108 protein-coding genes, 4 tRNA genes, 1 other RNA gene, 1 pseudogene and 1 riboswitch (1 of these 115 running past the window's edge) are annotated in these 114,227 nt (G+C 51.1%); of the genes and pseudogenes, 40 read left to right on the forward strand and 74 right to left on the reverse strand.

Annotated elements, in window-relative coordinates; all coding sequences use genetic code 11:
• Positions 1-91, forward strand: a pseudogene (locus HMPREF2551_RS10770) (cytochrome c5 family protein); the annotation flags it as partial.
• A 162-nt stretch (positions 92-253) separates the two neighbouring features.
• Entirely contained in the window at positions 254-967 is a 714-nt protein-coding gene (ubiG, locus tag HMPREF2551_RS00495) for a bifunctional 2-polyprenyl-6-hydroxyphenol methylase/3-demethylubiquinol 3-O-methyltransferase UbiG (protein ID WP_210400272.1), read from the forward strand.
• Positions 968-1,118: 151 nt separating this feature from the next.
• On the opposite strand, the gene HMPREF2551_RS00500 is transcribed toward ubiG, so the two are convergent.
• Positions 1,119-1,589, reverse strand: coding sequence for a CYTH domain-containing protein (locus tag HMPREF2551_RS00500; protein ID WP_004520907.1), 471 nt, complete (start codon positions 1,587-1,589; stop codon positions 1,119-1,121).
• Positions 1,590-1,627: 38 nt separating this feature from the next.
• Complete coding sequence (locus HMPREF2551_RS00505; protein ID WP_070822777.1) at positions 1,628-2,047, reverse strand: CopD family protein; 420 nt, start codon at positions 2,045-2,047, stop codon at positions 1,628-1,630.
• 234 nt (positions 2,048-2,281) lie between these two features.
• Here HMPREF2551_RS00505 and HMPREF2551_RS00510 point away from each other — a divergent pair, with 234 nt between their 5' ends.
• Positions 2,282-2,545, forward strand: coding sequence for a hypothetical protein (locus HMPREF2551_RS00510; RefSeq protein ID WP_070836759.1), 264 nt, complete (start codon positions 2,282-2,284; stop codon positions 2,543-2,545).
• Between the two features lie 190 nt (positions 2,546-2,735).
• Here HMPREF2551_RS00510 and HMPREF2551_RS00515 read toward each other — a convergent pair whose 3' ends face one another.
• The 4 genes from HMPREF2551_RS00515 to HMPREF2551_RS00530 form a co-directional block, all read right to left on the reverse strand.
• Complete coding sequence (locus HMPREF2551_RS00515; RefSeq protein WP_070836760.1) at positions 2,736-4,772, reverse strand: M3 family metallopeptidase; 2,037 nt, start codon at positions 4,770-4,772, stop codon at positions 2,736-2,738.
• A 121-nt stretch (positions 4,773-4,893) separates the two neighbouring features.
• On the reverse strand, positions 4,894-5,760 hold the full coding sequence (locus HMPREF2551_RS00520; protein WP_070836761.1) for a hypothetical protein: 867 nt from the start codon (positions 5,758-5,760) through the stop codon (positions 4,894-4,896).
• A 71-nt stretch (positions 5,761-5,831) separates the two neighbouring features.
• Positions 5,832-6,695, reverse strand: coding sequence for a mechanosensitive ion channel family protein (locus tag HMPREF2551_RS00525; RefSeq protein WP_004520900.1), 864 nt, complete (start codon positions 6,693-6,695; stop codon positions 5,832-5,834).
• A 21-nt stretch (positions 6,696-6,716) separates the two neighbouring features.
• Positions 6,717-7,211, reverse strand: a complete 495-nt coding sequence (locus tag HMPREF2551_RS00530) for a restriction endonuclease (protein ID WP_003749044.1) — start codon at positions 7,209-7,211, stop codon at positions 6,717-6,719.
• A 289-nt stretch (positions 7,212-7,500) separates the two neighbouring features.
• On the opposite strand from HMPREF2551_RS00530, the gene HMPREF2551_RS00535 reads away from it, so the two are divergent.
• Together HMPREF2551_RS00535 and HMPREF2551_RS00540 are read left to right on the forward strand one after the other, a co-directional pair.
• Entirely contained in the window at positions 7,501-7,836 is a 336-nt protein-coding gene (locus tag HMPREF2551_RS00535) for a hypothetical protein (RefSeq protein WP_003684489.1), read from the forward strand.
• Between the two features lie 441 nt (positions 7,837-8,277).
• A complete protein-coding gene (locus HMPREF2551_RS00540) occupies positions 8,278-10,017 on the forward strand; it encodes a potassium/proton antiporter (protein ID WP_070815001.1) in 1,740 nt (579 codons plus the stop codon).
• 270 nt (positions 10,018-10,287) lie between these two features.
• Here the strand turns inward: HMPREF2551_RS00540 and dnaE are convergent, their stop codons facing one another.
• Positions 10,288-13,722, reverse strand: a complete 3,435-nt coding sequence (gene dnaE, locus HMPREF2551_RS00545; protein ID WP_070836762.1) for a DNA polymerase III subunit alpha — start codon at positions 13,720-13,722, stop codon at positions 10,288-10,290.
• A 152-nt stretch (positions 13,723-13,874) separates the two neighbouring features.
• Between dnaE and HMPREF2551_RS00550 the strand changes: the two genes are divergently transcribed.
• Entirely contained in the window at positions 13,875-14,108 is a 234-nt protein-coding gene (locus HMPREF2551_RS00550) for an RNA-binding S4 domain-containing protein (protein WP_002221492.1), read from the forward strand.
• Positions 14,086-14,304: a hypothetical protein gene (locus HMPREF2551_RS00555; protein WP_070836763.1), complete on the forward strand. Its 219-nt coding sequence runs from the start codon at positions 14,086-14,088 to the stop codon at positions 14,302-14,304. Before HMPREF2551_RS00550 ends, HMPREF2551_RS00555 begins: the two co-directional genes overlap by 23 nt.
• Before the next feature lie 99 nt (positions 14,305-14,403).
• On the opposite strand, the gene HMPREF2551_RS00560 is transcribed toward HMPREF2551_RS00555, so the two are convergent.
• Complete coding sequence (locus tag HMPREF2551_RS00560) at positions 14,404-14,874, reverse strand: PepSY domain-containing protein (RefSeq protein WP_283122393.1); 471 nt, start codon at positions 14,872-14,874, stop codon at positions 14,404-14,406.
• Between the two features lie 344 nt (positions 14,875-15,218).
• Positions 15,219-15,860 (reverse strand): ribosome biogenesis GTP-binding protein YihA/YsxC, encoded by a 642-nt coding sequence (yihA, locus tag HMPREF2551_RS00565; protein ID WP_070836765.1) that lies wholly within the window; start codon positions 15,858-15,860, stop codon positions 15,219-15,221.
• A 215-nt stretch (positions 15,861-16,075) separates the two neighbouring features.
• Here yihA and HMPREF2551_RS00570 point away from each other — a divergent pair, with 215 nt between their 5' ends.
• From HMPREF2551_RS00570 to rarD, 5 genes are all read left to right on the forward strand, one after another.
• A complete protein-coding gene (locus HMPREF2551_RS00570) occupies positions 16,076-16,699 on the forward strand; it encodes a c-type cytochrome (RefSeq protein WP_003749030.1) in 624 nt (207 codons plus the stop codon).
• A 265-nt stretch (positions 16,700-16,964) separates the two neighbouring features.
• Positions 16,965-18,917 (forward strand): cytochrome c biogenesis protein ResB, encoded by a 1,953-nt coding sequence (locus HMPREF2551_RS00575; protein WP_070836766.1) that lies wholly within the window; start codon positions 16,965-16,967, stop codon positions 18,915-18,917.
• Positions 18,910-20,097, forward strand: a complete 1,188-nt coding sequence (ccsB, locus tag HMPREF2551_RS00580) for a c-type cytochrome biogenesis protein CcsB (protein ID WP_070836767.1) — start codon at positions 18,910-18,912, stop codon at positions 20,095-20,097. The genes HMPREF2551_RS00575 and ccsB overlap by 8 nt, the downstream gene beginning before the upstream one ends.
• Positions 20,098-20,196: 99 nt before the next feature.
• Entirely contained in the window at positions 20,197-21,267 is a 1,071-nt protein-coding gene (tsaD, locus tag HMPREF2551_RS00585; RefSeq protein ID WP_070836768.1) for a tRNA (adenosine(37)-N6)-threonylcarbamoyltransferase complex transferase subunit TsaD, read from the forward strand.
• Between the two features lie 176 nt (positions 21,268-21,443).
• On the forward strand, positions 21,444-22,349 hold the full coding sequence (gene rarD / locus HMPREF2551_RS00590) for an EamA family transporter RarD (RefSeq protein ID WP_070836769.1): 906 nt from the start codon (positions 21,444-21,446) through the stop codon (positions 22,347-22,349).
• 89 nt (positions 22,350-22,438) lie between these two features.
• Here the strand turns inward: rarD and murU are convergent, their stop codons facing one another.
• The 29 genes from murU to HMPREF2551_RS00735 form a co-directional block, all read right to left on the reverse strand.
• A complete protein-coding gene (gene murU, locus HMPREF2551_RS00595; RefSeq protein ID WP_070836770.1) occupies positions 22,439-23,134 on the reverse strand; it encodes an N-acetylmuramate alpha-1-phosphate uridylyltransferase MurU in 696 nt (231 codons plus the stop codon).
• Positions 23,135-23,221: 87 nt separating this feature from the next.
• Positions 23,222-23,722 (reverse strand): 4-hydroxyphenylacetate 3-monooxygenase, reductase component, encoded by a 501-nt coding sequence (gene hpaC, locus HMPREF2551_RS00600; protein ID WP_049322621.1) that lies wholly within the window; start codon positions 23,720-23,722, stop codon positions 23,222-23,224.
• Between the two features lie 10 nt (positions 23,723-23,732).
• Positions 23,733-24,170, reverse strand: a complete 438-nt coding sequence (hpaR, locus tag HMPREF2551_RS00605) for a homoprotocatechuate degradation operon regulator HpaR (RefSeq protein WP_003681518.1) — start codon at positions 24,168-24,170, stop codon at positions 23,733-23,735.
• Positions 24,171-24,510: 340 nt separating this feature from the next.
• A complete protein-coding gene (locus HMPREF2551_RS00610; RefSeq protein WP_070836771.1) occupies positions 24,511-25,020 on the reverse strand; it encodes a protein disulfide oxidoreductase in 510 nt (169 codons plus the stop codon).
• A 93-nt stretch (positions 25,021-25,113) separates the two neighbouring features.
• Entirely contained in the window at positions 25,114-25,506 is a 393-nt protein-coding gene (rpsI, locus tag HMPREF2551_RS00615) for a 30S ribosomal protein S9 (protein WP_003681515.1), read from the reverse strand.
• Between the two features lie 12 nt (positions 25,507-25,518).
• Positions 25,519-25,950, reverse strand: coding sequence for a 50S ribosomal protein L13 (gene rplM / locus HMPREF2551_RS00620; protein ID WP_003684605.1), 432 nt, complete (start codon positions 25,948-25,950; stop codon positions 25,519-25,521).
• Positions 25,951-26,128: 178 nt separating this feature from the next.
• A non-coding RNA gene (ssrS, locus tag HMPREF2551_RS00625) (6S RNA) lies at positions 26,129-26,309 on the reverse strand.
• A 7-nt stretch (positions 26,310-26,316) separates the two neighbouring features.
• Positions 26,317-26,619, reverse strand: a complete 303-nt coding sequence (gene zapA, locus HMPREF2551_RS00630) for a cell division protein ZapA (protein ID WP_070584685.1) — start codon at positions 26,617-26,619, stop codon at positions 26,317-26,319.
• A gap of 11 nt (positions 26,620-26,630) precedes the next feature.
• Positions 26,631-26,954 (reverse strand): hypothetical protein, encoded by a 324-nt coding sequence (locus tag HMPREF2551_RS00635; RefSeq protein WP_036492772.1) that lies wholly within the window; start codon positions 26,952-26,954, stop codon positions 26,631-26,633.
• Between the two features lie 74 nt (positions 26,955-27,028).
• Entirely contained in the window at positions 27,029-28,018 is a 990-nt protein-coding gene (locus tag HMPREF2551_RS00640; protein WP_003749007.1) for an NAD(P)H-dependent glycerol-3-phosphate dehydrogenase, read from the reverse strand.
• A 135-nt stretch (positions 28,019-28,153) separates the two neighbouring features.
• The gene (locus HMPREF2551_RS00645) at positions 28,154-30,313 is read right to left on the reverse strand and encodes a polysaccharide biosynthesis tyrosine autokinase (RefSeq protein WP_036492774.1); all 2,160 of its coding nucleotides are present in this window, start codon (positions 30,311-30,313) and stop codon (positions 28,154-28,156) included.
• A gap of 26 nt (positions 30,314-30,339) precedes the next feature.
• Complete coding sequence (locus tag HMPREF2551_RS00650) at positions 30,340-30,789, reverse strand: low molecular weight protein-tyrosine-phosphatase (RefSeq protein WP_004520878.1); 450 nt, start codon at positions 30,787-30,789, stop codon at positions 30,340-30,342.
• A gap of 169 nt (positions 30,790-30,958) precedes the next feature.
• On the reverse strand, positions 30,959-32,086 hold the full coding sequence (locus HMPREF2551_RS00655) for a polysaccharide export protein (protein ID WP_070836772.1): 1,128 nt from the start codon (positions 32,084-32,086) through the stop codon (positions 30,959-30,961).
• 43 nt (positions 32,087-32,129) lie between these two features.
• Positions 32,130-34,031 carry a polysaccharide biosynthesis protein gene (locus HMPREF2551_RS00660; protein ID WP_070836773.1) on the reverse strand — a complete coding sequence of 634 codons (1,902 nt, stop codon included), beginning with the start codon at positions 34,029-34,031 and terminating at the stop codon, positions 32,130-32,132.
• Between the two features lie 111 nt (positions 34,032-34,142).
• Complete coding sequence (locus HMPREF2551_RS00665) at positions 34,143-35,318, reverse strand: DegT/DnrJ/EryC1/StrS family aminotransferase (RefSeq protein WP_003748998.1); 1,176 nt, start codon at positions 35,316-35,318, stop codon at positions 34,143-34,145.
• The gene (locus HMPREF2551_RS00670; protein WP_049333556.1) at positions 35,311-36,090 is read right to left on the reverse strand and encodes a methionyl-tRNA formyltransferase; all 780 of its coding nucleotides are present in this window, start codon (positions 36,088-36,090) and stop codon (positions 35,311-35,313) included. Before HMPREF2551_RS00670 ends, HMPREF2551_RS00665 begins: the two co-directional genes overlap by 8 nt.
• Positions 36,091-36,103: 13 nt before the next feature.
• Complete coding sequence (locus HMPREF2551_RS00675; protein WP_036492784.1) at positions 36,104-36,796, reverse strand: HAD family hydrolase; 693 nt, start codon at positions 36,794-36,796, stop codon at positions 36,104-36,106.
• A complete protein-coding gene (locus HMPREF2551_RS00680; RefSeq protein WP_070836774.1) occupies positions 36,789-37,763 on the reverse strand; it encodes an ATP-grasp domain-containing protein in 975 nt (324 codons plus the stop codon). Before HMPREF2551_RS00680 ends, HMPREF2551_RS00675 begins: the two co-directional genes overlap by 8 nt.
• Entirely contained in the window at positions 37,750-38,367 is a 618-nt protein-coding gene (locus tag HMPREF2551_RS00685; RefSeq protein WP_036492790.1) for a sugar transferase, read from the reverse strand. The genes HMPREF2551_RS00680 and HMPREF2551_RS00685 overlap by 14 nt, the downstream gene beginning before the upstream one ends.
• On the reverse strand, positions 38,360-39,532 hold the full coding sequence (locus HMPREF2551_RS00690; RefSeq protein WP_070836775.1) for a glycosyltransferase: 1,173 nt from the start codon (positions 39,530-39,532) through the stop codon (positions 38,360-38,362). The genes HMPREF2551_RS00685 and HMPREF2551_RS00690 overlap by 8 nt, the downstream gene beginning before the upstream one ends.
• A 13-nt stretch (positions 39,533-39,545) precedes the next feature.
• Positions 39,546-40,616 carry a glycosyltransferase family 4 protein gene (locus tag HMPREF2551_RS00695; RefSeq protein ID WP_070836776.1) on the reverse strand — a complete coding sequence of 357 codons (1,071 nt, stop codon included), beginning with the start codon at positions 40,614-40,616 and terminating at the stop codon, positions 39,546-39,548.
• On the reverse strand, positions 40,613-41,923 hold the full coding sequence (locus tag HMPREF2551_RS00700) for an O-antigen ligase family protein (RefSeq protein WP_049322610.1): 1,311 nt from the start codon (positions 41,921-41,923) through the stop codon (positions 40,613-40,615). The genes HMPREF2551_RS00695 and HMPREF2551_RS00700 overlap by 4 nt, the downstream gene beginning before the upstream one ends.
• A gap of 42 nt (positions 41,924-41,965) precedes the next feature.
• On the reverse strand, positions 41,966-43,393 hold the full coding sequence (locus tag HMPREF2551_RS00705) for an oligosaccharide flippase family protein (protein ID WP_070836777.1): 1,428 nt from the start codon (positions 43,391-43,393) through the stop codon (positions 41,966-41,968).
• A gap of 167 nt (positions 43,394-43,560) precedes the next feature.
• A complete protein-coding gene (locus HMPREF2551_RS00710) occupies positions 43,561-44,868 on the reverse strand; it encodes a nucleotide sugar dehydrogenase (protein ID WP_036492804.1) in 1,308 nt (435 codons plus the stop codon).
• A gap of 551 nt (positions 44,869-45,419) precedes the next feature.
• Positions 45,420-46,523, reverse strand: coding sequence for a bifunctional diaminohydroxyphosphoribosylaminopyrimidine deaminase/5-amino-6-(5-phosphoribosylamino)uracil reductase RibD (gene ribD, locus HMPREF2551_RS00715; RefSeq protein ID WP_070836778.1), 1,104 nt, complete (start codon positions 46,521-46,523; stop codon positions 45,420-45,422).
• A gap of 14 nt (positions 46,524-46,537) precedes the next feature.
• A complete protein-coding gene (gene nrdR, locus HMPREF2551_RS00720; protein WP_070607152.1) occupies positions 46,538-46,990 on the reverse strand; it encodes a transcriptional regulator NrdR in 453 nt (150 codons plus the stop codon).
• A 200-nt stretch (positions 46,991-47,190) separates the two neighbouring features.
• Positions 47,191-48,033 (reverse strand): class II glutamine amidotransferase, encoded by an 843-nt coding sequence (locus HMPREF2551_RS00725; protein WP_070836779.1) that lies wholly within the window; start codon positions 48,031-48,033, stop codon positions 47,191-47,193.
• 135 nt (positions 48,034-48,168) lie between these two features.
• A complete protein-coding gene (locus tag HMPREF2551_RS00730) occupies positions 48,169-49,005 on the reverse strand; it encodes a PHP domain-containing protein (RefSeq protein WP_070836780.1) in 837 nt (278 codons plus the stop codon).
• Positions 49,006-49,070: 65 nt separating this feature from the next.
• Positions 49,071-51,467: a penicillin-binding protein 1A gene (locus HMPREF2551_RS00735; protein WP_070836781.1), complete on the reverse strand. Its 2,397-nt coding sequence runs from the start codon at positions 51,465-51,467 to the stop codon at positions 49,071-49,073.
• A 153-nt stretch (positions 51,468-51,620) separates the two neighbouring features.
• Here HMPREF2551_RS00735 and pilM point away from each other — a divergent pair, with 153 nt between their 5' ends.
• From pilM to aroB, 7 genes are all read left to right on the forward strand, one after another.
• Positions 51,621-52,712 (forward strand): type IV pilus biogenesis protein PilM, encoded by a 1,092-nt coding sequence (gene pilM / locus HMPREF2551_RS00740; RefSeq protein ID WP_070836782.1) that lies wholly within the window; start codon positions 51,621-51,623, stop codon positions 52,710-52,712.
• A gap of 4 nt (positions 52,713-52,716) precedes the next feature.
• Complete coding sequence (locus tag HMPREF2551_RS00745) at positions 52,717-53,340, forward strand: PilN domain-containing protein (RefSeq protein WP_070836783.1); 624 nt, start codon at positions 52,717-52,719, stop codon at positions 53,338-53,340.
• Positions 53,340-54,011 carry a type IV pilus inner membrane component PilO gene (gene pilO, locus HMPREF2551_RS00750; RefSeq protein WP_003748967.1) on the forward strand — a complete coding sequence of 224 codons (672 nt, stop codon included), beginning with the start codon at positions 53,340-53,342 and terminating at the stop codon, positions 54,009-54,011. The genes HMPREF2551_RS00745 and pilO overlap by 1 nt, the downstream gene beginning before the upstream one ends.
• A 15-nt stretch (positions 54,012-54,026) precedes the next feature.
• Positions 54,027-54,569, forward strand: a complete 543-nt coding sequence (locus HMPREF2551_RS00755; protein ID WP_070836784.1) for a pilus assembly protein PilP — start codon at positions 54,027-54,029, stop codon at positions 54,567-54,569.
• 20 nt (positions 54,570-54,589) lie between these two features.
• Entirely contained in the window at positions 54,590-56,722 is a 2,133-nt protein-coding gene (gene pilQ, locus HMPREF2551_RS00760) for a type IV pilus secretin PilQ (protein ID WP_070836785.1), read from the forward strand.
• A gap of 130 nt (positions 56,723-56,852) precedes the next feature.
• Complete coding sequence (locus tag HMPREF2551_RS00765) at positions 56,853-57,365, forward strand: shikimate kinase (protein ID WP_049322600.1); 513 nt, start codon at positions 56,853-56,855, stop codon at positions 57,363-57,365.
• A 21-nt stretch (positions 57,366-57,386) separates the two neighbouring features.
• On the forward strand, positions 57,387-58,466 hold the full coding sequence (gene aroB / locus HMPREF2551_RS00770; protein WP_070836786.1) for a 3-dehydroquinate synthase: 1,080 nt from the start codon (positions 57,387-57,389) through the stop codon (positions 58,464-58,466).
• Positions 58,467-58,595: 129 nt separating this feature from the next.
• Here the strand turns inward: aroB and HMPREF2551_RS00775 are convergent, their stop codons facing one another.
• The 3 genes from HMPREF2551_RS00775 to HMPREF2551_RS00785 form a co-directional block, all read right to left on the reverse strand.
• Positions 58,596-59,909, reverse strand: coding sequence for a sensor histidine kinase (locus HMPREF2551_RS00775; RefSeq protein WP_070836787.1), 1,314 nt, complete (start codon positions 59,907-59,909; stop codon positions 58,596-58,598).
• Between the two features lie 29 nt (positions 59,910-59,938).
• Positions 59,939-60,616, reverse strand: a complete 678-nt coding sequence (locus tag HMPREF2551_RS00780; protein WP_070836788.1) for a response regulator — start codon at positions 60,614-60,616, stop codon at positions 59,939-59,941.
• A 144-nt stretch (positions 60,617-60,760) separates the two neighbouring features.
• A complete protein-coding gene (locus tag HMPREF2551_RS00785; RefSeq protein WP_070836789.1) occupies positions 60,761-61,327 on the reverse strand; it encodes an NADPH-dependent FMN reductase in 567 nt (188 codons plus the stop codon).
• 136 nt (positions 61,328-61,463) lie between these two features.
• Between HMPREF2551_RS00785 and HMPREF2551_RS00790 the strand changes: the two genes are divergently transcribed.
• Positions 61,464-62,891: an MFS transporter gene (locus HMPREF2551_RS00790; RefSeq protein WP_070836790.1), complete on the forward strand. Its 1,428-nt coding sequence runs from the start codon at positions 61,464-61,466 to the stop codon at positions 62,889-62,891.
• A gap of 69 nt (positions 62,892-62,960) precedes the next feature.
• Positions 62,961-64,373 carry a D-alanyl-D-alanine carboxypeptidase/D-alanyl-D-alanine endopeptidase gene (gene dacB, locus HMPREF2551_RS00795; RefSeq protein ID WP_070836791.1) on the forward strand — a complete coding sequence of 471 codons (1,413 nt, stop codon included), beginning with the start codon at positions 62,961-62,963 and terminating at the stop codon, positions 64,371-64,373.
• 287 nt (positions 64,374-64,660) lie between these two features.
• Here dacB and HMPREF2551_RS00800 read toward each other — a convergent pair.
• From HMPREF2551_RS00800 to HMPREF2551_RS00875, 16 genes are all read right to left on the reverse strand, one after another.
• Positions 64,661-64,737, reverse strand: a tRNA-Asp gene (locus HMPREF2551_RS00800).
• Between the two features lie 33 nt (positions 64,738-64,770).
• A tRNA-Val gene (locus HMPREF2551_RS00805) sits at positions 64,771-64,846 on the reverse strand.
• Positions 64,847-64,885: 39 nt separating this feature from the next.
• A tRNA-Asp gene (locus HMPREF2551_RS00810) sits at positions 64,886-64,962 on the reverse strand.
• Positions 64,963-64,995: 33 nt separating this feature from the next.
• A tRNA-Val gene (locus HMPREF2551_RS00815) sits at positions 64,996-65,071 on the reverse strand.
• Positions 65,072-65,140: 69 nt separating this feature from the next.
• Positions 65,141-67,123 (reverse strand): monovalent cation:proton antiporter family protein, encoded by a 1,983-nt coding sequence (locus HMPREF2551_RS00820; protein ID WP_070836792.1) that lies wholly within the window; start codon positions 67,121-67,123, stop codon positions 65,141-65,143.
• Positions 67,124-67,393: 270 nt separating this feature from the next.
• Positions 67,394-68,140 carry a 3-oxoacyl-ACP reductase FabG gene (gene fabG, locus HMPREF2551_RS00825; protein ID WP_003684588.1) on the reverse strand — a complete coding sequence of 249 codons (747 nt, stop codon included), beginning with the start codon at positions 68,138-68,140 and terminating at the stop codon, positions 67,394-67,396.
• Positions 68,141-68,250: 110 nt separating this feature from the next.
• Complete coding sequence (locus tag HMPREF2551_RS00830; RefSeq protein WP_070836793.1) at positions 68,251-69,279, reverse strand: glycosyltransferase family 8 protein; 1,029 nt, start codon at positions 69,277-69,279, stop codon at positions 68,251-68,253.
• Positions 69,272-70,342, reverse strand: a complete 1,071-nt coding sequence (locus tag HMPREF2551_RS00835) for a WaaS/CpsH family glycosyltransferase (RefSeq protein WP_070836794.1) — start codon at positions 70,340-70,342, stop codon at positions 69,272-69,274. Before HMPREF2551_RS00835 ends, HMPREF2551_RS00830 begins: the two co-directional genes overlap by 8 nt.
• A 55-nt stretch (positions 70,343-70,397) precedes the next feature.
• On the reverse strand, positions 70,398-71,399 hold the full coding sequence (locus HMPREF2551_RS00840; protein WP_070836795.1) for a WaaS/CpsH family glycosyltransferase: 1,002 nt from the start codon (positions 71,397-71,399) through the stop codon (positions 70,398-70,400).
• A gap of 74 nt (positions 71,400-71,473) precedes the next feature.
• A complete protein-coding gene (gene fabD, locus HMPREF2551_RS00845; protein WP_070836796.1) occupies positions 71,474-72,400 on the reverse strand; it encodes an ACP S-malonyltransferase in 927 nt (308 codons plus the stop codon).
• A gap of 9 nt (positions 72,401-72,409) precedes the next feature.
• Positions 72,410-72,757, reverse strand: a complete 348-nt coding sequence (locus HMPREF2551_RS00850) for a DUF1294 domain-containing protein (RefSeq protein WP_070836797.1) — start codon at positions 72,755-72,757, stop codon at positions 72,410-72,412.
• Positions 72,758-72,807: 50 nt separating this feature from the next.
• A complete protein-coding gene (locus tag HMPREF2551_RS00855) occupies positions 72,808-73,770 on the reverse strand; it encodes a beta-ketoacyl-ACP synthase III (protein ID WP_070836798.1) in 963 nt (320 codons plus the stop codon).
• A 153-nt stretch (positions 73,771-73,923) separates the two neighbouring features.
• Positions 73,924-74,994 (reverse strand): phosphate acyltransferase PlsX, encoded by a 1,071-nt coding sequence (plsX, locus tag HMPREF2551_RS00860; RefSeq protein WP_070836799.1) that lies wholly within the window; start codon positions 74,992-74,994, stop codon positions 73,924-73,926.
• A 121-nt stretch (positions 74,995-75,115) separates the two neighbouring features.
• On the reverse strand, positions 75,116-75,640 hold the full coding sequence (locus HMPREF2551_RS00865) for a phosphoribosyltransferase (RefSeq protein WP_003748924.1): 525 nt from the start codon (positions 75,638-75,640) through the stop codon (positions 75,116-75,118).
• 92 nt (positions 75,641-75,732) lie between these two features.
• Entirely contained in the window at positions 75,733-75,912 is a 180-nt protein-coding gene (rpmF, locus tag HMPREF2551_RS00870) for a 50S ribosomal protein L32 (protein ID WP_002240035.1), read from the reverse strand.
• Between the two features lie 33 nt (positions 75,913-75,945).
• Positions 75,946-76,449, reverse strand: coding sequence for a YceD family protein (locus HMPREF2551_RS00875; RefSeq protein ID WP_070836800.1), 504 nt, complete (start codon positions 76,447-76,449; stop codon positions 75,946-75,948).
• Positions 76,450-76,504: 55 nt separating this feature from the next.
• Between HMPREF2551_RS00875 and HMPREF2551_RS00880 the strand changes: the two genes are divergently transcribed.
• Positions 76,505-77,095, forward strand: coding sequence for a Maf family protein (locus HMPREF2551_RS00880; RefSeq protein ID WP_070836914.1), 591 nt, complete (start codon positions 76,505-76,507; stop codon positions 77,093-77,095).
• 54 nt (positions 77,096-77,149) lie between these two features.
• Positions 77,150-77,860: an SAM-dependent methyltransferase gene (locus tag HMPREF2551_RS00885; RefSeq protein ID WP_004520414.1), complete on the forward strand. Its 711-nt coding sequence runs from the start codon at positions 77,150-77,152 to the stop codon at positions 77,858-77,860.
• Positions 77,861-77,954: 94 nt separating this feature from the next.
• Here the strand turns inward: HMPREF2551_RS00885 and yidC are convergent, their stop codons facing one another.
• The 4 genes from yidC to rpmH form a co-directional block, all read right to left on the reverse strand.
• Positions 77,955-79,601 (reverse strand): membrane protein insertase YidC, encoded by a 1,647-nt coding sequence (yidC, locus tag HMPREF2551_RS00890; protein WP_070836801.1) that lies wholly within the window; start codon positions 79,599-79,601, stop codon positions 77,955-77,957.
• Between the two features lie 118 nt (positions 79,602-79,719).
• Positions 79,720-79,941 (reverse strand): membrane protein insertion efficiency factor YidD, encoded by a 222-nt coding sequence (gene yidD / locus HMPREF2551_RS00895; RefSeq protein ID WP_003682178.1) that lies wholly within the window; start codon positions 79,939-79,941, stop codon positions 79,720-79,722.
• Positions 79,938-80,279: a ribonuclease P protein component gene (gene rnpA, locus HMPREF2551_RS00900; protein ID WP_003748912.1), complete on the reverse strand. Its 342-nt coding sequence runs from the start codon at positions 80,277-80,279 to the stop codon at positions 79,938-79,940. Before rnpA ends, yidD begins: the two co-directional genes overlap by 4 nt.
• Positions 80,280-80,281: 2 nt before the next feature.
• On the reverse strand, positions 80,282-80,416 hold the full coding sequence (rpmH, locus tag HMPREF2551_RS00905; RefSeq protein WP_002214728.1) for a 50S ribosomal protein L34: 135 nt from the start codon (positions 80,414-80,416) through the stop codon (positions 80,282-80,284).
• Positions 80,417-80,735: 319 nt separating this feature from the next.
• On the opposite strand from rpmH, the gene dnaA reads away from it, so the two are divergent.
• Positions 80,736-82,304, forward strand: coding sequence for a chromosomal replication initiator protein DnaA (gene dnaA, locus HMPREF2551_RS00915; RefSeq protein WP_070836803.1), 1,569 nt, complete (start codon positions 80,736-80,738; stop codon positions 82,302-82,304).
• 106 nt (positions 82,305-82,410) lie between these two features.
• A complete protein-coding gene (gene dnaN / locus HMPREF2551_RS00920) occupies positions 82,411-83,514 on the forward strand; it encodes a DNA polymerase III subunit beta (RefSeq protein WP_070836804.1) in 1,104 nt (367 codons plus the stop codon).
• A gap of 137 nt (positions 83,515-83,651) precedes the next feature.
• Here the strand turns inward: dnaN and HMPREF2551_RS00925 are convergent, their stop codons facing one another.
• The 6 genes from HMPREF2551_RS00925 to orn form a co-directional block, all read right to left on the reverse strand.
• The gene (locus HMPREF2551_RS00925; RefSeq protein ID WP_004520408.1) at positions 83,652-84,014 is read right to left on the reverse strand and encodes an ACP-like domain-containing protein; all 363 of its coding nucleotides are present in this window, start codon (positions 84,012-84,014) and stop codon (positions 83,652-83,654) included.
• A 297-nt stretch (positions 84,015-84,311) separates the two neighbouring features.
• A complete protein-coding gene (locus HMPREF2551_RS00930) occupies positions 84,312-85,898 on the reverse strand; it encodes an L-lactate permease (RefSeq protein WP_070836805.1) in 1,587 nt (528 codons plus the stop codon).
• Between the two features lie 331 nt (positions 85,899-86,229).
• Positions 86,230-86,865 (reverse strand): 7-carboxy-7-deazaguanine synthase QueE, encoded by a 636-nt coding sequence (locus HMPREF2551_RS00935; RefSeq protein ID WP_070836806.1) that lies wholly within the window; start codon positions 86,863-86,865, stop codon positions 86,230-86,232.
• Positions 86,866-86,973: 108 nt separating this feature from the next.
• Complete coding sequence (locus HMPREF2551_RS00940; protein ID WP_049359223.1) at positions 86,974-87,345, reverse strand: DUF1304 domain-containing protein; 372 nt, start codon at positions 87,343-87,345, stop codon at positions 86,974-86,976.
• 74 nt (positions 87,346-87,419) lie between these two features.
• Positions 87,420-87,842 carry a 6-carboxytetrahydropterin synthase QueD gene (gene queD / locus HMPREF2551_RS00945; protein ID WP_036492897.1) on the reverse strand — a complete coding sequence of 141 codons (423 nt, stop codon included), beginning with the start codon at positions 87,840-87,842 and terminating at the stop codon, positions 87,420-87,422.
• Between the two features lie 63 nt (positions 87,843-87,905).
• Positions 87,906-88,463, reverse strand: a complete 558-nt coding sequence (gene orn, locus HMPREF2551_RS00950; RefSeq protein ID WP_070836807.1) for an oligoribonuclease — start codon at positions 88,461-88,463, stop codon at positions 87,906-87,908.
• A gap of 133 nt (positions 88,464-88,596) precedes the next feature.
• Here orn and dxs point away from each other — a divergent pair, with 133 nt between their 5' ends.
• The 3 genes from dxs to HMPREF2551_RS00965 are packed head-to-tail and all read left to right on the forward strand — an operon-like array spanning position 88,597 to position 92,969.
• Positions 88,597-90,486 carry a 1-deoxy-D-xylulose-5-phosphate synthase gene (gene dxs, locus HMPREF2551_RS00955; RefSeq protein WP_070836808.1) on the forward strand — a complete coding sequence of 630 codons (1,890 nt, stop codon included), beginning with the start codon at positions 88,597-88,599 and terminating at the stop codon, positions 90,484-90,486.
• A gap of 36 nt (positions 90,487-90,522) precedes the next feature.
• Positions 90,523-91,533 carry a glycosyltransferase family 2 protein gene (locus HMPREF2551_RS00960; protein WP_070836809.1) on the forward strand — a complete coding sequence of 337 codons (1,011 nt, stop codon included), beginning with the start codon at positions 90,523-90,525 and terminating at the stop codon, positions 91,531-91,533.
• A 35-nt stretch (positions 91,534-91,568) separates the two neighbouring features.
• Positions 91,569-92,969, forward strand: a complete 1,401-nt coding sequence (locus HMPREF2551_RS00965; RefSeq protein WP_070836810.1) for an L-serine ammonia-lyase — start codon at positions 91,569-91,571, stop codon at positions 92,967-92,969.
• A gap of 80 nt (positions 92,970-93,049) precedes the next feature.
• On the opposite strand, the gene HMPREF2551_RS00970 is transcribed toward HMPREF2551_RS00965, so the two are convergent.
• Positions 93,050-93,271: a hypothetical protein gene (locus HMPREF2551_RS00970; protein ID WP_036492912.1), complete on the reverse strand. Its 222-nt coding sequence runs from the start codon at positions 93,269-93,271 to the stop codon at positions 93,050-93,052.
• A gap of 8 nt (positions 93,272-93,279) precedes the next feature.
• Positions 93,280-93,909, reverse strand: coding sequence for a C40 family peptidase (locus HMPREF2551_RS00975; RefSeq protein WP_036492914.1), 630 nt, complete (start codon positions 93,907-93,909; stop codon positions 93,280-93,282).
• A gap of 260 nt (positions 93,910-94,169) precedes the next feature.
• On the opposite strand from HMPREF2551_RS00975, the gene hslO reads away from it, so the two are divergent.
• Positions 94,170-95,066 carry an Hsp33 family molecular chaperone HslO gene (hslO, locus tag HMPREF2551_RS00980; RefSeq protein ID WP_049336392.1) on the forward strand — a complete coding sequence of 299 codons (897 nt, stop codon included), beginning with the start codon at positions 94,170-94,172 and terminating at the stop codon, positions 95,064-95,066.
• Between the two features lie 174 nt (positions 95,067-95,240).
• Here the strand turns inward: hslO and tyrS are convergent, their stop codons facing one another.
• The 4 genes from tyrS to ppc form a co-directional block, all read right to left on the reverse strand.
• Positions 95,241-96,536 (reverse strand): tyrosine--tRNA ligase, encoded by a 1,296-nt coding sequence (gene tyrS, locus HMPREF2551_RS00985; protein WP_070836811.1) that lies wholly within the window; start codon positions 96,534-96,536, stop codon positions 95,241-95,243.
• Between the two features lie 75 nt (positions 96,537-96,611).
• Positions 96,612-98,471 (reverse strand): acyltransferase family protein, encoded by a 1,860-nt coding sequence (locus HMPREF2551_RS00990; RefSeq protein WP_070836812.1) that lies wholly within the window; start codon positions 98,469-98,471, stop codon positions 96,612-96,614.
• Positions 98,472-98,956: 485 nt separating this feature from the next.
• The gene (gene ychF, locus HMPREF2551_RS00995; protein ID WP_003748877.1) at positions 98,957-100,048 is read right to left on the reverse strand and encodes a redox-regulated ATPase YchF; all 1,092 of its coding nucleotides are present in this window, start codon (positions 100,046-100,048) and stop codon (positions 98,957-98,959) included.
• 141 nt (positions 100,049-100,189) lie between these two features.
• Complete coding sequence (gene ppc, locus HMPREF2551_RS01000; RefSeq protein ID WP_070836813.1) at positions 100,190-102,892, reverse strand: phosphoenolpyruvate carboxylase; 2,703 nt, start codon at positions 102,890-102,892, stop codon at positions 100,190-100,192.
• 187 nt (positions 102,893-103,079) lie between these two features.
• On the opposite strand from ppc, the gene HMPREF2551_RS01005 reads away from it, so the two are divergent.
• The 6 genes from HMPREF2551_RS01005 (at position 103,080) to HMPREF2551_RS01030 (ending at position 108,282) form a co-directional block, all read left to right on the forward strand.
• Positions 103,080-103,544, forward strand: a complete 465-nt coding sequence (locus HMPREF2551_RS01005) for a cyclic pyranopterin monophosphate synthase MoaC (protein ID WP_070646624.1) — start codon at positions 103,080-103,082, stop codon at positions 103,542-103,544.
• A 49-nt stretch (positions 103,545-103,593) separates the two neighbouring features.
• On the forward strand, positions 103,594-104,340 hold the full coding sequence (locus HMPREF2551_RS01010; protein ID WP_210400277.1) for a HesA/MoeB/ThiF family protein: 747 nt from the start codon (positions 103,594-103,596) through the stop codon (positions 104,338-104,340).
• A 183-nt stretch (positions 104,341-104,523) separates the two neighbouring features.
• Entirely contained in the window at positions 104,524-104,868 is a 345-nt protein-coding gene (locus tag HMPREF2551_RS01015) for a CidA/LrgA family protein (protein ID WP_049322516.1), read from the forward strand.
• Between the two features lie 8 nt (positions 104,869-104,876).
• On the forward strand, positions 104,877-105,569 hold the full coding sequence (locus HMPREF2551_RS01020) for an LrgB family protein (protein ID WP_107831957.1): 693 nt from the start codon (positions 104,877-104,879) through the stop codon (positions 105,567-105,569).
• Positions 105,570-105,612: 43 nt separating this feature from the next.
• A complete protein-coding gene (argJ, locus tag HMPREF2551_RS01025) occupies positions 105,613-106,833 on the forward strand; it encodes a bifunctional glutamate N-acetyltransferase/amino-acid acetyltransferase ArgJ (RefSeq protein ID WP_070836815.1) in 1,221 nt (406 codons plus the stop codon).
• Between the two features lie 78 nt (positions 106,834-106,911).
• Positions 106,912-108,282: a chloride channel protein gene (locus tag HMPREF2551_RS01030; RefSeq protein ID WP_083323092.1), complete on the forward strand. Its 1,371-nt coding sequence runs from the start codon at positions 106,912-106,914 to the stop codon at positions 108,280-108,282.
• A gap of 75 nt (positions 108,283-108,357) precedes the next feature.
• Here the strand turns inward: HMPREF2551_RS01030 and ubiB are convergent, their stop codons facing one another.
• Entirely contained in the window at positions 108,358-109,869 is a 1,512-nt protein-coding gene (ubiB, locus tag HMPREF2551_RS01035; RefSeq protein ID WP_070836817.1) for a ubiquinone biosynthesis regulatory protein kinase UbiB, read from the reverse strand.
• Between the two features lie 206 nt (positions 109,870-110,075).
• Positions 110,076-110,172, forward strand: a riboswitch (glycine riboswitch).
• Between the two features lie 210 nt (positions 110,173-110,382).
• Between ubiB and gcvT the strand changes: the two genes are divergently transcribed.
• The 5 genes from gcvT to gcvP form a co-directional block, all read left to right on the forward strand.
• Entirely contained in the window at positions 110,383-111,483 is a 1,101-nt protein-coding gene (gene gcvT / locus HMPREF2551_RS01040) for a glycine cleavage system aminomethyltransferase GcvT (protein WP_070836818.1), read from the forward strand.
• 147 nt (positions 111,484-111,630) lie between these two features.
• Positions 111,631-112,170 carry a hypothetical protein gene (locus HMPREF2551_RS01045; protein WP_143128501.1) on the forward strand — a complete coding sequence of 180 codons (540 nt, stop codon included), beginning with the start codon at positions 111,631-111,633 and terminating at the stop codon, positions 112,168-112,170.
• Between the two features lie 35 nt (positions 112,171-112,205).
• Positions 112,206-112,604 (forward strand): glycine cleavage system protein GcvH, encoded by a 399-nt coding sequence (gene gcvH / locus HMPREF2551_RS01050; RefSeq protein ID WP_049348117.1) that lies wholly within the window; start codon positions 112,206-112,208, stop codon positions 112,602-112,604.
• Between the two features lie 106 nt (positions 112,605-112,710).
• Complete coding sequence (locus HMPREF2551_RS01055) at positions 112,711-113,262, forward strand: DNA-3-methyladenine glycosylase I (RefSeq protein ID WP_070836820.1); 552 nt, start codon at positions 112,711-112,713, stop codon at positions 113,260-113,262.
• A gap of 55 nt (positions 113,263-113,317) precedes the next feature.
• Positions 113,318-114,227 carry the 5' portion of an aminomethyl-transferring glycine dehydrogenase gene (gene gcvP / locus HMPREF2551_RS01060; RefSeq protein WP_070836821.1) on the forward strand. Its footprint extends 1,943 nt past the window's final position, so 910 of the gene's 2,853 nt are visible here — the first part of the coding sequence; the start codon lies at positions 113,318-113,320; the stop codon falls past the right edge of the window.

Raw genomic sequence — 114,227 nt, forward strand, 5'->3', positions numbered from 1 at the left:
GCCTGCCAAAGGCGGCAACAGCAGCTTGAGCGACGACGAAGTGAAAGCCGCAGTTGACTACATGGCCAACGAATCCGGCGCTAAATTCTAAATCATGCCGATTGAAACGCACCTTGCCACAAGGTGCGTTTTTTATGTTCAGGCGGATGAAAGTTGAAATAGGGCCGATAAACGGGCAAAGGCCGTCTGAAACATTTTATTTTGAAGCACAATCGGCTAAAATCAGGCGAATGATTTTATGCAGGAGCAAACCATGAGCAATCAACACGACAACGTAGATGCCGGCGAAATCGCCAAGTTCAGCCAAATCGCCGACAAATGGTGGGATACAAACGGCGAATTCAAGCCCCTGCATGACATCAACCCCTTGCGTCTCGACTATATCGACGGCTATGCCGGATTGGCAGGCAAACGTGTGTTGGATGTAGGCTGCGGCGGCGGTATTTTGTCGGAAAGCATGGCCAAACGCGGCGCAGAACACGTGACCGGCATCGATATGGCGGAAAAATCCCTGCAAACTGCCGCTGCCCATGCGGCCGCCCAACACGTTGCCAATATCGATTACCGCTGCATTCGCGTCGAAGACCTCGCCGCCGAGCAGCCGCACAGCTTCGATGTGGTAACGTGTATGGAAATGATGGAACACGTTCCCGAACCGGCCGCCATCGTTCAAGCCTGTGCGAAACTGGTCAAACCCGACGGCATGGTGTTTTTCTCCACCATCAACCGCAATCCCAAATCTTATCTGCATCTGATAGTCGGTGCGGAATATCTGTTGAAATTCGTCCCCAAAGGCACGCACGATTGGAAAAAATTCATCACGCCGGCAGAACTCGCGCGCATGTGCCGCCAAGCCGGATTGGATACCGTCGGCAGCAAGGGCATGACCTACAATTTGTTGAGCGGCCGTTATTCCCTGTGCGATTCGACCGAAGTCAACTACATGGTGGCCTGCCGTCCGGCGTAAGGTTACACGGATAAAACACACGGGCTTGCCCGATATTTGAAACGGTATGTCAAAAGCAGCTCGATGCAAATATCGGTAAAGCAAATCAGGCCGTCTGAAAAGAAAAAAGGCATGTGCGATACATGCCTTTTTTGTATGTGGGTTGTACCCGTTATTCCGTCCAAGACGAATACGGATGTTTGCTCAAATACGCATTGGTGAATTTTCCGTCTGCCGTGATTTCCTTGCCCAGCCAAGACGGTTTGGGAAACTCGGTATCTTCAGACGGCAATTCGATTTCCGCCACAATCAAGGGCGCATTGTCGCCGAAATATTCGTCGATTTCATACACAAAGCCTTCAAATTCGACACGATAGCGGTATTTTTCCATTTTAAACGGACACATGTCCGCCATCATCGCCTGCGCGTGCGCCAACGGGATTTCGTATTCAAACTCGCTGCGCGTCATGTCGGAAATATAGCCTTTCAGGGTCAGCCAGGCTTGCGAACCGATAATCCGCACACGGATGGTGCGCTCTTTTTCCACGCTCAAATAGCCCTGTTGCAACACCAGCGGCTCGCCTGCCGCTTCGCGCCAACTGTCATCCGCCAGCAAAAAGCGGCGTTCGATTTCAACCGTCATGAATTCTTTCCTTATTTACCAAACCGGCCGTCTGAAGATTAAAACGGCTTGAAAACCACCATATAAAGCGCGGCCACCATCATTAAAACGGGGAGTTCGTTGAATACCCGATACCAGCGGTGCGAATACACATTGCTGCCGTTTTGAAAACGGCGCAGCAACAGGCCGCAATAAAGCTGGTAGGCCAAGAGCAGCAGGCCGCACAATAATTTAACCGCCAGCCAGCCGTTGCCCCACCAATTGTTGACAAAGCCGATGGCCGCGCCGAATATCAGCGTTCCCCAGCCCAAAGGCGACATAAAGCGGTACAGCCGCCGGGACATATCCGTCAGCCGTACATATTCCGCGCTGCCGAGTTCTAATTGCGCCAGATTCACATAAATCCGCGGCAGATAAAACAGTCCTGCAAACCAAGAAATCACAAAAAATATGTGCAACAGCTTAAACCACAAATACATTTCAGACGGCCTCAACACCTAAAACCGTTATTTTATCCGCAATGCGGCCCAAGCCGAAACAAAATAGTCAAAACAATCCGACAGGGTGCACCGCAACAATGTGTTGCAGGCATGATTTTACCCAAAAGCCAAATTGTAAATTCCGCAATAATATGCACATTGAGATATGCACAATGCAAAAAACTTGCTAGAATCCTATGCTATTTAACTATAAAAGCATTATGGACGGAAAACATGAAACAATTTGAAATCAGCAGCAGCGTCAGAAAAGCGCTTTGCGACTACCTGAATACGCACAATCTAAACCTCAAAGCCGCCATGGACAATGAAACAACCAATGGCGAAGTCGCGGCCATCGTTCACGCAGGATTGCCGGCGATGATTCGGAAAATCTATTCTTTGGAAAAAATGAAAACCTTTTTCTGGACGAAAAAAGATTTGATGATGGAATTTATCAAGATGCGTTTGGCCGCCGGCGATAAAAAGGGCAAAAACTAATTTTTGCGATGGGCAGGGGGAGATAGGAGTTTAAAATACGTGCTTCAGTTTCTCCCGAAAAAGTTGTTAGAGATTGGACGTATTTATTGTTCCTCATTAATTGTGCCAACCGAAAGGCCGTCTGAAACATTTCAGACGGCCTTTAACTTTGAATCAGCAACCGTTCTGTTTAAAACGGTGGCTTTTCAAATCAAGCTGCGTTGTCGAAACCGCTGTGGCGGAGCAGGGCATCCAGGCTTGGTTCGCGGCCGCGGAAGGCTTTGAAGGATTCTGCTGCGCTGCGCGAACCGCCGACGGCCAGCACTTCTTTCCAGAAGCGGCGGCCGGTTTCGGCCACATCGTCGCTTTCTTCAAACGCTGCGTAAGCGTCTGCGCTCAAAACTTCCGCCCATGCGTAGCTGTAATAGCCTGCGGCGTAGCCGCCGGCGAAGATGTGGCTGAAGCTCAAGGCAAAACGGTTGTATGCCGGCGGTTGGGTTACGGCGACTTCTTGACGCACTTTGTCCAAGATTTGCGGCCATTCTTTCAGACGGCCTTCGTCTTCCTGATGGTAGATTTCCATGTCGAAGAGGGCAAATTCCATTTGGCGGACGAGGAACATACCGCGTTGGAAGTTTTTAGCCGCGTGCATTTTGTCGAACAGCTCTTTCGGCAATACCGCGCCGGTTTCTTCGTGTGAGGACATTTGCGCCAATACGTCGTATTCCCAAACAAAGTTTTCCATAAACTGACTGGGCAGCTCGACTGCGTCCCATTCGACGCCGTTGATGCCGGATACGCCCACTTCGTCAACTTGGGTCAACAAGTGGTGCAGGCCGTGGCCGGTTTCGTGGAAGAGGGTGATGATTTCGTCGTGGCTCAAACGCGCTTCTTTGTCGCCTACAGGCGGGGTGAAATTGCAGACGAGGTAGGCGGTCGGCAGTTGCAGCGTACCGTCGGCGAAACGGCGGCGGCTTTTGTAGCCGTCCATCCATGCGCCGCCGCGTTTGCCTTCGCGTGCGTACAAGTCCATGTAAACGCCGCCGATGGTTTGGCCGTCTTGTTTCAGCTCGAAATAGCGCACGTCTTTGTGCCAAACGGGGACGGTTTTTTCAGCCAGCTCGATGCCGTAGAGTTTTTTGATTTGGGCAAACAGGCCTGCCAAGACTTTGCTGATAGGGAAGTATTTTTTCACTTCGGCTTCGCTGAAGGCGTATTTGGCTTGGCGCAGTTTTTCGGCGGCGTAGCTCAAATCCCACGATTGCGGGTCTTCGATATTCAGGTTTTCGCGCGCAAAGGCCTTGATTTCGGCAAAGTCTTTTTCGGCAAACGGTTTGGCGCGGCGGGCGAGGTCGTGCAGGAAGTTTAAAACCTGTTCGGGCGTGTCGGCCATTTTGGTTGCCAGCGACAGCTCGGCGTAGTTTTTGAAACCGAGCAGTTTGGCGGTTTTCAATGCGTTTGCAAGCGTTTGTTCGACGTTGGCCGTGTTGTCGAATTTGCCGTCGTCGGACAATTCACTGGCACGGGTAACGTAGGCGCGGTAGATTTGTTCGCGCAGTTCGCGGTTGTCGGCGTATTGGATGACGGCGAGGTAGTGCGGGATTTGCAGGCCGATTTTGTAGCCTGTTTTGCCTTCGCTTTGCGCGGCGGCGGCAAACATGGCGAGGGAGTCTTCGGGGATGCCGGCAAGCGGCGCGGCATCGTCAAAGTAAATGCCGAAAGCGTCGGTTGCGTCTTGGATGTTTTGTGCGAATTTGGCACCCAGTTGCGCGCTTTCGGTTTGCAGTTGCGCCAGTTCTGCCTGCTGTTCGGGCGGCAATTCGGCACCGCTGAGGACGAAGTCGCGCAAGTCGTGGTTGAGCTTGGTTTGCTGCGCCGGGGAAAGGGTGTCGAATTCGGCAGAGTTTTTGATGATTTTGAAGCGGTTGTACAACTCGATGTCTTGACCGATTTCGGTGAAGAAGATGGTGATTTCGGGCATCAATTCGTTGTATACGGCACGCAATTCGGGCGTATCGACCACGGAGTTGAGATGGGAAACCACGCTCCAAATGCGGCCGACGCGTTCGGTAATGTCGGTCAGTTTTTCGACAGTGTTTGCCCAGTCGGTGTGCGTTTGTGCTTTGATGGCGGCGATTTGTTCGCGCGCTTCGGCAATGGCGGTTTGCAGGGCGGGTTTGATGTCTTCGGTTTTGATTTGGTCGAAACGGGGTTCTTCGCCCAAGTGGAGCAGGACGTTGTCGCTCATATGGTTTCTCCTGAATAAGATGGATTCAGACGGCCTTGTGGCCGTCTGAAAAGAAAACGATAGGCGTTATATGGTGGCAGACAGGCAGAATTAAAGTGTTCCGCCTATCTATCAGCCAATCTTATTCTGCGCCACGCGGATTGGCGTGCAATGGTGCGGCCAGCTCGAGGCGCATCGGTGTGCCTTTCGGGGCAAATACTGCATTGGCAACATTGGTTTGCAGGGATTCGGCAAACGAGCCGCGATACACTTTTGCGCCTTGGTGGGTCAGGTTGGATTGTACGTCGACGTATACGTCGCCGCCGATTTGACGCCAGAGGTGGCAGAAGGTGTAGTCTTCGGACAGATAGCGTTTGCTTTCAGGATCGACCATGCAGTCGAAGAAGCGGTAGTGCAGGCCTTTGTCTTCTTTGTTGTAGTCGCTGTCGGAGATGTAGTTCAACTCGGGGTAGGCTGCCATCATTTTTTCAAATACGCTGCGCTTGATAACCATGAAGCCGGTTGGCGCATCATGAACTTTCATAAAACCGTCTTCATCGACTTTCAATACGATTTCACCGTTTTCATTTTTTTCGCTGGTGTTGACGGTATAAGAAGTGTACATGCGCTCGAAGTCGGCTTGGGTCGTGCCGGCCGGAACGCCTTCTTCAGGCCAGTTTTCGCGTTTGAGCGGATAAATGCCTGCTACAACGTCTTTGTCCGCCAAAAGCAGACGGTAGAATGAGTCGGGAGAGAAGCCGATGTCGGAGTCAATCCAGAATAAATGCGTCCATTCTTTGTTTTCTAAGAATGTGGCCACGCAGTTGTTGCGCGCGCGCGTAATCAGGCTTTCGCCACGCTGCATCATTACTTGCAGCGGCAGGCCGAGGGAGGCGTTGGTGTGGACGATGTTCAGAAGCGAGAGGGTGTAGTTGTGGAAATATTTGCCGTCATGGCTGGGGGTCATAATGACGGGGTACATTTCGGCAAGGGCTGATTCGGGCAACATGACTTTTCCTTATTGTTGATTGTGAACTTCATTATTGTAAGGGATTTGATTGTATCGATAAACAAACCGTACTATTTTGTTTGGTTGATCAGTCGGTATTGCGTGCGCAAAAATTCGTCTAAGACGGCCTGTTGTATTTCCAGCCGTTTGGAAACGGGGGAGGCGAAGCGTACGATGATGTGGTACACCTTGTCATCGTGCGGCACGCGGGACACGCGCGGCTGGGCGGCGGGGGTAATAAAGAGTTTTTGCGCTTGAACGTTTTCCAAATATTGTTGGATAACGGGAACATAGGCCGCGCACAACGGCTCAAGCACGGCTTTCAGACGGCCTATGATTTCGTCCGAATCCAAATGAATCGGCACGGGGATTTCCACCGTATGAATCACATAATTGCCCAAAATATTGTCGCGGCGCACGGTATGGCTCAAAAGCAGGCTGTTGGGAAACGAGAGCGTTTTGCCGGAAAGCTGGCCGATCAACGGATTAGGACCGATTTGCATCATCAGCGTGTTCAGCATATTGATATCGACCACCCGTCCGCGCAGGCCGTTGATTTCGATGTAGTCGCCGATGGAGTATTGTTTGGTTACCGAACGCAGGATGCTGCCGGACAAACACATAATCAGCTCTTTGGTTGCCACCACAATCGCCGCGGCCACTGCAAACATCGACAAGGCCAAAGTTTGAATCTGCGCCGCCCAAATCATCGCCAGCCCGAGCAGGATCAGCAGCATGGTTACGTTGCGGCTGAACACCAGCGAGCGGCGTTTGTTTTCAATGCTCAAATCCGGATGGCTGCGAAAATGCGCCGAGAGCAAAATGCTGCGCCCGGCAATGACGGCCACAATCATCAATACCGACATCAATGCCGATTTGATGATTTCTTCACTGACAGGCAAAGCGTTCAGCCATTCATGCATGGTGTTCCACATAATCCTGTTTCCTTTCCCTTCTTAGGCCGTCTGAAAACCCACGCGTTCAAAAATTTCTGCCGCACACGCTTCCGATACCGCAAATAAAGTCGCCACGCTGCCCAAAGCCCGTTGCGCCGCCGCGCTCAAATCATCACGGCACACTTCGCCCAGCCACTCAACCGGCCGCACCAGCGACATTTTTTCATCGTCCCATTGCGGACAATGCACCGCGCCGCCCGTAATCCTGCCGACCCGATAACGGCGCAGGGCAGGCGAGTAGGTCAGTACGGCATCTCCATCGGCCAACTCGTTGACAAACCGCCACATCTGAGCCGCACCCGATTGCGCCGTTCTCAACTTCACATCCGGCACGGCCGAACGGTAAATATCCGTCAGCTCCTCACGGCCAAAACCCTTGGCCGCCGCTTCGGCCAGCATGGGCCAGGCCAACGCCGCCACACCGCGTTCAAAAAATACATCATAAAGTGCACCTTGCGTGCTGCGAACCATATAAAGTCTGGCTTGTTTTCCCATTGCAGTACCTGTTTGTTTGAAGGATTTATCCCTTGGTTTCAATATTACCCGTTACGGCTGAAAAATTCGATATTCAGCATAGGCGGAAAGGGTTAAATTACCCGCTGAAAATAAATGAATGATAAATAAAAGGCCATCTGAAAAACAAAATAGGCTGATATATCAATAGATGATATATCGTAACAATATATTAATAACTGTAAATTTTTTTACGCTTGCATCAAAAAAAGATAAGATGGAATAATCAATCGAGAAAGATTGCTATTCACTGAACATTAGGAGAGAAAAAATGACCTGCAAAACCCACGAACATCATGACCACGTTCACGGCGCAAACTGCGGCCACACTGCCATCAAACACGAAGGCCACGTCGATTATCTGCACGACGGCCACCTGCACCATGAGCACAACGGCCACTACGACGAGCACGCCCTGAGCGTCAATGAAACCAATCCTGACGGCTGCCATCCGGTTGACACCTGCCACGGCCACGTTCACGGCGAAGGTTGCGGCCATGAAGCCGTACCGCACGGCGATCACGTCGACTACATCGTCAACGGCCGTCTGCATCACCAACACGGCGACCACTGCGACGACCACGGCCCGGTTGAAATCGTTAAATAAAACTGTTTTTCAGACAGCCTTTGATATGGGGTATCTGTAGGGAAGGGGGGTGTATTTTCACCCCCTTTTGCTTGGTTTTCCCTAAATTTCAAACTGCTGCGGCTTACCGCCTCAAAAACTGTACTGAACCAATGTATTTACTGGGTGCTTGGCATTCTTTCGGCATTGTCGCTCCCCTTTGTTGTGGGTTATCTTTCCTTATTAGTCAAAGGCTTTTTGCAGTAAACTTTTCAGATAATTGCTCTATTCAATAAGGCCGTCTGAAAAGGGATAAGTTTTATTGGCAGAAAAAGCCGTTTGGGTAAAGCGGTTTGTTGTATGAACGAAGCCGTCTTTCAGACGGTTTTTTTATTTCTGTATAATGGGTAGGCCTTCAGTAAATCTTATTGATTTTATGATACAATTTCGCCTCGTTTTTATTAACGGTAGGACTTTTGCAACGTGGACTGGATGAACAATCTGTTTTTGCTCGGCGGGGCGTTATTGTTTTTAAGCGTGGTTTCGACCACTTTGTCGGCAAGGCTGGGGATGCCGCTTTTGTTAGTGTTTCTGGCGGTTGGAATGTTGGCGGGTGAGGACGGTATCGGGCGCATCGATTTTGACAATTTCGTTTTGGCCAACGTCATCAGTCAGCTTGCGTTAGCCGTCATTTTGCTTGACGGCGGGTTGCGGACCCAGCTTTCAAGTTTCCGAATTGCATTGAAGCCTTCTGCGGTATTGGCGACATGGGGCGTGTTTGCCACCGTGTTGCCTTTGGGATTGTTCGCCACATTTTATTTGGGTTTGGATTGGAAATTCGGTGTACTGATGGCGGCGATTGTCGGCTCAACCGATGCGGGGGCCGTGTTCAGTCTGCTGCGCCACAGCGGCGTGCGCCTAAATGACAGGGTACAGGCGACTTTGGAAATCGAATCCGGTGCGAACGATCCGATGGCGATTTTTTTAGTTACCGCCCTGATTACCATGATTACCAACCCCGAACAATCAGGTGTGTTGGCGTTTTTATGGATGCTGCTGCTCCAAATCGGCTTCGGCCTGCTGATGGGGTGGGCGGGCGGAATGGTGTTGGCGAAACTCGTACGTCGTCTGAACCTTGCGGAAGGATTGTACGCGCTGATGATTGTGTCAGGCGGCCTGTGGGTATTCGCATTTACCAATACCATAGGCGGCAGCGGTTTCTTGGCGGTTTATCTGGCGGGGATTATCGTCGGCAACCAGCATACCCGTGCAACCGAACACGTTTGGCGCGTGATGGACGGCCTGGCGTGGCTGGCGCAGGCGACTTTGTTCGTCGTACTGGGTTTGTTGGTAACGCCCAGCAGCGTTTGGGAAAAAAGCGTCGATGCCTTGGTTATCGCCGTATTCCTCATGCTGGTCGCCCGTCCGCTTGCCGTTTTCAGCGGCTTGTGGAAATTTGGATACAGTGTGCGTGAAAAAGCCTACATCAGTTGGCTCGGGTTGCGCGGCGCAGTACCGATTTCTTTGGCGATGATGCCTTTGGTCATGGGCGTGCCGAATTCTGAACTGTTGTTCGATGTCGCCTTTGCCGTCGTCGTACTTTCCCTGCTGATTCAAGGAACGACGATACCCGTCATGGCGCGTCTGCTCAAGGTCGCCATGCCGCCCAAACCCGAGCCGGAAGGAATGCACGACATTTGGCTGTCGGAACGCGAAGCCGTGGCTTTGTTTTCTTTCAAGGTAACGAAGGAATCTGAGGCGGAAGGCAAGCATCCCGATGCCGTCGCCCCCATTTCGGAATCGTTTGACTTGCGCTGTTTCGCGCTGATACGTGACGGGCGGAAAATCGAAATGCAGAATGATACGGTTTTGAGGGAAGGCGATACGGCTTGGTATATCCTGCCTGACAGCCAAGTGGACAAAATGGCGAAATACTTCAGTGAAACCGGGCAGAATGTGCGCGAAAATTTTGATTTCTTCGGCGAATTTGCCGTCGACCCGTATGTCAATACCGGCGATTTGGCAGCGGCGTACGGGTTGAAGCTGGAAGACGGCGAAGCCGGTATGAGCCTGCTCGAATGGTTTCAATCCAGAGGAGGCAGCGCGCAGCCCGTCGAGGGCGACCGCATTGTCGTTGACGGGTTTTCATTGACGGTTAAAGAAACCGATCAGAACGGTGTCGTGAAGAGTATGGGGTTGAAAGTACCACGTCGGGAAAGCTAGGCTATGTCGTGATTTCTACACAAAAAACCAAACGACGACAGATTTTTTGTATATTGGTGCTTGCAACATTTATTGCAGTGATGGTATAGCCTTATGTTTGGGCACAATATTTTGATTTAGGAATGAATACGCCGGATAGAATTTGTTAAAACTACAGGGTATTTATTTTATGGCAATACTTTCATTCTAGAAAAATCATAAAGGAAAATAGCTTTTGTAATGAAATTGAAAAAGGCCGTCTGAACGTATGGTTTCAGACGGCCTTTAGTGTTACCAATTCACGCGGACTGCCCTGCTGCCGAGCAGTGTTTCCAGTTCTTCAAACAAGGCGGTGCTTGGCGTTACCATCCATTTGGGCGCAATTTTCAATTTGCCTGATGCTTTGCCGTTGCTGTACGACAGTTGCAGCGGGATGTGCGCCGTATCGGGCAGGCGGTGGGCGGTGAGGATGGCGGCGAGGCGTTCGATATCGTGGCCGGGGGCGAGGGCGAGGCTGAGGCTGCGGGCGTAGCGTTCGCGCGCCATTTGCAGGGTCATGACTTGGTTTGCCATGATGCGCAGCCCGTCGCCGCCGCCGTAGTCGTCGCGGCTGACTTTGGATTCGATAATCAGCACTTGGTCGGATTTGAGGTAGTCGGCGCAGTTTTCCAGCGTCTGGCCGCTGACCATGATTTCAATCTGCCCGCTCAAATCTTCGAGGCTGACGAAGGCGATTTTGCCGCGTTTGCCCATCATGGAGCGCACGGCGGTAACGAATCCGGCGAGGCGCACGCTGTCTTGCGGTTTCAGACGGCCTAATTTGGTCGGGGCGATTTGGCGGACTTCTTGGGCATACGGGCCGAACGGGTGGCCAGACAGGTAGAAGCCGATGACGGTTTTTTCTTCGGCGAGTTTTTCCGATTCGCTCCACATGGGTGCATCGATGAGCTGCACCGGTTCGATGGCGTCTTCCATCATGTCAAACAGCCCGCCCTGATTGGCGTTGGCGGCTTTTTGGTCGGCGTTGTTCATGGCGAGGTCGATGTTTGCCAAGAGCATGGCGCGGTTGGGTTCGATGCTGTCGAACGCGCCGCCGCGTATCAGGGCTTCGAGGGTGCGGCGGTTCATGTGTTCTTTGCCGACGCGCTCGCAGAAGTCCAAGAGGCCGGTAAACTTGCCGCCGCTTTGCCGCGCGGCGATGATGGATTCGACGGCGGCTTCGCCCGTGCCTTTAATTGCGCCGAGTGCGTAGCGGATTTTCATGTTCGGATACGGCGTGAAGCGGTAGTCGGATTCGTTGATGTCGGGCGGCAGGAACTCGATGCCGTTGGCGCGGCAGTCGTCGTAGAAATGCTTGAGCTGGTCGGTGTTGTCCAATTCAGACGACATAGTCGCCGCCATAAATTCGGCGGGGTAATGGGCTTTGAGCCATGCGGTCTGGTAGGAAATCAGGGCGTAGGCGGCGGCGTGGGATTTGTTGAAACCGTAGCCGGCGAATTTTTCCATATAGTTGAAGATTTCGTCGGATTTTTCGCGCGAAATGCCTTGTTTTGCCGCGCCTTCGGCGAAGATTTCGCGGTGTTTCACCATTTCTTCGGGCTTTTTCTTACCCATGGCGCGGCGCAGCAAGTCCGCACCGCCGAGCGAGTAGCCGCCGATAATCTGCGCCGCCTGCATCACTTGTTCCTGATACACCATAATCCCGTAGGTCGGCGCGAGGATGCCTTCGAGCAGCGGGTGGATATATTGGAACTCCTGACCTTTCATGCGCGCGACGAAGTCGGGGATGTTGTCCATCGGGCCGGGGCGGTAGAGCGATACGAAGGCGATGAGTTCTTCAAACTTGGTGGTGTGCGCCGTTTTCAGCATTTTTTTCATGCCGGTCGATTCGAACTGGAATACGGCTGTGGTGTTCGCGTCGCGGAAGATTTTGTAGGCGGCTTGGTCATCGAGCGGGATTTTGCCGACATCGACAATATCGCCGGTGGTGTTTTTGATGTTGTTCTGCGCCATTTCGATAATGGTCAGGTTGCGCAGGCCCAAAAAGTCGAACTTCACCAAACCCACGTCTTCCACATCGCCCTTGTCGTACATGGATACGGGCGAGGCGGATTCGTCTGCCTGATACACAGGGCTGTAATCGGAAATCTTGCCCGGCGCGATCAACACGCCGCCCGCGTGCATACCCAAACCGCGCGTCAAATCTTCCAGCTTTTTTGCCAGCGTAATCAGTTCGTCCGCTTCTTCCGCTTCAATCAATTCCTGAATCTGCGGCTCCGCCTTCATTGCCTCGTCCAAACCCAAAGGTTTGTTGGCTTCCAACGGAATCAGCTTCGACAGTTTGTCGCACAGGGTAAACGGCAGCTCCAGCACGCGCCCCACGTCGCGAATCACCGCTTTGGATGACATCGTGCCGAAAGTCACAATCTGGCTCACTGCCTGCGCGCCGTATTTGTCGCGCACATATTCAATCACACGGCCGCGGTTGCTTTGGCAAAAGTCCACGTCGAAGTCGGGCATGGAGACGCGTTCGGGGTTTAAGAAACGCTCGAACAGCAGCGCGTATTTCAGCGGGTCGAGGTCGGTAATTTTCAGCGAATACGCCACCAGCGAACCCGCGCCCGAACCGCGCCCCGGCCCGACCGGACAGCCGTGCGTTTTCGCCCAGTTGATAAAGTCTTGTACGATAAGGAAATAGCCGGGGAATTTCATCTGGATGATGATGTTCAACTCAAAATCCAGCCGCTCCTGATATTCCGGCATTTTCGCCGCCCGCTCCGCCTCGTCGGGATAAAGCTGAACCATGCGTTCCTGCAAACCCTCGTTGGACAGCTTCACCAGATAATCGTCGAGCGACAGGCCGTCGGGCGTCGGGAACAGGGGCAGGAAGTTTTTGCCCAGCGTGATATGGATATTGCAGCGTTTGGCAATTTCCACCGTGTTTTCCAAGGCTTCGGGCAAATCGGCGAAACGTTCCAGCATCGTTTCCGGCGGAATGAAAAACTGGCTCGGCGTAAAATCGCGCGGACGTTTCTTGTCCGTCAGCACCCAGCCGCCCGCGATACACACCCGCGCCTCGTGTGCGTTGAAATCGTCGCGGCTCATAAACTGCGTCGGATGCGTCGCCACCACCGGCAAACCCAATTCCTCCGCCAACTTCACGCTGCCCGAAACGCAAGTCTCCCATTCGGGACGTTCGGGCAGGCGTTGCAGCTCCAGATAAAACGCATCGGGAAACCACGCCGCATATTTCAACGCCGCCGCACGCGCCGCCTCTTCATTACCGTTCAAGAGATTCACGCCCACTTCGCCGTAATGCGCGCCACTCAAACAAATCAAGCCGCTGTTGTCGCCGTTTTCCAGCCATTCGGGGTTGAGTTCCGCATGATGGATATTGCGGTCTTTGCCGACATAAGCCTCCGTTAAAAGCTCGCTCAAGCGCAGATAACCCGTATCGTTGCGGATAATCAGCATGGCGCGAAACGGCTTGTCAGGCGCATTCGGATTGCCTATCCACACATCCGCCGCGCCGACGGGCTTAATCCCCGCGCCGCGGCAGGCTTTATAGAATTTCACCAAACCGAATTCGTTCATCAAATCGCTGATGCCCAAAGCAGGCAAACCGTATTCCTGCGCTTTGGCAATCAGTTTTTTAATCCGCACCATTCCGTCGGTAATCGAAAACTCGGTATGCAGGCGCAGGGGGATATAGGTCGGCTCGGTCATGGCAAAATCGGCGTAAACAATAAAAGGCGTATTGTAGCAGGGTTGGCAGCTAAAGGCCGTCTGAAAACTAAATGTAATGGGGTTGGATAAAGAAGGGGCTTTCTTTCAGACGGCCATGTTAAAATATCGCCATTATTGAAAAGGATTGAATGATGGAAGCAACAGTCTATCTTGAAGACAACGAATACATCGCTTTATGCGACCTGTTGAAATTGGCCGGCCTTGCCGAGAGCGGCGGACAGGCAAAAGCGTTTATCGCCGAAGGGCTGGTGTTGCGCAACGGCGAAACCGAAACCCGTAAAACCGCCAAAATACGCGGCGGCGAAGTGATTGAATTTGACGGCGCACGCTTGGAAATTGCCGATGGATACGACCCTGAAGAATAAAGCAGAAGCCATCTTGGGCGAACCGCTTTTAGACGAACCTATCCGCCCCGAGTCGTGGGAATGTTGCGGCAGCGAGTGCGGCGATGCCTGTATTCAGACAATGTATTGGGCGGAAAAAGCCCGATATGATGCGCAACAGCGGAAGTTGAAAGAAGCGGGGTGGACTGATGGTGAAGATGAGGCAAAGGCCGTCTGAAAACGATTAGCTTGATGTAAATCGTGTTTTAAATAATGCTGCATTAAAGCCAATGCCGTCTGAAAGTTTCAGACGGCATTGGCTTTTTTAAAGTTTAAATTAAGATTTTGTTACCTCGGAAGTGGTTGCATTTTCAGGTGTGTCAGGTGCAGCATCGGCAGGAGCCTGATAATCTGTATTTTGCGATGAAGAGGGCTCGGTATTGTCATAGTTATCATGTTTATGATGCTTATCATGTTTACCAAAGTGTCGTTTGTCTTGATCGCCATCTTGTGTTACTGCCAATACTTTGCCGTTTTGAGCATCAACTAAAGCTTCGTATTCGACGCCGTCTTTCAAGATTTCTACTTTGTAACGACCCCCCAAATGTTGTTTGTATTTGTAATCGACATCTTTAACGACGCCTCCCACTTCTGCTACTACTGCTGCGGCTGCTTGCTGGCCGGAAACCTTTGCAAACATACCTTCTTTGAAAGCCATGGTACCTGCCGCACCGGCAACGCCCAAACTTGAAGCAATAATACCGGCAATGATGAGTTTTTTTGAAATAAAAGCGTTAATGCGTTTCATGATTTTCTTTCCTACTGTGTTGTTAAACGATGAATGCATTCTATGCCTCAACAATTAGCTGAATATGAGCAAAACGCTAAGATGTGTAATTGGTGGTAATACTAAAATTAACATTTCAATAATAATGGAGATCGAAGCTGCGCTTTCAGACGGTCTTGCTGATATATTGTAATGGTATATTTGGCGGAGATTGTGGTTTGCGTGTGAAAACAAAAAAGCGTGATGAAAAAAAGGGCATGTGTGAGACATGCCCCGAATTAAATGGTAAACGCGATGTTGAGAAACCAAATGACGGAATAAGATTTGCGGTTGGTCAACTCATCTTATTCCGCCTTGTTTTACAATCACTCAGGCAATGTTTCGCCTGCAAGATTTTCGATTTCTTCGCGATGCGCGTCAAACCATGAGCCGACCACTTGATTGACTTCGTCCATACCTTGCTTTTTCAGGCTGGAGAACAGTTGAACGCTGATTTTTTGGCGCTCGGTGTAGGGTTTGAGTGATTTTTTTACCGCCGCCAAAGTTTTAATCTGGTCATTTTTAGACAGCTTGTCTGCTTTTGACAGCAGGATATGCACGGGACGGCCGGTAATGTGGAAGAAGTCCAGCATCTGAATGTCCAAAGCTTTGAGCGGATGGCGCGAGTCCATAATCAGAATCAGGCCGATCAGTTGGCGGCGTTGTTGCAGGTAGTCGCCCAAGAGTTTGACCCAGTGCGCACGGATGGCTTCCGGTACTTGCGCGTAGCCGTAGCCGGGCAAGTCGACCATGAAATTGCCGTTTTCCAGTTCAAAGAAATTGATGTGTTGGGTGCGGCCCGGTGTTTTGGAAACGTAGGCAAGGCGCACATGATTGGTTAAGGTATTGATGGCGCTGGATTTACCGGCATTGCTTCGGCCGACAAAGGCAATCTCGGCCGGCGTGTCGGGCAGGTCTTTCAGATGGTTGACCGTTGTAAAAAATTTGGCGTTTTGAAAAAGGTTCATCAGTATTTCCTTGCATGGAAACAAAACTGCAACATCATAATTTGTATCGGGCATTTATGTTGCAGCAGTTTGGTAATTTGAGTAGTAATTTAATGTAAACTTGGTATAGAATAGCACGTTTATAGAATTATCGGTTTTAATCGGGAAAATTCCCCGGTATTTGAGTATAAAAAAGGCATTGACGCGGTACGCAATGCTGTAATCAGGAGCACTCCATGAAACGATTGACTTTATTGGCCTTGGTATTGGCTGCCGGTGCGGTTTCCGCTGCCCCTAAAGCAGATGCTGAAAAAGGCAAACAGGTAGCGACTACTATCTGTGCGGCGTGTCACGCAGCCGATGGTAACAGCGGTATCGCAACTTATCCTAAACTGGCAGGTCAGGCTGCGGCCTACGTCTACGGCCAAACCATGGCCATCAAAGACGGTACCCGTACCCACGGTGCTGCCGGCGTGATGAAACCGATGGTGATGAACTTGTCCGAACAAGACATCCGCGACGCTGCCGCCTACTACGCCAAACAACAAGGCAAACCGGGCGAAGCCAATCCTAAAGAAAACCCGGAGCTGGGCGCGAAAATCTATCGCGGCGGCCTGAGCGCTAAAAAACTGCCGGCATGTATGTCTTGCCACGGTCCTAGCGGCGCAGGTATCCCGGGCGGCGGTACTGAAATCCAAGCCTATCCTCGTCTGGGCGGCCAACACAAAGCTTACGTTGTCGAGCAAATGAAAGCTTACCAATCCGGCCAACGTAAAAACGCCATCATGGCCGATATTGCCAACCGCCTGAGCGAAGAAGAGTTGAACGCAGTAGCCAACTTCATTCAAGGTTTGCACTAATTTCGTTTTGAAACGAGCTTATTGATACAGGCCGTCTGAAAACCCTTCAGACGGCCTTAGCCAATATATGCCGATAAGCCTGATTGGTTTTTTCAAATAGCGACAGAAAGATTTTTACTACAATATGCAGTATTCTTCCTTTCGCATCATAACGTCCATCGCAGCCCGATTGATTGGGTTGTTCAAAGCCGACAGTTGAAACATGAGTAAATCTTCATCATCCGTCCCACTCATCCGCAGACCGTGGTTTGCCTTTTTCAGCTCCATGCGTTTTGCCGTCGCCCTGCTCAGCCTGTTGGGCGTGGCTTCGATTATCGGTACGGTCTTGCAGCAAAACCAGCCACAAGTCGATTATTTGGTGAAATTCGGCCCGTTTTGGTCGCAGATTTTCGGCTTTTTGGGCCTGTACGACGTATACGCCTCGGCGTGGTTCGTTGTCATCATGATGTTTTTGGTGATTTCCACCGGATTGTGCCTGATTCGCAATGTTCCGCCGTTTTTACGCGAGATTCGTTCGTTCCGTGAAAACGCGAAGGAAAAGTCACTGGCGGCAATGCGTCATTCCATCGTTTTAGACGGACAGGTAACGCCCGAAGTTGCGCAACGTTATTTGGAAGTGCAGGGCTACGGCTGCAAAACCGTTACGCGTGAAGACGGTTCGGTTTTGGTGGCGGCGAAAAAAGGCGCGATGAACAAATGGGGCTATATCTTTGCCCATGCCGCGCTGATTGTGATTTGTTTGGGCGGTTTGATAGACAGCAATATCCTGCTGAAAATCGGTATGCTCACCGGCCGGGTTGTGCCGGACAATACGGCGGTTTACGCCAAAGACTTTAAGCCCGAAAGCGTGTTGGGGGCGTCCAATTTGTCGTTTAGGGGCAATGTCAATATTTCGGAAGGGCAGAGCGCGGACGTGGTATTCCTGAATGCGGATAACGGCATGCTCGTGCAAGACTTGCCGTTTTCCGTCAAATTGAAGAAATTCCATATCGACTTTTACGATACCGGTATGCCGCGCGATTTCGCCAGCGACTTGGAAGTCACGGACAAGGCAACCGGCAAAGTCAGCGAACACACCATCCGCGTCAACCATCCTTTGACGCTGCACGGTATTACGGTTTATCAGGCAAGTTTTGCCGACGGCGGCTCGGACTTGACGTTTAAAGCGTGGAATCTGGCCGATGCTGACCGCACTCCGGTCAAACTCAAAGCAACTTCCATGCGCGAGTTTCCGCTGGATTTGGGCAAGGCTTCTTATAAACTGGAATTCGACCAGTTTACTTCGATGAACGTCGAAGACATGAGCGAGCCGTCTGAAAAAGAGCAAAACCTGAAATCCACCCTTAATGATGTACGCTCCGTCCGTCAGGAAGACAAAAAATACACCAATATCGGCCCGTCTATCGTTTACCGTATCCGCGACAAAGCGGGGCAGGCGGTCGAATATAAAAACTATATGTTGCCGCTGAAACAAGATGAAGACTATTTCTTCATTACCGGCACACGCAGCGGCTTGGCGCAGCAATACCGCTGGTTGCGCATTCCGATGGATAAAAACGGTAAAATCGATACCTTTATGGCTTTGCGCCAATATTTGAAAGACGACGCGGCACGCCGTAAAACCGTTGCCAACGCCGTCAAAGGCGCACCCGCCGAAATCCGCGAGCAATTTATGGCGGCGGCGGAAAATACTTTGTCGATTTTTGCCAAAGGCGGCTATTTGGCTTTGGACAAATTTGTTACCACCAATATTCCCAAAGACCAGCAGGAAAAAATGCAGGGCTATTTCTACGAGATGCTCTATGGTGTGATGAACGCCGCTTTGGAAGACACGATCAGTACATACAACCTGCCGGCTTGGCCGCAAGACGAAAAGCGCAACCGCTTCCTGCTGCATGCAATGGATGCTTACACCGGTTTGACCGAGTATCCTGCGCCGATGTTGCTGCAATTGGACGGCTATTCCGAAGTGCGCTCTTCCGGATTGCAGATGACCCGTTCGCCGGGCGCATTCTTGGTGTATCTGGGTTCGGTATTGCTGGTGTTGGGTACGGTGTTTATGTTCTATATTCGTGAAAAACGCGCTTGGCTGCTGTTTTCAGACGGCCGTATCCGTTTTGCCATGTCTTCCAGCCGCAACGAACGCGACTTGCAGAAAGAATTTCCGCAACACACACGGCAATTGCAGCAGCTTGCCAAGGATTTGAACCATGAATAACAAACATCAGGCCTTGCCCGAGCATGAGCTTCTGACACACAAATCATTTATCCGAAACCTCAACCTCTTCGACTGGGCATTCGCACTGCTGATTGCCTTCGGTGCGTTTATTGCCCAAACCCAGGCCGGTCTGCACATGGACATCTACGAAATGGTGATTTTGTGGGTGAGTGCCGGTATTGCCGTTTTTCTGGGTTGGTTTTTTAAACCGATGCGCTGGTTTATCCCTGTGGGCGTGTGCCTGGCGTATTTGGCCGTTGATTTGTATGGCGGCGACATCAAACGCGCAGACGGCTTCCTGCTCAAATACCTGTTAAGCAGCCAGTCGGCGATTATGTGGCAATGCGCGTTTGTATTCTTTGCCTTGTTTGCCTATATCGTCGGCGCGATAGCGGCGGTGCGCAAGAATGTGCCGACCAATACGCTTTTGGGCATGGGGAGCGTGTTTGCGTGGGTTTCCGCGATGGCGGGCTTTGTCGGCCTGCTGGTACGCTGGCATGAAAGCTATCTGCTGCGTCCCGATGCCGGCCATATTCCGGTTTCCAACCTTTACGAAGTATTCATCTTGTTCTTGGTCATTACGGCGCTGATGTATCTCTATTACGAAGGCCGTTTTGCTGTACAAAAACTGGGTGGCTTTGTCTTCAGCTTTATGGCGGTCGTGGTCGGATTTGTCTTGTGGTACAGCGTTTCGCGCGAGGCGCATACCATTCAGCCGCTGATTCCTGCTTTGCAGTCTTGGTGGATGAAAATCCACGTTCCGGCCAACTTTATCGGCTACGGCGCATTCTGTATCGCCGCCATGCTGGGTATTGCCGAACTGTTGGCGCTCAGAAAAGAAGATGCGGGCAAAAAATCATGGCTGCCGCAATCTCAAGTTATTGAAGAAGTCATGTACAAAGCGATTGCCGTCGGTTTCCTGTTCTTCACCATTGCCACCATCCTCGGCGCATTGTGGGCGGCCGACGCGTGGGGCCGCTATTGGAGCTGGGACCCGAAAGAGACTTGGGCATTCATCGTTTGGCTGAATTACGCGATCTGGTTGCATTTGCGGCTGGTGGCAGGCTGGCGCGGCAAAGTGTTGGCTTGGTGGGCGGTCATCGGCCTGGTCATTACCGCCTTTGCCTTTATCGGCGTGAATATGTTTTTGAGCGGCCTGCATTCTTACGGCACTTTGTAAACCGCTTATTCCGCACTTTATTTCAGACGGCCTTTTTCCGTTTTCGGAGAAAACGCCGTCTGAATCGTTTTTAATCATTTTTTCAGACGGCCTCAAACCATGTTGGTATTAGGAATTGAATCATCTTGCGACGAAACCGGCGTTGCGCTCTACGACACCGAGCGCGGCCTGTTGGCGCATCATTTGCACACACAAATGGCGATGCACGCCGAATACGGCGGCGTTGTCCCCGAATTGGCCAGCCGCGACCATATCCGCCGTGTCGTGCCGTTGACGCAAGGTTGCTTGAAGGAAGCAGGTGTAGGCTATGCCGATATTGACGCGGTTGCCTTTACGCAAGGTCCGGGCTTGGGCGGCGCATTGCTGGCCGGTTCGGGCTTTGCCAATGCGTTGGCATTTGCCATCGGCAAGCCCGTTATCCCCGTCCACCATCTTGAAGGCCATTTGCTCTCGCCTTTGTTGGCAGACGACAAGCCTGAATTTCCATTTGTCGCTTTGCTGGTGTCGGGCGGACATACGCAATTTATGGCTGTACGCGGTATCGGCGATTACACCTTGCTGGGTGAAAGCGTGGATGATGCGGCAGGCGAGGCGTTCGACAAAACGGCCAAGCTGTTGGGTCTGCCTTATCCCGGCGGTGCCAAATTATCCGAGTTGGCCAAACTCGGCACGCCTGATGCCTTCACGTTCCCACGCCCCATGCTCCATTCGCACGATTTGCAGATGAGTTTTTCCGGTTTGAAAACCGCCGTTTTGACCGCTGTCGAAAAAGTCCGCGCCGAAACCGGCAGCGATGAAATTCCGGAACAAACACGCAACGACATTTGCCGCGCCTTCCAAGATGCGGTAGTCGATGTGTTGGCGGCCAAAGCCAAAAAAGCATTGTTGGATACCGGTTTCAGAACTTTGGTGGTTGCCGGCGGTGTGGGTGCAAACTGGAAACTGCGCGATGAATTTTCGCGCTTGACCGTCAAAATGCCGTCTGAAAAAGGCAAACCCAAGCCGAAGGAAGAAAAAATCAACGTTTATTTCCCACCGATGGCATATTGCACCGACAACGGCGCAATGATTGCCTTTGCCGGCGCGATGCGTCTTGCCGAGCGTCAGGCTGTCGGTGCATTCAATGTCAAGCCGCGCTGGCCGCTGTCGGATATTGTGAAGCAGGGTTGATGCATTAGACTGCTTCGATGTAATGAAAGGCCGTCTGAAAACCTGAAGACAGGGTTTTCAGACGGCCTTTAATGAAATAGATGTTTGCGGTAAAACTTCATTCAAAAAGATGAGTAATTTTTTCATCCGTTTTTTCTACAATATTAACTTTGATTGATTGCAAAAGGCCGTCTGAAATGACGAATTTATCCAAAGGTTTGCTGGCTGCGGTAGCGTCCAATTTGTTGTTTTCCATGCTATTTTTGTACGGCATGTGGATGAGGCCGATGACGGGGACGGAGGTGTTTGCCTGGCGCATGGTTGCCATGCTGTCGGCTTTGTGCGTGCTGATGACCATGGTCAACGGTTGGCAGGCGGCAATGCGTTTTGCTTATGGCGTCGGCCGGGATTGGAAACGGTGGCTGATGATTGTATTGCCGACGCCGATATTTGCCAGCCAGTTGTGGCTGTTTGTCTGGGGGCCGGTCAATGGAGAAGGGGTAAACATTGCCATGGGTTATTTCCTGTTTCCTTTGGCGATGATGCTGGGCGGACGGATTTGGTTTAAAGAGCGTTTGAACCGGTTGCAGAGGGTAGCGGTGATCTTGGCATGTGCAGGCGTGGCATGTGAATTGGTGCGGTCGGGCGCGGTTTCGTGGACGACTGTATGGGTGTTCGGTACTTATCCGTTTTATTATCTGCTGCGCCGCAAGCTGGGCGTGCCTTCCTTAATCGGGCTGACCTTTGATTTGATGATGATTACGCCGTTTGCGTTGGCATATATTGTGTTGGCAACGGATACGCCGGCGATGATTGCGGCCAAACCGGTTTTAATCTTTTTTATTGTGTTGCTGGGTTTTAATAGTGCAATATCCATGCATTTGAATTTGAAGGCGAATCAATTGTTGCCGGTGGCAGTGTTCGGCATGTTGAGCTATTTGGAGCCTGTATTGCTTTTTATTGTGTCGATTGTATGGCTGGACGAGCCGGTGCAAGGCGGCGCATTGATCGGCTACGGACTGATTTGGTCGGGATTGTGCGTGATGATTGCCAATGGCCTGTTGGGAATGAAGCAAGAAAAGAAATTGGCAAAGCTTGATTGATGGATTGAGACCGTCTGAAAATGATTTGATCAATGTTTTCAGACGGCCTTGAGTATTAAAAGGGGCGTATCGGATATGTCCCTTTTGTTTTACCAGCTTTGGGCGATACGGTCGGCTTCTTGCAGGCGTTCGACTGTGCCGACGTCCAACCAAAGGCCGTTGTGGTGTTCGCCGCTGATTTGGTTTTGGCTCATGGCTTGACGCAACAGAGGGGCAAGCTTGGCAGCCTGGTGCGCCGGTGTGTCTTTGAAAAGCGCGGGATGATAAACGCCCACGCCGCTGAAAGTAAGGGCTTGGCCGTCTGCGGATGAGGCGGATACCAGGCCGTCTGAAAGCAGCCCGAAGTCGCCTTCGGGATGGTGTGGCGGATTGTCCACCAGCCACAAATGGGCGAGAAGGTTGTGTTTCTGCATACGCTGGGCAGCCAGTCGTGCAGCTTGGAAATCAATGTTGGTCAATACATCGCCATTGACGACCAAAAACGGCTCGTTGCCCAAAAGCGGCAGGGCGGTGGCAATGCCTCCGGCAGTTTCCAGGCCTCCGGCGCGTTCGGGAGAATAGGCAATGTGTACGCCGTAGGCTGAACCGTCTTTCAATGTCTCTTCGATTTGCTGGCCAAGCCAGGCATGGTTGATGACGATTTCAGTGAACCCGGCCTGCCGCAAGCGGCGTAAGTGCCAGCCGATAAGCGGCGTACCTGCCACTTCGAGTAAAGGTTTGGGCGTGTGGTCGGTCAGCGGGCGCATGCGCTCGCCGCGACCGGCGGCCAATATCATTGCTTTCATGGGTGTGCCTATAATGTGTGAAACAGAAAAAGTCTCAGGCCGTCTGAAACATCGGTTTCATTTTTTCAGACGGCCTGAGACCTTTATTTATGCCAAAGATTTGAATTGCCTACGGAAATACAGCAATGCCGGCGCTTGCGCGTCAGTATTGCGGATTTCGTTGATCTGAACGAAAAAGACGTAATGCGTGCCGATTTCGCGTTGATCGACAATGCTGCCGTGCAGGTGCGCCAGCGCGCCTTCAACTTCGAGCTGTCCGGTTTGCCCCCTGTGCCAAATATGGTATTCGAAGCGTTCTTCGGGTGAGAGGTCGGTCAGTCCGGCAAAGTGTTCGGCAACATCCTGCTGGCTGTCGTTGAGCGTGTTGATGCACAAATCACGGTTGCCTTGCAGAATGGGGATGATGGCGGATTGGCGGTTGATGCACAGCATGACCGTCGGCGGCTCGTCGGTAACAGCAGTGACGGCAGTCATGGTAATGCCATAGCGCCCTGCTTCACCGTCTGTCGTGATAACGTGTACACCGGCGGCACAGGAGGCCATGGCATCTCGGAAGGATCTCTTGAGTGTGTGTGTTGAATCTGTCATCCGGCTCGCTTTATTTTAATGCCTGTTCGATTTTTGCCAGCTCTGCCAAGAGTTCTTTGAGTTGTGCCATTTTTTCTTTGGAAAGGACTTTTTCAATTGCGTCATAGCGCTCGTCAACCAATGCGCCGGTGGACTCATAGAGTTTCTCACCTTCGGGTGTCAGTTTCAGATAAACGCGGCGTTGGTCGTTGGAAGGCTTCAGGCGCACGGCCAGACCTGCTTTTTCCAGGCGGGTCAGAATGCCGGTCAGGCTGGGACGAAGGATGCAGGCCTGATTGGCCAAGTCTTGGAAGTCGAGTGTGCCGTTTTCCGCTAAGAGCCGGATGATACGCCATTGCTGGTCAGTAATATTGGCTTGGTTCAGAATAGGGCGGAATTGGGTCATCAATGCTTCCCTTGCCTGAATCAGGCCGATATTGATAGATGCATGTTTAGATTGGTTGGGCATTACTAAGTCTCCGGGGTTATCAAAAATCAAACCGTTGAAGCGTGAGGTAAATTAATAAAGGCGAATATTGCTGTTTTAAGGCTGCCGTCGGCAACCGGGTCTATGGGAACAAAAGCATCACGGCCACAATATTAGATGAAGATCTCTAACAGTTTGTTTTGATAATAATGTTTCCAATTGTTCTTATGGTTATATCTTAGTCTATTTTCTTTATAATCTCAACAAAATCATATGTTATCGGGAAAGAGATAGTTTATTTATTTATGAAGTGGAATAGGGTAAATATATTCGGCAGAGATGATTCTTTGGACTTTCTATTTTTAGTGGATTTTCAATGAATTTAGCCGAAGATGTCTGCTAAGTAAATTCTGATTTTTAAGCCGATGTAGCTGGAAAGTCCGGATGTGTGATGAATCATTTTTCCATCTTTTAATATGATAATGGTCGGTGTAACGGCGATATTCCATTTTTGGGCCATCAGGCCGTCTGAATCGTTGACGTTTGGAAAGGATAGATTGTTTTCTTGCATATGGCGGGTAATATCATTGTCGCTTCCGGAGCGCAAGGCTACGCCCAGAGTCGGAATACTGTCTTGATGCAGTTTTTCTATGGTCGGTGATGTGTATGAGCAAATACCGCACCAGCTACCCCAAAAGTAAACAACGGCAACACGGTTCTGGCTGAAGGATTGGAGGGAGGTGGTTTGTCCGTTGGTTAGCGTGAGGGTTTGCGCTGCTGATTGTAAGGGTTGGTCGGGTTTACGTACCCAGTCGACAATCAAGGAGAGAAAGATGAAAATAATTACGGCCTGAAGCAATGATTTGGCGTAGTGGAGCAGGGTTTTCGTCATGTATTGTGCCGTGAAAAAGATTGAATGATTGTTTGTTTGATAAATGAAAAAAGCCTTGCAGAGCAAGGCTTTTGATTCGATTCTGAAAACGTATTAACGTTTGGAGAATTGTTTTGCACGACGTGCTTTGCGCAAACCTGGTTTTTTACGTTCAACTTCACGAGCATCGCGAGTAACGAAGCCTGCTTGAGACAGAGCTGGTTTCAGGGCTGCGTCGAAGTCGATCAGGGCGCGGGTGATGCCGTGACGGATAGCGCCGGATTGACCGGTTTCGCCGCCACCGGTTACGTTAACTTTGATGTCGAAAGATTCGGCATTTTCAGTCAGAACCAGGGGTTGACGTACAACCATGCGGCTGGTTTCACGTGCGAAGAATTCGTCAACGGGACGGCCGTTTACGATGATTTGGCCGGTACCTTTAGTCAAGAATACACGAGCCACTGAACTTTTGCGGCGGCCTGTGCCGTAGTAGTATTTACCGTTCATGTCGTGTCCTTATTATTTCAGTTCCAAAACTTTAGGTTGTTGTGCAGCGTGGCCGTGTTCGGCACCGGCGTACACTTTCAGTTTTTTGATCATGGCGTAGCCCAGAGGACCTTTAGGCAACATGCCTTTTACGGCTTGTTCCAAAGCGCGGCCAGGGAATTGCTCTTGCATTTCGCGGAAAGTGCGCTCGTAGATGCCGCCTGGGAAACCAGAGTGACGGAAGTATTTTTTGTCTTCGAATTTAGCACCGGTCACGCGCAGTTTGTCTGCATTGATGACGATGATGTAGTCGCCGGTATCAACGTGAGGGGTGTATTCGGGTTTGTGTTTGCCGCGCAGACGGTGTGCGACTTCGGCTGCGACACGACCCAGAACTTTGTCTTCTGCGTCAATGACGAACCATTCGCGCTTCACCTCATGGGGTTTTGCAGAGAAGGTTTTCATGGTTGGAATCCAGATATATATAGAAAGTTATGGATTTTAAAGAGGAGATTGGTTTTTGTCAATCTTAATTGAGCGTGTTTGATGCATGAATATGCGGTTTTTTCAGACGGCCGGAAATCTTTACGAAAGTCTTTACTTAGAAAGGGGAAAGCCACACCTTTCGGTATGGCTTTTTTAGGGAATCCCCACGAGTGCCGTTTAGGCTGAATCCGCTTGAACCTTGCTGACAAGGCGGTCACCTCGGGTAGTTTCGGGTGCGTCCGGCAAACGGACACTCGCGCCCACTACAGCTCCCGGCAACCTAAAGCGAACGTATTGGTTCAAAGGAATATATGCCTTCGCGAACACCGCAGGGAAAAGGGGAAATTAGTTTTGCTCCAAGCGCGCCAGTGCTTTTTGGCACGCGTTGTTCATGTCGGTTATTTTACGCTCAAATTCACCGATTGCCAAATCGTCGTTGAGGGTGGTTTTCAAGAGGTCGTGTACGACGTTGAGGGCTGCCATGACGACGATTTTGTCCGTGCCGACGATGCGGCCGCTTTCTTTAATCGCGTCGCTTTTTTTGTTGAGCATTTCAACGGCTTGCAGGAGGGTGGTTTTTTCTTCACTCGGCGTGTTGATGGTGAAGTTGACATTCATGATGTCGAGATTGACTTGTTCGATACTCACGGGGCGTCCTTTTATTGTTGTGTTTCTTGGGGCAGTCGGGCAATGAGGCTGCGGATTTGGTCTGCGCTTTGGGCCAGTGCGTTGCGGTAGTTTTCTTTTTCGACGGTCAGGCTGTCAATTTTGCTTTGCAGGTCTTCTTTGAGTTTGCCGACTTGAACCAGCAAGGCTTCGCTGAGTTCGTCAATGGCCGCGTCGTGTTGGCGTTTTTGTTGCTCTTGCTCGAGTTTGAGTCTGTCGATTTCTTCGTTGAGACGGCGGTTTTCTGAAACCAGTGTTTCAAATTTTTGGACAAGTTGGTAAACGTTGATTTCCAGATTGTTCAGTGATTGGTTCATGTGTTTCCCTTCAGACGGCCTGATGGCCGTCATATTGTGCGTCAGGCCGTCTGAATGGCAGACGGCGCGACCGTTTATTCGAAGCGCGCGCTTCGTTCCATCAGTCGTTCAACGACTTGCTGCGGGGTCATTTCTTTGCGGATGAGTTGCAGCAGGGTTTGGGTGATGGGCATATCGATTTGGTATTTGGCGGCGGTATTGAAGACTTCTTCGATGGTGCTAACGCCTTCGGAAACGTGGCCGATTTCGACAAGCACTTGATGCAATTCTTTGCCTTCTGCGAGGCCGAGGCCGACGCGGCGGTTGCGCGAGAGTGCGCCGGTACAGGTCAGGATAAGGTCGCCGATGCCGGCCAAACCCATCATGGTTTTGGGTTGCGCGCCCATGGCGATGGCAAGGCGGGTGATTTCGGCAAGGCCGCGCGTTACTAGGGCTGCGCGTGCATTGAGGCCGTATTCGAGGCCGTCTGAAAGGCCGGTGGCAATCGCCATGACGTTTTTAACGGCACCGCCTACGGCAACGCCGATGACGTCGGTGCTGCCGTACAGGCGCATTACGTTGGTGTTCAGTTGGGCGGTGGTTTCTTCCACCCATTCTTTGTTTTCGGAGGCAAGTACGACGGCGCAAGGCAGTTGAGCGGCCAGTTCTTGGGCAAAGCTCGGGCCTGAGAGAACGCCGATTTTTTTATTGTTTGGCAGGACTTCTTTCAGTACTTGGAAAGTCAAAAGACCGGTATCTTGTTCAAAACCTTTGCAGGCGGCGAGAACGGGAATGTCGGCGGCGTTATGTTGTTTGAGCAGCTCGGCGCTGCTTCTGAGGCCGGCTACGGAGGTAACGATCAGGGCAAGTTGGCTGTCTTTCAGCGCTTCGCCTAAATCGGCATAAACGGTCAGGGACTCAGGGAAAGGGAAGCCGGGCAGGCCACGTTTGTTTTCGCGGTCTGCTTGCAGGGTGCGGATTTGGTCGGGATTGCGTGTCCAAAGGGCGACTTCATTGTTGTGGTGCGCAAAGTGCAACGCGAGAGCTGTACCCCACGAACCTGCGCCGATGACGGTAATTTTCATGTTTCTCTTCCATATGGGAACGGGGCTTACTTTAAAACAAACGGCTTTGGGGTGCAAGGGCGGCGTTTGTGAAAAACATTTTGTGCCGTTTAAAAAGCCTCAGGCCGTCTGAAAGTTCAGACGGCCTGCTTCGGTTTATGATTTATTGTTGCCGGAATGGTAGGCATCGTAGGCGTAGTAGTCGTAGCTGTTGTTGGCTTCGCGCTTCATGCCGTTGAGGACGACACCTTTGATGTTGATGTGGTTTTGTTTGAGGCGTTCGACGCTGGCCTCAAGCTCTCGTGCACGCGTGTGTGCATAACGGCTGATCATCAGGACGGTGCCTGCATGTTGGCCGATGATGACGGCGTCGGTCACGGCCAATACGGGCGGCGTATCCAAGATGACGTAATCGTAGCGTTGGCGCGCGTGGGCGAGCAACTCGTTGAAGCGGTTGTCCATCAAAAGTTCGGATGGATTGCTGGGATAGCTGCCGCTGCTGATGAGGTGGAGGTTTTCAATGCCGGTCTCTTGTACGGCTTTGGCTGGAGCCGCCTTGCCGCTTAGGATGTCGGACAAGCCGAACTCGGGGGTAAGGCCGAAGAGTCGGTCAAGATAGCCTTTGCGCATATCGGTATCGATAAGCAGAACGCGTTTGCCCGATTGCGCCATTACGGCGGCGAGGTTGGCGGAGATAAAGGATTTACCTGCTTCAGGTGCGGCACCGGTAATCATGAGGACGTTGTTAGGCGCGTCCAGCATGGAGAAGTAGATATTGGTGCGCAGGGCGCGGATGGCTTCGACGGCCGTGTCGGTACGGTCTTCGCTGGCCAGCAGATAGTTGGAACGGCCGCCGGTTTTTTTGAATTTGTTTTTGAAGAAGTCACGTTTTTGCTGGGTTTTGGAGTGCGGAACAAGAGCGACGACTTCTAAGTTGAGGTTTTCGATTTCTTCGGATGAAGTAATGCCGTTTTTCATGCGGTTGCGGATCATCAGCCACAAAGCGGTCAACGAGCCTGCGGCAAGTGCGCTCAGGAGCGTGATGACGGCTTTGCGCGGTGCAACCGGATTTTCAGGGACGTAAGCATAATCGACGATGCGGACATTGCCTTGCGCACTGGCTTTCATGATGTTGAGCTCTTGTTGTTTGCTCAACAGTTGGACGTAGGTTGCTTGGTTGGTTTCTACGTCGCGGGTCAGGCGGATGACTTCTTGTTGGGTATTGGGCAATTCGGCGATTTGTTGGTTGATTTTGTTTTTAGCGCGCTCGAGGACGGAGAGTTTGTCCAATACGGCTTTATAGGAAGGGTGTTCCGGTGTGTACAGCTCGGCCAAACCTGCTTCTTCGGTTTTGAGCAGGGTAATTTGGGTTTCGATGCCGGTCAGGCTTTCCAATGCGCCTTTGGACTCAAGCGGGATGTCGAGGGAGCCTGATTGTTGGCGGTAGGCATTGAGTTTGTTTTCAGCGTCCTGCAAGGTTTCTTTCAAGCGCGGCAATTCTTCGCTGATGAAAGCCAAGCCGCTGGATGCGACTTGGACGTCGCGTTCGCGGTTTTGCGCAACATAGTTGTCGGCAATGCTGTTGAGGATGACGCTGGTGCGTTTAGGGTCGGTGCCGGTAAAGGTAAGGTTGATGATGGGGCTGGTTTTACCTTTGCTGATGACCGCCAGTTTGCTTTGGATGTTTTCAATGGCGCTGATGCGTGAGAATTTAGTCAACGCAAACTCTTGACCCGGATCGGCCAGGATTTGATCGATTTTGAGGATGGTTTGGTTGTTGATTTTCAGAGGCACGCCGACCTTGCCTTCGACGACGTGTTTGTCGGGAAGGGTGAGGGTATAGGCTTTGTTGTTTTTGACGGTCAGCGTGAAGGTTTTGTTGAACCATTCTTCTTGTACGGTAAAGTTGCCGACGGTCAGTTTGGGATCGGGGTTGCCGCTGAGATTGTGCATCAGGCTGCCGATAACGGGCGTGTATTTGGCTTTGACTTCTTGGTCGAGTTGGAGGTCGTCAACGGTTTTACCCAGCACCAGGCGTGATTGAACCAGCTCGACTTCTGCTTCAGACGGCGTGGTTTGGTTGTTGAAGATGCTGTTGATTTCGGTCAGGATTTGGTTTTGCCGCGTTTCAATTTCTAACATGGCGTCGGCGCGGTATTGCGGGGTGGATGCCAGGCTGAAGGCCGCGCCGAGTATGCCGCCTGCAAGCAGGGCGGCGAGGATTTTGTATTTGTGCATCCAAATGACGCGGAGCTGTTGGCCGAAGTCGATTTCGTCGTTGTCTGCGCTATAAGGTGTGTAGGTCGTTTTTTTCATTGCTTGCTTTCTTGTTCATGCCGGTTTTATACCGGTTGAGTTTTTCCGTTTAGTTTGGTTTTCCAAGTGTCTGCGGCAGCATTGAGCTGTTCGAAAACGGCTTCAAACATTTCGCTGCTTTGTTTGTATGGGTCAGGTACGGTTTTCTTCGGCAACCATTGTGCAAACAGCATGGTTTTGCTGCGTGCCGGCGGATGGATGTCGGCCACCATGTCGATTTGACAGGGCTCCATGACGAGAATCAAATCGGCCTGTTCGCACATTTGGGCGGTCAGTTGGCGTGCCGTATGGCCTGCAACGATAACGCCGTGTTTGAGTGCGGTTTTGATGGCTTGGAAATCGGCATCCTTACCTGCCAGTGCTTTTATGCCGGCGCTGCTGATGCGGTGGCCGGGTAGTTTTTTCTGCATAATCCGCTCTGCGGTGGGGGAGCGGCAGATGTTGCCTAGGCAGACGATGAGTATGTTGTGGTACATGATATTGTTTCGGTTTATGGTCTGAAAAAAGCGTGAGTCAGACTATAAGGTACTGCTTTTCCGTTTGTGCGGTGTGTACGGCTTTTATATGCCGTTTATGTAATTTGGTCGGATTGTGCGTGATTTTGTATCCTGCTGTCAAACAAGGTTCGACAGCAGGAACCACTGCTTATTTAAACGTATTGTCGAGGGTGTTGACGTTGCTGATGGAGTTGGTAATTTGTGACATTACGCGGTTCCAGCGGGTAACCGGGGCGGAGGTAACGTAAACGGTGTCTTCGGAACGCAGTTTGAATTCGCTGCCCAGCGCGTAAGAGGTCGCATCTTTCAGGTTGAGCTGGTAGATGTGGATAGGTTTGGCCGCATCTTCAGGTACGCGGCGGATTACGAATACGCCGGTTGCATCCGCATAGGCTTGGTTCATGCCGCCCACTTCGCCGAGTGCTTGGGTCAGGTTGAGGCCGTGGTTGCCGATCGGTAGGGTCGCTTGTTTGCCGACTTCGCCCATGATGTAGATTTTGTTGTTGCTGCTGTTAGGAACGTAAACGATGTCGCCATGGCTGAGGAGGTGGTTTTGCGACATATCGCCGTATTGCAGCATGTTTTGCAGGGAAATGGTGCGGTCAACGCCGTTGTGCGTCCATTTGATGTGCTGGGTGTCGGCGCTTTGGGTAACGCCGCCGGCTTGGTTGATGGCATCCAAAATGGTCATCGGGATATTGGTAATCGGCAATTGGCCGGCTTGGTTGATGGCGCCGGAAACGGAAACGCGTTGCGAGCGGAACTCGGTAACGTTGATGGCGACTTGAGGGTTTTTGATGTAGCGTCTTAAAAGGTTGGTCAGGATGTTTTGCAATTCGTCCAAAGTTTTGCCTTTGGCTTGGATTTTGCCTGCCAACGGGTAAGTAATGTAACCGCCCTCATCCACCCAGGCACCGCGGCTGACTTGGTTGGTTTGCGGGTTGCTTTGTTGGATGGGGGAGTTGAGGTCGGAATGCGCCCAAACCATGATGTTGAGGACGTCGCCGCTGCCGATGCGGTAGCGGTAAGCGCTTTTGCTTTGTTCCAAGCCTTGGTTGGCTTGGGAAAGTACGGGCGGCGTACGCATTTTTTCAATCAGGTTGGGCGTGATGGGGTAAACGGCAACGCGGCTATCGAGGTTGGTATCGGCTGCGGTGTCGTTGTCGGTGTAAACAATAGTTTTGGTTCGGGTTTTGATGGTCGAACCGGGAATGACTGTCGTGCTGTTACAGGCAGCCAGTGCAAATAGAGTAAGCAGGGAGAGCGTTTTTTTCATGTAGTAGTCCTTGCAGTATGGTGTCCGGGCCGTCTGAAAATGTTCAGACGGCCTTGTTGTTTTGTTGCCAAACCAAGTCGCAGATGCCGTCTTTGGGTACGAAGCCTGTCGGTGCGCGCAACAGAAGCTGGCGCAGGCTGTTTTGGTCGCTTTGGAGACAAGCGGTTTGGAGTTCCGACAGTATGTCAGATAATTGCGTCCATGGAAGCATTACTTCATTGGCGGTCATAATCCGGGGATGAGTGGTTTTTTGCACCTCATCGCCGATGAGCAGTTCTTCATAAAGTTTCTCGCCCGGGCGCAGGCCGGTAATCTTGATTTCGATGTCGCCGTGTGGGTGTTGCTCGTCTTTGACTTTGAGGCCGCTGAGGACAATCATTTGACGGGCAAGGTCGATGATTTTGACAGATTCGCCCATGTCGAGGACGAATACGTCGCCGCCTTTACCCATTGCGCCGGCTTGGATAACCAATTGCGCCGCTTCGGGAATGGTCATGAAGTAGCGGGTAATGTCTTGGTGGGTCAGGGTAATCGGGCCGCCTTCGGCAATTTGTTTTTCAAATACAGGGACAACGGAGCCGGACGAACCCAATACATTGCCGAAACGCACCATGCAGAAGCGTGTTTTTTGTTCCGGCTCGGCGGCAAGGGCTTGTAGGCAGAGTTCGGCCATGCGTTTGCTGGCGCCCATGGTATTGGTCGGGCGGACGGCTTTGTCGGTGGAAATCAAAACAAAGGTGGAAACGCCTGCATCTACGGCAGCCTGCGCGCAGCAGAGTGTGCCGAACACGTTGTTTTGAATGCCTTCGATGGTGTTGAACTCGACCATAGGGACATGTTTGTAGGCCGCGGCATGATAGACGGTATCGACGTGATAGGCCTTCATGACGCTGCTGAGGCGTTCTTTGTTTTGAACCGAACCCAAAAGCGGTACGACTTCGACTTGGCTGCCTTGCGAGGCTTGGGTTTCGCGCAATTCTTTGTCTATGCTGTACAGGGCGAATTCGGACAATTCAAACAACAACAGTTTGGTCGGACGGCAGTTGAGAATTTGACGGCAAAGCTCGGAGCCGATAGAGCCGCCTGCGCCGGTCACCATCACGACTTTGTCGCTGATGTCGGCACTCATCAATTCAGGGCGCGGTGCCACAGGGGCACGGCCGAGCAAATCGACCACGGAGATTTTTTTCAATGAGCTGACGCTGATTTTGCCGTCCACCAAATCTTTCATGCCCGGAATAGTCAGGACTTCGCATTTGTAGGCTTCGAGGCGGCGGATGATGTCTTTGCGTTCTTCAGGCGTAGAACTTGGAATCGCCAGCAGAATTTTGCGTACGCCGTAGCGGCTGATCAGCATCGGGATTTCGTTGGGGTTGTAAACGGCAAGGTCATAGATGACGGTGCGTTGGATTTTCGGGTTGTCATCGACAAAGGCGATGGCCGAATATTCGTTAACCTGTTTGATGGCTTCCAGCAATTGGCGGCCGGATTGGCCTGCGCCGTAGATGATGACGGGTGTCATCTGTTTGCGGTGGTGGTCGGTCAGAATCGCGCGCAGGATCATGCGCGAGCTGGTTACGCCGACCACCAAGACCAAGAAATAGACGATGGGCAGGGCAAGGTGCAGTTTTTGCTCAAAAACCAGGGTGGTCAGGCAGAACAAGACCGCTGAAATAATGCTGCCGAATGCGGCGGCGGTCAGGACGCGGACGCTGACGAAGCGCGTAACGGCGCGGTAGAGGCCGATACGGATAAAAAGGATGATGGTCAGCAACGCGGTGCTGCCGAAAGCCAGCCAGTTGGCGATACTCAACCATTCGTCGGAGTATTGCACTTTAAGGCTTTGGGCAAACCAAAACGCCACGAAGATCATCAAGATATCGTGAATGACGAAGAAGGTTTTTTTTAGATTGCGCGGCAGAGCCAGCAGGGTTTCCAAGTTCATTTTATTTTTTACGTGTGTCTGAGTGTTGTAATGTGGCTTGGTACGGATTGTTTGAAGCAGGCTGTTTTGCTTTTTTCAGACGGCCTGAGGTTGCAGGCCGTCTGAAAATGATTATGCCGTGGCTTCAGTCAATACGGCTTCTATGTTTTCTTTGCAGAACGCAATTTCTTCATCGGTCAGGGTCGGATGCACCAAGAACATCAGGCTGGTGTCGCCCAGTTGGACAGCGTTTTTCAGCCGCTCTTTCGGACGCCAAGGCGTGTTGTCGAAGGCTTTTTCCAAATACACTTCGGAGCAGCTGCCTTGATAGCAGGGGACTTTGCGCGCGTTCAGTTCGCTGACGATGCGGTCGCGCGTCCAGCCGTCTTTCAGGTGTTCGGGTTTGACGAAAACGTAGAACTTGTATTGCGCGTGTTCGATGTAGTCGGCTACTTCAACCAAACGGATGCTGGCGAATTTGCCCAAGCTTTCAGCCAGTTTGGCGGCGTTTTCTTGGCGGCGCGCCGTCCATTCGGGCATGCGTTTGAGCTGGATGCGGCCGATGACCGCCTGCATTTCCAACATGCGCCAGTTGGTACCGAAGCTTTCGTGCAGCCAGCGGAAACCGGGTGCGTGTTCGCGGTGGTACACGGCATCGTAGCTTTTGCCGTGGTCTTTGTACGACCACATTTTGCTCCACAGCTCTTTGTCGTTGGTGGTGACCATGCCGCCTTCGCCGCCGGTGGTCATAATTTTGTCTTGGCAGAACGACCATGCGCCGACATGGCCGATAGAGCCGACGGATTTGCCTTTGTATTTCGCGCCGTGCGCTTGGGCGCAGTCTTCGATAACCCACAAGTTATGTTCTTTGGCCAAAGCCATGATGTCGTCCATTTCGGCAGGCATACCGGCAAGGTGAACCACGATGATGGCTTTAGTGTTTGGCGTCAAAGCGGCTTTGATGGTTTCGGCGCTGATGTTTTGGCTGTTTAAATCGACATCGGCGAAAACCGGATTGGCGCCGGCGGTTACGATACAGGACGCTGAAGCCAAGAAGGTGCGCGAAGTGACAATCACATCATCGCCTTGGCCGATGCCCATTGCTTTGAGGGCTACGTCCAAAGCCAACGTACCGTTGGAAAGGGCGACGGCATATTGTGTGCCGACAAAGGCAGCAAATTCTTTTTCAAATTCGCGACATTCCGTACCTGTCCAGTAGTTGACTTTATTGGACAGCAGGACTTTGGAAACGGCATCGGCTTCTTCTTGAGTAAAGCTTGGCCATGGGGAGAGTGATGTATTAAGCATTTGTTTTTCCTGCGAAAAGACTGGTTGAGCCTTTGGGGGCGATTTCTTCCAGCAGTTGGCGGTTGATCAGGGTGTATTTCTGACCGTTGATTTCGACGTATGCGCCGTCGTAAGGGGGGAACCAGAAGGCGCGGATTTTCTTCTCGATATTGTCGCCGTCGAGGATTTGCTTCATGGCTTCCATTTCGTCGCGGCTGACGTAGCGGCCGCCGATGTTGGGCGTGGTCGGCAATTTGGTTTTCGACTCGATGGCGCGGGCGATGATGCGTTGTGCGAACGGCTCCAGCGCCTGCATGGTTTTGCGTTCGAGCGATTGGGCGGTTTCTGTTTCGGCGTCGATGGGGAAGCGGTCCACTTCGATGATTTCGCCGGTGTCGATGGAGGCATCGACGTAGTGGGCGGTGTTGCCCCATTGGTCCAGTTCGTCCATGATGGCCAGGTTGTAGCCGCCTGTGCCTTTGTATTCGGGCAACAGCGCAGGGTGGAAGTTTATTGTGCCCAAAGTCGGAATGCTCAGGAATTCATCACGCAGCTTGCGCCAGTAAAGGACGGACAAGCCCAAATCGTATTTCAGACGGCCTTCACGCATTGCTTCCAAAGCCGTATCGAAGGTGTACAGGGGCAGGCCCAATTCCTGCGCGGCAGCCGTGGTCGGCGAGCCTTGCAGATGGCTGTCGGTCAAGACGCCGACGATTTCGATATGGTCTTGTTTGGTCAAAAAACGAAGCAGGTTGGCGGAAACCTGTTTACGACCCATAAATAAGATTTTCATGGAGAAATGTCCCTTATGCATTTGCTTTTTCGGTGGCGGAAGTTGTCAGTGTAGTCAATTCTTCCAGGGTGTTTATCCAAAGGGTGGGCTGGTATTCACGGCCGTATTGCTCGGGCTCGGCTTGATGAATATTGTGCGGCTTAGGCATGATGCCTATGGAGAGCCAACCCAGTTTGTTGGGTGCGACAAAATCTTTTTTGATGTTGTCGCCGATGTAAATAAAACGTTTTGCAGCCGGATATTTGTTTTGCAGGAAAACGAAACGCTTGTCGTCGGGCTTTTCCGATTGCATGGCTTCCGAAATCAAAATGTCGTCAAACAAATCGGTCAGGCCCAAGGCCTGTATTTTCAACCGCTGTGTCAGGCTGCGGCCGTCTGTAATCAGGGCGCGTGCGGCAAAAGGGCGCATCAGCTTCCGTAAAAAAGACGGTTCGACATAGGGTCGGATGGCAGGCCGATGCAGCCGATATTGCCACAAGAGTGATTGTTTCTCTGATTCGTTTAATTTGCAATGATGACACAAATTGTCGAGCCAGTCTTTACTTTTATTGTCGGCAATTTCATATAGTACGCCGGCATTGTATTGCGGATAAAGCGACGTAATCATCTCTACAACTGCCCGTATTCCGGAGCATTTGTAGTCATGTTCAGAGTAAAGCGTATCGTCAAGGTCAAAAACGATGACGGATTCTTCCGGCTTAATCATGTTCTCTTACCAAAACCTTAGCATCATAACGAAGCATGATTAAATTGTTTTCCCAGTCGTCGGAGAAGGGAATGTCTTGTCCGCCGATATATTCTTGAATCAGCCAGCCCGGATAGTTGCCACCTGCGGCGTAGGTCAGTGGAAAACCGCCGCCGAAACGCGGATTGATTTCCACGCCGTAGGTCGTATTGTCAGTTTTGCTGACGAAGAACTGCGCGGTAATGCAGCCGCGTGCGCCTTCCAATACGGCCATTTTTTCAACCAACTCTTCATACAGGGCATTGCGCCGGGTTACGCCTTTGCTGACTTCGCCGGTACGCACTTCCAAACGCTCGCGAGGAATGGCGCATTTCAGACGGCCTTGACGGTCGTAATACATATCGACGGTAAACTCGGAAAAAGCATTTTCGATATCGATGTATTGGGCGAACATCATTTTCGGATCTTCGGCAATGTCGGCGGTCAGATCGGCCGGTGTGTTGATTTTTTTCGCACCGATGGCGCGGCTGCCGTCGTAAGGCTTGGCAAAACACGGGAAGGCCAGGCTGTCCCGTTCATAAATTTCAGGCGAACGGATGCCGTATTGTGCAAACAGGCCTGCGGTCAGGCGCTTGTCGCGACACAGGGTAATCAGTTTGGCGTCGGAAATGACGATGTGTATTCCTTCGGCTTCAAAACGGTCGCGTGCTTCGGCCAGCTTGAGCAGTTCGGTATCGATGGTCGGCACAATCAGGCCGATGTTGTGTTGTTTGGCCAGTTCGAAAATGCTGTCGATGTATTCGGCTGCGTCGATGCGCGGTACGCTGAAAGCGCGGTCGGCGACATGACAGGCTGAAGACATGTGGGGATTGAGGTCAGTGGCAAATACGCCGATGCCGTCTGAAAAACGTGCGGCTTCGGTTTGGAAGTCCTGCACCAATTCGACGCGGCGGCCTGCCGACAGAATCAGTATGTTATTTTTTTTCATCAGTTTTATTACCCGTGAAATAAGGCATAGTGGCTTCACCTTCGGCTGAGATGCCTTCTTTGACGAAGACTTTTTTAACCGTCAGGAACAAAATTTTAATATCCAGCCAGAAGCTGAAGTGGTCGATGTACCAAACATCGTGGGCGAACTTTTCGTCCCATGAAATGGCGTTGCGACCATTGACTTGCGCCCAACCGGTCACGCCCGGTTTCATTTCGTGGCGGCGGTTTTGGAAGTCGTTGTACAACGGCAGGTAGTGCATCAGCAGCGGACGAGGGCCAACCAAACTCATCTCGCCTTTTAAGACATTCCATAATTCAGGAAGTTCGTCCAAGCTGGTGGCACGTAATTTTTTGCCGAAATCGGTCAGGCGTTCGCTGTCTGGTAGCGGGTTGCCGTCTTTATCAATTGCATCGCGCATGGAGCGGAATTTAATCATTTTAAACGGCTTGCCGTCTTTACCCGGCCGCTCTTGGATGAAGAACACGGGCGAGCCTAAGTTTTTGCGGATGAGGTACACCAAAATTAAAAACACAGGCGACAGGATAATCAGCCCTGAGGCGGAGGCAACAATGTCAAACAGGCGTTTGAAAAATTTATTCATGAGCTAATCTTTCAATCAGGTTGACGATTTTTTGATAGGCAACGTCGCGCTTGAAGCGGCGGACGATTTCTTCGGACTGAACAGGATCGTCTTTGCGCTTCAAAATATCTTTGGCGGCTTGAACGAAGCTTTCCACATCGCCGGAACGGTAGTCCGCATGCGGCAGCAGGGTGAGGACTTCGGCAACTTCGTCGTTGACCTGGCTGTTCAGAATCGGTTTTTGCAAAGCCATATAGTCGGACAGTTTGTTGGTAATCGACTGCATGGCGTAAGAGTGGATGGCGTTGACGGAAATGTCGCAGCCCTTGGCAACCGACATCATTTCGGCGTAAGGAATGTAGCCGTAAAACTGGATGCCGTCGCAGGCATATTGTTTGAGCCTGTCCAAATCGGGACCGCCGCCCATGATGTGCAACTCGACGTTTTCGCCGGCGTCCAACAGCTTGCGAATGCCTTTGCACACAGTTTCCACGTCATAGCTGTAACTGAGCGTGCCCAAATAGAAAAAGCGGGTTTTGTCGTCGCCGAAATCTTTGGCAGGCGCGGCATCGAGTTTGGGAAAGTCGGCGCCGATATAGACGACTTCGCCGGGTACGTTCGGATTGGCTTCTTTGGCGCGGTCGAGATAAGTCTGCGATACGGCAATCAGCGCGTCGGCGTAGCGGTAGGCTTGGTTGGCGCGTGAAGCAAAGGGCAGCAGGTTGTGCGGTACTTTTTTCAAAAACGGTACGACCGAGGAGAAGGACTCCGGCCATACGTCCTGCACATCGACAATCAGCTTGTAGCCCAAACGTGCTTTGTGTTTGCCCAACAGCAGGTTGGTGGCAATCAGCGGATAGGCGGAAAAGACGACGTCTTGTTCGCCCGGACGGCAGTTTTCCAACCATTTTTCAAAATGTTTGACGAAGCGGTGATGGCTGGTCACGCGTCCTAAAGACACGTTTTTGCTGTATCCGCTTTCTTCCAACAGCATGACTTTCAGACGGCCTTGTGAGGCGGCCTCGGCATCTTCGGGCCGTCTGAAAGATTTGTCGTAGTGCTTGAAGTTGCTAGTAATCAGCAATACGTCATGCGACCGCGACAACAGCTCGGCAAGATACCAGAAGCGGTTGAAATGCGGCTCGGACGGCAGCGAGCAATAAGGGGCGACGATGGTAATGTTCATGTTTCAGACGGCCTTACATTTCGTACGCAGCCATGGTGGTGCGGTAGATTTCGTCGTCGGAGCATAAAGTTTCGACGTGTTTGTGCAGGGCTTTGCCCATTTGACCGCGCAACTCTGGATGCTTGATGAGTGTATCGACGGCTTCGATAAACGCTTCTTCATCGCCGAAAGGAATGCAGTAGCCGGTTTGGCCGGTGATGACCATTTCGGAAATGCCCGCCATGTTGTAGGTCACGACAGGTGTGTCGTAGAGGCCGGCTTCCAAAATATTGTTGCCGACGCCTGCACCGTGGTCGCCCACGCAATGCGGCGTGTTCACCAAAATATCGACTTCTTTGAAGTAGCCGGTCAAGTCGCGGACGCCGCCGAGGAAGGTAACTTTGTCTTCGATGCCCAAACGTTTGGCTTGGGCTTTGAGGTTGTCCATTTCTTCGCCGATGCCTGCAACGTTGAGGCGTACAGGCATACCGCGGTCAACCATTTTCTTGAGAATGTCCAACATCAGATGCACGGCGCGGACGGTGTCCAAACGGGAAAGCGTGCCCAGTTGGACATAGTCTTTGACTGTTTTTTCAGGAACGTAATCCGCTTTGTGCAGGGCGTTGTAAGTGTAGGTGATGCGGTTGGCAGGGAAACCGTAACGGATGAGTTTTTCGCGTTCGTGTTTGCAGTTGCCGATGATGTACACGCCCAGCTTGTCGAAAAGCTTGGCAATTTTCGGATAAGTTTCCGGATCAAGGCCGCGTGCGTGGTAGAACACTTTGGTTTTCGGCGAGGCAAACTTGGCCGCAATGGCGCAGGCCGGAACGATACGCGCCATTTGGCAGTGAATCACATCGGGTTTCTCTTTTTTCAGCAGTTTCATGTAGGCAAACATGCCTTTGATGTAACCCAAAAGCCCGCCTTGATAAAAATCAATCGGCTGCCAACGGATGCCCAATGCTTGCGCTTCCTGAATCAAAGGGCCGTCTGAAGAGGCCAATACGATATCGTGTCCGCGTTGTTTGAGCAGGCGGCCGAGGCGGAAAGTGGCGTTTTCAGTGCCACCGAGGCCGGACATGGAGGTAGTCAGGATGATTTTCATGATGGTTTCTTCGTATCGTATAGTGTTTCGTTGTATGCGTAAGCGGCCATATCTTTCAGCTTGGGCGCAACAAATACGCTGTAAATAAAAATCAGCAGGCAGGGCAGCCAGATAAATGGCATACGCAAAATGGTGGACGGAATAAAACCGGCCAGCAGGAAAATGCCCAAGGCAACCCAGGCCAAAACGCGCGATTTGCCGGTTACTGCGCGGTTTGAGGCGGTGTAGAGGAAATAACACGCCACAAAGGCAATAAAGCCGAGCAGGGAAATCATGCCGAAACCCAAATACAGCTCGATGATGAAGCTGTGCGGGTTTTCAAAGCCCAAGCTGCCGCTCAAATGGCCGCCGAAATATTCGCGGAAGTTTTTAGGGCCGTAGCCGGTCAGCAGCAGGGGCGGATTGTTCCAGAAGTAGTTGTAAATCTCCTGACGGTAGGACACGGAGTTGTCGCTGCCCAAGTCGTACAGGAAGAGGTACACGCGGCTGGAAAAGCGTTCCAAAAACTGGTTGCCGTTGAGTGAGAGCAAAAATTCCGCAATCGCTCGAGACGGAATCATCGACAACACCAATGCCAGCAAACCAGCTACGCCGACCGTAATAAAACCGTTTTTGCGATAGGCCGTATAAACCAGCAAAATCAACAGGTAACAGCCGATGGCGGTACGCGATACGCTGGCGAAAATGGCCATGCCTAACAGCAGGAACAAGCCCCAGCCCAGCAGTTTTTCTTTGTGTTTCCGTCCTTGGAGTTGGAAGAAAAACAAAATGGCAGGCGCAAGGCAGACTGCGGTGGCGGCAAGGTTGTTCGGGTTAAAGAACAAGCCTTTGAGCGAGCCTTCATCAATAGCCAACTCATCGCTGGCACTCACAAACTGAATACCGGTGGCCAGCTCTGCAAACGGCGGCACGGCGATAAACAATGTAAATACGACGAGGAACTTCTGAATCGTCCTCAAAGGGTCGTCAGCGCGCTTCAATACTTGGTAAAACAAGTAGAAGAAAGCCGGAACCGCCATAAAAAACAAAATATCCATGTACTGCGTAGGCGTCAGCGACGTAATGCCCATGTGGATGGCAGGCCAGATGCACATGGCGGTCAGGGCGCAGAGCATGGCAAAAATCTTGCGAGGAATATGCTTGCTTTCCAGAAAAAATACGACAAAACCAAGCAGTACAAATATCAGGGTCAGCGGGTTGTCGATACGCGGCACGCCGACCTTGAAGGACAGCGCGGGCCCCAGCATATAGGCTGCGAGCATGATGTATAGGATGTAAGTGTATAAGTTCAGACGTTTTATTTTCATAGTCGTGCTGTTGTTATCGTAGAGACATGAATCTCAGGTTGGCTATTTTGCCGAACGGTTTAATTTGGCTTTGATTTTTTCGGTCGCGGCAAATAATGCGTGTTTGTATTTTAGGAACAGGAAACCCAGTCCGACGGCCCATGCCAGCGCAAACCAAATATAGTTGTCGCGCGTACCCAGCCAAGTGTAGGCAAGGCAGATCATCAGGCAGAGCGTTGAGTTGGTATAAATCTTCAGGCGCGGCAAAGGTTGCCACAGACGTGAAGAGAATTCGGTTTTCAAGATGAAAAACAGCCAAAAAGCCGTTGCGCTGGCCATAGCCGCACCTTTTGCACCGAATTTCGGCACCAGCAGATAGAGCAGGGCGGTATTGGCGATAAAGGCAACGATGTTGATGGCGGTAATCAGCCAAGTTGAGCGGACGACGTTCAAACCGATGCCGCTGACTTCGGTCAGCGTGTAAAACAGGGGGAAGAGCATACACGAGAGCAGGATAAATTGAACCTGCGTGTATTTTTCCGGCAGTATCCAAGTCGCCATCGGCGAAAAAATTCCGATGAGGCAAATCATTGCACTGATGAGGACGGTCATGGAAAGCGTGATGTCGCCGATTTTGTCCAGATTGGTTTTTTCTTCCACCCATTTGAACACCAAAGGCGCCCAAATGGTGGAGAACACGCTTTGGAAAATCAGGGCGACAGCGCCAAAGCTGACTGCCATCGAATAAATACCCAACTCGTCCAAGCCCGAGATATTCTTGAGGACAAAGCGGTCAATCGAAGTCAAACCCCAATAGGCCAAGTTGCCGAATGCCAGCGGCAGGCCGTAGCGCAGGCCGTCCCGGTGCAGCTCAGGCGACCATTTCGCATGGGAAACGGCTCGCAGGTCTCGGCGCAGTTGATAGATCAACAGCGCAACGGTCAGCACTTGGGCGGCGGTGTAGGCAAAAACCAGCGAAGTGGTATTGGCGGGCAGGCCGGAAGCAATCACGGCAAAAACCAACACCAAAATCAAAAATTTCGGCGCAAGCTGGCTGAGTGAAAAAGCCAGTGCCTGCTCTTTCATCCGCAAAATCAAGGCTAAAAAACGGATAATCAGCGTGGTGGCCAAGAAAATCAGGAAAAGAATTCCCAAATTCGCACTGGGGATGTCGAAAATGATTTCAGACGGCCATGATGCGTTTATCAGCAACACTAAAACCACAACCGCCACCGTCAGAATCAATGGCGATAAAAAAACGGATTTGAACAGCGCGGCCTTGTCTTTAACGGCGTAATAGTCGCGAATATAGGATTGGTCCAGCCCCAGGCCCAGCAACAGGATGCTCAATCCGGCAATGGTCTGCAAGAGTACGATACGGCCGATGTCTTCCGCAGGGAAGTACCATGAGATGAGCGGCAGGGAAAGCAGGCCGAAAGCGGCGCTTCCTATCGGGCCCAATGCGTAGCCGAGGATTTTTTTCGCGTTCATATTATTTGTTTTCAGACGGCCGGAAGTTCGAGCTGAGCGTTTTTCGTAAGAGATGCGTTGTTACCGTTGCCGGTTTCCCAAGGCCGTCTGAAAAACAAATGGCCTTGGGAAACCGGCCGCCGTCCCGGTCGGGAAACCGGAGGCAGCCGGATGCGTCTGAAGCAAGATTATGCTTTGATGACTTTAGGATTTTTCACTGGGAATTTGCCGCGTGTATCGACAATCAGCTTGGCATGTTCGGTGATCATGTCATAGTCGAATTTGTCGTGATCGGTGGTCAGAACCACGCAGTCGTATTGGGCAACAGTTTCAGGGGTCAGCGCTTCACTCTTCAAGTCGAAGTAGTGGTGGCCGGGGATGTGTGGGAACTCTGGAACGTGCGGGTCGGAGTAGGAAACCACTGCGCCCAGTTTGTGCAGGCGGTCCATCACTTCCACAGACGGGCTTTCACGCATATCGTCTACGTTTTTCTTGTAGGCGATACCCAATACCAAGATTTTGCTGTCTTTGATGGAACGGTTGTGGTCGTTCAAAGCCAGGCCGACTTTTTCGATAACGTAGTCGGGCATGTGGGAGTTCACTTCGCCTGCCAGCTCGATGAAGCGGGTGTTTACGCCGTATTCGCGGGCTTTCCAAGTCAGGTAGAACGGGTCGATAGGGATACAGTGGCCGCCCAAGCCGGGGCCCGGGTAATAAGCAACGAAGCCGAACGGTTTGGTTGCGGCGGCATTGATGACTTCGTGAATGTCGATGCCCATTTTGTCGGCAACGATTTTCATCTCGTTCACCAAGCCGATGTTTACGGCGCGGTGGATGTTTTCCAGAAGTTTGGTCAGCTCGGCAGCTTTGGTGGAGCTTACCGGAACAACTTTATCGATGGCGGGTTGGTACAGCGCCAGGCCGACTTCCAAACACGCAGGGGTATGGCCGCCGATGACTTTGGGGATGGTACGGGTTTCGAAGTTAGGGTTGCCTGGGTCTTCGCGCTCGGGAGAGTAAACCAAGAACACGTCTTGACCGACTTTCAAGCCGCCTTCTTCCATACGTGGCAGCAATTCTTCTTCGGTAGTACCGGGGTAGGTGGTGGATTCCAAGGACAGCACTTGACCGGCGCGCAGGTAAGGTTTGACCGCGTCGGTAGTGTCGATAACAAAGCTCATGTCCGGTTCGCGGTATTTGTTCAGCGGAGTCGGTACGCACAAAATCACGGCTTCTACTTCGCCGATGCGGGAGAAGTCGGTGGTGGCTTCAAACAGGCTGTTTGAAGCGGCGGCAATTTTGTCGGAAGGAATATGCTCGATGTAGCTTTCGCCTTTGTTGAGCTTGTCGACTTTGGTTTTGTCGATGTCGAAACCCAAAACTTGGTAACCGATGTCCACATAGCGCAGCATCAGTGGTAAACCAACGTAGCCTAAGCCGACGATGCCGATTTTTGCGGTCTTATCGGCAAATTTTTGTATCGTAATGTTTTTCATGATGTCTTTCGTGTAATGAATGAGTAAATCGGGAGTGTTTGCCCGATGCCTGAGTTGTTTGCTGCTGCCGTATCGTGTGAAGCCTCAAAACCGTACTTATAATCCCAGCAGACGAAATCATAAGCATTTATCAGATTCGTCTCAATCAAAAAAGTTTAACGGTCGTTCAGACGGCCTCTGAGGTATGGAAACGGTATTTTTGAATATTTAATTTTAAAAGGTTTTATGCAACCACATGTTTTAATTTTGGATATTTTCTTGTCAAATGCTTGGTTCATGAAATCAAGCTATCGGTTATGCCGTTTAGAATCCTTCTAGAATAAAAACTTTTAATAAATTTTCTCGGCTTAACTTATTTTAAAAGTTTATTATTTCGTGAAGAAAAAAAGAATTTTGTTGACAATCAGGTTAATTATAATGAGCCTAAGTCAAAGTTTTAAATTGAAATACGCTATAGTCATTATAATAGATTGATGAATAAATCACATTTATTGCTATATAAACAATAGAATAACTCTATTGAAAATAATTAAATTATTTATGACAAGCAATCAGACGGATTTTTTCCGTAGAACCCATTTGATGTCCTGCCCGATGATTTCTACCGATTGACTCAGCCAGGAGCCGTCTGAAAGTAGGGCGGCCGGATTTTCAGGAAGGGAGAATAGAGGTTTGCCTGCGCCTAACAGTTTCGGCGCTTGGTAGAGGACGATTTCATCCACCAAGTCATTCTTCAGGAAGGCTGAGGCAAGTGTTGAGCCGGCTTCTATCAGAACTTCGCCAAAGCCAAGCTCTGCCAGTTGCGGCATAAGGGAAGGAAGATTGATGCGGCCGTTGATGTGTTCAGACGGCCTGATGATGCGGATATGTTCAAATTTACCCAGCGCCTGCAAACGTTGTTCGTCTGAGGAAAGGGTAACGATAACGGTCGGGCTGTCGGTATCGGTCACGAGGTGGCAGTCCAAAGGGATTTGCAGCCGGCTGTCCAAGACGATGCGTGCAGGTTGGCGCAAGGTGGGGAAGCTGCGGACGTTGAGTTTCGGGTTGTCGGTAAGTACGGTACCGATACCGGTCAAAACGGCGCAACTTTCGGCGCGGAGAATTTGTACGTCTTCGCGCGCCGCTTCGCCGGTAATCCAAAAGCTGCAGCCGTCTGAAAGAGCGGTTTTGCCGTCCAAACTGGCGGCGCATTTGAGGCGGATAAACGGTCTGCCGCGTTCGATACGCGACAGGAAACCGCGGTTGAGCTCGCGCGCCTGCGCTTCCAGCAAACCGCTTTCGGTACGGATTCCTGCGGCTTCCAGCATGGACAAACCTTTGCCTGCGACCAACGGGTTAGGGTCGGTCATGGCGGCGACCACGCGTGCTACGCCGGAATGAATCAGCGCTTCGGCACATGGCGGCGTGCGGCCGTAATGGCTGCAAGGCTCCAGCGTGACATAGGCTGTTGCGCCTTTTGCCGCCGCCCCGGCTTGCCTCAAGGCGTGAACTTCAGCGTGCGGCTCGCCTGCTTTGACGTGGAAACCTTGTCCGACGATTTGGGCGCCGTGTGCAATGACGCAACCGACGCGGGGATTGGGGGAAGTAGAAAACCGCCCAAGCTTGGCCAGCTCGAGGGCGGTTTGCATCATTTGGGTATCAAGTGCGGAAAACATGGTTTCAGACGGCCTTATTTGGCTTTGCATTCGGCGATGACTTGGGTGAATTCGGAAACGTCTTTAAAGCTTTTATAGACGGACGCGAAGCGGACATAGGCAACTTGGTCGATTTTGGCCAGCTCTTCCATCGCCATTTCGCCGACGATGCGCGAAGCGACTTCTTTTTTGCCCAAACGGTAGAGGCGCTGCTCGATCAGGGCAACGGTTTCATCGATTTGTTCTTGCGTGACAGGGCGTTTGTGCAGCGCGCGCTCAAGGCTGGTCTGCAGTTTGTGCGCATTGAAGGGAACCCGTGTGCCGTTGGATTTGATGACTTGCGGCATCCGCATTTCAACGGTTTCAAAAGTGCTGAAGCGTTGTCCGCATTCCAAGCATTTGCGGCGACGGCGGATGCTGTTGGTGTCTTCCAGCCATCGCGAGTCGGTTACTTGAGTGTTGGGGTGTTGGCAAAACGGGCACTTCATCGGGTTTCCTTGTCATACGCTCGGCAAGGTCGCTAAGCAATTGAATTTATTGTTTGTGAACTATTATTGTAGCGGATTGCGTTATTTTCGTATAGTAAAGGCTTTTGCGTAGAATTTAGGTATAAAAAGGCCGTCTGAAAGGGCAACTTTGGCGAAGTCGGGCTTTTCAGACGGCCTTGTGTTTTTCAGTCAATCAAACGTCAAACCGATACGCCGACGGCACGGGCGATTTCCAAACCTTCTTCCGCGCTCATGTAAACCGGATTGTCGGGGCGGTCGCTGAGGACAATGTCGCCGTCTTGAAACATCACCAATTCATTGACTGCCAATTGCGACCAGGTTTCGTCACGTGTCAGGGGCAGGGTGGCGATGACAGAAACTTTATCGTTCGGGGTGGTCACTTCTGAAAAATCGACCATGACATCATCGTCCAGCAAACGTGCTTTGCCAAACGGGGCTTTACGCACGATGTAGTGAAGCAAAGTACTGGCGTGGGCAAACAGGCAGTCGCCGTTGGACATCACGAAATTAAACAAACCGTAGCGGCGGATTTCATGGGTCAGGCCGGCAATGGCGTCAAACAAAACTTCAGGTTCGGGCTTGGTGGCAAAGCGGCTGCGCAGGCGGTTGAGAATAAAGCAGAACGCGCGTTCGGAATCGGTCGTGCCGACGGCATGGTAGTACTCACCCTGCTCGGGGAAAAAATCAATCAAATGGCCGTTGTGGGCAAACAGCCAATATTCGCCCCACATCTCGCGCATGAAGGGATGAGTGTTCGCCAATGAGGTCTGGCCTTGTGAGGCCTTGCGGATATGGGCGATAACGTTTTCAGATTTGATTTGGTAGGCGCGTACCAAGTCGGCAACGGGCGAGTTGGCGCTGGGTTTGTCGTCGTGAAACAAGCGCACGCCTTTGCCTTCGAAAAAGCCGATACCAAAGCCGTCGGCGTGGTGGTCGGTAATGCCGCCGCGACGGCGGAAGCCTTCAAAAGAAAACATGATGTCTGTGGGAGTGTTGCAATTCATGCCGAGCAGTTGGCACATGGTGTTAACCTTTATTTTTGGGGTATTTATAGGGTTATTATGGTGTATCGGGCAGGCAGTTTCAATATGTAGAGTGTGATATGTTTATAACTGTCTCATACTTGGCGGGCCGTCTGAAAAATTGCTGTCAAAAATTCAGACGGCCTTAAAGTGTTCCCAGACCGGCCGGCATTGTTCGGGTAAGTCGGGACAGGCGCCGAGTATGCCGCCGCTGAAGTCGTTGGGGCGGTGGAAGTCGCTGCCTGCGCTGGCGAGAAAGTCGAAGCGGTCGGCAAGCAGGGCATAGTTGAGGCGGTCGTTTTTGCAGCAGTTGCCGCTGTGTACTTCAATCCCCGCGCCGCCGAGATTTTTAAATTCTTGAAACAGGTTTCGTTTGGCGGTGGCGGATAATTCATAGCGCATCGGGTGGGCGATAATGGCCATGCCGCCCGCGCCTGTAATCGCGGTTACGCAGTCTTCCAGTGTGGCCCATTCGTGTCTGACGGAACAGGATTTGCCGTCGCCCAGGTATTTGGTAAATGCCTGCTGTTTGTTTTTAACATGGCCTGCGCGGATGAGGAATTCGGCAATGTGGGTGCGGCTGGCCATTTCTTTGTTGGCGGCCAATGCCAGTGCGCCTTCATACGCGCCTGTGATGCTTTTTTTTTCCAGTTTGACCGCGATGGCTTCCAATCGTTTCAGACGGCCTTTGCGGACTTCGGCAAGCAGGTTTTGCAGGGTTTCGTTGTGTTCGTCAAAGTCCAAGCCGACAACGTGGATGGTGCGGCCGCGCCAAGTGACGGATATCTCCACGCCGTTGACGAAGGGGAGGCCGAGGGTATCGGCTTCGGCACGAGCTTCGGCCAGTCCGCCGGTGTGGTCGTGGTCGGTCAGGGCGAGTAGGGTGCAACCGTTTTGACGGGCGAGTCGGACAACTTCGGTTGGGGACAGCATGCCGTCTGAAACGGTTGAATGGCAGTGTAAATCAATCATGGTTTTGCTTTGAGTTTTCTCAAAAAAGGCCGTCTGAACGTTTCAGACGGCCTTGCTTTAGAACGTTAGAACAGAGAGTCCAGTTGTTGTTTGTTATTGTTGCCGGTATTGCTTGGCAGAACTGGGGTTTCGTCTAATTCTTCACGGGCTGGCGCAGTGTTGCTCTCGGCACGGCGGCGGTTTTCATTCGGAACCGCGCGACGGGCAGATTGAGCGGGATGCGGAGCAACGCCGCTGTTGTCCAAGGCCAGGTCGGAGCTGGTGGTCATGCGTTCGCGCATATACACTTCGCCGCCGTTCGAAACCACGCCCTCAGGGGCTTTCATCGGTTTGACGCTGGTACCTTTCAGGGCAAAGCGCATGTATTCTACCCATACCGGTACGGCGATTGTACCTCCGTAGCCTGCACGACCCATGCTGCGCGGTTTGTCAAAGCCGATATAGACGGCAGTCACAACGCTAGGGTTGAAGCCGACAAACCATGCGTCTTTGTTGTCGTTGGTGGTACCGGTTTTACCGGCGATGTCGGCGCGGCCGAGTGCGGCTGCACCGCGCGCGGTACCGACACGGACAACGTCCTGCATGATTTTGTACATGATGTAGGCGTTGCGCGGGTCAATGGCTTGAGGTGCGTTTTCACCGGCTACCAAAGGTTGCATTTGCGCTCTCAGACGGCCTTGGCTGTCGTAGATTTTGTCGATGACGTGGGCAGATACTTTGTAACCGCCGTTGGCAAAGACACTGTAACCTTCTGCAATACGCAACGGCGTGGTTTCGCCTGTACCCAAAGCCATAGACAGGCTGGCAGGAATTTCAGACGGCTTGAAGCCGAAGCGTTGGATGTATTGTTGCGCGTAACCGATACCGATAGACATCAGGATGCGGATGGACACCATGTTTTTCGAAGCGGTCAAAGCCTGGCGCAGCGTGATGTAACCGGAATAGCGGCCGTCTGAATTTTTCGGGTTCCACACTTTGCCGTTTGCACCTTTGCCCGGCAGGGAAATCGGCGCATCGTTAATCATGGTGGAAGCAGTCATGCCTTTTGCCAAAGCGGCGGAATAAACGAACGGTTTGAACGTAGAGCCGGGTTGGCGCATGGCTTGAGTTGCGCGGTTGAAGGTTTTGCTGTGGTAGTCGTAGCCGCCGACCAATGCACGGACTGCACCGGTTTTCGCATCTAAAGACACCAATGCGCCTTGCAACAAAGGCTCTTGAACGACGGTAAAGGTATCGCCGCTGCCTTTAACGCGAATGACGGAGCCGCGGCGGATGCGGTCATCACCCATTTTTTCGTTGTTGACGGCACGGGCGGCAAAGCCTAAAGAGTGGCTGTTCAGCGTTACTTTACGACCGCTCGGCAACTGAATTTGTACACCTTTGCGTGAGGCTTCCAATACAACCGCTGGAATCATTTTATCGACGGTGTAAAGCGTAGAAAGATATTGGCTGACGGTTTCTTCTACGTTGTCGCTTTTGCTCAGGTCGATGTAGTTTTCTGCACCGCGGTAGCTACTGCCTCGGTCGAAGTTGCGCAGAACTTTACGCAGGGCTTCGGTAGCGACGCGTTGGTGTGCGGTATCGACTGTGGTATATACCTTAAAGCCTTGAGTGTAGGCATCTTCACCGTATTTTTCAAACAGCTCTTGACGTACCATCTCGGCAACGTACAGGGCGCTTTGATCGATGTTTTGTACAAAACGCTCGTAATGCAACTCTTCTTTCAAAGCCTGATCGCGTTGCTGCAGGGTAATCATGCCTTCTTCCAGCATATTGTTCAGAATATAAGTCTGACGCAGTTTGGCACGCTCAGGGTTCACAATCGGGTTGTAGGCAGAAGGTGCTTTAGGCAAGCCGGCCAACATGGCGGCTTCGGCCAATGTTAATTCATTAACATTTTTGTTGAAATAAATTTGGGCGGCAGATGCGAAACCATAAGCGCGTTGACCCAAATAGATCTGGTTGAAGTACAGCTCCAAAATCTTATCTTTGCTCAAAGACTGCTCGATTTTGTAGGCCAACAGGGCTTCGTTGAACTTACGGGTGAACGAACGCTCGCTGCTCAGGTAGAAGTTTTTGGCAACCTGTTGCGTAATCGTACTGGCACCGGATTGAACGCCGCCGGCCATGACGTTGCCGATCGCGGCACGCGCCACACCCCAAACGTCCACGCCCCAGTGGTCGTAGAAGCGTTTGTCTTCGGCGGCAATCACGGCGTCTTTCAAAATTTTCGGGAAGTCGCCGATTTTGGTAAATTCACGCCGTTGTTCGCCGTAAACGCCAATGACTTGGCCGTCTGAAGAATAAATCGTCAGCGGCATTTTGGGTTTGTAGTGTTGTAAAGTGTCCAAAGACGGCAGTTTTGGATAGGTTACCAAAATTGCAATTGCAATCAGACCTACACCGAAAAGAGCCAGTCCTAATAAGAGACCCAGGCAGGTCGTTATAATCTTTTTAATCATGACTAAGTAATAATTTTGCCATTAATGGCGATAAATAAAGTAAAATGGGAAACGATTTCTATCAGCCACAGTCAATACTGTGTAAAGAATAAGAAGTCCTTTACGGATAACGAAACAGTTACTCACTCCTAAATGATACAGGGAAGTCAAATCATGCGCTTATTTAAAAGCACGAAAGATACGAAAACAGGCAAGGCTTCTAGCGGATTGAACAACCGCTCTGCCATCGGCGTCGATATCAGCCAACATGCCATTAAGATGGTACAACTGACAGGCCGTAGTTTAAACCAAATTCAGCTGGAAAAATACGTTATTACCAAATTGCCTAAAAATATTGTCAAAGGCAACAAAATTCAAGACTACGATCAGCTTGCTACCTACATCCAGCATACTTACACACAATTACGCAGTTCTTGCAAAAATATTGTTGCTGCTGTGCCACAAAATTTGGCGACAGTTGAGCAAATTATTTACAACCCGCGTGATACCGATTTGGACTTAGAAGAGTTTGTCGAGGCGGAAGTCGGCCAATTTGCCCCTATTGAAGAGATGAACTACGACTTTCAAGCCGAAGAAGTCGGTTCAAGCCAGCATGTTTTAGCTGTTGCCGCCAAAAAAGACGATGTCGAGCCGCGCATTGAAATGTTTGAAAATGCCGGTCTGCCTTTGTCGGCTTTGGATTTGGACTCGCTGGCGCAACGCAATGCCTTCGTCTATTGGATGAATACGCATGCTCCCGAAATGGCAGAGGAAAAAGTTGCCGTGTTCGGCATTCATGCGACTCAAATGTATGCCTTGATTCTGCAAAACGGCCGTATTCTCTACAAGCAGGAAACGCCGGTCAGTACAGAGCAGCTCAATCAGCTGATTCAGCGTACTTATCAGGTAACGGAAGAAAAAGCCGCACAAATGATGGCTTCCCAAAACAAGCCTTCCGACTACCAGTCTCAGATTGCCGACCGTTTTAATGTACAGGTTGCGCAAGAAGTTCAGCGTGTTCTGCAATTTTACTATACCACGCAAGCTACTGATTCTTTTCATAATATCAAACACATTCTGTTGACCGGCTTTACTGCGCAGCAGGCAGGTTTGGCAGAAAGCATTTTCTCGCAAACCAATACGCCAACAGAATATCTGCATCCGATTTCATATGTGGAACGCAGTGCAAAAGTAGAATTGCCGCAGTTTCAAATTGATGCGCCGTCACTGACTTTGGCGTTCGGATTGGCATTAAGGGGACTTTGAGGACATGATCGAATTAACCAGAATCAACCTTCTTCCGTATCGGGAAGAGATTAAACAGCGCAAGCAGCAGCAATTCAAAGTATTGATGCTTGGCGCTTTTGCCGTGGGTTTGGGCTTGGCGGCCGCAACTTATCTCGGTATTGACAACGCCATCAGTAATCAAGAAGGGCGCAACAACTTCCTGCAAACCGAAATCGACAGACTCGATAGAGAATTGGGCGAAATCGATAAACTTCAGCAAGAAAAAGAAGCTTTCTTGGCCAAGAAGCTGAAAGTTGAAGAGTTGCAGGAAAAACGCTATCAAGCGGCTTATATTCTTGATTCTTTGAATGCGCTTACGCCCGATAATACTTATTTGACTGCGTTGGAAGCAGAAAGCCCGACCAGCTATAAAATCAGCGGCCATGCCATCAGCGACAATAAAATCGCCGTTATGATGCGCTCACTGCCAAGTACAGGTATTTTCTTGCAGCCTGAATTGTTGAGCATTAAAAAAGTAGATAATTACCAAGAATTTACTTTGAAATCTTCAATCAACCAAGTGAATACGCCGGCTCCTGCACCAACTGCCCAAAGCAGCGGTGAAATGGCCGAACCTGTGGCAGAACCTGCTCCGGAGGCTCAATAATGGCATCTAAAAACCTGAAACAATTGGACGTACAAAACCTGTATCTGCTCAATATGCCTTCAAAACTTTTGCTGGCAGGTTTATTGATTGTCGGCATGTTGGCTTTGGGCTATGTCGGCGTCTTTAAAGATCAGATTGAAACCTTGAATACGCAGGAAGCCAAAGAAGATGAGCTGAAGGAAACCTTTACGCGTAAAAGCATTCAGGCGGCGAGCTTGAACAATTTGAAGGCTGAATTGGCTTCGATCCGTTCTGCATTCGACGTTTTGTTGAAACAATTGCCGACCGATGCGGAAATTCCGAACCTGATTCAAGAATTGCATCAGGCAGGCTCAACCAACGGATTGCGTTTGGATAGCGTTGCACCGCTCCAACCTGAAAACGATGGTCCGATTCAAAAACTGCCGTATCAGATTTCCATCACAGGCAAATACTCACAGATCAGCCAATTTACCCGTGATGTAGGCGATTTGTCGCGCATTATTACTTTAGATTCTTTAAAACTCGTGAACGCAGGCGAGGACAAAGAAGGTAAAGGCAATAAAGGCGAGTTGACACTGAGCGCGATTGCGACGACTTACAAAGCCCGTCCGGCCGAAGAGATTGCTGCCGAATTGGCTGCGCAACAGGCACAAGAAGAAGGCAAACCTGCCGAGAATGAGCAAAAATAAAAGAATAGGGAAATCATGAAAAAAATCATCTTACTCTTAAGTCTTCTTCCCTTGGCAGCCTGTACGCAAAGCTATGAAGATTTGACTCAATGGATGACGCAAACCCGTCAGGAAGCAAAATCTAAGATTATTCCGTTTGAAGAGCCGACGGTTATATTGCCTAAGCCGTATAGCCCGCCGAACTTTAAAGGCATGAATGCGTTTGATTCACGCCGTTTGGACACTGCTCCTAAAGGCGGCAATGCGCCGGATGTGAACCGTCCGAAAGAAACACTGGAAGCCTTTAGTTTGGAAAATATGGCCTTTGTCGGAACGCTGCAAAGCGGCGGCAAGGTTTCCGGATTTATCAAGGTCAACGACCATGTTTATACCGTTTATCCCGGAAACTACATCGGTCAGAATTACGGCAGAATCCAAAGTATTACCGAAGACAAAATTATCTTGACCGAGCAAGTTGAAGACAGCTACGGCAACTGGGTGTACCGGAAGGCCGAATTGCCATTGAGCAGTAAAGAGGCGGATTCTTCCAATAGCTCAGATAGTTCGAATTCAAATTAATTTAGGGGTCTCACTCGATTATGAAAACCAAGCACATGACAAAATTATTTGCCGGCTTCAGCGTTGCCCTCGCTGTTCAGACGGCCTTTGCAGGCAATATTACCGATATCAACGTTTCCACTTTGCCTGACAACCAAAAAATCATCAAAATCCGTTTCGACAAAGACGTCACTACACCTCATGGTTTTGTAACATCTACTCCGGCGCGTATCGCATTGGATTTTGCCAACACCAATATCCGTTTGCCTCAGCCTGTTTTGGAATATGCCGACCCATTGCTGCATCAAATTACTGCGGCGCAAAACAATGACCGCGCACGCGTGGTTTTGGGCTTGAACAAAATCAGCCAATACAATACTGAGATTCGCGGCAACGAAGTTTGGGTATTCGTAAACGAATCTACTGACCAAACCAATGCGGCCGTTGTAAATGAACGTGCGGCTACACCGTCTACCGCGCGCGCTACTCAGGCTTATCAAGCCGTTTCGGCCGCCAATATCGATTTCCGCAAAGGCGCACGCAATTCCGGCATTATTGAACTGTCTGCTCCGGGTTTCAGCGGACAGCCGGACATCAAACAGCAACGCGACCGCGTCGTTGTTACCTTGAAAAACCATACACTGCCGACACAAGCGCAACGCAGTTTGGATGTGGCTGACTTCAATACGCCTGTACAAAACGTTACGCTCAAACGTATCGGCAATTCTACCCAGCTCATTATCCGCAACAATAATGCGAATTGGGACATCAATACCAAAGCTTCTTCCGGCCGTTTTGTATTTGAAGTATCGCCTAAAGCCGCCAATACCGAATCCGGCGGCTTGAACCACAATGCGAACAAATCGTTCAAAGGCCGTAAAATTTCTTTGGATTTCCAAGATGTAGAAGTTCGTACCATCTTACAGATTTTGGCAAAAGAATCCGGAGTGAATATTGTTGCCAGCGATACCGTCAAAGGCACCATGACTTTGTCCCTGAAAGATGTACCTTGGGATCAGGCTTTAGACTTGGTTATGCAGGCGCGCAATTTGGATCTGCGCCGTCAAGGCAACATTATCAATATCGCACCTCGCGATGAATTATTGGCAAAAGACAAAGCCTTCTTGCAGGCTGAAAAAGAGATTGCCGAATTGGGTCCGCTGTATTCTCAAACTTTCCAGTTGAAATACAAAAACGTGGAAGAGTTCCGCAAAATTCTGCGTTTAGAAGAATACGACAGCAATAATTCCAACACCCGCAACACTCTGTTGAGCAACCGAGGCAGCGCCTTAATCGATCCGGCCACCAATACACTGATTGTGACCGACAACCGCGGCGTGATTGAGAAATTCCGCAAACTGATTGATGAATTGGACGTTCCAACCCGTCAAGTGATGGTGGAAGCGCGTATTGTGGAAGCAGAAGATACCTTCTTCCGCAACTTGGGCGTTAAATTCGGTTCCGGTGGTGCAAGTGGCCGTAACGCATGGGGCAGCAACTGGAGCAATGCACAAACCAACTACAATACCAATGCCTCATTTAACCGTGGCGATGTAGGCTACCGCACATGGACTTTGGATCCGAATGTCAGTCTGCCGACCGCAGCCGCAGTCAACAGCATTGCGCTGGTGCGTGCGTTCTCGTCCGGCGCATTGGGCTTGGAAATCAGCGCGTCTGAAGAACAAGGTAAGAGCAAAACCATTTCCAATCCGCGCGTGCTGACACAAGACCGTAAAGAAGCCAAAATTGAATCCGGTACGGAAATTCCTTACCAAGAGGCTTCTTCCAGCGGTGCGACTTCGATTACCTTTAAGAAAGCCGTTTTGGGCTTGACCGTAACGCCGAACATTACGCCTGACGGTCAAATCATCATGACTGTGAAGATTAATCGCGATACCCCGATCGACTGTACCGTGGATTCTCTGACAACCAAGTGTATCAACACCAAACACTTGAATACCCAAGCCATGGTTGAAGATGGCGGCACGCTGATTGTCGGCGGTATTTACGAGGAAGAAAGCACCAATGCGGTGAACAAAGTCCCCGTTTTGGGCGATATTCCCGTTGTCGGCAATCTGTTCAAATCACGCGGCAAGCGTGAAAACCGCCGTGAGCTGTTGATTTTCATCACGCCGCGCATTATGGACAATGTGGGTAACAATCTGCGTTATTGATTTTAGAATGACAAACAGGCATATCTGCAAAGGTATGCCTGTTTTCGTTTTCAGACGGCCTTTCGTTTCAGGCCGTCTGAAAAACCACGAACTTTTCCAAGAAACCGCCATATCGTATAAAATGACCCTCATGGAAAAAATCAACGGCAATTTAATTTTAATCGGGCTGATGGGCGCGGGCAAAACCACTTTGGGCAAGCAGCTTGCCCAAATGTTTGAATGCCCGTTTTACGACAGCGACTACGAAATCTGCACTTCATCGGGCGTATCCATTCCGACCATTTTTGAGATGGAAGGGGAAGAAGGCTTCCGCAACCGCGAAACCAATATGCTGAAGAAGCTCGCTTCCCGGCGCAACATCGTTTTATCGACCGGTGGCGGCTCCGTGTTGCGTAGTGAAAACAGACAGATTCTGCGCCAAAACGGTACGGTTGTTTATCTGCATGCCAGCCCTGAAACCTTGCTGGAGCGTACCCGTTACGACAGCAACCGGCCGCTGTTGCAAGTTGCCGACCCTTTGGCCAAACTGCAAGAGCTGTATGACCAGCGCGATACGCTGTACCGTCAAACCGCCCATTTCGTCATCGAATCCGACAGCTGCCACAAAACGCTCAAACGGCTGATTGAAATATTGAGCGAATAACACGCTTTACAAAGGAACACCATGCGCACCCTGACTGTCCAAACCCCGTCCCATCAATACCCCATCTTTATCGGGCATAAACTGATCGAGCAGGCCGATACGCTGCTTCAGCCCTATTTAGGCAAAAAAGCGGCCATCATTACCAACGAAACCGTTGCGCCGCTTTATCTCAAGCAGCTTCAGACGGCCTTAGACAGACTGGGTGTGCCGCATTTCAGCATTATCCTTCCCGACGGCGAAGAATATAAAAACTGGCAGACGCTCAACCTGATTTATGATGACCTGATGCAAAACCGTGCCGAGCGCAAAACCACTTTAATCGCTTTGGGCGGCGGCGTGATAGGCGATATGGTCGGTTTTGCCGCGGCGACTTATCAGCGTGGCGCACCTTTTATCCAAGTGCCGACCACATTGCTCAGCCAGGTTGATTCCTCGGTCGGCGGTAAAACTGCCATCAACCATCCGCTCGGCAAAAACATGATTGGCGCGTTCTACCAGCCGCAAGCCGTTTTGGCCGATTTGATTGCCTTGCAAACGCTGCCGCAACGCGAACTTTCCGCAGGCATGGCCGAAGTCATCAAATACGGCGCATTGGGGGATGCCGAATTTTTTGCCTGGTTGGAAGAAAATATGGCCGACCTGATGGCGCAACATCAAGAAAAAATGGCGGAAGCCGTTTACCATTGCTGCAAAATGAAGGCCGATATTGTTGCCCAAGACGAAACCGAGCAGGGCATCCGCGCATGGCTTAATCTCGGCCACACTTTCGGCCATGCCATCGAAGCCGAAATGGGCTACGGCGTATGGCTGCATGGTGAAGCCGTTGCCGCCGGTTGCGTCCTTGCTTCCCGTTTGTCACAAATCTTGGGCAAAACCCGACAAGCCGACACCGAACGCATTGCCGCTTTAATGAAAGCCGCTTCCCTCCCGTCTGCGCCGCCTGTTTTCTCCTTTGAAAAATGGATTGAACACATGAGCCACGATAAAAAAGTCAGCAGTGGCATCATGCGTTTTGTCGGCTTGGAATACTTGGGCAAAGCCAATATCACTGAAATTACCGATATGGAAATCCTCCGTCAAACCTTGCAGCCGTATTTGTGAGGAATGAAGTAGGTTTGCTTTAAAAGATAAAAAGGCCGTCTGAAAGTCATTTTCAGACGGCCTTTGGTTTTAAAACGTTTTCATTTATCAGATTAAAGCTAGATAAACCAATTTGGGCGGGGTAATCATTTAAAGCGTCTTTTTATCCAACTCGGCAATAATCAGCAAGCCGCTGTCAAAGCGTCGGCTGTCGGCCAGTTTCAGACGGCCTTGATGGCGTTTGACAATGGTGTCTGCAATGGACAGGCCAAGTCCGGTGCCCTGTTGTTCGGTGCCGAGAATACGGTAGAAAGGGTCGATAACGCGTTGGCGTTCGCTTGGGGGAATGCCGGGGCCGTTGTCTTCCACCCAGATGTTGAGGTATTCGGCGGTTTCGGCAAAGCCCAAATCGATGCGGCCGCCTTTGGGAGTATAGCGGATGGCGTTGTCGGTAAAGGTTTTGATGAGGGTGTAGATTTCGGTGTCATCGGCGTGGATTTGGCAGTCGTTTTCGACGGCGACGCCGATGTCTTGACCTTTGGCCAGCGCCAGCGGCATGAGTTCCTGCAAGACGCGGCGGAACTGGTTTTGCAGGCTGATCAGGGTTTTGGGGCGTTGGATTTCGGGCGCTTGGGCGCGTGCGAGGGAAAGGAGTTGCTCGAGCAGGTGGCGGTTGCGCTGTATGCTTTGTTGCAACAGGGCGGACTGCTCGCGCGCTTCGGCGGACAGCTGCATATTGTTGAGCCGCTCTGCCTGAAGGGAAAGGGCGGTCATGGGGCTGCGCAATTCGTGTGCGGCATCGGCGATAAAGCGTTGCTGTTGGCGGACGTTTTCGTCGGTACGCTGCAACAGGTTGTTGATGGCGACGACAAAGCCTTGGATTTCGCTGGGAATGTTTTGCGTGTCCATCGGCGAGAGGTCGTTGATTTGGCGCTGTTCCAAATCGTTGGACAGGGTTTTGACGGAACGCATGGTGCGGTGGGTAATCCAGACGGTGAGCAGGATAATCAGGGGCAGGGCGAGGAGCATGGGGAGGATGCTCTGCACGGCGGCCATTTCGGCCAGCTCTTCGCGGTAGTCGCTTTCCTGCATGACGGCAATGCGGCCTTGTTTGGTGGTGCGGGTGTAAACGCGGTAGTAATCGTCGTCGTCATCGGCCTGAATGGTGTGCAGTCCGTCTGAAATCTTCTCAGGCAGGCTGACAATGGGGTTGGGCGTATTGGGAAATTGAACGGAAATCTTGTTGTCGTTGTCGAGTGAGTGTTTCTCGTCATCGGCATCGCTTGGGTCGAGATAGTTCGCGACTTGGCGCAACAGGTCGTCTTGAACCTCTTGGGTCTCGTGATAAGTATCGTAATATGAAAATATGCCTGCAAGAATGGAGAGGGGTAGGAGCATACAGATCAGGGCGAGGCTGATCCGGACTTGCAGGGATTGTTTGATGGTGTGGATAAGGCGTTGCATGGTTTGTGTGTTGATATTGTTGTGGTTTTTCAGACGGCCTGGTTGTTTTGTGCAACCAGCCAGCCGACCCCGCGGACGTTTTGAATCGCTTCTTTGCCGAGTTTTTTGCGTAATGTGTGAATCAGGAAGTCAACGGCGTTGCTTTCGACTTCTTCGCCCCAGCCGTAAATTTTGTCTTCCAAATCGCTGCGCGACAGAATCATGCCCGGACGCAGCAGCAGGGCTTGGAGGACGGCAAACTCTTTGTTACTGAGCATAATGGCCTGTTCCTGCCCGACTACTTCCGCCTGATGGGTGGAAGGGTTGAGCGTGATGATGCCGTTGGTCAGCAGAGTTTGCGCCTGTCCGCCGTGTCGGCGCAATACGGCGCGCATACGGGCTTGCAGTTCCGCCATGTCAAAGGGTTTGACGATGTAGTCGTCTGCGCCGCCGTCCAGGCCGTTGAGGCGGCTGTGCAAATCGTCGCGCGCGGTTACGATTAAGACGGGAACGGTACAGCCGCCGTTGCGGATTTGCGCCAATACGTCCAAACCGTCTTTGCCAGGCAAACCCAAATCCAAGAGCAGCAAATCGTATGCTTGTGCCGCCACTGCTGCGGCTACTTCCGAACCGCGGCTGACCCAATCGACGGCGTAGCCGGCGTCTTTCAGATTGGCGCTGACGGCTTGGGCAATCATGGCATCGTCTTCAACCAATAATACGCGCATGGAAGTTCTCCGGAGGATGGGTGGATAGTGATTATAACCGCACTCAATTAGTAAAAATTTAGGAAGGGTTGAAAAACTGATTTTTGCAAACGATGAGGCCGTCTGAAATTCGGTTTTCAGACGGCCTGTATGCTTCAATCCCGATTATTTAGGGTTTTTCTCAATCAAGGCAACCAGTTGGTCGATATAGCCTTGGACAAATTCACGCGCAGATTCGATGAGTCGGCCGTTGTCGTCAAACAGGGTGGGCGAGTTGCCGAGGAATACTTCCGGCTGGCCGGTCAGCGGCATATCGAAATACGAAAGGGCAAGGCGCAGATTTTTTTGTGCGCTATAACCGCCCATTTTGCCGACGGAATGGCTGATGATGCCGGCCGGTGTTTTTTTCCAGGCAACATCGGCATTGGGTTTGGAGCCGATGTCGATGGCGTTTTTCAGGCAGGCAGGGACGGTACGGTTGTTTTCGGAAGTGACGAACAATACGCCGGCAGAGGCTTTGATGGTTTCGCGGAACTCGGTATAGCTGGGCGGAGTGGGGAAGTCGGTAACGGCAGGATCGTCGTAGTCGAAGTTATACAAAGGCAAATGGCCGATTTCGACGATTTGCGCTTCGTAGCCTTCGGGGAACATGGAAATGACGTTTTGTGCGACTTTTCGTGCGAACGAGCCTTTACGCAGGCTGCCGACCAAGATGCTGACTTTTTTTGACATGTTTTTCTCCTGTTTGATAATAAAAATGAAAACTATTCTAGATTTTAGTGTTGTCTATGGATGCGGTCAAGGTTTCAGACGGCCTGTCAAAACGGTTTATGCTAAAATAACAGTTTCGCTGATATTTCAAATTATTATGCACGCTTCTGATTTTCAAGAAAATGATACGGCGCACGAATACCACGCCGATAATCCTGATTTTCCTGCTAAAACCATTGTGGCGACGCTGTTTATCGGCGCATTTTTCGGCTATCTCAACGATACCCTGCTGAATGTCGCGCTTACGCCGATTATGAAGGATTTCGGGGTCGATAAGACCACGGTTCAATGGCTGACGACGGGCTTTTTGCTGGTCATGGGCGCGTTTACGCCGATTACGGCGGGCGTGATTCAATGGTTTGAAACACGCAAAATGGTGCTGTTTACGCAGGCAACGTTTTTGGCCGGTTCGATGATTTGCGCGTTTGCGCCGACTTTCGGAATTTTGGTTGTGGGGCGGATGGTGCAGGCGGTGTCTGCCGCGTTTTTCGTCCCGCTCCTGTTTAACGGCATTTTGTCGATTTACCCGCCCAACAAGCGCGGAACGGCGATGGGCGTGATTACCATGATGTTCACCGCCGCGCCCGCGATGGGGCCGACGCTGTCGGGCATCATCATCGACCACACGCATTGGCGCGTGCTGTTCGGTTTTACCGCGCCGTTTATGTTGGCGGCGATGCTGTTGGTGGGCAAATATTTGACGGTCAATTTGAGCAACATCAGCCGTCCGAAGATTGATGTGTTGTCGGCTGTTTTGTCGGTCGCTGGTTTCGGAGGGCTGGTGTATGCGAGCAGTAATTTCGCCCATCTGCCGCTGGTGGAATTCATCCTGCTCTTTGCCGCTTCCATTGTATTGGTGGGTTGGTTTGCGCACCGTCAGTTCCGTTTGGCGACGCCGTTGTTGAACCTTCGTGCGTTTGAATACAAACAGTTCAGATATTGCGTTGTGATTTTGGCCGGTGCGGTATTCCTGTTCTTGGGCTTGGAGCTGATGGTGCCGATGTACACGCAGCAAGTGCTGATGCTGACCGGTACGGCAACCGGCCTGATTCTGATGCCTGCCAGTATTGCCCAAGCGGTTGTCGCGCCGTTGTTCGGTAAATTGTTGGACAAAAAGGGCGGACGTTTTGTCGTCTTGCCTGCAACAGTGATGCTGGTGGTGTCGTTGGCGGTATTGTGGCTGTTTTTACGGATTGACACGCAAGTGATGATGCTGACAGCGATGTTTACGCTGTTGGCGGTATCCGTGTCTGCCTGCGTAACCGGTGAAACCCATGGTCTGAATTCATTGCCGAAAACGCTTAATCCGCACGGTGCGGCGATTCTGACCACCATCAATCCGATTGCCGGTGCCATCGGCGCGGCGTTTTTTGTCGGTGCAACCAATATCGGAGAGAAACTTTCCAGTGCAGATATGCCGCAACAGGCAATGCTGGATGGTATCCATTTGGCGATGGGTTGCGCTTTGGTTGTCGGTGTTGTGGTCGTCATGTTTGCTTTGCGTTTGAAAGCGCATCAGAAATAAATAAAAGGCCGTCTGAAACGTTCAGACGGCCTGAGTACCTCGTAAGAATTTATAAGATTTTGTAACGTAATGAAATTGAAAAGTATTTTGTCAATCGGCCTGATGATGGCGGTTTGCCCGTCATGGGCTTTGGATTTCGGGCGTATTCCTGAAAATGAAATTTCCGTTTATGTGCAGGAATTGGACAGCGGCAAAGTGATTGCCGAGCACCGTGCCGATGAATTGCGCAATCCTGCTTCAACCATGAAGCTGGTAACGGCGTTTACCGCATTTCGTATGTTGGGCGGCGATTATCGTTGGAAAACGGAGTTTAAAACTAACGGCACAATCAAAGGCGATACATTGAAAGGCAATGTGTATTGGGTGGGGAGCGGCGATCCTGTGTTTGACCAACATGATCTGGTGCAAATGCAGCAACAGATGCGTGATAAGGGCATACGCCATATTGACGGACATCTGATACTTGACCGCAGTCTGTGGGGCAATGTGAAGAATCCGGATGATTTTGCTTCCGATTCTGCCGAAAGCTTTATGACGCCGCCCGACCCCAATATGTTGGCGTATAAAACTGTTGAACTTAGTGCCGAAAAAGAAGAAGACGGAAGCTTGGTCATCCGTACCAATCCGCCGCTGCCGAATCTGAACATTCAAAACAAATTGACGCTTGAGAATAAAGAAGGGAAGTGCAGCGTTTTAAAAAATCACATGAAGACTTCCTATAAAAACAATACGCTGACCGTATCGGGCAAGCTGCCGGAAAGTTGTTTGGGCAAAGAGCTGTATCTGAATATGTACAGCATGAAAGAATTTGTCGGCAAAAGTTTTGTGAACCAATGGCGTCAACAAGACGGCACGGTTTCAGACGGCCTGACGACAGGTGTTGCGCCTCATGACGCTCATGTGTTGGCGAGCCATCTATCCAAACCGCTTGCCGATATCCTCACCGATATGAACAAGCATTCCAATAATCTGATTGCCCGTTCGGTTTTCCTTAAATTTGCCGGACATATATCTGATTACAAGCAGGCTCAGGCCAAGGCTGCCTCTATCGTAAAAAGCGAGTTGGCGGTTGCCGGTATCAATACGGAAGGGCTGGTGTTGGAAAACGGCTCAGGCCTGTCCCGCGTAGAACGGCTCAATGCGCGAATGATGGCGCAAATGTTGGAAAAAGCCTATTTCAGCCCGTTTAAAAACGAGTTTATCAGTACGCTGCCGATTGCTGGTAAAGACGGTACGCTTAAAACACGCTTGAAGCAGCCCGGTGAAAACCTGCGCCTCAAAACCGGTACGCTCAAAGATGTCCGCGCACTGGCTGGGTATTGGTTGGGCGAAAAACCGTTAGTGATTGTCGTCATTATCAATAGCCCGAAGTCAACCGATTATCTACGTGATTTGGATAAGCTGGTGTCTAAAATCGTTCAGCCCGGTGGAGAACATTGGATTGATGCTAAAGCCTCCTGCGTGATGAGGTATCAGGCTTGATAAGCTAAAAAAGGCTGTCTGAAAATGTATTGACGTTTCAGACGGCCTTTGTGTAAGAAGAGGAGGCAAGTATTTATGTCTATTTTAAAAGATGATTCAGGAATTGGATGAATAAACGTTTGGTGTGAATCAGCTTGAGATGGATGGTTTTATCTTTGGTATTGAAGACGTATGTTTTAAGTTTTTCCGGCTTCTCTTGTCTAAATAATCAGACTTTTTACGAAAAGGCATAAGGTACAGACGAAAAAAATACCGGTAAAAACCGGTATTTTTTATTTTTAACTTGATGGCGCGGCGGACGGGGCTCGAACCCGCGACCCCCGGCGTGACAGGCCGGTACTCTAACCAACTGAGCTACCACCGCGCATCCACTGTCAAAGACAATGAAAAGGAAACTTGGTGGGTGATGACGGAGTCGAACCGCCGACATTCTGCTTGTAAGGCAGACGCTCTACCAACTGAGCTAATCACCCGTAAAAGGGAGATACTGAAAAATCAGTATTTTTAAATAATGGCGCGGCGGACGGGGCTCGAACCCGCGACCCCCGGCGTGACAGGCCGGTACTCTAACCAACTGAGCTACCACCGCGCATCCACTGTCAAAGACAATGAAAAGGAAACTTGGTGGGTGATGACGGAGTCGAACCGCCGACATTCTGCTTGTAAGGCAGACGCTCTACCAACTGAGCTAATCACCCGTGCGCAAAATTGCGAAGACGCTATTAAACCAAAAAATCCTGATGCGCGCAAGATTTATTTGCCGATTATTAGATATCTCCCTGCAAGCACCAGTTTTCAAAGGAAATAATTTCTTCCTGCTTGCCTGCGACAATCAAAATATCGCCGTTTTCCAAAACAAAATCAGGATCAAGTTCTTGGATTTTTCCGGTCTTGCGGCGGATAAACAATAGCTTCAGATGATGGGCGGACAAGGGCAATTCGCGGATGGTTTTGCCGATGGCGTGTGCCTCGCCGTGCAACGGGAAGGCGTGACGGCAGACGGCCTTGCTGTCTTCGTCTGAGAAGCTGTCATCGTCGCTGCCGATAAACAAGTCTTGCAACGATGCATAGCGGCTGTGACGGATATGGGTTATGGTTTGATAAACGTGGTTGTAGGAGAGGCCGTGGCCCAACATGGCATAGCTTGCCAGCACCAGGCTGGTTTCTTTGGTGTCGGAAACGGCTTCTTCCGCTCCCATTTCGGTGAAGGTTTTGACGTAATCGTCATTGGTGGCGCGAACATAAACCGGCATGCTCGGATGCATGGACATGATGTTGCCGAGAACATGTTGGGTTTCATGCATATTGTTCAGCGTGATGACCACCATTTTTGCGCGTCCCAATCCGGCGGCTTCCAAGACTTCACGGCGTTTGGCATCGCCAAAGGAAACCGGTTCGCCTGCGTTGCGTGCTACTTGTACGCGGGCAATGTCCAAGTCAAGGGCAAAGTAGGGGATGCCTTCTTGAGCCAATACGCGGGCAACCGATTGACCGCCGCGCCCGAAACCGATAATCAGGACGTGTTCGGATTTGCTCATGGTTTCCACCAGCATGGAATGCAAGTCCAAGGCTTTCATGTCCCAGTCGGATTTGACGAAGCGGCTGACGATGGCATCGCTGCTGCCCAAGATAAATGGTGCGGCAATCATGGAGAGCAATACGGCTGCAGTGGCTGCTTGTTCCAATTCGGGCGAAACCATATTGATTTTGCTGGAAATGGCCAGCATCACAAAGCCGAACTCGCCGCCTTGCGCTAAATAAAGCGCACTCTTGAGGCTGTCGCCCACAGGGTTTTTCATGCGCAAAGCGATGACGAAAACGACCAGTGCTTTCAAGACTAACAGGATGACCAACAAAATCAGAATTTGCTGCCAATTGCCGATCAGCGCCTGAATATCCAGCTTCATGCCGACGGTGATGAAGAAGAAGCCGAGCAGGATGTCGCGGAATGGGCGGATGTCGTCTTCCACCTGAATACGGTATTCGGTTTCGGAAAGCAGCATACCGGCGACGAATGCGCCCAATGCCATAGAAAGGCCTTCAAGCTCTGTCAGATAGGCTACGCCCAAAGTAACCAGCAAAACGTTGATCATGAAGAGTTCGGACGATTTGCGTTTGGCAACCAGTCTGAACCAGCGCGACATCACACGGCTGCCGATAACGAACAAAATGCCCAAGGTCAGCAACATTTTCAAACCGGCCAAGCCCAGCTCTACCCACAAGTTGCCTTCGCTGCCGCCGGCAAGCGCCGGAATCAGAATCATCAGCGGTACAACGGCAATATCCTGCATCAGCAAAACACCCATGGCCATTTGACCATGCGGCTGACCCAGTTCGGTTTTCTCCGACAAAATGCGGCTGACGATGGCGGTGGACGACATGGTCAGTGCGCCGGCGGTGGCAAACGCCCAGTTAAACGGCGTACCCATCGCCATCAAAATGCCCATAATCGAGAGCATGGTAACGATGACTTGCAAACCACCCAAACCGAATACGAGGCGGCGCATGGCTTTGAGTTTAGGCAGGGAGAATTCGAGGCCGATGCTGAACATCAAGAACACAATGCCGATTTCGCCCAAATAGTCGGTAGCGTGGCTTTGCGGAATTAGTCTGAACATACCCGGACCGGCAATAAAACCGACCAAAAGATAACCGAGCATGGAAGGAATGTTGAATTTGCGGCAGCAGATAACCGTAATAACGGCAACCAACAGAACAATGACAATGGGAGCAAGGGAAAATTCGTGCATAGAGTGGGCGGCCTTTCATTAAAAGTAAATATTGTTATATAGAGGCCGTCTGAAACACGTCGAAAACCGACAGCAAACCCAAATAAAAACGCACAGAACGCAATTTATTCCTGCGATTTGATTTCCCGTATCATGCTTATTTGGATTTACTGTTTCGAGCGTTATCTAACGGATTATTAAGATTATATCAAGATAGAATGTAAAATAGTGTTTTGATTGACAAAAAGGGCCGTCTGAAATATTCAGACGGCCTTTAAATAAACAAACGGTTTAAGGCATCAACATGCCGCCGTTGACATGAAGTGTCTGACCGGTAATGTATTTTGCCTGATCAGAAGCCAAGAACAAGACTGCATCGGCAATATCTTGCGCTTCACCGAATTTGCCCAGTGAAGTTTGCGCTTCGAAGGTTTTGCGGGTTTCTTCAGGCAGCGCGCGGGTCATATCGGTGTCGATAAAGCCTGGGGCGACGCAGTTGACGGTAATGCCGCGGCTGCCGACTTCGCGCGCCATGGATTTGGAAAAACCGATCAAGCCTGCTTTTGCGGCTGCATAGTTGGTTTGGCCGGCATTGCCCATCACGCCGACAACGGATGTGATGTTGATGATGCGGCCTGCACGCTGTTTCATCATGCCGCGCAATACGGCTTTGGAGGCGCGGAAGACGGATTTGAGGTTGACCTGCATGATGTCGTCCCATTCTTCCTCTTTCATGCGCATCAGGAGGTTGTCGCGGGTAATGCCGGCGTTGTTGACCAAAATATCCAGTTTGCCGAATTCTTTCTCAATGTCGGCAATCAGGTTTTCGATGGTTTCAGGTTCGGCAGAATTCAATGCACGGCCTTCGCCGCCCCATTGCGCCAAACGCTCGCTAATTGCAGCCGCGCCGCTCTCACTGGTGGCTGTACCGATAACTTTTGCACCGGCCGCAGCCAAAGTATCGGCAATCGCCGCACCAATACCGCGCGATGCGCCGGTTACCAAAGCGATTTTGCCGCTTAAATCTTGTGTACTCATGTTGTTTCCTTAATTGCGATTGGAAAAATGGTTTCAGACGGCCTTATACCACGAATAGGTTTTTTAATCTAATTTTCTTAAGTAGGCCGTCTGAACTTTCTATTTGACAGTTAAAAATCTGGTGCTTTGAATCTGTTTGGATTGAGTTTTCTGAGCAGGTATTCTTTGTAATATGCCCAGGCTTGTTTTTTATCCCCTTGCTTTGAAAGTCTTTTGGCGGCTTGTTTGAAGGCTTGGTAAGGCTTAGGAAAGGGCAGCCATGTGTTTAACGGTTGATGAATATATCCTTCGTTCCAAGGCGACTTTTGATAGTAGCGGTCGTAAACGGGATGGAAACCTAAGACGTGCCATGGTTTGACGTGGCCGGTAAAGTGTACGAGTTTGATTGCATTTGGGTTTTTGTTTAATTCATAAGCTTTTTTTTGCCAATGTATCCAGTTGTATGTATCGGGAAGCCAGCGGATTTTATTGATACAAGTAAGGTTGAGGATGTCTTGGTCGGGGCATGATAGGCGGATGTTGGCGTTTTCCACGGCTTCTATTTTGTTTTGTAATATATTGTCTGTTTGTGAATCGTTCCAGTTTTGGATGTTGAACAGTAATACGCCGGAATTGAAGTAGGGGGCGGTGTCGTTGAAGCCGACAGGATTTAGCTTGCAGATATAAGCGCGGAACATGGTATCGGGAGCTGCAGCGACGAGTTGGCCTGTAAGGTCTATGGTAAAGAGTTCGGAGATGTCGCCCAAGCATAATACGTCGGTGTCGAGATAAAGAGCAGTATCGCTGATGCCGCCAAGTATGGCAGGGATGCACATGCGGTAGTACATGGCTATGGTGAAATAGCTGTTGGTTTGCAGGGTGGTAAAGTATTCGGTGTTGAGGTGGTAAACCGTTACGGCATAGTTGGGATTGATGGTTTCGAGATGGTTGAAAATGCTGAAGTCGTAGCTTTCCAATCCACTGACCAGTAGGTGGAAGTGGATGGGGAAGTGGTTGTTTTCCAATACGGAAAGCATGGATGTGCCGATATGTCGGATGTAATTTTGATCGGCTGCATAGACGATGTGCCGTGTGTTTTTTTCAGGCGGCCTTTGTCTGACTGGCAGGACGGCAGTTAGTAGTTTTTCTTTTTCAAACATGCTGTTTCTCCAAAATGGACGGGTCCGCTTGGGGTAGGGTAATAGGGATGTTGGGTTCGATGTTAAAGGCGCAACTGATCCAGTTGCTGAAGCTGTATTTGTGCTTTAAGCCCGGAGCAAGCGGTACATACGGCAAGGTCAGGAAGGCTTTGAGTTCGTCAAGGTTGCTTCCATTCCAGTAGAACATATTGTTCGGGTGATAAAAATCGTAATGTACGATGGTCGGATTGGTCGTAATCAGTTTTTTGTCCAAACCAATCGCTTCGAAAATCCGCAGAGAGAGGCCGTAGTGCTTGCGGTTGAGGAAATCCACCAATACGGAGGATTTGGCCGCTTCTTCTAAGTTTTGACGATAGGAGAGGGCGTTTTCAAAGGAGAAAAACTCGACTTCGGGAATGCCCAAAGCCGCTTTTTCTTCTTCGATTTTCTTGCTGGCCAAGCGGAAATCTATTTCTAAACTGATTGAACGTGCAGCTTCGCAAAATGCGCGGATGTCGTTGTTGCGGTCGGCAGCGTACGAGCCGATAAACAAGATTTTGTTTTGCGGGTTTTCAGACGGCCTGAAGCAGTCAAAGTAGAAGCTGGTGGTTGGAAAGAGTTTTTTGGTATATTCGGGATGTTTGCCCTGGTCAAACGGATCGAAAAAGTAAAACTTGTCGAAAAATTCGATGTTGTCGAAGTCTTCTTTTAAGAAGGTCAGGGCTTCCCAGTTGTAGTACACCATTAATTTGGAATGCGCTCTGAGCTTGGCGATAAAATCTTTTGGATAGGCGCCCAGCCAAATCATGAAGCAATAATCCGCTTGTTCGGGATGTTCGCTTAACAGGGTATTGAGGCGTTCTTCTACGGCGCGGAACATGGTCCGTTTTTTGAAGTCTTTTTGTCCAAGAATATTTCGATACCAGATTTTTTTCAGCCGTTGAAATACATTTTTGTATTTGAACTCTTTTTCTTCATAGGTCAGGGACAGCACTTCAAATCCGCATTTCTCCAAGTTCTCAATAATGAGTTCGTGGATTTTGAAGAGTTCCGGCATGGCGAGAATGACTTTTTTCTTACTCATAATGTATTCAATATAATATTTTGTCAGGCAGGGTTATCTGCCGTAGACAATAAGGTTAATTAATGCCGAGCAGGCGGTTTAGCCATTGTGTAAACGAATAATAGGCTTTGATTTCAGGGTCAGGTTGCTGATATGGGCGCGCCAAGAATTCAGGCAATGCGTCTAAATTACCGCCGTCCCATACGAACACACGGTCTGGGTGGTATAGGTCGGTCTCTAAGATATGTTTGTTGGTGGTAATCAGTTTTTTATCGAAACGCAACGCATCAAAGATACGGAATGATAAGCCGTAATGTTCGAATTGTGCAAAATCGACGACTGCGCCGCAACTTTGCACTTGGCTGAGGTTTTCTTCAAAGCTAAGGATGCTGCTGCGGTCGAGATAGCGGATGCCGTTGTGTCCGAAGGCTTTTTCGGCCCTGTCATCTTTGCAGTAGATATGGAAATCCAAGGGTAAATTGAGTCGTTCGGTTTCTTGGATAAAACGTTTGGTTTGCTCTTCGCGTCGGAGTTCATAGCCGCCCAAAAAGTAGAGTTTGTTGGTAGGCGCATATTCCGCCACGGGAAAGTCAAAGTAAAAATTGGTGGTGGCTTTGAAACAGCATTGTGGATATTTTTGAATATCGTCGGGATCGAAAACCCAGCATTGGTCAAAATAATCCAAATATTCAATAATGTCTGGGAAGCGCCCTACGCCATCCCATTGATAATTCACGCAAACATTGCTGTATTCGCGGATGGTGGCGATGATTTCTTTGGGGTAAATATTGGCGCGGATACAGAGCGCATAATCGGCTTTTTTACCGTTTAGCGAGGCCAATTTTTGCTGAATGTCGTCGAGGTAGCGGCTGTATTTGAGGTATTTTTTATAGTTGCCGTCTTTGGTGATGTGTTTGTGGTAGAGGTTTTTGAGTCTGCTGCCCAGGTTCGGGTAATAGGAATCTCGGTCGTCATAGCACAGGTTGATGACATCAAAACCAAGAAAACGCAGATTTTTTTCGATACATTGATCCAGTCCGTACATGTAGGGAACGGCAAGAATAATGGTTTTTTTCATAATGTATTCGGATTGGAGTGGAGCTGATTTTTCAGACGGCCTTGCCTAACAGGATAAGGCCGTCTGAAAACGTTTTAATGGACTTCAATAAATGTAGCCACTTGATCGGCATTGGTCAATGCGCTGCATACGGCTTCTTTGTTGATGCGTTTGGCGAGGCCTGCGAGGACTTTGCCGGGGCCGCATTCGGCGGATTCGGTGATACCTTCGGAAACAAGCGCGTTGACGGTTTCTGTCCAGCGCACCGGGCTGTACAGTTGGCGTACTAGGGCGTCTTTGATTTTGTCGGCATCATCATAAGAAGCAACATCGGCGTTATGGATGACGCGGATTTGCGGTTGTTTGATGGTGATGTCTTTCAATGCTTCGGCAAGTTTTTCTGCTGCGGGCTTCATGAGGCTGCAATGTGAGGGAACGGAAACAGGCAGCGGCAGGGCGCGTTTGGCTCCGGCTTCTTTGGCAGCGGCCATGGCGCGTTCGACTGCGGCGGTATTGCCGGCAATCACGACTTGGCCTGGGGAGTTGAAGTTGACGGCTTCAACGACTTCGCCTTGTGCGGCTTCGGCGCAAATGGCTTTGACTTGTTCGTCTTCCAAACCCAAAATAGCGGCCATTGCGCCTACGCCTTGCGGTACGGCAGATTGCATGAGTTCGGCGCGTAGGCGGACCAGTTTGACTGCATCTGCAAAATCCAATGCGCCGGCGGCGACGAGGGCAGTGTATTCACCGAGGCTGTGGCCTGCAACGACGGAAGGGGTTTTTCCGCCGGCTTCCAAGTAGGCGCGGTAGGTGGCAATGCCGGCAGCCAGCATGATGGGCTGGGTGTTGACGGTTTGTCCGATTAATTCGGCATCTTCGCCGTTAATCATTGCCCACAGGTCTTGACCCAATACGGCGGAAGCTTCGTCAAATGTGGCTTTAACGATGGCTTGCTCGGCAAAGCCGTTCATCATGCCTAGGCTTTGTGAGCCTTGTCCGGGAAAGAAGAATGCGAAAGACATGGTAATTCCTTATTGGTTTGAATGTTTGAGGGTGTCTGCCAGCAGAAGGAGGGTGGCGACAGTATTGGTTGCGGCACTCAGCCGAAAGGTGCGGACAAACTCGGGTTTGCTGGTTTTATGCCGGAATGCGAGGCTGCCGCAATAACCGCCCGGCCAGCCGCCAAGCAGGTTGAGCAGGTGCAATTTTGCTTCGTGTATGCGCCTGTCTTGCTTGCGTGCGCGCTGTTTGTCTTGGTGGTAAAGCAGGAAAACGTATGCGCTCAGTGCGAGATAGGCGATTGCCAGTTTGGGCAATATTACAGCCGTTATGCTTAAAAACAGGCTGCTGATGCAGAGTGCAAACGTTAGGGATTTCATGGGTTTGAGCAGAATAGGCCGTCTGAAGGGATATTCAGACGGCCCAATCGTTAGTATTTCACCAAAACCGCACCCCAGGCAAAACCGCCGCCGATACCTTCGAGCAAGAGGTTTTGTCCGCGTTTGATTTGCCCGTTTTTAATGCCGACATCCAGTGCCAACGGAATGGAGGCTGCGGAAGTGTTGCCGTGGTCTTGGACGGTCAAGATCACTTTGTCCATGCTCAAGCCCAAGTGTTTGGCGGTAGAGTCGATAATGCGCTTGTTGGCTTGGTGCGGCACAATCCAATCGATTTGGTCGGCGGTGTATCCGGCTTCTTCGATAACGTCATCTGCAATTTTTGCCAGCATTTTGACGGCAAATTTGAATACGCCGGGACCGTCCATGCTGATGTAGGGTGAGCCGCAAACCTGGCCGTTGGCGATTTGCCCGGGGACGTTTAAAAGGTTGAGGTAGTTGCCGTCGGCTTTGAGTTTGCTGTGGATGATGCCCGGTTCGTCAGATGCGCTTAAGACAACCGCGCCTGCGCCGTCACCAAAGAGGACGCAGGTGGTGCGGTCGTTCCAATCGACGATGCGGCTGAAGGTTTCCGCGCCGATAACCAAAGCATTTTTCGCCATACCGCTTTTGATATAGGCATTGGCAGTGGTCATGGCATACATAAAACCGGCGCACACGGCTTGGACGTCAAAGGCGGGGCAACCGTTGGTAATGCCCAATTTTTGCTGCACGATGGTTGCCGTAGAAGGGAACTGCATATCGGGAGTGGCTGTGGCGACGATAATCAGGTCGATGTCGTCAGCCTGTAAATGGGCATCTGCCAAGGCACGACGTGCTGATTCGGCGGCCAAGTCGCTGGTTTTTTCGCCCTCGTCTGCAATATGGCGGAATTTGATGCCTGTACGCGTGGTAATCCATTCGTCGGAAGTGTCCACTTTTTTGGCAAGGTCGTCATTGCTGACGCGGTTGGCAGGAAGGTAGCTGCCTGTACCGGAAATTTGGGCATATTGCATGAGAACGGCCTTTTTAGAGAGTTAATTCAGATAGTCGGATATTGTAAGCGAAAATGGGGAAATTCCCAATATGAAGCATGAAGTTGGTGTTTCAAAGATAAAAACAGGCCGTCTGAACATTGTGAAGTTTCAGACGGCCTGTGTATATCAGCCTTAAGCTTCCGTGGCCGCAGCGGCGGTTTCTTCCTGTTCTGCTTCTGCTTTGGCGGCTTCTAAAGCAGCCAACTGGGTGGCTACGCCTTGTTCGATTTGGGCGAGGCCGGCGGATTTGGCTTCGTGGTAGGCTTCTTCCAAAGCATAACGGAAGCCGACTTCGTCGGTTCCGCCATGGCTTTTAATCACGATACCGCGTAAACCAAGCAAGATGGCGCCGTTAAATTTGCGCGGATCCAGTTTGCCTTTCAAGCCTTTGAGCGCGGGCAGGGCGGCAATGGCGGCAAGTTTGTTGAACAGGTTGCTTTGGAATTCACGGCGGATGGCGCCGCTCATGAATTTAACCGCGCCTTCGATCGTTTTGAGCATAACGTTGCCGACAAATCCGTCTGCGACAACGACATCGGCTTCGCCATACAAAACGCTGTTGCTTTCGATATTGCCGATGAAGTTGAGTTTGCTGCTGCTCAACAGTTTAAAGGTTTGTTTGACGGCATCCGTGCCCTTGATGTCTTCTGTACCGACGTTCAAAAGGGCGACACGCGGGCTGCCTTTTTCGGGGTGTAGCGCGTGTACCAGCTCGCTGCCGATGATGGCAAATTGAACCAGTTGTTCGGGCGTACAGTCAACGTTGGCACCCAAATCCAAAGCCAAAGTAACGTGTTCGCTGTCGGAAGGCAGGAATTTGGCGATGGCAGGGCGCTCAATGCCGGGAATGGTTTTGAGGACGAATCGGGCGGTCGCCATCAGTGCGCCGGTATTGCCTGCCGATACGGCGGCTTGCGCGTTGCCTTCTTTGACTTGGTTGATGGCGATGCGCATGGATGATTCTTTTTTATTTTTCAGCGCGGATTGCGGCGCTTCATCCATTTCAACAACTTGTGCTGCATGGCAGACGGTAATGCGGTCCATAGGCGCACCTGCCGAGCTTAATGCTTGGCGGACTGCTGCTTCATCGCCGACCATAATCAGATGTACATCGGATTGTTGTTTAAGGAAATCCACTGCACCGGGGACGGTAATCGCAAGGCCTGCATCTCCGCCCATGGCATCTACGGCCAGTGTAATCATGTTGTTCTCCGGTTTGTGTGTTTCAGACGGCCTCAGACCATCGGACAAGCACACTCATCTGATTTTCAGGAGATAGATTGAAAATCAGATGGAAAGGCTTGTTGCGACGGTCATGCCGGATTTATCGGTTTTGCGCGGCCAATTTATTGTGTTCGTCAATGTCCAGTGCGTCCCAAGGATAGTTGATCCACCAGTCTTCCACGGTAATGCCGCTGAAATAAGGGATGCCTTCGGGAATCTTGCCGACTTTGGCTTTGATTTTTTCATGCAATACTGCCACGCCGATGGTGCCGAAATCTTCTTTCAACAATTCGTTCAGGCAGAATTCCATGGTAACGCGGCTGTCGTCCACTTCGTCAACAACCAGTACGTTTTTGCCTTTCAGTACATCGGGAACGGGATCGAGCCATTGGACCTTTTTCACTTCCTCGGTCACTTGACCTTCGTGATCGTTGTCGTAGTAGGCTGTGGTCACGGCGTAAATCGGGATTTCCAAGAAGCAGCGCAACATGCGGGCAGGGATAAAACCGCCGCCGCCAATGGCAATCATGGCATCGTATTTGGTGCCGGAGTTTTGGATTTTTTCCGCCAATCCTTTGATTACGCGGTGGATGTCGTCGTAGGTGTACCAGATTTTACGTTTCATGGTGTGCTTCCGAAGAGGAAAATACAGGGTGCAATGCAAAAAAGCCAGTCATTGCATGGCAATATTCTGGCTTTTTCAGTCAGACGAACGGATTATTCGCCTTTAGCTTTTACCACTTTACGGCCACGGTACATACCGTTTGGAGAAATGTGGTGTGGACGATGCACTTCGCCGGTTGCGCTGTCGACAGACAGAGAAGGCGCAGTCAGAGCGTCGTGTGAACGGTGCATACCGCGTTTGGAAGGGGATTTTTTGTTTTGTTGAACGGCCATTTCAAGCTCCTAAATAAATAAACTGTGTCCTAATTAACTGCTTTTCAAACCTGCTAAAACAGCGAAGGGGTTTGGTTTGTCCCGATTGACTTCTTCCAGTGTCCCATTGTTGCCGCAGTCTTCGTGTCGAGGGGAGAAAGGGAGCGACATCAGGATTTGGTCTTCGACCAGAGTTCGTACGTCTAGCTCTTTTTCGAGCAGCATGCCTTCCAATTCTTCATCGGCAAGCATGGCTTCGTCCAAACTCTCTTCATCGGCAAACAAGACGATACGGCTGGTTTCATCGAGCAGAAACGGCATGGGCGTAATGCAACGCTGGCAAATCAGGGGCATATCGGCTTTGACGTTCAAATCGAGAAACAGACGTTGCAACCGGTCGCGGCCGCCTTGCAGCGTAAACGACACGCGCGTCTGTTTGTCGGCCGGATAATCGTGCGAACTGACTCGTTCATCCAATTCTTCGAGCAGGAAGCTGCCTTGCAGATTCTGCCCTTCGGCGGCGAAAACTTCTGGGTCAATCAAATTAGGGTATGACATAAACGGAGTATGATATAATTTCGGCAGTCTAACGTCAATGTTTTTAAGTAAAAATATGGAAGTAAAACTGCCTTTGGTTTTAGGGTCGAGTTCGGTTTTCCGCTGCGGACAGCTTCGCCGTTTGGGTATCGATTTTCAGACGGCATCGCCTGATTTTGACGAAACGCCTATTGTGGGCGAGCATGCGGGCGAGACGGCGCTGCGTTTGGCTGAAGGCAAAGCCCGTTCATTGGCGGCAGCTTTCCCTGCCGCGCTGATTATCGGCGCAGACCAAGTCGCATGGTGCGAAGGACGGCAGTTGGGCAAACCGATGAACGTCGCAAATGCACAACAGATGCTGGAAAACTTAAGTGGAAAACGGATTGAATTTTACAGCGCAATCGTGCTTTTGAATACTGCTACGGGCAAGGTTCAGCATCATGTCGATCATACGGTGGTTACCATGCGCCAGTTGTCGCAGGAACAAATCAGCCGATATTTGGAACGTGAGCCGGATGCGGTTTATTGTGCCGGCGCGGCGAAGAGCGAGGGTTTGGGCGCTGCTTTGTTGGAGCGGATTGAAAGTACGGACCCAAATGCTTTGATTGGCCTTCCGATTTTCCGTCTGATTGATTTTTTGAAAAACGAAGGTGTGGAAGTTTTATAGTTTGAGGCCGTCTGAATGTGTTCAGACGGCCTGAGATTTTTGGGAGTTGCAAGAATGAAACCGATTTTGTATTTGATTCCTACCCCTTTGGGTGCGCCTGATACGCCATGCCTGTTGCCGCATGAGCAACAGGCGATTGTCGGGCTGACGGATTTTGTCGTGGAAGCGGAAAAAACAGCGCGCGCGCATTTGAAACACTTGGGTGTGACTACGCCTATCCGCGAGCTGAATCTGCAAACGCTGAATGAACACACGGATTTGAAGACTTTGCCGGAATTGCTGAAACCTTTGCAAGAAGGGCGCAGTATGGGTATTGTCAGCGAGGCAGGTTGCCCGGCTGTTGCCGACCCGGGCGCGAATTTGGTGGCGTTGGCGCATAAACACGGTTTTGAAGTACGGCCTTTGGTCGGGCCGTCCAGTTTGTTGCTGGCGCTGATGGCTTCGGGTGCGAATGGTCAGAACTTTGCGTTTAAGGGTTATTTGCCGTCTGAAAAAAATGAGCGTATTCAGCGTTTGAAGGCTTTGGAGCAACGGTCGCGCCAGCAGAATGAAACGCAGCTGTTTATCGAAACGCCGTATCGCAACGATGCGTTGTTGGCTGATGCAGTGGAAAACCTGCATCCTGAAACGCGATTATGCGTGGCCACGGACTTAACCTTGCCGACACAGGAAATCATCAGCCAGACGATTGCGCAGTGGCGGAAAAGAAAAGAAATGCCGAATTTGAAAAAACGCCCGACGATTTTTGTGCTTCATGCCGCTTAAAACTGGATTGGGTTCAATCTCAAACTGTATTTGTTTGGGGAAATAAAAAAGGCCGTCTGAACAACAGACGGCCTTTGTGTTGCCTAAGCTTTTATCAAGAAACGACTTCGCCTTGGGCGCGTTGTTTTTCGATGCTGCGGTTGATGTGCCATTGTTGGGCGATGGTCAAGAGGTTGTTGACAACCCAGTACAGAACCAAACCGGCAGGGAAGAAGAAGAACATGATGGAGAAAATCAAAGGCATGACTTTCATCATTTTCGCCTGCATAGGGTCGGTTGACGGCGGATTCAGATAAGTTTGTGCAAACATGGTTGCCGCCATAATCAAAGGCAGGATGTAGAAAGGATCCGGACGGCTCAAGTCGGTAATCCAACCCAACCAAGGCGCTTGGCGCAATTCTACGGAGGCGAACAATGCCCAGTACAGGCCGATGAAGACGGGGATTTGCAACAGCATAGGCAGGCAGCCGCCCAGCGGGTTGATTTTTTCGTCTTTATAAAGCTGCATCATGGCTTGTTGTTGCGCCATGCGGTCATCGCCGTATTTCTCTTTGATGGCTTGCAATTTAGGCGCGGCGGCACGCATTTTTGCCATAGAGCGGTAAGAGGCGTTGGTCAACGGGTACAGCACGGCTTTGACGATGATGGTCAAAACGATGATTGCCCAGCCCCAGTTGCCGATGATGTTGTGCAGTTGGTTCAAGAGCCAGAAGAGCGGGGAGGCGAACCAGTGTACTTTGCCGTAGTCTTTGGCCAATTGCAGTTTGTCGGCGATATTGGCGATAACGGAAGTGGTTTGCGGACCGGCATACAGGTTGATGGCGGTTTCGGCTTTCGCGCCGGCTTGAATGGCGGCTAAAGGCACGCTGACGCTTGCGCTGTACAGGTTGTCGTTGCGGCGTTTGATGTCGATACGGCAGTCGCCTGCGGTGCATACGCTTTGGCCGTCTTTAGGCTGCAAAATCCAAGTGGACATGAAGTGGTGTTCAATCATGCCGAGCCAGCCGGTCGGCGTTTTGCGGATGTATTCGGCTTCGGATTTGCCGGATTTGGCATCGTCGTCCAAATCAGAGAAGCTGACTTTTTGGAAGCCGCCTTCAGGGGAGTAAACCACCGGGCCGACGTAAGAGCGGGTAAAGTAGCCTTGGCCTTCGGGTTCGCTGTGGTCGCGGACGATGCGGTAGTCTGCGCTCAGGTTGACGGGTTGGCCTTTGCTGTTGGTAATGTCGAAACGGACGTTAACCAAGTAGCTGCCTTTGGTGAAAGTATAAACTTTGTCGATTTTCAGGCCGTTGGTTTCAGGCGCGCTCAGGCGGACTTCGACTTTGTCGCCTTCCAAACTGTATTGTTTTTGCGGAGCGCTAAAGTTGATGCCTTTCAGAACGTTGTTGCCTTGTGCGTCCAAAAGCTCGGATTGGGCAACGTAGGTGTATTCTTTGCCGTCGTTAAACAGGACGAAAGGTTTGTGTTCGTCGCCGGTTGCTTTGTATTGCAAGAGGGTCAGCTGACGCAGGTCGCCGCTTTTCTCATCGATGACGGCTTTAACCGTGTCTGTGGTAACGGTAATAGGGGAGGCTGGGGCAAGCGCGGCTTCGGCAGCGGCTTTTGCCGGAGCGGCGGCCGTTTGCTGTTGCGCGGCTTGTTGCGCCGGATTAGGTTTGGGGCTGGGGAAAAAATGTTCCCAGCCGGCAAAGATTGCCACTGAAATGGCAAAAAACGCCATTAGTCTTTTAAAATCCATAAGAGATTCCTGGAATTGACGGATAGGTAATCGAGATGAAAACTGCTTCAGACGGCATTATATAGAAACCGACGGGAAATTAAAGGAAATCGTGTTCTTTAAATGGTTGACAGCAGCATTATGGAACAGGGTCGTGTCCGTGTCCGCCGAAAGGGTGGCATCGTGCGATGCGTTTGATGGCTAGCCATCCGCCTTTGAATGCGCCGTATTTTTTGACGGCTTCGACTGCGTATTGTGAACAGGTCGGGGTGTAGCGGCAGCGCGGCGGAATGAGGGGGCTGATGCAGTATTGGTAAAAGCGGATGAGTGCAAGGAGGAGCTTGGAAAGCAGGGTGTTCATCGGCGTTTTTTCATCAGCTGGGCAAGTTGGTTGCGGGCTTCCGGGGCGGTTTCCCGATTAAACGCCTGACGCACGCGCACAACAAAATCATGCGGCGGCAGCTGGTGTTGATTCAGCCTGAACCAGTCGCGGATGACGCGCTTCATATAATTGCGGTCATGGGCGCGTTTGGCGGTCTTTTTGCTGACGACCAAACCAAGGCGCGGATGGCCGAGCGCGTTGTCTGCGGACTGGGAGACTTGCAGCAAATCGCGGCTGCGTCGGTTTTTCAACGCAAAAACGGATGAAAAATCATCCGTTTTTAATAAGCGATACTGCTTCGAGAAGCCGTAATTCAAAATTATACAGCCAGGCGTTTGCGGCCTTTGGCGCGACGGGCAGCCAATACTGCGCGACCACCGCGGGTTTTGGAGCGAACCAAGAAGCCGTGGGTGCGTTTGCGTTTGGTAACGGAAGGTTGATAAGTGCGTTTCATGATGTTTCCTAAAAATTGGTAGATAATTAAACCGTGAATTACACTCCAATTTGCCGCTTTTGTCAATCAATATAAAAACTTTTCGTTGGCTAAAATGTGACAACGGGTTTTATGCATTGATAGAATTTGTGGATAAAATTTTGCGGCGGTTGTGGATAAAAAAGAGCGGAATGGGTATAATCGCCCAACCTTGCTTTTCTCTGTGCGCAAGGCCGTCTGAAAGCAGCGGGAATATTGTAAAAATTTGATTTTTATCGGATTGCCTGTTTGCTCTGCCTTCTTGTATTTCCCAAATCTTCCATTTTCCGAGCTTAATCTCATGACGTTAGCTGAATTTTGGCCGCTGTGCCTTTGCCGCCTTCACGAAATGTTGCCTGCAGGGCAGTTTGCGCAATGGATTGCGCCTTTGACCGTGGGCGAAGAAAACGGCGTATGGGTGGTGTATGGTAAAAACCAATTTGCCTGCAATATGCTCAAAAGCCAGTTTGCCGCCAAGATTGACGCCGTGCGTGCCGAGTTGGTGCCTCAGCAGGTGGCTTTCGCGTTTAAGCCGGGCGTAGGTACGCATTATGAAATGGCGGCTCAGGCTGTTGCTCCGGTGCAAATGCAAGAAGTTGTTGAAGTCGAAGAATGTATAGAGCCTGTCCAAATGCCTTTGCAAACCGTTGCGGCAGTAGAAGAAGACAGGCCGTCTGAAACGGTGTCCAAGCCTGCCGCTGCCAAGACGGCTGCCGAGATTTTGGCGCAACGCATGAAAAACCTGCCGCATGAGCCTCAAGTACAAACTGCCGCTCCGGCTGAGTCTAAAGCGGTGGCAAAAGCTAAAACCGACGCGCAACACGATGCGGAAGAAGCGCGCTACGAGCAAACCAATCTGTCGCGCGACTATACATTTGAGACTTTGGTGGAAGGTAAGGGCAACCGCCTTGCCGCCGCAGCCGCCCAAGCGATTGCTGAAAATCCGGGGCAGGGCTATAACCCGTTTTTCTTATACGGCAGCACCGGTTTGGGTAAAACCCACTTGGTGCAGGCCATCGGCAACGAATTGCTGAAAAACCGTCCCGATGCCAAAGTGCGCTATATGCACTCGGACGACTATATCCGCAGCTTTATGAAGGCGGTGCGCAACAACACTTATGATGTGTTCAAGCAACAATACAAACAATATGACCTGCTGATTATCGACGATATCCAGTTCATCAAAGGCAAAGACCGTACGATGGAAGAGTTCTTCTATCTGTACAACCATTTCCACAACGAGAAAAAACAGCTCATCCTGACGTGCGACGTATTGCCTGCCAAAATCGAAGGCATGGACGACCGTCTCAAATCGCGTTTCTCATGGGGTTTGACTTTGGAACTCGAACCTCCCGAATTGGAAATGCGCGTGGCGATTTTGCAGAAAAAGGCAGAAGCCGCCGGTATCAGTATCGAAGACGAAGCCGCTTTGTTTATCGCCAACCTAATCCGCTCTAATGTGCGCGAGTTGGAAGGCGCGTTCAACCGAGTCAGCGCCAGCAGCCGTTTTATGAACCGTCCTGTCATCGACATGGATTTGGCGCGTACGGCTTTGCAGGATATTATTGCCGAGAAACACAAAGTCATTACCGCCGACACCATTATCGATACGACGGCCAAATATTATCGCATTAAAATCAGCGATATATTGGGCAAAAAACGTACGCGCAACATCGCCCGACCGCGCCAAGTCGCCATGAGCCTGACCAAAGAGCTGACCACGCTCAGCCTGCCTTCTATTGGTGATGCCTTTGGCGGTCGCGACCATACGACTGTGATGCACGGCGTGAAAGCAGTGGCAAAACTGCGCGAAGAAGATCCCGAATTGGCGCAAGACTACGAAAAACTGCTGATTTTGATTCAGAACTGACTCAATGCAATATTCAGACGGCCTAATATCGATATGAGGCCGTCTGAATACAAAAAATATTTTAAAATACCCAAATCAACCGATTTCAAATTCAAAGGAATGGAACATGCTGATTTTACAAGCCGACCGCGACAGTCTGCTCAAGCCGTTGCAAGCCGTTACCGGTATCGTTGAGCGTCGCCATACTCTGCCGATTCTGTCCAATGTGTTGCTGGAAAGCAAAGACGGACAAACCAAACTTTTGGCAACCGACTTGGAAATCCAAATCAATACCGCCGGCCCTGAAAGTCAGGCAGGCGATTTCCGCATTACGACCAACGCTAAAAAATTCCAAGACATCCTGCGCGCCCTGCCCGACAGTGCGCTGGTTTCCTTAGATTGGGCGGACAACCGTTTGACTCTGCGTGCGGGCAAATCCCGTTTTGCCCTGCAAACCCTGCCTGCTGAAGACTTTCCTTTGATGAGTGTCGGCAACGATGTCAGCGCGACTTTCTCGCTGACTCAAGAAACCTTCAAAACCATGCTTTCGCAAGTGCAATACAGCATGGCGGTTCAAGACATCCGCTATTACCTCAACGGCTTGCTGATGCAGGTCGAAGGCAACCAACTGCGCCTTGTGGCAACCGACGGCCACCGCCTTGCTTATGCGGCCAGCCAAATTGAAGAGGAACTGCCGAAAACAGAAGTCATCCTGCCGCGCAAAACGGTATTGGAACTCTTCAAACTGCTGAATAATCCGTCCGAATCCATCACCGTTGAGCTTTTGGACAATCAAGTACGCTTCCAATGCAACGGCACGACCATTGTCAGCAAAGTCATCGACGGCAAGTTCCCTGACTTTAACCGCGTGATTCCTTTGGATAACGACAAGATTTTCCTCGTATCCCGTACCCAGCTTTTGGGTGCGCTCGAACGTGCCGCCATTCTTGCCAATGAAAAATTCCGCGGTGCGCGACTGTTCTTACAGCCAGGTTTGCTGAGTGTCGTATGTAGCAACAACGAGCAGGAAGAAGCACGCGAAGAGCTGGAAATCGCTTATCAAGGCGGAGAGCTTGAAGTCGGTTTCAACATCGGCTACCTGATGGATGTGTTGCGTAACATCCACTCCGACGATATGCAGCTTGCCTTCGGCGATGCCAACCGCTCAACGCTGTTTACTATGCCGAACAATCCGAACTTCAAATACATCGTAATGCCGATGCGTATTTGATTTGGAAAACAAACAAAAAGAGCGTGTACGGTACACGCTCTTTTTTATAGGCTCGAATCAAAAGGCCGTCTGAAAATTGTTTTTCAGACGGCCTTTTGATTAAACCGGGATGATTCGGTTAAATAGGAAAGCTGGGATTAACGTGGACGTGGTTCGCAGTTTTTCACCAGGAATGAGCCGTTAGGGGCGTTCACGCCAACCACTTCAGAAGTAGTATGGGTGTTTTTGTCGATGAAACCGGCAGACATTACATAGCCTTTACGGTTGGTGAAAGTAGTGCCAGTGCTGTCAGAACGTTTTTTGTCGACAACCAAAGAGGCTTTTTTGCCACCGGCGTTTACGTCGGCAGTAACTGCACGGCCGCTACGGTCAAAGCCGTACATCACGTTCAGTGATTTGCCACCGTCACAACGGTAAGAAACGAAGCCGGCAGGTGCAGCGGCAGCAGAGAAGGAAACAGTAGCCAATGCGGCTGCAGTGATAACAGAAAGTAATTTCATGATCTAAGCTCCATATGAGGGTTGTGTGTTATCTTGCAAAATGAGAAAGGGTTTCCGTTTGCAGATGAAGTGTATTTTAGGCGTTTTGTCGGTAGTGGCAATTAGGTAAATTGCAAAACAGTGTTTACTTATGGTTACCCGATTGTTTATTAATAGAAAGTTGTTTGTAATTTGGTGTTGCAAAGTGGTTATGCGGGTTGTTGCGAAATATATACATTAATGATTCTTTAAGAAATATAGCGAAAGAATACAAAAAAGGCCGTCTGAATATTCAGACGGCCTTTGATATGAAGCGGTTTACAAGAAGAAAATTGAAGCGATAGTCACGGCGATGACGCCATAGATGCTCATCGGGATGACAGTTTTCTTGATGATCGCGCCTTCGGCGTTGTTCACGTTCAACACGCTGCACACGGCGATGATGTTGTTGATGCAGACCATGTTGCCCATTGCGCCGCCGACGGATTGCAGGGCAAGGATGAGGGTAACGGACAGGCCGGTATCAAGCGCGATTTGTTGTTGAATCGGGCCGAAGGTCAGGTTGGATACAGTGTTGGAGCCGGAGAAGAATGCACCGATTGCGCCAAGGTAAGGGGAGAAGTACACCCAGTGTTCGCCTGCCATCGCGGCAAACTCTTTACCGATGATTTTCACCATGGAGTCATCGCCGCCAACCATCATCAGCTGAACCATAATCAACGCACCCATCAGTGCAAGCAGAGGTTTTTTGGTTTGGTTGAAGGTTGCAGCGTAGAAAGACCAGGCATCTTTGAATTTGGTTTTGTACAGCAGGATGCAAATCCAAACGGTGAAGACAAACGGAATCCAAGCCGGAACGTAGAGGGTTTGATAGGAAGCGTTTACGCCTTGGCCGAAGATGTTGCCGAAGGTGATGGTCAGGGAGTCGCTGACGGTGATTTTGGACAAATCAAACGGCAGTTGGAAGCTGAACCATTCTTCTTTGCTGGTCAGCAGGCCTTTAATGCCCAACTGTTTGATACGGGTGACTACCAGCATACCGATCAGCATACCCAAAGGAGCCAGTGCTTTGGCAACTTGTGCGAAAGGTACTTTTTCTGCATTCGGGTCTTTGGCGTAATCTTTGCTTAAGCCCCAGCCGCGGTTTGCCGCAAATACGGATACCATCAGGCCGATTGCGCCGGCAACCAGAGATGGGAATTCTTCATTGACCATCGCCAACGCGACGTAAGGAAGGGTACAGGAGAATACGGCGATACCGATGAAGCCCAAGTTTTTGCGGATTTCAGCCCAAGGCACGATGAAGCTCAAGCCGATAACAGGGATGATGAAACCTGCGAAGAAGTGCATGACGCCGGTTTGCATACCGATTTCCATAATGCTTTTTTGATCCAGGCCCAAAGGTGCGAAGCCGAACCAAGTCGGTGTGCCTACCGCGCCGAAGGAAACGGGCACGGAGTTCATCACCAAAGTAAAGATGGCTACTTTCAACGGATTAAAGCCCAAGCTCATCAGGATCGGCGCGGCAATGGCGGCAGGCGTACCGAAACCGGACGCGCCTTCAATCATAAAGGCGAAAGACCAGCCGATGATCATCAATTGGGCAATCGGGTTCGGGCTGATGGTGGCCAGCCATTTGCGGATGACGTCGATACAGCCGGTGGTTTCCATCATGCGGTTGAACATAATGGCACCGAAAATCACGGTAATCGGGGTCAGGGTAGAAACGAGGCCTGACGCTGCCGTTGCGTTGAGCAACATGGCGTTGTCGCCGAAATAAAACAGTTTGATGACGTAAATCAGCGCGGCGGTAATCGGCAGCGCAATGTAAGACGGCATACTGTTTTTCTTAACCATCAGCCAAATCAGCAGGATGATGGGGAAAATGCTGAGAAAGAGAGCCATAGGAATATCCTCGGGGCAACAAGCACCATAACCGTCAATGCAATGGCGGTTTGATACGATGTGTTGAGCAATAAATGTTTTTCGAATAGATATTTGCATCCTCAGATGCGGTCAGTTATCAGGTAAATTGGTTTTACCAATTTATGAAAACTGTTGCACACTTTACGTAATCTTATGTAATCGGTCAAGAGGTTTGTAACAAAAAAAGGCCGTCTGAAATAGGGTTTCAGACGGCCTGAGCGCTTTGCCAGTAGTGCATTTGGTCGAATATCAAATGGTATTTACATTCAATATTTTGTAAAGGTTTAATTTTTGATTGATTTTAAACGAATTATTCTATTCCTGCCCATTTATGCGTTTGCACGCTCAGTTGCCAATGGACGGGGGCGTCGGCTCGGCTGTTTAACACGCCGATTTGGCGGATGGTGTCGTAGATATTCATCGCGCCGTCTTGTTCGCAAGGCGAGAGGTAGTAATGTCGGGCGCGGATTTTGCGTTCCATTTCCTGACAAAACGCAATGACTTCGCCGTCAGCGACAATGCGCACTTCGTCTGCTTTTTCGATGCAGCTTTTTTCATATTTGGCGGCGTAACAGGCTTTGGGACTGGTGGCAACGTAGTCGATTTGCGGCGGAGCGGGGTTGAGACCGTTGGTTTCGATACACAGAAAATAACCTTCGGCTTTGAGTGCGTTGAGCAGGGTATTCAAATGCGGTTGGATGGTGGGTTCGCCGCCGGTAATAATGATATTGCGCGCCGTGTAGGTTTTCAGACGGCCCAAAATATCGGAAAGGCTCATCATGCCGAATTTGAGGTAGTCGGTATCGCACCAGCTGCACGCGAGATTGCATTTGCCCAAACGGATGAAAACGGCGGGCATACCTGTGTTCCAGCCTTCACCTTGCAGGCTTTCAAAAATTTCGACAATGCGGTATTGGGGATTGTTCGGTGTGATGTGAATGGTCATGAATATTAGGTGTGCGGGATTGAATTGTTGTCGTGAAGCGTTTTGAGAAATAGGTTGAGGCAGCCATTCTTTTTGTCAGCTCAATAGGAAAGAATGGCTGGTGTGTGCTTAAGCGGCAATGACGGCTGCAGCGGCCAAAAATGCCGGCAAGCCTTGTTTGAACAAAATGCCTTTGTTGCCGGATGAAAACGCGCCCCATGCGGCGGCGATGAGGACGAAGCCGAGGAATAGGATGGTCGCGCCGTAAACGGCGTTGTCGGGTGCGGCAAAGCGTGCCCATACCAAGCCGATGGCAAGGAAGCCGTTGTACAGGCCTTGGTTGGAAAACAGGGTTTGTACGCGTTTTTGTTCCATAAATTCGTAAGGCATGTTGAACAGCTCTGACGCTTTTTCGCTTGGGATTTGTGTCATTTCGAGCCAGGCGATGTAGAAATGTTCGACAGCGACGAAGAGGACGAGGAGGGTGGAGAGGAGTTTCATGAAGATTCCTTTTGATGTTTAGTGTATGAGGTATTTATGGGAACAGGCCGTCTAAAAAAATACAGGATGGCGGTTTATTCCCCTTCATATTCCGCACACGAAGTCGGCGTTTCCCATAATTTTACGCTGCATACTTTGACACCGGCGTTTTTCAGACGGCCATACATTTCTACGCTCATGTTTTCGGCGGTGGTGCGGCAGGGCAGACGCAGGGTTTTCATGTTCCAGCCTTCCAAAAGCGCGGCGATTTGGCTTTCGCGTTCGTTGTCGCCGTGATAGATGAAGGCATGGTCGAACGGGTCGGTAATGTGTTGTTTGACGATGGCTTTCAGGTCGGTAAAGTCCATCACCATGCCGTCTTTTGCGCCGCCTTGGATAACGGGCGCGGAGACGGTGATTTCGAGTTTGTAGGTGTGGCCGTGCAGGTTTTGGCACTTGCCGTCATGCCCGTCGAGCATGTGCGAGGAATCGAAGGTAAAGATTTTGGTGATTTTCATGAGATGAAGGAAGCCGATCAGGCCGTATGAACGGTGTCAAACCGGTTTCAGACGGCCTTGGGATTATTGTTCGGAAGGGAGTTTGAGGAAATGCTCGCGATAATGGTGCATTTCTTCGATACTTTCGAGGATGTCGTCCAATGCCTTGTGCGAACCGCGTTTGACTACGCTTTTGGCAACGGCCGGATTCCAGCGTTTGGCCAATTCTTTCAGCGTGGATACGTCTAAGTTGCGGTAGTGGAAATAGGCTTCCAAACGCGGCATGTATTTGACCATGAAGCGGCGGTCTTGATGGATGGAGTTGCCGCACATGGGCGTGGATTTCTCAGGTATCCATGCGGACATGAAGTCCAGCAGGTTTTGCTCGACTTCGGCTTCGGTCAGTTTGGATTCGCGTACGCGTTGGGTCAGACCGGTACGGCCGTGGGTGGCGGTGTTCCATTCATCCATGCTGTCAAGCAATTCGTCGCTTTGGTGGATGACGTAAACGTCCGATTGCGCCAGTACGTTCAAATCGGAGTCGGTAATGATCATGGCGACTTCGATAATGCGGTCGTGTTCCGGGTTGAGGCCGGTCATTTCCATATCGAGCCAGCAGAGGTTGTTTGCGTTTTGGGTCATTTCAGACGGCCTTGTGTTTTCAGTTGGCAGTATTATAAAGGATAAAGGTTCGGGCCGTCTGAAAGCATTTGTAACAAGTTGTGCAATCTCTTGATATAATCGTCCGTTACACAAAAAATCACCGCCAAAAATCATGAACCCAAGCCCTTTGCTCGATATGATCGATACGCCTCAGGACTTGCGCCGTCTGGAGAAAAAACAGCTGCCGCAAGTCGCCGCCGAATTGCGCGAATTTCTGTTGGATTCCGTCGGTAAGACGGGCGGCCATTTCGCCAGCAACTTGGGCGCGGTCGAGCTGACGGTGGCGCTGCATTATGTGTACGACACGCCCGAAGACCATTTGGTCTGGGATGTCGGCCATCAAAGCTATCCGCACAAAATCCTCACCGGCCGCAAAAATCAAATGCATACCATGCGCCAATACGGCGGTTTGGCCGGTTTTCCGAAACGCAGCGAGTCGGAATACGACGCGTTTGGCGTGGGCCATTCTTCCACATCCATCGGCGCGGCTTTGGGCATGGCCGTTGCGGACAAACAGTTGGGCAACAACCGCCGCAGCGTCGCCATCATCGGCGACGGCGCCATGACGGCGGGTCAGGCGTTTGAGGCCCTGAACTGCGCAGGCGATATGGATGTCGATTTGCTGGTCATCCTCAACGACAACGAAATGTCGATTTCCCCCAATGTCGGCGCGCTGCCGAAATACCTCGCCAGCAACGTCGTGCGCGATATGCACGGCCTGTTGAGCACCATCAAAGCCCAATCGAGCAAAGTGTTGGACAAATTGCCCGGCGCGATGGAACTTGCCCAAAAAGTCGAAAACAAAATCAAAACCTTGGCAGGCGAAGCGGAGCACGCCAAGCAGTCGCTGTCTTTGTTTGAAAACTTCGGTTTCCGCTATACCGGCCCGGTGGACGGCCACAACATTGAAAATTTGGTGGACGTATTAAAAGACTTGCGCGGCCGCAAAGGCCCTCAGTTGCTGCACGTCATCACCAAAAAAGGCAACGGCTACAAATTCGCCGAAAACGACCCTGTCAAATACCACGCTGTCGCCAAACTGCCGAGCGAAGTGCCTGCCCCGGAAGTGAAACCTGCCGCGTCCAAACCGACTTATACGCAAGTGTTCGGCCAATGGCTGTGCGACCAAGCGGAGGCGGACGAGCGTTTGGTTGCCATCACGCCAGCCATGCGCGAGGGCAGCGGCTTGGTTGAGTTTGAACAGCAATTCCCCGACCGCTATTTCGACGTCGGTATCGCCGAGCAACACGCCGTTACCTTTGCCGGCGGTTTGGCGTGCGAAGGCATCAAGCCTGTCGTGGCGATTTACTCCACTTTCCTGCAACGCGCTTACGACCAGTTGGTACACGACGTTGCCTTGCAAAACCTGCCTGTTTTGTTCGCCATCGACCGCGCAGGCATTGTCGGTGCAGACGGCCCGACCCATGCCGGTTTGTACGACTTGAGCTTTTTGCGCTGTGTGCCGAACATGATTATTGCCGCACCAAGCGATGAAAACGAATGCCGCCTGCTGCTCTCAACCTGCTATCAGGCAAACTCTCCGTCCGCCGTCCGTTATCCGCGCGGTACGGGCACGGGAGCAACCGTTTCAGACGGCCTGGAAATCGTTGAAATCGGTAAAGGCATCATCCGTCGCGAAGGCAGTAAAATTGCCGTTATCGCCTTTGGCAGCATGGTTGCCCCATCATTGACCGCCGCCGACAAGCTGAATGCGACCGTTGCTGATATGCGCTTTGTCAAACCGATAGACGAAGAGCTGATTGTCCGTCTCGCCCGAAGCCACGATTACATCGTTACCGCCGAAGAAAACGCCGAACAAGGCGGCGCAGGTAGCGCGGTGTTGGAAGTGTTGGCGAAACACGGCATCTGCAAACCGGTGTTGCTGTTGGGTGTAGAAGACAAAGTTACCGAACACGGTGACCCGAAAAAACTGTTGGACGACTTGGGTTTGAGTGCCGAAGCGATTGAAAAACGCATTGCCGGCTGGATCAAGGCCGTCTGAAAAATGATTAAAACCTATCAATACATTGCATAATTTATGGGAAAAAAACTAATCAGCATCAGCATGGTGCGCAACGAAAACGACGTGATCGAATCGTTTGTCCGTCATAATCTCGAGCTGATGGATGAAATGCACATCATCGATCACGGCAGCAGCGATGGAACAAGGGAAATCCTGATTCAATTGAAAGAAGAAGGTTTGCCGATATTTATCTATCAATATCAAGCGCTCAAGTACAATCAAGAGCAATTGGTAAACCTGCTTATGAAGCAGCTTGTAGCAAAAGACGAAGCGATAGATTTCGTTTTTCCGCTGGATGCGGACGAATTTATTTCATGTCCTAGCCGTATCATGCTGGAACAACTTTTGGATGTCATCAGCGAAAACAGGATCGGCATGTACCTTTGGCGCGGCTATTTGCCGACATCGTTGCAATACAACCCCGATTTCACCACTCAATTTACCGAGCAACGCCTCGAAACGCTCTTTACCCCCAAAGTCATTATCCCCAGATGGGCTGCTGAATCTTGCAGCGTGATTATCGGCTGTCATTACATGTTGGATAAAGATGGCAACAAGGTTAAATCAACCCTGTTTCATTCGCCGGATTATCGAGGTTTGCATTCCTGGTTTATCGAGCATTTTTCCGCCCAATTTGCGGAGACCGATTTGTTGTGGCTGGGGCATTTTCCAATCCGCTCCTTGAACCAGCACATCAAAAAAATCCTCGAAAAGTCCATCTTGATTGCCATCAAAGACGGAAGCAACGATATTGCCTGGGAAAACCAGTTGCGCGAATTGTTGGACAACGGCATGAAGATGGACTTGAACGATTTACGGCTGTTGGCATACAGATACCGCGCCGGTTCCACAAGTTTAGAGGCCTCACAGTGTGAAGTCAGTCATTACGAACCCTTGCGTAAAAAACCGCTGACGCTGAAATACACCTCGCCGGAAGCAGGCGACCCTTTGATGACTGTCGGACATTTGGTACTTGCATTGGCAAGCGGCGCACAAAATTCCTCTTTAGGCCTTAAGGCCGTCTGAAAAACACAGCCCGCACACACAATAATAGGAAAATTATGATCAGCATCTTTGATATTTTCAAAATCGGCATCGGCCCGTCCAGTTCGCACACCGTCGGCCCGATGAAGGCCGCGGCCGCCTTTGCCGATTTGCTGCATGCCGAAAACTTGGATACACAAGTGGCGCGCATTGTCATTGAAGTGTACGGCTCGCTTGCCTTGACCGGTATCGGACACGGCACATTCGACGCATTATTGCTCGGTTTGGAAGGCAGTCTGCCGCACGATATTCCGCTGGCAGACATCCCTCAACGCTTGGAACGCATTCGCACGCAACACGTTTTAAAACTCAACGGCCGCGAAATGGCCTTCAATCCCGAAAAAGATTTGGATATCCGCGGCGACAAAGTGTTGCCCAAACATCCGAACGGTTTGAACTTTATCGCCTACCATTCAGACGGCCTGAAGCTGAAAGAGCAGATTTATTATTCGGTTGGCGGCGGTTTTGTCGTTACAGACGAAGGGTTTGCACAAGAGGTGCAGGAAAATGCCGATGTGCCGTATCCATACAAAAACTGCGACGAGTTGCTGGCACAATGCCGTCTGAACCAGTTGAATATTTCCGAAGTCGTGTTGGCCAATGAAGCAGCGTTGGCAGGTTGCGATGAAGCGGAAGTTCGCCGCCGGGTGGCCGCCGTAGCCGATGTGATGGAAAACTGCATTAAGCGCGGCTTGGATGCGGAAGGGCAATTGCCGGGCGGCTTGAACGTACGCCGCCGCGCGCCGCAGTTGGCGGCCAAACTCAAAGTCCTGCGCGAGAGTGAAATCGTCAATACCCAACTTTGGCCGATGGTGTACGCCATGGCGGTCAACGAAGAAAATGCCGCCGGCGGCCGCGTCGTAACCGCACCGACCAACGGCGCGGCAGGCATTATTCCTGCCGTCTTGCACTATTTCCGCAAATTTAATCCGCACGCCAACCAATCGCGTGTTGAAGACTTCCTGCTGACTGCCGGCGCCATCGGCATTTTGTACAAAACCAACGCATCGATTTCCGGCGCGGACGTCGGCTGCCAAGGCGAAGTCGGCGTAGCGTGTTCCATGGCGGCGGGGGCATACGCCGAAGTTATCGGCGGAACCCCGAAACAAGTGGAAAACGCCGCCGAAATGGCCATGGAACACCACTTGGGCCTGACCTGCGACCCTGTCGGCGGCTTGGTACAAATCCCCTGTATCGAGCGCAACGGCATTGCTGCCGAAAAAGCCCTCAAGCTCGCCACGCTTGCGCTTTTGGAAGACGGCACAGACAAAAAAGTTTCACTTGATGAAGTGATTCAAACCATGCTGCAAACCGGCCGCGACATGAAGGTAACCTACAAAGAAACCTCACTCGCCGGCCTGGCCGTTACCTTGCAGAAAAAAGCCGTCCCCGTATCCGTGCGCGTGGTGGAATGTTAGAAATAGAATAGGGCAATTACCCGATAAAAAAGGCCGTCTGAAAAATTTTCAGACGGCCTTTTTTTGTATGGATCGAATCACTAACCGTTTTTTTGATAAGGGTTTTCCAGCCCGGCCATTAAGTCGCGGAAGTATTCGCGCAACTGTTTTTCGGAGCAACCCATCAGCAGAGCGTCTTCAAAAGCGTCCTGCGCCATTTGGTAGAGTTCGTTCAAGTTTTCGGTCATGACTTTGACTTTTTCGGTACAGGAAACGATCTGACCGTCGTCGTCATACCATTTGGGCATTTGCGGCATTGCCATAGCTCACCTCAGTTTAAGAAACGGGAAGGATCGTTTTTCTTCACACGGCGGCCGAAGGCGTATTTCGCGCTCCAATATTTGTGGCCGAGGCTGGTAATTTCGATACGTTTGCCCGTCCTCGGTGCGTGAATGAAATTGTTGTTGCCGATGTAGAGGCCGACGTGGGAAATACGGCCGCGACCCATGGTGCGGAAAAAGACCATGTCGCCCGGCTGCAATTCGGAACGGCTCACGGCAACGCCCATTTGCGCTTGTTCGGCAGAAGTGCGCGGCAGGTTCAGGCCCATGGCGCGTTTAAAGATGTGTTGCATAAAGCCGCTGCAGTCAAAGCCGGTGGAAGCCGATGTGCCGCCGTAGCGGTAGGCCACGCCGAGCAAGCCCATGGCGCTGCCGATTAACTCATCTGCGTTGCCCGAAGGTGCGCGCGTATTGTTGCTTGCGGCAGGATAGGTATTGGTGGGATGGACAGGGGTTGCCTGACGCGTATTGCCGTAAACATTGGCATTGTCGTTGAATTGGTTTAAAACACGCTGACGGGTGGTAATCAGGTTTTCCAAATCATCGGCGTAAGAAAAATTGACGCTCGCAAGCATGGCGACCGAAGTCCAAACTGCTGCGAGCCGGAGTAAAAAATTCATTATAAAAACTTCCGTTTCAGAAGGCATTCCCTGCCGATTGCAGGCACATTGCCGGTTTCTGAGATGTTATCCCGTATCATTCTCTTGTTATCTGCTTGATTGTATTAAAAAACTGTCTTTTTGGCAAAAAAACTGCTGTTATTTTGCGTTAAACCCTTGTTTCCAAAAGAACTAGAAAAACATCAGGCGCGGTTTCGCTTGATTTATCCGCCGCTGCAACCATATAAGCGGCATTCATTGATTTATTTTCAGAGACTGACATGACACAAAATCACAGCGATATCCGTACACGCTTTATCTTCGACGATATGCCCATCCGCGGTATGCACATCCGCCTTGAAAAGGTTTGGCAACACATTGTTAACCAAAAACATTATCCTGTCGCCATCCGCCGCGCTTTGGGCGAGTTGCTGGCCGCCGGCTCTTTATTGTCTGCCAACCTTAAAAACGAAGGCACGCTGATTGTTCAAGTTCAAGGTCAGGGCCGTCTGAAAATGTTGGTGGTGGAAGCGACTTCTGAAAATACTGTCCGCGCTACTGCCCGTTGGGACGAAACTGCTGAAATCCGTGATGACGAAAGCCTGACTGCGCTGTTGGGCGAAAACAGCGTATTCGTTTTGACCCATCAGCCTAAAGATGCCGACCCTTGGCAAGGTGTTGTCCCACTGGAAGGCGACAGCATTGCGCAAATGCTGGTCAACTATATGAAACGTTCCGAGCAGCTCGATACCTATATTACGCTTGCCGCAGACGACCACGCCGCGGGCGCATTATTGCTGCAACGTCTGCCGGAAGAAGAATTGGATGATGCCGCGTGGGAACATGTGACCACGCTTGCGCAAACGCTTACTCCGCAAGAATTGACCGGTTTGGACGCGCATCACGCCCTTTACCGCCTTTACCATGAAACCCCGCCCCGCGTTTTTGAACCGGAAGCCATTGAATTTGCCTGCACCTGCTCCCGCGGCAAAGTCAGCGATATGCTGTTGATGCTTGGCGGTCAGGAAGTCGGCGGCGTGGTGGCGGAACAAGGCAGCATTCAAATTGACTGCGATTTCTGCCATAGCAAATATGTGTTTGATGAAACCGATGTCAACGCTTTGTTTGGTGCGGACGTGGTGAATGCCGTCCGTCAAGAAAATGAGCGTTTGCAGTAATCGCGCGATAAAAGTTGCTTAAAAAATTAGATTATTTAATAGAAGGGCAGGTGTAAAACCTGCCCTTTCTTTTTGGGAAAACTGAATATCATCAATAGAAAATGCCGTCTGAAAAAAGCGTGGCTGATTTCAGACGGCATGATTGTTTTCAACGATGCGTTTAATGTTTAAAGATTATTTCCAAACCAACAAAGCGTGGTTGCGTTTGCCGCGGCGGACGATGGTGTATTTGCCGAAACGTTTGTGTTCGTCGGTCAGCATATAGGCATCGTCAGGTTTTTCAGCGGCATGGTTCGGATTGTTGGCTTCGGCAGGTTTGCCGTTGAGCAAAACCGCTTTGCTGTTGACAAAACCGCGCGCTTCTTTGTTGGAAGATGCCAAACCGGTTTTCACCAAAGTCTCCACCACGTTGAGGCTCTCGGAAACTTCAAAAGTCGGCAGGCCGTCGAGTGCCAGCTGCTCGAAGTCGCTTTCGGTAAGATGGCTTTGGTCTTCGGCAAACAGGCTTTCTGAAATGCGTTGGGCGGCGGCAAGGGCTTCTTCGCCGTGAATCAGGCGGGTCATTTCTTCGGCGAGAATGCGTTGCGCTTCTGGCTTGGTGCCGCTGGCTTTGTCTTTCGCTTCGATAGTATCGATTTCTTCGATAGACAGGAAGGTAAAGTATTTCAGGAATTTATACACATCGGCATCAGCCACTTTTAGCCAGAATTGGTAGAACTGATACGGAGAAGTTTTCTTCGCGTTCAGCCATACCGCGCCGCCTTCGGTTTTGCCGAATTTGGTGCCGTCTGATTTGGTGACCAAAGGCAGGGTCAGGCCGAATACTTGTTTTTGGTGCAGGCGGCGGGTCAAGTCGATACCGGCGGTGATGTTGCCCCATTGGTCGGAACCGCCGATTTCCAAAACTGCGCCATGACGTTTGTTCAATTCGGCAAAGTCGTAGCCTTGAAGCAGGGAGTAGGCGAATTCGGTAAAGGAAATGCCCACGTCGTCGCGCTCGATACGCTGTTTGACGGACTCTTTGTTCAACATGGCGTTGACGGAGAAATGCTTGCCGATGTCGCGCAGGAAGTCGAGGCAGTTCATGCTGCCGAACCAGTCGGCGTTGTTGGCCATAATAGCCGCGTTATCGCCTTCAAAGCTTAAGAAAGGGGTCAATTGGTTGCGGATGCTTTCTACCCAGCCGGCAACGGTTTCGGCGGAATTCAAGCTGCGTTCTGTCGCTTTAAAGCTTGGGTCGCCGATCATACCGGTCGCGCCGCCCACCAAAGCAATCGGCGTATGGCCGGCTTGTTGGAAACGGCGCAATGCCAATACAGGCAGCAAGTGGCCGATGTGCAGGCTGTCGGCCGTCGGGTCAAAACCGCAATAGAGGGAAATTTTTTGTTCGTTTAGCAAAGCGTCTAAGGCTTCGATGTCGGTAGTTTGCGCGATTAAGCCACGCGATTGTAGGTCTTTGATGACGCTCATTGATGTCTTCCAAAAAAATTAGCAGTTTTACAAACTGCTAATTGTAGCAAATTTCATCGGATGAATGGCTATGGCTTACTGAAGAAGCGTGTGTTTTTCAGAAAAACGCTTGGCCAGTTCTCTGCCGCCGTAGGGGTTGATGTGGTCTCTATCGGAATAAACCGGCAATCCGTTGATTTTGAAATTCTGAGGAATATAGGCGGTGGCATCGATAATATACACATTGGCATATTTTTCGGCTAATTTTTTGATGCGTTCGTTTCCTTTAAAAGTGTTTTGTTCATCAATAACAAGATTTTGATTAAATCCCGGTATGCGGTAAGACAAAATATAGGCGCGCAAACCGTTGTAGGATAGATTAGGGTTGTCCAGCATCAGGTAAACCACTTGTTTTTCCGAAGAAAGTTTTTGCAACATAAGGTCGAATTTTTTGAAAAAATCGGCATCGTAAGCAAGGGAGTGACTGTTTTCAGGCATTTGGCTGCCCCAGCGCATGGCCAAAAGCACTTTTGAGTATTGGGGCATATGCTCTTTGGCATACTCATAAACGGCACGGCAGGAGGCGTTTTGCTTGAATATGGGCGCGGCATAACCTTCTACATAGGCACAACTGTCCGCAGTAACCATCGTTGCCGACCATTTTTCTTTTTTGCCGACGGTATCAAAAAACGTTTTATATTGGTCGGCATGCGAATCGCCTAGAATCAGTAATTCCGGCTGTTTGTCGGTATCGCCCCAAACACATTGTTTGTCGGTATTGTTGTGGCAAGAAGTGTAGGAACGCGCCAATCCCATACGGTCGTATTGCTCCATAAACGGAAGCTTCATGGCAAGAAAAGGCGTTATGGCCAAAACAAGCATGGGGACGGCATAAACCCATGTAACAGATTGGGCAAAAGAGCCTTTCCACTTTTTAAACGGTTTCTCGACAAAATAATAAGAAAGCAGAGAGAGTGCAAACATTAAGACAATCGCGACCGCAGTCGAATACGAAGGCAGATTGTTTGAACCGATGTATCTCATAAAAGCCAATACAGGCCAATGCCACAGATACAGCGAATAGGAAATCAAGCCTATGCCGACGGTAATCTTCCATTGGAAGAATTGTTTCAGCCGGTGTTCAAATTGATTGAAATAAATGAATGCGGCGGCGGCCAAACAAGGAATGATGGCGGCAGGCCCCGGGAAATAGGCGGTTTTTTCCGTATAGGCAAACAGGCAGGCAAACAGTACGCAGACGGAAAGCAATGCGCCTGCCGCCGCATATGGTTTGCCGGTATCCAGCCCTTGTTGTTGCCGATATTGCATCCACACGGCTGTTAATGAGCCGATTAGCATTTCGCAGGCGCGCAGATGGGGCAGGTAATATTTATCCAGCGAAGTCGGTATAAAAGAAGCCAAAATGCTGAATACGCATAGCGTGATAAGGAAGGCAAACTGAGTGCGCCAGCTTTTGCGGACCACCAGTAACAGCAATATCGGAAAGACGAAATAATATTGTTCTTCGACCGATAAAGACCAAATGTGAAGCAAAGGTTTTTCTTCTTGTATGGGATCGAAATAGCCCTGACCTTTTGCAAAAAAGATATTGGAGATGAACCCCAAGGTGGACAGTGCCGTCCTCCATAAAAGGGAAAAATCATCTTTGGTGAATAAAAGAAAGCCGCATATCAGCGTTGCCGCCAATACGGTAAAAAATGCGGGCAGTATCCGCTTGATACGGCGGATGTAAAACTTTTTGAACGAGAAAATCCTGCTGCTCATTTCACGATGGATAATCATCGTGATCAGAAAGCCGGAAATGACAAAAAAGATATCAACACCAAGAAAGCCGCCAGGCAGCCAGTTTTTTTCAATATGGAAAACGACAACGGATAGAACAGCAACGGCACGCAATGTATCAATATCTGGGCGGTAAGATAAAACTTTGCTCATAATATTTTGATTTTAATAAATTTTATATTAATGGCGTCGTCTGAAAAGTGATTCCTGCCGAGAATGGCAGCATTTCGGAGGTCGGCCATCGTTTGTCGGAACAGGGCAGTTTGTTTGCCTTCTTAGAATGATTGCTGATGATATGCGTTTGAATAGTAATGGATTAGAGTAGGAATAAAGTTGATAGTTTCAACATAATATTTAATATGTTGTTTTTATAATGAATCAATACGATGTGGTATTGTTTAATTATTTATTGTCATATCAATGATATTGTTATTGATGATGTAACCTTACGCTATTTTTAGGTAAGGTGTTGGCAAGAGATGAGAGATTTAAAGAGAGAAAAATTACGGGCCATGCCCGTATTTATTATGGAGATAATGTCTTGTTTTTTTGATATTTCAAGACGTGAGACCGTCTGAAAATAAATTCAGACGGCCTTAATCTTAGAAAAGGCCGTCTGAAAAAGCGTTTTACCGGGTTTATACGTTAAACAGGAAGTGCATCACATCGCCGTCTTGTACGACGTATTCTTTTCCTTCTACACGCATTTTGCCGGCTTCTTTGGCCTTGGCTTCGCCGCCTAAAGCGATGAAGTCTTCGTAGGAGATAACTTGGGCGCGGATGAAGCCGCGTTCAAAGTCGGTGTGAATGACGCCGGCAGCTTGCGGCGCAGTGTCGCCTTTGTGGATGGTCCAGGCTCGGACTTCTTTAACACCGGCGGTAAAGTAGGTTTGCAGGCCCAAGAGGTCGTAGCCGGCACGAATCAGGCGGTTCAGGCCCGGTTCTTCCAAGCCCATTTCGGCGAGGAACTCGGCTTTTTCGTCGTCTTCCAATTCGGCGATTTCGCTTTCCATCGCGGCGCAAACAGCCACAACCGGCGCGTTTTCTTTTTCAGCCAATTCTTTCAGGCGGTCGAGGTGCGGATTGTTTTCAAAACCGTCTTCGGAAACGTTGCCGACGTACATGGCGGGTTTGGCAGTCAGCAGGAACAGCGGTTTGAGCATGGCGAGTTCTTCCGCGTCCAAACCGAAGGAGCGGACGGGTTTGCCTTCATCCAGATGCGGCAGCAGTTTTTTGCACAGCTCGACCAGTTTTTGCGCGTCTTTGTCGCCTGAGCGGGCGCGTTTTTCTTCGCGGACGATGGCTTTTTCGACGCTGGCGAGGTCGGCAAGTGCCAATTCGGTACCGATGGTTTCGATGTCGGCAATCGGATCGACTTTGCCTGCAACGTGGACGATGTTGTCGTCGTCAAAGCAGCGCACAACGTTGACGATGGCGTCGGTTTCGCGGATGTTGGCGAGGAACTGGTTGCCCAAGCCTTCGCCTTTGCTCGCGCCTGCGACCAAACCGGCGATGTCGACGAATTCGACGATGGCAGGCTGCATTTTTTGCGGATTGACGATTTTTGCCAATTCGGCCATGCGCGGATCGGGGACTTCAACGATGCCGACGTTGGGTTCGATGGTACAGAAAGGATAGTTTGCCGCTTCGATACCCGATTGGGTCAGCGCGTTAAATAGGGTAGATTTGCCTACGTTGGGCAGGCCGACGATGCCGCATTTCAAACTCATGGTTTTTCCTGAAAAGATAAAAGTTTAACGGCGGATTATAGCATATTGTGGAGGCACTCAAAACAGCCGCAATGCTGGTGTATGTTCATCATAAAAAGGCCGTCTGAAAACTATTTCAGACGGCCTTTTTTCCGTACTGCATTAACCGGTATTACGCAAACCTTGCGCCACGCCGTTGATGGTCAAGTGAACCATCAGCAGGGCGTGCGGATTGTCGGGCTCTTTGCGCAGGCGTTTGAGCATGGCGACTTGCAGGCCGTTGAGGGCATTCAGGTATGGAATCCTCAAGGCAAGCGAACGGGCGAGGCTGCGGTTGTCGCGCAGAAGCTCTTCGGTTTGCAGCAGGTCGAGCAGTGCTTTGCGGCTGCGTTGGTATTCTTCCTTGATCATGCCGAAGATGACTTTTGCTTTATCGGGCGATTCGCTCAAGCCGGCATAGTTTTCCGCCAAAGTGATGTCGGTTTTCGCCATCACTTGTTCCATATTGGAGAGCATGGCTTGGAAGAACGGATTGCTTTGGGCGTGTTCGCGCAGGGCGGCGAGGGTTTCGGGTTTGCCTTCGCACAAGGTTTCCACTGCGCTGCCGAAACCGTACCAAGCCGGCAGCATGAGGCGGTTTTGCATCCAGGAGAATACCCACGGAATCGCGCGCAAGTCCTGAATCCGCGCCAGGGTTTTGCGGCTAGCGGGGCGGCTGCCGAGGTTGAGGGTGGCGATTTCCTGAATCGGGCTGGTTTGCAGGAAGTAGTCAATGAAATCGGGGTGGGTAATCAGTTCGCGGTAGTATTTGAACGATACGTCCGACAAATCCTGCATCAGCTTGGCATCAGGGTCTTTTTTGTCCGGCAGGATGCTGGCTTCCAAAGTCGCGGCAACCAAGGTTTCCAAGTTGCGTTGGGCATTGCCCGGGTCGGCGTATTTGGCGGTAATGACTTCGCCTTGCTCAGTAATGCGGATTTGTCCGGCAACGCTGCCTGCAGGTTGCGCCAAAATGGCTTGGTAAGACGGGCCACCGCCGCGACCTACGCTGCCGCCGCGGCCGTGGAACAGGCGCATGCGGACATTGTATTTTTTGAAGAGTTCGACCAAGCCCAATTCGGCCTGATACAGACACCATGAGCTGGTAACGTAGCCGCCGTCTTTGTTGGAGTCGGAGTAGCCGAGCATGATTTCTTGGATGTTGCCGCGGCTTTCGAGCAGGGCGTCATACCAGTCGAGGCGGAACATGGTTTCCATGACCGGACAGGCGTTTTCGAGCGCTTCGATGGTTTCAAACAGAGGCACGATATTGATGCGGCTGCGCGGTTTGCAGTTTTCCACTGTCAACAGGCCGCTTTCTTTCAGCAGCAATGCCAAGGCGAGCAAGTCGCTGGGTTGTTCGCAGTTGGAAATAATGCTTTGCGACACGGCATCTTCGCCGAATTCGTCTTTGATTTTGCGCGCTTCGTTGAAAATCGCCAGTTCGTGGCGGGTATGGTCGCTGTATGTGATGAACGGGCTGTACAGCGGGCGTTGATGGCTCAATTCGCGCAACAGGGCGGCTTGTTTTTGCTCTTCGTTCAGGCTGTTGTAGTCTTCCAAGCCTGCGTGTTGGAAAAGCTCGGCAACCACATCGGCATGTTTGCCTGCGTGTTGGCGCAGGTCGAGCGGCATCATGTGGAAACCGAACACGGACACGCTGCGGATAATGTCGGCCAGACGGCCTTCTGCCAGCAGTTGGCTGCCGTTTTCGTGGAGCGAGCGTTGCAGTTTTTTCAGGTCGTTGAGGAACTCTTCGACCGTGGCATAAGGCTCGAGGAAGCCGAATTTGCAGCCCATGCCCAAACCGAGTGAGCGTGCCTTACCCATAGCGCGGGCCATGATGTAGGCGATGGCGCGGCGGTAGGGTTCTTCGGTGCGGGCGATTTCTTCATCGGGAGACTGGGCGGAAAGTGCCATTACATCGTCGTTGACTTTGACGCGGCGGATGGAGAGCGGCAATTCGCGGTAGAGTTTGTCGAGTTCGCCACGATAGAAACGGAACACTGCGTCGGCATGCCGTCTGAACGCAAAACGCAAGGTTTCGGCAGAAACGAACGGGTTGCCGTCGCGGTCGCCGCCGATCCAGCCGCCGATTTTGAGGATATTCGGAACGCGGACGCCAGGATAGGCCGTCTGAAAATCGCGTTCCATTGTGCGGTAGAGTTTGGGCAGGGCTTCAAAGAAGCTCATCGGGAAGATGGATACGCCGTTGTTGATTTCGTCGTTGACGCTGAGTTTGTGGTGGCGCGTTTCGCTGGTCTGCCACAAGCCCAAAAGGACGGTGTCGATTTCGCGGCGCAGCAAGGCCAGTGCTTCGGCATTGGTGCAGCGTTCGCGTTGCGGCAGCAGCGCACGGATGCGGCGGTTGAAATTCAAGACGGTTTGGCGTTGCACTTCGGTCGGGTGCGCGGTCAAAACGGCGGTAACGACCGTGTTGTCCAGTTGTTTCTGCACCGATTTGCCGTTGACTTTTCCGGCTTTGAGCTTGCGCACGGTTTCCGTCAGGCTGCCTTCGGCGCTGTTGTGTCCTGCCTCTTCGTGGATTTGGCGGCGGCGTTCGTGGTGCACGTCTTCGGCGATGTTCAGAATTTGTGCGAACAGGCCGCAGGCCAGGGTTAAATCGTGGGTTTGCTGTTCGTCCAGTTGCGGCAACACCTTCTCAATCAAGGCGGCGCTGTCGTCTGAAGTCGATAACAACTTAACGGTTTCGACCACCAAAGGCGATGCTTCCTCATGCAGCAGATTGAACAGAGACTGTTTTAAAAATTCCGCATCCGCTGCCAAAGCGGCATCTTTGGGATTGTTTAAGATATGCAGTTGCATGATTTTTCTCTTATTTAAATGTTAATTTGGGTTTGTCCCGAATCCATTGTATAGCAAATTTTTGTAAACTGCCAATGCTGCCGTCCGATACATTTCAAGCCGGAAAACAGCCGTCCGTATCCGCCGCGTGGCCGGTGTCTGTAAAATGCCGTAAAATATTAACTGTCAAAACAGAGGCGAGAACCCCATGATCGAATTCCCCAATCAGCCCGATTTTCCTGAGCAACACACCGCCGTCGCCGTCGGCACCATCAACATGAGCCAGCAGGCGGTACGGGTGTTGATAGAGAATGCAACCGAAAAGGCAAGCATCCTGACCATCGCCCGCGTTGCCGCCATTCAAAACATCAAACAAAGCGGCAATCTGATTCCGCTGCACCTGCCCGGCCGCATCATCGGCGTGCAGGTTGATTTCGATATTAACGTCGAGCTGGCCTGCTTGAAGGCCACATTGACCGTCCAAGCGCACAGCAACGGCAGCATTGCCACCGAAGCCCTGACCGGCCTCAATTTGGCACTCTTGAGCGTTTACGACATGATGAAAGACGTTGACCGCAATATGATGCTCAGCGGCATCCGCCTCGAATCCGAAACCAGCAGCGAAGGCCGTCCTTTCCTGTTTGACAACGCCTACGAAAATATTAATTTCTAAATCACTCAGGCCGTCTGAATATTCGGTTTCAGACGGCCTTATTGTTATGATGAACGATCAACAACTTTTGCGGTTCAGCCGCCATATCCTGCTGGATGAAATCGGTATCGAAGGCCAAGAAAAACTTTTGGCTGCCCATGCGCTCGTTGTCGGTTGCGGCGGGCTGGGTGCGGCGGCCTTGCCGTATCTTGCCGCCGCCGGTATCGGCCGCCTGACGATTGCCGATGCCGATACCATCGACGAGACCAACCTTCAACGCCAAATCACGTTTACCGAAGCCGACATCGGCAAAAACAAAGCTTTGGTCATGCAAGGCCGTCTGAAACAGATCAATAGCCAAACACACATTACCGCCATGGCCGAATTTCTCGATGAGGCCAGGCTTGTCGAATTGGCAAACGCTGCCGACATCATCCTTGATTGTTCCGACAACTATCCCACACGCCAGGCGGTCAACCGCGCCGCCGTTGCCGCGCGCACGCCTTTGGTTTCCGCCGCGGCCGTCCGCTTTGATGGACAAATCGCCGTGTACCGCCCCGACCTTCCCGATACGCCTTGTTATGCCTGCCTGTTTGACGGCGAACAAGCCGACGACGGCGCTTGTGCATTGTTCGGCGTTTTTTCGCCCTTGGTCGGCGTTATCGGAACGACCCAAGCCGCCGAAGCGCTCAAAGTGCTGCTCGGTATCGGCACGCCGTCGCACGGCAAACTTTCCACCTACAACGCATTGAGCGGACAATGGCGGCAATACGGGGTGAGGCGCAATCCCGACTGTCCGGTTTGCGGCGGCCGTTAAAGACAAAAGCAGGGCAAAGGTTTCACTACTCCGAAGCCAATCCGCCGGAGCAATCATGCTTATCTTTCATTAAACTTGAAAGAAGGCGTTTCTTCCCTTTTCAGACGGCCTGTGGCACGATATGATTCAATGATTAATAAATTTTTTGAGGCCGTCTGAAAAAGATAGGGAGAAACCGGCTTAATGAATATTATTCGTGCCTTATTGGTGGTATTGGGTTGCCTGACTTTGGGCGAGGCGGCCGTTTGGATTTTGGGGTTGAAGCTGCCGGGCAGCATTGTCGGCATGGGTTTGCTGTTTGCCGCGCTTCAGGCCGGCTGGGTCAAATTGTCTTGGGTGGAAGAGCTGGCGGACATTTTGATGGCGAACCTGACTTTGTTTTTGGTGCCGCCTTGCGTGGCCGTCATCAGCTATTTGGATGTGATTGCAAACGACTGGTTTTCGATTTTGACGGCCACCATCGCCAGTACGGTGTGCGTGTTGTTGGTTACGGGCAAGGTGCATGAATGGGTCAGGAGGCTGATGTGATGGGCGATATCGACAATTTGTTGCGTATGCCCGTGCTTATGCTGTTTCTGACTTTGGCCGTGTATGCTTTGGCGGTGCAGATTCGGGTGCGCACGGGAAACGTTTTGTGCAATCCGGTATTGATCAGCACGCTGGTGTTGATGGGGTATTTGAAGGTATTTGCCATCGATTACGAGCTGTATCACGACGCGGCGCAGTTTATCGATTTTTGGTTGAAACCGGCGGTCGTATTGCTGGCCGTGCCGCTTTATCGAAATTGGGACCGTATCCGCAGCCAGTGGTTGCCGGTGGTGTTGTCGCAATTGGCGGGCAGCGTGACGGGCATTGTTACGGGCGTGTATTTCGCCAAATGGCTGGGCGCGTCGCGCGATGTGGTTTTATCGTTGGCTTCCAAATCGGTGACCAACCCGATTGCGATTGAAATCACGGCGTCGGTCGGCGGTATTCCGGCGATTACGGCGGCAACGGTGATTATCGCCGGACTTTTTGGACAGATGGCCGGATATAAAGTGTTGAAAGGGGCGTTGTACATGCCTTCTTCAGTGGGGATGTCTTTAGGGACGGCCTCACATGCGATGGGGATTGCGGCGTCTTTGGAATACGGCCGCCGTATGGCCGCCTATGCCGGCTTGGGCTTGACGCTCAACGGCGTATTGACGGCGGTATTGGTGCCTATCTTGATTCCCTTATTGGGCGTATAGCGTTTAGGCCGTCTGAAAACAGTGTAAAACAGGAGAAAATGATATGGTTGTAAATTTGACTGAAAAACGTGCAGACGAATTGTTGGAAATCGACGGCATCCGTCTGTTTACAGGTCGCGCCGGCATCAAGCAACAAGACCGCGACGATTTGACGCTGATGGTGTTGGGCGGCGGACATACGGTGGGCGCGGTGTTTACGCAAAACCGTTTCTGCGCCGCGCCGGTGCATATCGCCAAATCGCACCTGTTTGACCAAGACGGCGTGTGTGCCTTGGTCGTCAATACGGGCAATGCCAATGCGGGTACCGGCGCACAAGGCCGTCTGGACGCGATTAAAGTGTGTGCGGCCGTGGCGGAACAGGTCGGCTGCCAATCCAATCAGGTGATGCCGTTTTCGACCGGCGTGATTTTGGAGCCGCTGCCTGTGGATAAAATCGTGGCCGCTTTGCCGCAAGTGCGCCCTGCATTCTGGTCGGACGCGGCGCGTGCCATCATGACGACGGACACTGTGCCGAAAGCCGCTTCGCGCCAAGGCTTGGTCGGCGAAAAACACACAGTCCGCGCCACCGGCATCGCCAAAGGCTCGGGCATGATTCATCCGAACATGGCGACCATGTTGTCGTTTATTGCCACCGATGCCAAAGTGTCCCAGCCGATTTTGCAGCTGATGACGCAAGAAATCGCAGACGAAAGTTTCAATACGATTACCGTGGACGGCGATACCAGTACCAACGACAGCTTCGTCATTATGGCGACAGGCCGTTGCGGTCAGAGCGAAATCGACAATACCGCCGATCCGCGCTATGCGCAGCTCAAAGCCTTGCTCGGTTCGCTGGCTCTGGAACTGGCGCAGGCGATTGTCCGTGATGGCGAGGGCGCGACCAAGTTCATCACGATTGAAGTGCAAAACGCGAAAACCCGCGAAGAGGCGCGCAAGGTGGCTTATGCCGTTGCCCATTCGCCTTTGGTAAAAACCGCTTTCTTTGCCTCCGACCCGAACTTGGGCCGTCTGTTGGCCGCCGTCGGCTATGCTGGTATTGAAGACTTGGATGTCGATGCTTTGAAAATGTGGCTGGATGACGTGTTGGTAGCCGAAAACGGCGGCCGCGCGGAAAGCTATACCGAAGAGGCCGGACAAGCCGTGATGAACCGCCCGGAAATTACCGTCCGCATCGATTTGCAACGCGGCGATACGGAGGCAGTTGTCTATACCTGCGATTTGTCGCACGAGTACGTATCGATTAACGCGGATTACCGTTCTTAAAAAACCTTTATCCTTGTTTTCAGACGGCCTTTGAGAAAAGTATCAAGGCCGTCTGAACACATTGACTGCGTGTTTATGATGAAATTTCCCCAAACTTGGGCAGCGCGCCTCGCCCACAAAATCCGCCAAACCAAACGCCTGTCGAAAAAGAGCATTGCCTTTCTGTTTTTGCTGGCAGGATCGGCACTGGTTGCCCTGACGGCTTTGATGTTTGCGTACTTGGCGGATTTGGCTTTGGAATGGAACGCTTTGTTGGTAGGGAAATATCCGTGGTTTGCGTGGGTGGCTTTGCCGCTGGGTTTGCCGCTTTTGGCGTGGTTTACGCGCAAATTTGCGCCGTACACTTCCGGCAGCGGTATTCCGCAGGTCATCGCTTCTTTGTCTTTGCCTTATGGCGCACAGAAAACCCGTCTGATTCGTCTGGGCGAAACCTTTTTTAAGATTCCGCTGACGTTTTTGGGCATGATTTTGGGGGCGTCGATCGGCAGGGAAGGGCCGTCTGTACAAGTGGGTGCGGCGGTCATGAACGCTTGGGGCGCGTGGTGTAAAAAGCACGGGCTGGCGTTTAGGGGCATGCAGGAAAACGATTTGATTGCCGCAGGCGCGGCCGGCGGTTTGGCGGCGGCGTTTAACGCGCCTTTGGCCGGTGTGGTCTTTGCCATCGAAGAATTGGGGCGCGGCGTGATTTTGCGTTGGGAGCGCCAAATCCTGATGGGCGTGTTGGCAGCCGGTTTCATTCAAGTGGCGATACAGGGCAATAACCCGTATTTCTCAGGTTTTCAAGGGCATGAGCTGCCAAACATGCTGATGTGGGCCGCGGTGTCGGGCATCGTCTGCGGCGTGGCAGGCGGATTGTTCGGCAGCTTTTTGTATCGCGGCGCGGCGGCATTCGCACCGGTACGCTGGCGCAGTTTCATCCGCCGCCATTTGTTGGTGGTCGCCTTTGTGATGGGTATTTTGCTGGCGTTGCTCGGTACGTTTTATCAAGGCAAAACCTATGGCACGGGCTATCACGAAGCCGCCGCTGCACTCAAAGGCGCGTATGAAGCGCCGTTCGGCTTGGCCGCCGCAAAATGGGCGGCGACCGTGTTCAGCTATTGGGCAGGCATTCCCGGCGGTATCTTCACGCCGTCTTTAACCATCGGCGCGATGATAGGCGAACACATGGCTTCTTTCACGCAACTGGGCGACGCGTCCAATGTTGCAGTTTTGCTCTGCATGGCCGCATTCCTTGCCGCTGCGACCCAATCGCCGTTGACCGCCGCCGTGGTGGTAATGGAAATGACGGGCGGACAGAATTTACTGTTTTGGATGCTGCTGACTTGCATCTTCGCTTCGCAAGTATCGCGCCAATTCTCGCCGCATCCGTTTTACCATGCCGCAGGTTTGCGCTTCAGACGGCATATCGAAGCCGAAAGCGGGCATGTTCCGCACGAGAAAAAAGAATAGGTCGGCATATAAAAGGCCGTCTGAAAATCAGATTTCAGACGGCCTTTATTATGTCGTTTAAAGCTGTATTACGGCTTACTTAAACAGCAAAATCAGCAGTAAAACAACCGCAATCACACCCAGCCACAGGCTTTGGCGTTGCTGCACTTTGACCAAATGTACATAGGCATCGCGCATTTCCTGTTGGCGGTTTTCATCAACCAGAGCACTGATTTTGCGCGGCAGGGAAGGGATAATTTGCGCCCAGTCGGGGGCTTCGTTTTTGAGGTTACGCCAAAGGGCTTTGGGGCCGACCTGTTCGTTCATCCAGCGCACCAAAAACGGTTTGGCGGTTTTCCACAAGTCCAAATCAGGATCAAGCTGGCGGCCCAAGCCTTCGATGTTGAGCAGCGTTTTTTGCAGCAATACCAGCTGCGGTTGGATTTCGACATTGAAGCGGCGGCTGACTTCAAACAGGCGCATCAGCACCAAGCCGAAGGAAATCTGCGAAATCGGTTTATTGAACACAGGCTCGCATACGGCGCGGACAGCCGCTTCCAATTCTTCCGCACGTGTGTCGGCAGGCACCCAGCCCGATTCGATGTGGGCGGTGGCGACGCGGTGGTAATCGCGGTTGAAGAAGGCGAGGAAGTTGATGGCAAGATAACGTTTGTCGTAATCGGTCAGCGTACCGACGATGCCGAAATCGAGGGCGATGTAGCGGTTGTCGGCGGCGACCAGAATATTGCCGGGGTGCATATCCGCATGGAAAAAGCCGTCACGGAAAACTTGCGTGAAGAAGATTTCCACGCCGTAATCGGCAAGTTTGTGCAAATCGATGCCGTCTGCTTTGAGTTTGGCGATATCGGATACCGGTGTACCGTCCATCCATTCGATGGTCAGTACGTCGCTGGTGCAGTAGTCGTAAAACACCTTCGGCACAATCAGCATATCGCTGTTTTGAAAATTGCGTCCGAGCTGGCTGGCATTGGCGGCTTCGCGCATCAAGTCCAATTCGTCGTGCAGGTATTTGTCAAATTCGGCCACCACTTCGCGCGGCTTCAAACGCTTGCCGTCTGAAAACAAACGCTCCACCCAGCCTGCACCAAAGCGCATCAGCGACAAATCCTGTTCGATAACGGGCAAAAGGTTGGGGCGCAAGACTTTCACTGCGACCTGTTCGCCCGAATGTAGGCGGGCTTTGTGTACCTGGGCGATGGACGCGCTGGCGACAGGCTCGGTTTCAAATTCCGCGTATAAAATGTCGATGGATTGACCTAGCGATTTTTCGATTTGCGAGCGTGAAAGCTGCGCATCAAACGGCGGCACTTTGTCTTGCAACCTGGCCAGTTCGACCGCGTAATCATGCGGAATCAAATCGGGGCGCGTGGACAATACCTGCCCGAATTTGATGAAAATCGGCCCCAGGCTTTCCAACGCCAAACGCAGGCGCACGGCAGGCGTCTCGTGTTTGAACTTGGACGACTGCGGCAGCATATTGAGGAAAGTCCGCGCCCAGCCCGGACGGACCAGCGAGGCAATCAGCTCGGCGAGGCGGTAGCGGTAGAGCGTGCAGAGGATGGTTTTGATGCGTTTGAGGCGGTTCATGGTAGGCGCGGATAAATCGAAAAAACAGAATTATATAGGAAAAACGGGTAAGGGCTTCAGACGGCCTGAGACTTTTGAAAAAATGTTTGCCGCATATCCGGCAATTTCGCAAAGGTTTGCGGTCGGCCGTTTTGATAAAAAGATGAATATTCACATCATAAATATTCGTCGGCCACTTGCCCAAACCGCCGATTCAAGCCATAATCGGAGCATGTGCAGGAGAGAGCTACACCCAACTACATGTAGCCACCGAAGGCGCAGACACCCTTAAATCGCTCAGGTATCAGGGACTGCACATTGAAACAAACAATCTGGAGAGCGGCGTTTGAATAACGCCCACCGAAGGGGAGAAGGCCGTCTGAACCACCATTCAGACAACCGCGCAAAGCAGTGAGCAGACTGGTTTGCCATCCAGCGGATACGGCCGAAAATCTCAGGTTCAAGGACAGATAGGGTCATCCGCGCATAGGTGCGCGGGCGGCATCTGAACAATAAATCCGGAGAAACTTGAGAATGACTGCCCTGAAAACCACCCCGTTTTATCAAGCCCATCAAGATGCAGGCGCGAAGCTGGTCGATTTTGCCGGCTGGGAGCTGCCCATCCATTATGGTTCACAAATCGCCGAACACGAAGCCGTGCGCACCGACGCCGGTATGTTCGACGTATCACACATGCTTGTTACCGACGTAGCAGGCGCTAATGCCAAAGCCTTTTTCCGCAAACTGATTGCCAACGACGTTGCCAAACTCGCCTTCGTCGGCAAGGCCCTTTATTCCGCGCTGCTCAACGACAACGGCGGCGTGATTGACGACTTGATCGTTTACCGCACCAACGAAGCCGAAACCCAATACCGCATCGTGTCCAACGGCGCGACCCGCGAAAAAGACACGGCTCAATTCCATAAAATCGGACAAGAGTTCGGCGTTGCCTTCAATCCGCGCTACGACCTCGGTATGCTCGCCGTACAGGGTCCTAAAGCCATTGAAAAACTCCTGACCGTCAAACCCGAATGGGCGGATGTCGTCAATAATCTCAAACCGTTCCAAGGTGCAGACTTGGGCAACGACTGGTTTGTCGCCCGCACCGGCTATACCGGCGAAGACGGCGTCGAAGTCATCCTGCCCGGCACCGAAGCCGTCGCATTCTTCAAAGCCCTGCAACAAGCCGGCGTACAGCCCTGCGGCCTCGGCGCACGCGACACCCTGCGCATGGAAGCCGGCATGAACCTCTACGGCAACGATATGGACGACAATACCAGCCCGCTCGAAGCAGGTATGGGTTGGACCGTTGATTTGAAAGACGAAAGCCGCGATTTCGTCGGCAAAGCCGCCTTGCTGGCATTGAAAGAAAAAGGCGTTGCCGTCAAACAAGTCGGTTTGCTGCTCGACAAAGGCGGCATCCTGCGCGCGCATATGGAAGTGTTGACCGACAAAGGCAAAGGCGAAACCACCAGCGGCGTATTCTCGCCCAGCCTGAAACAATCCATCGCCATCGCCCGCGTGCCGAAAGATTTTGACGGCGATACCGCCAAAGTGCTGATTCGCGGCAAGGAAGTGGACGTACGCGTATTGAAGCTGCCGTTTGTGCGCAACGGTCAAAAACAGTTTGATTAATATCGGTTCAGACGGCCTTTATTTATTAAGGGCCACCTGAAAGCAGGTTTTAAGGAATTGTTATTTCCTATGAAAGCAACCTTCTGCAATTTATTGTTGGTATTTATGTTATCGGCTTGCGCTTCGTCTGCCGGTGAGCGCGGATTGATGTTTTTCGATACAGAAGGAAAATCCCATACTGCAACATTTATGAAAACCGTTGGCGGCAATGGAAAGATTGCCGGTGAGGTAACGATAGACGGGGAATATGCTCTTGATATTATCCGCATGAATGATGATTTGAGTATTGCCGTGCAAGATAACAAGGGTAGAAGCCGTGCTTCCGACCTGAAATCGTTGTCGCAAGCGAAATCATTTACCCTGTTTGCGTTCAGCCGTTATGCGGGAACAGTTGAAGTCGATAAAGTATCGGCTGTTACGAGTATTTGTGCAGATTACCGCAGCAAAGGCCTGAAGGTTGCCATTGCAGACAATATGAATTCCAAACAAGGAATCGTTGTATTCCGCGCAAGCGGCATTATGGCAAGTAACAAGCGCAAGATAAACGAAGCATATTTGGATTATTCTGCATCCCCTAAACTTCCTTCCACCCAAAAGCAGAAATTGGAACAAGATAAAAACAATATGATTGCCGTCCATTACGGACGCTTAGAAGAATTAATCGCACGAGGTATCTGTACACGCTAAGCTGTGCAGAGGCCGTCTGAAAATAACCCCTATCAATGGAGAATCAAACCATGAGCAACATCCCAGCCGAACTGAAATACGTTGCCAGCCACGAATGGCTGCGCCTTGAAGAAGACGGTACCGTCACTGTCGGCATTACCCATCACGCGCAAGAGCTGTTGGGCGACATCGTGTTTGTCGAGCTGCCTGAAGTCGGTGCAAACCTGGCTGCCGAAGAACAAGCCGGTGTGGTTGAGTCTGTGAAAGCAGCGTCCGACGTGTACGCGCCGATTGCAGGCGAAGTCGTTGCCGTCAACGAAGATTTGCCAAGCGCGCCGGAAACTGCCAACAGCGACCCTTACGGCGCAGGCTGGTTCTTCAAAATCAAACCTGCCAACCCTGCCGATTACGACGGTTTGCTGACTGCCGAACAATACGCAGGCGAAGTAGCTTGATTTTTGCAAACATCCAAACAGGTTTTGCACCTGTTTGATAGTGCAGGTCTTAGGTCGTCTGAAAAATACTTTCAGACGGCCTTTGTTTCAATTTTCCTCAATAAACATGAATTACTGCGAATTTGTCGCCACGCTACCCGACGATACGGACAACCCCAATAAACATTATCACGACACGCAATACGGTTTTCCGATTGAGGACGACAATGAATTGTTTGAGCGGCTGGTGTTGGAAATCAATCAGGCAGGATTGAGCTGGACGCTGATGCTGAAGAAGCAGCAGGCATTTCAGACGGCATTTAAAGGTTTCGACATTGATACGGTTGCCGCATTTGACGAAGCCGATATTGAGCGGCTGCTTGCCGATGCAGGCATCGTCCGCAACCGCCTGAAAATCAACGCAGCCATTTATAACGCGCGACAAATCAAACAAATACAGCAAGAATACGGCTCATTCAAAAACTGGCTGGATGCACACCATCCGCTCGACAAGGCTGAATGGGTGAAGCTGTTTAAAAAACATTTCAAATTTGTCGGCGGCGAAATCGTCGGCGAATTTCTGATGAGTACCGGCTACCTGCCCGGCGCGCATGTGGAAACCTGTCCGGTTTATAGGAAAATATTGGCATGTCGTCCGAAGTGGGCGGAGGCCGTCTGAAACAACATCTGAAAGAAAAAGCGGTTTTGATACCGATAACAAAAAAGGAGTAGAAATGAAACTATCTGAATTATTCAACCCGAACGAATTTGCCGCGCGTCATTTGAGCTTTGGCGACGAGGCTGCGCTTTTGGAAGCACTCGGTGAGAAGAGTATGGACGATTTTGTCGGCAACACCGTGCCGCAAAGCATCCGTATGTCGTCCGAACTCGACCTGCCCGAAGCCCTGACCGAGGCGGACGCGTTGGCGAAATTGAAAGGTATTGCGTCGAAAAACGTGATCAACAAATCCTATATCGGCTTGGGCTATTATCCGACCCGCGTGCCGAACGTGATTTTGCGCAACGTATTGGAAAATCCGGGCTGGTACACCGCCTACACGCCGTATCAGGCAGAAATCGCGCAGGGTCGTTTGGAAGCGTTGCTGAACTTCCAACAAGTGTGTATCGATTTGACCGGTTTCCCTGTGGCAGGCGCGTCTTTGCTGGACGAGGCGACTGCCGCCGCTGAAGCGATGGCGATGGCGCACCGCGTGGGCAAAGTGAAATCCGAGCGTTTCTTTGTGGACGAGCGCGTGTATCCGCAAACTTTGGACGTGATGAAAACCCGCGCCAAATATTTCGGATTTGAACTGGTGGTCGGCGATTTTGCCCAAGCGGATGAAGGCGAATACTTTGGCGCGCTGTTCCAATACGTCGGCAAAGACGGCGACGTGCAAGACTTGCAGGACGTTATCGGTCGTCTGAAAACCAAAGGCACGATTGTCGCCGTTGCTGCCGACATCATGAGCTTGGTTTTGCTGAAATCGCCTGCCGAATTGGGCGCGGACATTGCATTGGGCAACACCCAACGCTTCGGCGTGCCGATGGGCTTCGGCGGGCCGCACGCCGCTTATTTCGCGTTTAAAGACGAGTTCAAACGCTCCGCCCCCGGCCGCATCATCGGCGTATCCAAAGACGCATCGG

Origin of the sequence: Neisseria sp. HMSC066H01, assembly GCF_001837375.1 — a bacterium.
Lineage (GTDB): Bacteria > Pseudomonadota > Gammaproteobacteria > Burkholderiales > Neisseriaceae > Neisseria.

Coding starts and splice junctions, on each gene's coding strand:
- ubiG (WP_210400272.1), top strand. CDS start 254: ATGAGCAATCAACACGACAACGTAGATGCCGGCGAAATCGCCAAGTTC.
- HMPREF2551_RS00500 (WP_004520907.1), bottom strand. CDS start 1,589: ATGACGGTTGAAATCGAACGCCGCTTTTTGCTGGCGGATGACAGTTGG.
- HMPREF2551_RS00505 (WP_070822777.1), bottom strand. CDS start 2,047: ATGTATTTGTGGTTTAAGCTGTTGCACATATTTTTTGTGATTTCTTGG.
- HMPREF2551_RS00510 (WP_070836759.1), top strand. CDS start 2,282: ATGAAACAATTTGAAATCAGCAGCAGCGTCAGAAAAGCGCTTTGCGAC.
- HMPREF2551_RS00515 (WP_070836760.1), bottom strand. CDS start 4,772: ATGAGCGACAACGTCCTGCTCCACTTGGGCGAAGAACCCCGTTTCGAC.
- HMPREF2551_RS00520 (WP_070836761.1), bottom strand. CDS start 5,760: ATGTTGCCCGAATCAGCCCTTGCCGAAATGTACCCCGTCATTATGACC.
- HMPREF2551_RS00525 (WP_004520900.1), bottom strand. CDS start 6,695: ATGTGGAACACCATGCATGAATGGCTGAACGCTTTGCCTGTCAGTGAA.
- HMPREF2551_RS00530 (WP_003749044.1), bottom strand. CDS start 7,211: ATGGGAAAACAAGCCAGACTTTATATGGTTCGCAGCACGCAAGGTGCA.
- HMPREF2551_RS00535 (WP_003684489.1), top strand. CDS start 7,501: ATGACCTGCAAAACCCACGAACATCATGACCACGTTCACGGCGCAAAC.
- dnaE (WP_070836762.1), bottom strand. CDS start 13,722: ATGACCGAGCCGACCTATATCCCCCTGCGCCTGCATACCGAGTTTTCG.
- HMPREF2551_RS00550 (WP_002221492.1), top strand. CDS start 13,875: ATGGAAGCAACAGTCTATCTTGAAGACAACGAATACATCGCTTTATGC.
- HMPREF2551_RS00555 (WP_070836763.1), top strand. CDS start 14,086: ATGGATACGACCCTGAAGAATAAAGCAGAAGCCATCTTGGGCGAACCG.
- HMPREF2551_RS00560 (WP_283122393.1), bottom strand. CDS start 14,874: ATGAAACGCATTAACGCTTTTATTTCAAAAAAACTCATCATTGCCGGT.
- yihA (WP_070836765.1), bottom strand. CDS start 15,860: ATGAACCTTTTTCAAAACGCCAAATTTTTTACAACGGTCAACCATCTG.
- HMPREF2551_RS00570 (WP_003749030.1), top strand. CDS start 16,076: ATGAAACGATTGACTTTATTGGCCTTGGTATTGGCTGCCGGTGCGGTT.
- HMPREF2551_RS00575 (WP_070836766.1), top strand. CDS start 16,965: ATGCGTTTTGCCGTCGCCCTGCTCAGCCTGTTGGGCGTGGCTTCGATT.
- ccsB (WP_070836767.1), top strand. CDS start 18,910: ATGAATAACAAACATCAGGCCTTGCCCGAGCATGAGCTTCTGACACAC.
- tsaD (WP_070836768.1), top strand. CDS start 20,197: ATGTTGGTATTAGGAATTGAATCATCTTGCGACGAAACCGGCGTTGCG.
- rarD (WP_070836769.1), top strand. CDS start 21,444: ATGACGAATTTATCCAAAGGTTTGCTGGCTGCGGTAGCGTCCAATTTG.
- murU (WP_070836770.1), bottom strand. CDS start 23,134: ATGAAAGCAATGATATTGGCCGCCGGTCGCGGCGAGCGCATGCGCCCG.
- hpaC (WP_049322621.1), bottom strand. CDS start 23,722: ATGACAGATTCAACACACACACTCAAGAGATCCTTCCGAGATGCCATG.
- hpaR (WP_003681518.1), bottom strand. CDS start 24,170: ATGCCCAACCAATCTAAACATGCATCTATCAATATCGGCCTGATTCAG.
- HMPREF2551_RS00610 (WP_070836771.1), bottom strand. CDS start 25,020: ATGACGAAAACCCTGCTCCACTACGCCAAATCATTGCTTCAGGCCGTA.
- rpsI (WP_003681515.1), bottom strand. CDS start 25,506: ATGAACGGTAAATACTACTACGGCACAGGCCGCCGCAAAAGTTCAGTG.
- rplM (WP_003684605.1), bottom strand. CDS start 25,950: ATGAAAACCTTCTCTGCAAAACCCCATGAGGTGAAGCGCGAATGGTTC.
- HMPREF2551_RS00635 (WP_036492772.1), bottom strand. CDS start 26,954: ATGAACCAATCACTGAACAATCTGGAAATCAACGTTTACCAACTTGTC.
- HMPREF2551_RS00640 (WP_003749007.1), bottom strand. CDS start 28,018: ATGAAAATTACCGTCATCGGCGCAGGTTCGTGGGGTACAGCTCTCGCG.
- HMPREF2551_RS00645 (WP_036492774.1), bottom strand. CDS start 30,313: ATGAAAAAAACGACCTACACACCTTATAGCGCAGACAACGACGAAATC.
- HMPREF2551_RS00650 (WP_004520878.1), bottom strand. CDS start 30,789: ATGTACCACAACATACTCATCGTCTGCCTAGGCAACATCTGCCGCTCC.
- HMPREF2551_RS00655 (WP_070836772.1), bottom strand. CDS start 32,086: ATGAAAAAAACGCTCTCCCTGCTTACTCTATTTGCACTGGCTGCCTGT.
- HMPREF2551_RS00660 (WP_070836773.1), bottom strand. CDS start 34,031: ATGAACTTGGAAACCCTGCTGGCTCTGCCGCGCAATCTAAAAAAAACC.
- HMPREF2551_RS00665 (WP_003748998.1), bottom strand. CDS start 35,318: ATGCTTAATACATCACTCTCCCCATGGCCAAGCTTTACTCAAGAAGAA.
- HMPREF2551_RS00670 (WP_049333556.1), bottom strand. CDS start 36,090: ATGAAAATCTTATTTATGGGTCGTAAACAGGTTTCCGCCAACCTGCTT.
- HMPREF2551_RS00675 (WP_036492784.1), bottom strand. CDS start 36,796: ATGATTAAGCCGGAAGAATCCGTCATCGTTTTTGACCTTGACGATACG.
- HMPREF2551_RS00680 (WP_070836774.1), bottom strand. CDS start 37,763: ATGAAAAAAAATAACATACTGATTCTGTCGGCAGGCCGCCGCGTCGAA.
- HMPREF2551_RS00685 (WP_036492790.1), bottom strand. CDS start 38,367: ATGAATAAATTTTTCAAACGCCTGTTTGACATTGTTGCCTCCGCCTCA.
- HMPREF2551_RS00690 (WP_070836775.1), bottom strand. CDS start 39,532: ATGAACATTACCATCGTCGCCCCTTATTGCTCGCTGCCGTCCGAGCCG.
- HMPREF2551_RS00695 (WP_070836776.1), bottom strand. CDS start 40,616: ATGAAAATCATCCTGACTACCTCCATGTCCGGCCTCGGTGGCACTGAA.
- HMPREF2551_RS00700 (WP_049322610.1), bottom strand. CDS start 41,923: ATGAAAATAAAACGTCTGAACTTATACACTTACATCCTATACATCATG.
- HMPREF2551_RS00705 (WP_070836777.1), bottom strand. CDS start 43,393: ATGAACGCGAAAAAAATCCTCGGCTACGCATTGGGCCCGATAGGAAGC.
- HMPREF2551_RS00710 (WP_036492804.1), bottom strand. CDS start 44,868: ATGAAAAACATTACGATACAAAAATTTGCCGATAAGACCGCAAAAATC.
- ribD (WP_070836778.1), bottom strand. CDS start 46,523: ATGTTTTCCGCACTTGATACCCAAATGATGCAAACCGCCCTCGAGCTG.
- nrdR (WP_070607152.1), bottom strand. CDS start 46,990: ATGAAGTGCCCGTTTTGCCAACACCCCAACACTCAAGTAACCGACTCG.
- HMPREF2551_RS00725 (WP_070836779.1), bottom strand. CDS start 48,033: ATGTGCCAACTGCTCGGCATGAATTGCAACACTCCCACAGACATCATG.
- HMPREF2551_RS00730 (WP_070836780.1), bottom strand. CDS start 49,005: ATGATTGATTTACACTGCCATTCAACCGTTTCAGACGGCATGCTGTCC.
- HMPREF2551_RS00735 (WP_070836781.1), bottom strand. CDS start 51,467: ATGATTAAAAAGATTATAACGACCTGCCTGGGTCTCTTATTAGGACTG.
- pilM (WP_070836782.1), top strand. CDS start 51,621: ATGCGCTTATTTAAAAGCACGAAAGATACGAAAACAGGCAAGGCTTCT.
- HMPREF2551_RS00745 (WP_070836783.1), top strand. CDS start 52,717: ATGATCGAATTAACCAGAATCAACCTTCTTCCGTATCGGGAAGAGATT.
- pilO (WP_003748967.1), top strand. CDS start 53,340: ATGGCATCTAAAAACCTGAAACAATTGGACGTACAAAACCTGTATCTG.
- HMPREF2551_RS00755 (WP_070836784.1), top strand. CDS start 54,027: ATGAAAAAAATCATCTTACTCTTAAGTCTTCTTCCCTTGGCAGCCTGT.
- pilQ (WP_070836785.1), top strand. CDS start 54,590: ATGAAAACCAAGCACATGACAAAATTATTTGCCGGCTTCAGCGTTGCC.
- HMPREF2551_RS00765 (WP_049322600.1), top strand. CDS start 56,853: ATGGAAAAAATCAACGGCAATTTAATTTTAATCGGGCTGATGGGCGCG.
- aroB (WP_070836786.1), top strand. CDS start 57,387: ATGCGCACCCTGACTGTCCAAACCCCGTCCCATCAATACCCCATCTTT.
- HMPREF2551_RS00775 (WP_070836787.1), bottom strand. CDS start 59,909: ATGCAACGCCTTATCCACACCATCAAACAATCCCTGCAAGTCCGGATC.
- HMPREF2551_RS00780 (WP_070836788.1), bottom strand. CDS start 60,616: ATGCGCGTATTATTGGTTGAAGACGATGCCATGATTGCCCAAGCCGTC.
- HMPREF2551_RS00785 (WP_070836789.1), bottom strand. CDS start 61,327: ATGTCAAAAAAAGTCAGCATCTTGGTCGGCAGCCTGCGTAAAGGCTCG.
- HMPREF2551_RS00790 (WP_070836790.1), top strand. CDS start 61,464: ATGCACGCTTCTGATTTTCAAGAAAATGATACGGCGCACGAATACCAC.
- dacB (WP_070836791.1), top strand. CDS start 62,961: ATGAAATTGAAAAGTATTTTGTCAATCGGCCTGATGATGGCGGTTTGC.
- HMPREF2551_RS00820 (WP_070836792.1), bottom strand. CDS start 67,123: ATGCACGAATTTTCCCTTGCTCCCATTGTCATTGTTCTGTTGGTTGCC.
- fabG (WP_003684588.1), bottom strand. CDS start 68,140: ATGAGTACACAAGATTTAAGCGGCAAAATCGCTTTGGTAACCGGCGCA.
- HMPREF2551_RS00830 (WP_070836793.1), bottom strand. CDS start 69,279: ATGTTTGAAAAAGAAAAACTACTAACTGCCGTCCTGCCAGTCAGACAA.
- HMPREF2551_RS00835 (WP_070836794.1), bottom strand. CDS start 70,342: ATGAGTAAGAAAAAAGTCATTCTCGCCATGCCGGAACTCTTCAAAATC.
- HMPREF2551_RS00840 (WP_070836795.1), bottom strand. CDS start 71,399: ATGAAAAAAACCATTATTCTTGCCGTTCCCTACATGTACGGACTGGAT.
- fabD (WP_070836796.1), bottom strand. CDS start 72,400: ATGTCTTTCGCATTCTTCTTTCCCGGACAAGGCTCACAAAGCCTAGGC.
- HMPREF2551_RS00850 (WP_070836797.1), bottom strand. CDS start 72,757: ATGAAATCCCTAACGTTTGCACTCTGCATCAGCAGCCTGTTTTTAAGC.
- HMPREF2551_RS00855 (WP_070836798.1), bottom strand. CDS start 73,770: ATGCAATATGCCCAAATTTCCGGTACAGGCAGCTACCTTCCTGCCAAC.
- plsX (WP_070836799.1), bottom strand. CDS start 74,994: ATGATTACACTGGCCGTAGATGCCATGGGCGGAGATGCAGGCCTTGCG.
- HMPREF2551_RS00865 (WP_003748924.1), bottom strand. CDS start 75,640: ATGAAACGTAAAATCTGGTACACCTACGACGACATCCACCGCGTAATC.
- rpmF (WP_002240035.1), bottom strand. CDS start 75,912: ATGGCCGTTCAACAAAACAAAAAATCCCCTTCCAAACGCGGTATGCAC.
- HMPREF2551_RS00875 (WP_070836800.1), bottom strand. CDS start 76,449: ATGTCATACCCTAATTTGATTGACCCAGAAGTTTTCGCCGCCGAAGGG.
- HMPREF2551_RS00880 (WP_070836914.1), top strand. CDS start 76,505: ATGGAAGTAAAACTGCCTTTGGTTTTAGGGTCGAGTTCGGTTTTCCGC.
- HMPREF2551_RS00885 (WP_004520414.1), top strand. CDS start 77,150: ATGAAACCGATTTTGTATTTGATTCCTACCCCTTTGGGTGCGCCTGAT.
- yidC (WP_070836801.1), bottom strand. CDS start 79,601: ATGGATTTTAAAAGACTAATGGCGTTTTTTGCCATTTCAGTGGCAATC.
- yidD (WP_003682178.1), bottom strand. CDS start 79,941: ATGAACACCCTGCTTTCCAAGCTCCTCCTTGCACTCATCCGCTTTTAC.
- rpmH (WP_002214728.1), bottom strand. CDS start 80,416: ATGAAACGCACTTATCAACCTTCCGTTACCAAACGCAAACGCACCCAC.
- dnaA (WP_070836803.1), top strand. CDS start 80,736: ATGACGTTAGCTGAATTTTGGCCGCTGTGCCTTTGCCGCCTTCACGAA.
- dnaN (WP_070836804.1), top strand. CDS start 82,411: ATGCTGATTTTACAAGCCGACCGCGACAGTCTGCTCAAGCCGTTGCAA.
- HMPREF2551_RS00925 (WP_004520408.1), bottom strand. CDS start 84,014: ATGAAATTACTTTCTGTTATCACTGCAGCCGCATTGGCTACTGTTTCC.
- HMPREF2551_RS00930 (WP_070836805.1), bottom strand. CDS start 85,898: ATGGCTCTCTTTCTCAGCATTTTCCCCATCATCCTGCTGATTTGGCTG.
- HMPREF2551_RS00935 (WP_070836806.1), bottom strand. CDS start 86,865: ATGACCATTCACATCACACCGAACAATCCCCAATACCGCATTGTCGAA.
- HMPREF2551_RS00940 (WP_049359223.1), bottom strand. CDS start 87,345: ATGAAACTCCTCTCCACCCTCCTCGTCCTCTTCGTCGCTGTCGAACAT.
- queD (WP_036492897.1), bottom strand. CDS start 87,842: ATGAAAATCACCAAAATCTTTACCTTCGATTCCTCGCACATGCTCGAC.
- orn (WP_070836807.1), bottom strand. CDS start 88,463: ATGACCCAAAACGCAAACAACCTCTGCTGGCTCGATATGGAAATGACC.
- dxs (WP_070836808.1), top strand. CDS start 88,597: ATGAACCCAAGCCCTTTGCTCGATATGATCGATACGCCTCAGGACTTG.
- HMPREF2551_RS00960 (WP_070836809.1), top strand. CDS start 90,523: ATGGGAAAAAAACTAATCAGCATCAGCATGGTGCGCAACGAAAACGAC.
- HMPREF2551_RS00965 (WP_070836810.1), top strand. CDS start 91,569: ATGATCAGCATCTTTGATATTTTCAAAATCGGCATCGGCCCGTCCAGT.
- HMPREF2551_RS00970 (WP_036492912.1), bottom strand. CDS start 93,271: ATGGCAATGCCGCAAATGCCCAAATGGTATGACGACGACGGTCAGATC.
- HMPREF2551_RS00975 (WP_036492914.1), bottom strand. CDS start 93,909: ATGAATTTTTTACTCCGGCTCGCAGCAGTTTGGACTTCGGTCGCCATG.
- hslO (WP_049336392.1), top strand. CDS start 94,170: ATGACACAAAATCACAGCGATATCCGTACACGCTTTATCTTCGACGAT.
- tyrS (WP_070836811.1), bottom strand. CDS start 96,536: ATGAGCGTCATCAAAGACCTACAATCGCGTGGCTTAATCGCGCAAACT.
- HMPREF2551_RS00990 (WP_070836812.1), bottom strand. CDS start 98,471: ATGAGCAAAGTTTTATCTTACCGCCCAGATATTGATACATTGCGTGCC.
- ychF (WP_003748877.1), bottom strand. CDS start 100,048: ATGAGTTTGAAATGCGGCATCGTCGGCCTGCCCAACGTAGGCAAATCT.
- ppc (WP_070836813.1), bottom strand. CDS start 102,892: ATGCAACTGCATATCTTAAACAATCCCAAAGATGCCGCTTTGGCAGCG.
- HMPREF2551_RS01005 (WP_070646624.1), top strand. CDS start 103,080: ATGATCGAATTCCCCAATCAGCCCGATTTTCCTGAGCAACACACCGCC.
- HMPREF2551_RS01010 (WP_210400277.1), top strand. CDS start 103,594: ATGAACGATCAACAACTTTTGCGGTTCAGCCGCCATATCCTGCTGGAT.
- HMPREF2551_RS01015 (WP_049322516.1), top strand. CDS start 104,524: ATGAATATTATTCGTGCCTTATTGGTGGTATTGGGTTGCCTGACTTTG.
- argJ (WP_070836815.1), top strand. CDS start 105,613: ATGGTTGTAAATTTGACTGAAAAACGTGCAGACGAATTGTTGGAAATC.
- HMPREF2551_RS01030 (WP_083323092.1), top strand. CDS start 106,912: ATGAAATTTCCCCAAACTTGGGCAGCGCGCCTCGCCCACAAAATCCGC.
- ubiB (WP_070836817.1), bottom strand. CDS start 109,869: ATGAACCGCCTCAAACGCATCAAAACCATCCTCTGCACGCTCTACCGC.
- gcvT (WP_070836818.1), top strand. CDS start 110,383: ATGACTGCCCTGAAAACCACCCCGTTTTATCAAGCCCATCAAGATGCA.
- HMPREF2551_RS01045 (WP_143128501.1), top strand. CDS start 111,631: ATGTTTTTCGATACAGAAGGAAAATCCCATACTGCAACATTTATGAAA.
- gcvH (WP_049348117.1), top strand. CDS start 112,206: ATGGAGAATCAAACCATGAGCAACATCCCAGCCGAACTGAAATACGTT.
- HMPREF2551_RS01055 (WP_070836820.1), top strand. CDS start 112,711: ATGAATTACTGCGAATTTGTCGCCACGCTACCCGACGATACGGACAAC.